Origin of the sequence: Corynebacterium sp. ACRQJ, from assembly GCF_022346045.1 — a bacterium.
GTDB lineage: Bacteria > Actinomycetota > Actinomycetes > Mycobacteriales > Mycobacteriaceae > Corynebacterium > Corynebacterium evansiae.
This window is the reverse complement of the sequence record NZ_JAKRMT010000001.1, coordinates 173015-286830: the sequence shown is the minus strand read 5'-3', so window position 1 is coordinate 286830 and position 113816 is coordinate 173015. Positions and strand designations below refer to the sequence as shown.

Here is a 113816-nt window from a genome sequence, read left to right as displayed (position 1 = left end):
GCCACGTGGAGACCGTGCACTCCTTCACCAACGACCAGAACCTGATCGACAACTTCCACAAGGGTGACCGCCGTGGCCGCGCCGCGGGCCTGAACATGGTGCTCACCGCCACGGGCGCGGCAAAGGCCGTGGCCAAGGCCCTGCCGGAGTTCGCTGGCAAGCTGACGGGCAATGCCATCCGCGTGCCCACCCCGGACGTCTCCATGGCGGTGCTGAACCTGACCCTGAACCAGGAAGTCGAGGCCGACGAGGTGAACAACTTCCTGCGCCGCGTGTCCCTGCACTCCACGCTGCGCCAGCAGATCGACTTCATTAAGTCCCCGGAGGTCGTCTCCACCGACTTCGTTGGTACTACCCACGCGGGCATCGTCGACGGCCTGGCAACCATTGCGAACGGCAACCACCTGGTGCTGTACGTCTGGTACGACAACGAGTTCGGCTACTCGAACCAGGTGATCCGCATTGTCGAGGAGATCGCCGGCGTGCGCCCGCGCGTGCTGCCACAGCGTGCCGCAGCGCTGGACCTGTAGAAGACACCAGCACTAGCACCAGTGCTGGTGCTGGGTTAAAGCAGCATCAGCAGTAGCATCTGGCAGCCGATGATCTTGCCGATCATCGCTGCCGGATAGACGGTGGCGTAGCCGCGCATGGGCAGCTCCGTATCCGCCTGATCGTTGAGGTAACTAATCACCGCGGGGTTGGTGGATAAGCCCGCGGCCATGCCCATCGCCTCGTCCCACTTCAGGCGGAGGAGCCACATCCCGCCCAGGCCACAGACGATGGCCGAGGTCACGGTGATGATGAAGCCCAGAGCGATGTAGTTCAGTGAAGTGATGTCCGTCAGTGCGTCGCGGAAGCCCGTGCCCGCGATGGTGCCCACGCCCGCCAAGAAGATGGCCAGACCCAGACTGCTGAGGGCCTTGTTGGCGTGGTAGGGGATTTGCCAGCCTATGGGGCCGGTGCGGGCGAGCGCTCCGAAGATGAGGCCCATGACGATGGGGCCACCACCGAAGCCCAGGTTGAGCGTGGTGCCACCGGGCAGGGGGATGGGGATCGCACCGATGAGCAGACCGATGGCCAGGCCTAGGGTAAAGGGCAGCAGGTTCACGTCCGCCAGGGAGCGTTCGGAATCGCCCAGGAATTGGGAGACCTCGTCGATGCGGTGCTTCGGGGTGACTACTCGCACGCGGTCGGAATAGTGCAGCACGTCGTCTGGGCCGGGAACTAGGTCTTCGTCGCCGCGGCGGATGCGGGCGATGATGAAGCCGTGGCTGATCGGGTCGATGTCCTTGATGCTGCGCCCGGCGATGCTGGGGTTAGAGACGGTGATGCGGCGGTAGCCGATGTAGGAGCTATCCACGTCGATGTCGATCTGCTCGCCCAGCGCGGCCGTGGCCTTGTCCAGGGAGTCCGGTGTGCCGGTGATCACCACGATCATGCCAGGGTAGACTTCCGCGTCCGGGTAGGCCAGCTTATGATCCTTTTCCTGGACGTCTTCGGTGGCGTGGTGTGGGCGGACCAGGCGGGTGACGATGATTTTTGAATCCGCGATGGTGCGCAGGTCTCGTACGCAGCCTTCGATGCCCTCGCGCAGGCGCACGCCGCGGTGCTCCAGTGGCGCGTGCAGCACGCCCTCGTCGATCGCGTCCTGGCGATGGTTCACCTTCAAGAGCTTGGTTCCAATGGCGGCCACGGCGATGGCGCCGAGCACGCCGCCGGGATAGGCCAGGGAGTAGCCGACGACGGGATCGGCGGCCAGCTCTGGGTGGGTGCCTTCCAGCATGTCCACGACGGCCGCCATACCTGGCGTGGAAGTCAGTGCGGCCGCGAAGGAGCCGGTGGCCGTGGCGGCCTCCACGCCGAAGATCGGCACCAGCAGCCACGTCATGCCCATCAGGCCGACGAGCAGCACCACGACGAAGAGGATCATGCGCCAGCCGCGCTCGCGGAAGTCGGCGAAGAAGGCGTGTCCAGCCGTCAGGCCGATGGCGTAGACGAAGATGGCCAGGCCGAATTGGAAGATGATCGGGGGCAGCTGGATGTTGGGATCCGCCGTGGAAAAGGCAATGGCGACGAAGAGAATCGCCGCGGTGCCGAGCGACATGCCGCCGAGGCGTATCTTGCCGATGGCGAAACCGAGGGCGAGGATAATGACTAGGGCGATCAGCGGATTTTCAGCAAGGAATGCCAGCATGATCTTGATCCTATAAAGAAATCCCCGCCCACACGAGGTGAGCGGGGACCCAAGAGAAACCTCAGATTAGGACTTTCTGAGTGGCCGGACCTTACTTGCCGGAGATCAGGCCAGCCAGGCCAGCGAGTGCGCCGCCGATCAGGCTAACGAGACCCTGGAAGAAGTTTGCAATCAGTTCAATCATGGGAGTGATCCTTTCAGTGTGTAGTGGCGGGCGCTAGGGATTTTGTGAGTTTGTTAGCGCCTTCACACTAACAATCGTTTGTCATCTCTAAGCGTTACGCCCTAGATACAATTTTCTCGAAAAAATTGTGAAAGGCGTTCGTTTCGCAGGTGAGAGCCAGAAAAAAATTTTCCCTACGCTGGGGTACATGGCACGAAACACTCTCTCGGACCTTTTCTCCCGTACCAAGAGCCTCGACGGCGCGGGCTACGGAGCCTACAAGAAGCTGAAGGGCGCCTATAGCGAACCGGGGCTAACGGTTTCCATCGACCGTGTGCAGGCCGACCCCTACGCCAGCCCCTCCAAGGTGCGGCTCATCCTGCCCATGCAGGCAGCGGGCATCCCACAGTATCTCGTTGACGATGCCACCGGCAGGGTAGCGGTAGCCGACTTCCTGGCCCGGCGGATCCAGGCCGATCCCAACCGCCCGCGCAACGTCCACATCGCCGACATCGGGCAGCAGGTCCTTGAACGTACTCACGTGCTGGTCACTCCTGATAGCGTGGAGGCCCGACTACTCGTCGGCCTTCCCGCCAAAGGTCGCCGCATTCTCGGCCGCCAGGCCGCACACCTGCTGGCCGATGACCTGCCGCACATCGCCGACGACTGCCTGCGGCACGATCGCTTCGACCCCGCCGATGCGCAGGCCCTCGAGGATCACGTGGCACTCTTGCGCGACCAGGAAGCCCTGCGCGCCCAGCTGAAACCCCGCAAGCTCGTCGCTTTCGTCGGCAACGGTGCGATCCTCCCGCGCGCTGCGGGGGATAGCGACCGTCCACTTGGCGCCAACCAGGCCACGGCCTTCGAATCCCCGGAGTCGCTTTCCCAGACCTTCGAGCTCCCCAGCGGCCGCACCGTCACGGGCATGGGCATCCCGGAAGGTCTTACCGTCATCGTCGGCGGCGGTTATCACGGCAAGTCCACGCTGCTCCGCGCCCTGGAGCGTGGCATTTACCCGCATGTCGCCGACGATGGCCGCGAGTGGGTTATCTCCCGTGCCGACGTTGCCAGCGTGCGCGCCGAGGATGGCCGCCCGATTACCGGCGACGACATCTCGCCGTTTATCACCAACTTGCCCACCGGTGCCGATACCCGCCACTTCACCACCACGAACGCCTCGGGCTCCACCTCCCAGGCCGCCAATGTCGTCGAAGCGCACGCCGCAGGCACCTCCACTCTGCTCATCGACGAGGACACCTCGGCCACCAACTTCATGATCCGCGACCGGCTCATGCAGCGCCTCGTACCGAACAACAAGGAGCCCATCACCCCGTTTGTGCAGCGCGTTCGTTCTTTATATGACGCCACCTCGGTCTCCACCGTCCTTATCGCTGGTGGCTCGGGTGCCTATCTGCGGCTGGCCGATACGGTCATTGCGATGGATGCCTACCGTCCCAGCGAGGTGACCGCACGTGCTCATGACATCGCGCGGGAGGGGGAAGCACCGGAAGACTCAGGGGAGTTCCGCCACATCACTGCTGAACGTGTCCTCGCGCGCGGGACTCTATCTTCCCGCAAGCCACCCAAGCCACGCGGACTGTCTACCATCAGCGTGGACCGTTCCGACATTGACCTGAGCGCCGTAGGCCAGCTAGTTGCGCCGTCCCAGACGGCGGCGATCGCGGCGGCTCTGGCGTGGCTGTCTAAGAACGCCGATGGCCAGACCCCGCTGGTGGACCTGGTTGCTCGTCTGGAGCAGCAGATTACCGAGAAGGGCCTGGCCGTGCTGGCGCCGGGGCGTGATCATCCCGGACACCTGAGTCGCCCGCGCGGGGCGGAAATCCTGGCTGCGGCAAACCGCTACCGGGAGCTCAAGCTCGCCTAGAGGACTTGGAGCTTGTTCTCCTTGAGAACCTCCATGCCGCGGGTCGGATAGTCGGTGATCAGACCGTCGACCTTCGCGTCGATCACGGCCTGCATGTCGGGCTTCTCATTGACCGTCCACGGCAGAACCTGCAGGTCGGCCTCGTGGGCGGAGGCCACGCTTTCCGGAGTGACCAGCTTGTAGTGAGGGGAGAGGATCTCCGCGCCCAGCTGGGTCGCGGCCTTGTTGACGTCGCCGCCAACCTTGTCGTAGTCAACGTCACCGATCCACTTGGAGCCGGAAGCCCACGTCTTGGCGCTGTAGAGAAGTGCCAGAGAAATATCCGGCTGGGCCTTGCGCACCAGCGGCAGCGAGCGCCAGTCGAAGGACTGGATGGTGGTGCGGGAGGTCGCCTTGTTGGCGCGCACGACCGGCAGGATCGCGTCGACGAACTCCTGCGGCTCGGCGGACTTGTCGGGTTCCTCTGCCTCGATTTTGGTTTCGATGTTGAAGCGCATCTGCGGGTCGGCAGCGGCGATCTCGAACACGTCTTGCAGCTGTAGCAGCTTGTTTTCTTCCTCGGCCTTCGCATCCGGGAAGTCCTTCAACACCTTGTTGCAGTTCAGAGTCTGCAGCTGCTTCCAGTTCAGCTCATGGACGAGCTTGCCCACGTAGGGGAACTCCGGGTCGTCCTCGGTGGCGGGCTTGGTGTCGGTGCACTTGTCGTCCTGAATTACCGGGTCGTGCCAAACAACCGGGGTGCCGTCCTCGGCCATCACGATGTCCAGTTCCAGGGTGGATACGCCCATCTTCACAGACTCTTCAAATGCCTTGCGAGATTGCTCTGTGTATTCGCCGCGGCCACCACGGTGGGACTGCAAGTCGAAGCCCTGCGGTTCCTTTGGCTGGGGCTGGGAGGACCCGGCGATGGAGGAGCCGAAGCTAAAGGACGAACCGGCGATGGAGCCTTGCGCGGCAGCTGCGGTGCCGGCAGAGCCGAGGGAAACGATGGCGGCCACTGCAGCGGCAGCGGTCTTGCGCCAGGTGAGGGATGTCTTCATGTATTCCTAACTGCGAGTCTTCTTATCTAAGAATCACGTGCCTAATGTGAGGCAACGCACATGAATCTAACAAGGATTCAGCTACTCGGCAGCGCGAGCTAGATCCACCCATTCGTCTTCGCCAGGTGCGCCGCCTCGTAGCGATTTCCAGCACCCGTCTTCGTCATGATGCTGGAGATGTGATTACGCACAGTTCCTGGCGAAAGATGCAGCGTCTTGGCGATGGAAGGGGAGCTCTTGCCCTCGAAGAGCTGCTGGCACACCTCGGTTTCCCTCTCGCTAAGGGGATTATCGGGCGTCAATAAGCTTTCCTGGGCAAGCGTCGGGTCGATAACGCGCAGCCCGGCATGGACCCGCCGGATCGCATCGGCGAGCTCCTCGGGAGGCGTGTCCTTAACGATGAACCCGTCTACGCCCACTTCCATCGCACGTTTGACGTACCCGGCCTTGCCGAATGTCGTCACGATCAGGCAGCGGCACCGATTACTGGCTAGCTCCTTCGCGGCATCGATGCCGTTCAACCCCGGCATCTCAATGTCCAGTAGAGCCACGTCGATGGGCTGCTCCTGCGCCAGTGCCACGGCCTCGGTCCCGGTCGCGCACTCGGCAACGACTTCGATGTCCGGCTCCGCGTTGAGCAGCGCGATCAGTGCCCCGCGCACCAGCGATTGATCCTCGGCGAGTAGTACTCGAATGGTCATCGGGTGGCCTCCTTCGCCACTGCGCCGTCGTCGATCAGTTCGCCGTCGCCTTCCATGGCGATCAACACAGTACTCAGGCCCCGGTCGCGGCGCACGATCAGCTGACCGCCGGCGTCCTCGACCCTCTCGCGCAGGCCTGCCAGACCACCGCTGCCCTGGGTGGCCTCGCCGTTAAATCCGCAGCCGTCATCGGTGACCTGCAGCTTGTCCGCGGTGACGCTCACCCAGCACGCGCTCGCCCCGGAGTGTCGCACCACGTTCGTCGTCAGCTCACGTAGGCCCCAGGAAAAGACTGTGTCGTGCGCGCCCGGTGCCTTCAGGAGTTCGGGTAGATGCGCAGTGACGCCCTTAGTTTCCAAAGCCCGGCGCGCCGCCTGCAGCTCACCGGCGAAGGTGGGTGTGCGCATGCGGGTGACCGTCGAACGCACCTCTGCCAGGGCTAGGCGGGAGAGGTCGCTGATTTCCTTGAGCTCCTGCTTGGCTTGCTCGGGGTTGTTGTCCATTGCCCGCCTGGCGACCTCGGACTTCAGGTTGATCACCGTCAGCGAGTGACCCAGCAGATCGTGCACGTCCGTGGCGATGTCCTCCCGTTGCTGCGCCAGGTCCAGCTCGTGCCGCAGCTTGTGGCGGGATTCGTCGTATTGGCTGAAAATCCCAAGTGCGACGAGTAACAACGGCATGACGAAAAGGGTGAATGCAGCCCAGGTAAGGTCGTCCGGCGACCAGTTCCACACCGCGACGGCCCCGAGTACACCTGTCGCCACCACGATCGGCAGTGCTTTCCGCAGCGTCACCGTGAATCCCAACATCGCGGCCAGGTAGGGGGCAAAGGCCACCGTGCCAGCCTGCATCGCTGGCACGCTGGCCAACGCAATGGCTAGCAGTATGCCCCAGCGCAGAAGTGCCCGCGCTAGTGTTCCCCAGCCGCGTGGAAAGTATCCCAGCGAGCCGAAGGCGTAGAAGTAGAACGTGCCGAAGGCCAGCAGGCATATAGTCATCCAGGCTTTCGCCGTAGTGGCGAATCCTTCCCCTGTGTAAACCTGCAGAGCGACGGGCACCAGGAATATCAGCCATATCGAGGCGAAGATGGCGGAGTTCAACTGAAACCCGTCAAAAGGGCGCATTAGCTGCGCTCCCTGTCGCGCTTGCCCATCAGCAGGCAGAAGCCTACGAAGATCGCCGTCCATACCGCGATGCTAACCCAGGCGTACCACATCGGGTCGTTGATGAATCCGTGGTCGAGCAGTTGAGCGCCTTCGGCCAGCGGCCAGCGAACTAGCATCATCGCGCCGTACATGGGAGTGAAACGGCCCACCTGCAGAAGCGATCCGCTGAGTGGCATAAAAACGTTTCCGGCGAAGGCCAGGATCACGATGGAGGCAGTGGCGATGGCCACCGTGTTCTCCTTCGGAATAGTCAGCGTCCACGCCAAGCCGTAGAAGCCAAAGGGGATAGAACACAGCACACAGGCAATGAAGCTCAACGCCCACTGGTCGGCCTGCATGTGGGCCCGGGTTAGCCCGCCGACTATAAACACGGCCACGATCGGCAGCACCGCACGTACGGCGATGCTCAGGCCATTGGCGAAGGCTAGCTGCCACGGGCGCAGGGGAGTAAGGGCCAGCTGCCTGCCCCAACCACTGCGGTTATCTGTTACGGAAGTACCCGCTGCGCCGACCGCGCCTACTACGCCGGCGTAGAAGGCCATGCCCAGCATGACGAACGCGGAGACATTACCGCCGTTCATTTCCTGATCGCCATATTCCTGCATGGCGCCGAAAATCAGATAGAAGAAGATCGGCAGGCCGACGCTGAAGAACAAGGTGGTCATGTCCCGGCGCAGGCGTAGCAGCTCGTAGCCGGCGAATTTTAGGGTGGTGTTCATTGCTCTAGGCCTCCTGGTTTTCGTTCGTCAGCGCAAGGAATGTGTCCTCCAGGCTGTGGCTGGTGATGTCGAGATCTCGGGCGTCAGTTTCCGTCAACAGGTACCGGGCAAGCGCGTCAGAGTCGTTGGTTGTTATACGAAGGCGACGGCCGTTTACTTCACTCTTTATGACGCCCCTAAGGCTCGATAGCTCGGGGAATCCACCCGGGAATTCGGCGCTGACCACGCGGTTGGAGCTAAGGTTTCGCAGCTCGTCGGTGGTGCCATCGGCGATGATCTCGCCCTTATTCATCAGCACGATGCGCTGGGCGAAGTTGTCCGCTTCCTCTAGGTAGTGGGTGGCAAAGATGATCGTGTGGCCCAGCTGCGCCTGATGCTTCATGGAGTCCCAGAAGCGGTGGCGTGCGCCGGCGTCCATACCAGCGGTGGGCTCATCGAGGATGAGGATGTCCGGGTTGCCGAGGATTGCTAGGGCGAAGCGAAGGCGCTGCTGCTCGCCGCCGGAGCACTTGCCTACGCGGCGCTTGTAGATGGGTTCTAGGTTGGCCTGCTCGATAACCTCGTCGAGGGGCAGGTGCTCCGGGAACGCGGCGGCAATCATCTCCACAGTGTCCTTCACGGTCAGCTCGTGGAGCAGGCCACCGGTCTGCATCAGTGCGCTGATGTTCTGGTTGTACACGGCCTGCTTGGGGGTTTGGCCCATAACTTTCACTGTGCCGGCGGTCGGGGAAGTGAGCCCTAGGATCAGGTCCACGAGGGTGGTCTTGCCCGCGCCGTTGGTGCCGAGCAGTGCGACGATCTCGCCCGGGCGAACGCTGAGGCTAACGTCTTTCAGCGCATGCACCGGTTGGTTGGATCGTGGCTTGAAGGTCTTGCTGATTCCTCTTACTTCTATGGCGTGGGCCAGTTGTGTCGCACTCATGGTTTCACGTTATTTCGGGCCTGAAAAGTGCACGCATAGTTTTCGTCACGAAATGCACCATGACGTTTGTCACGGGTGCTGGAGAAATTCTTCTTAAATTTCTTCGTTGCTTGGTCGTGGTAACCAAAAAGCAACGATTTGCGTTTTAAAGTAAACGAGATGAGTGTTATAGCTTCCACCAGTTCGCGCGGCACCTCCAAGAGGCTGCCGGGCGCTTTTGGTGCGTTCGTGGCTTTCGCTCTTCTCGCTGCGTATGCGGTGTACCGGCTTACTTTGCCAGAGGTTCGTGCTTACTGGTTCACGAACCTCTTTAAGTGGCCGACGGATTTCAAGGTCTATTACAACGCGGCGGTGGCACTGAACAGTGGCCAGGAGCTGTATTCTCAGCCTTTCGTCGGGGGCCTTCCATTTACGTATCCGCCCTTTTCTGGCGTGATTTTTAGGTTGCTGCCGCTTGCACCGTTTGAGGTTGCGGCAAGTATCTGGCTAGGCCTCACCGCGTTGGTGCTGTTTGCGGTGATCGTAGGGGTCTTCCGGGAGCGCGGTTATGCCTGGTCCCCGGGGCTGATCCTCGTTTCCATGGCAGCACTAGTCGCATCGTTCAACCTGGCTCCGGTCTTCGGCACTTTCTTCTGGGGCCAGATCAACATCTTCCTCATGGGCTTGGTTGCCCTGGATTTCCTGCGCAGGCGCACCGGCAACAAGGGCGGCGGCATCTTCAGCGGCCTGGCCGCCGGCATTAAACTCACCCCGGTCTTCTTCTACCTGCCGCTGTTGCTGGGCAGGCGCTGGCGCGCAATGGTTTACATGACCCTCACGATCCTCGCGACCATCGTCATCGGCTTCCTTTTCGTCCCGGACGCCAAGTCTTTCTGGCAGACCAAAATCTTCGAAACGCAGCGCATCGGCGGCGAGGACAACCCGGGCGCGCAGTCCCTCGGCGCCGTCTTCCACCGCCTGGGTTACGACAGCACGGTACTGTGGCTCGCCTGCGTGGTCGTCATCTTGGCGCTGTACAGCATCGTGGTCCTGGGCTGCTATCGCCGCGGTAACTACTCGATGATCATGGCCCTCGGCGGGGTTGTTGCCTGCATCATCTCGCCGTTTAGCTGGTATCACCACTGGGTGTTCTTGGTGCCGCTCTTTGTCGTTTTTCTGGACGCCGGGTTCCAGCTCGTACGGGCGGTCTCAGACAAGGTGAAGGGCGCGCCGGGCTGGGTTCTCGAACAGCTGCTGAGCTTTGCCGTAGTGGCGGCCCTGACAGTTGTGTTCCTGCCTTTCGTCAGCAACGCGACTTCCCGCAGGTTCGGCTTCTTCGGCCAGGGCGTGGCTCACGATAACCCGCTGTGGCAGGGCGCCTTCACCTTCCTGGGCGTGGCCTTTGTCGTGGTGGCTGCGGCGTACTATGCGGTCCGGTATTTCACGGACCGCCGTGCTACTGGGACCGAGCGCGACGCTGCTGATTCTCTGTAAAGGTGCGTTCGGCGAGGGATTCGCCGGCACCGTCCTGCAGGTGGACAACAACGTTGATCCCAAGTTCTTCGAGTTCCTCGACATCCTCGCGGTACATGGCCACTGAACTGATGGTGCATTCCTCCGGATTGATGTTGGAGGCAAAAATCTCCTTTACTGCGTCTACGTTGGCGTGCTGGGCGGGCATGGCAAGCATGATCATGTCGATTTGATGACTGTCCTTCACACGCTCCCAGAAGTCGATATCTGTGGCGTCACCCTCCACAACGTTGTAACCGCGCTCCTGCAGGTGGCGCACTCGGGCGGGGTCGTGCTCCACGCCCAAGACCTTCGTACCGTAGACCTCGGTGAGTTCGTTGTAGCAAGACACCCCCAGGCGGCCCACGCCGAGAACCAGGGCGTGGGCATCGCCGAGATTGATGGGGCGATCCTCTGGGTGGATCTTGTGCGGCGGGCGCGTCGGGAGGCGCTTTGCCAGGCGTGTTGCCCGCGAGACACTCTGCGGGTTCAGAATTGCGGAAATGACGAAGCTGAGGGATACCGCGAGTACTAGGGAAAGCAGCCAGCGCTGGTTGAGCCAACCATCATTCACGCCGAGCGCAGCGATAATGAGCGCGAACTCAGAGTAGTTCGCCAATAGTAGGGAAGCGAGAACGGAAGTGCGATTGCGCAGTCCGAGTCCCCACAAGATCGCCCAGTAGGCGATGCCTTGGACGGGAAGCAGAATGAGCAACAGGGCAGCGTCGGCGAGGTTCTGCAGGTTTGGTAGACCCAGGAAGCCGATGTTGACGAAGAAGCCAACCAGTAGCAGCTCCTTGAGGGTGAACAGGGAATGGCTGAGTTGTTCTGCGCCGGGGGAGCGGGAGAGAACAATGCCCATGATGAGGGCTCCGAGGCTGCCGGAGAGCCCCACCCACTCGAAGAGCGCGTAACCCGGCAGCAGGGCCATAACGATGCCGAACAGGGCACCGAGTTCACCGTGGCCGAGCTTATACCAGCGGCGGGTGGTTAATGCCAGCAGCGGGACGATGGCGACCAGCAACAGAGAAGCCAGGCGTGGCGGTTCGCCCCGAAGGATGCTCATGAACGCGACGGCCAGAATGTCCTGCATGATCAGCACGCCGACGCAGATGTTGCCGTAGAGGGCTTGCTCGTCGCCTCGGTCCTGCAGGATCTTGATGACGACGATGGTGCTGGAGAAACTCAAGACCAGAGCGATATTTACGGCCACGGAGAAATCGGTGGGGCCGAAGGCACCGAGGGCGCCGAGGCCGGTGATGAAGCCAGCACCAATAAGCGTCATCACGAGAACATGAGCGCTCGCGGTGAGCCAGACTGCCTTATCCGTCAGCGCGCGAAGATCCAGGCGTAGGCCGATGGCGAAGAGCATGAGGGTCACACCGATATCGGCGAAAAGGTCCAGGGAATCAACGTGTTCCACGCCGGCCGCGTGGAGTGCGAAGCCGGCTGCGAGGAAGCCAATGAGGGGTGGGAGCCGCACGGCCCAAGCGAGGAGGCCGCATACGAAGACCACACCGAGGTAAATCAGCAAGAGTTCCATGGATTGTAGTCTGCCTCACAGGGGTTGGTAACTCGCCAATGGAGGTGATTTCTACCCCGAGTGGGGCAGATAGTATTGAAGGCACACGACCTGCGGCGGTTTTCAGGACAGGAGGTGCGCTGTGAAGCCGATTAGCTATACCGAGTATGAATCACTGCGGGAAACTGCCTACCTTTTGCGTTCTCCCGAGAACGCTTGCCGCCTCCTCGGTTCCATCGAGAACCTGGAGCGGGGGCGCGGCGCTCACCACGACCTCATTGAGGACTAATGATTCTCGTTTGAAATGAGTCTGCCTTGGGGGACTATTTGTGGTGGCAGACGGCGGATCGCCGCACCCCAAAGAGAATTAATCGGTTGATTAAGGACATCGCCCGTAACGGAAACCAGGGCATCGGCAAACCTGAAGCCCTGGAGACTGTAAGGTTGGGCCGCTTCGCAGCAGATTCCTGACAAGATTGGATAACGTGGGTGCATGAAAATAGTTGACGAATAGGAGTATGGAGTGGCAGGCGAAAACAGAGAGCTCGATGCCAAGGAGATCAGCGTTGGGCGGCTGCTGCACGACGGAGACTACGAGTTCGTTATCCCCGAATACCAGCGACCATATGCCTGGGGCACCGAGGAGTCTCTACAGCTGCTGGCTGACCTGGTTGGGGCGCTGGAACGTGACACTGATGAGCCGTACTTCCTGGGCTCTATTGTTTTGGTTAAAGCCCCGAATGCTGTCCGCGCTGAGGTCATCGACGGCCAGCAACGCCTGACCACTCTTACTCTTTTGCTCGCGATTCTGCGCGACTTGGCTACTGATGCGGGGTTGCGTGAAGCGATTCACAAGCTCATCGAGAAGCCCGCAGTGGAGTGGGACGATATTCCCGCGCGCCCACGCCTGGCACTGCGCCCGCGAGACAATCAGTTTTTCTTGGAGCACGTACAGAAAGAAGGCAGCACCCTCGGGCTGATTGAGTTAAGCGATAACATCCCGGAAACCGATGCGCAGCGAGGTCTGCGAGATAACGCCAAGGCTCTGCACGAGGAATTGCAACAGCTGCCCGCTGAAACTCGTAAGGATCTCTTTCGCCTTATTGCACAGCGCGCCTTCCTCGTGACGGTTTCGACGCCCGATCTCAACAGCGCATATCGAATTTTCTCGGTCATGAATGCCCGTGGCTTGCCGTTGTCCCCGCAGGATATTTTTAAGTCGCAGGTCATCGGTGCCATCCCAGAGGACCAGAAGCAGCACTTTGCGGACAGGTGGGAGCATTTTGAGGAAGAGCTGAGCCGCGATGAATTCGGTGACCTCTTTCTTTACATCCGCGCCATTAAGGCCCGCACTCGTAGTGTTAAGAGCTTGCTCCATGAGTTCCGTGAACAGGTTCTGGAAGAATACATGCCGAACAACGGCAGCGGATTCATTCGAGAGGTTCTGGAGCCCTATGCAAAGGCCGATATCCGGCTGCTCTCCCAGGATTTCCAAGGCCCCGGCCCATACTGGGATCAGGTCAATAGTTGGCTGAAGCGCTTGGCGCAGCTCGATAACGATGACTGGCGCCCTCCGGCACTGTGGGCGCTTACCGAGCACGGCGAAGACCCGGAATTTCTGGTCGCATTCTTCGCAAAGCTGGAACGACTGGCCGCCAGCATGCTCGTTCGCCGTGTCTATGCCACTCCTCGTCAGCAGCGCTACATGGAACTGCTCAAGCAGCTTGACGAAGGTTACGGAATTGACGCTCCAGGCTTCCACCTTTCCGATTCTGAACGAGCAGACACGTTGGAGCGTCTGGACGGTGAGATCTACTTGTCGACTCGCGTGCGTAAGTACGTCTTGTTGCGTTTGGACTCTGTTCTGGCAGCTGACCCCGGTGCCTCCTACGATCACAGGATCATCACCGTTGAGCACGTATTACCTCAGAACCCTTCGCCGGGTAGCCAGTGGAACCAGGACTTCAACGAGGAAGAGGCAGCACAGTGGACCCATCGTCTTGGAAACCTGTTGCTGTTGAACCGCCGGACAAACTCCCGCGCCCGCAACTATGACTTCGACGTCAAGAAGGAAAAGTACTTCAAGTCGGGCAAGGGGGTAGCGGTCTTCGCTTTGACCACCCAGGTGCTCGGCGAGCAGGTTTGGACCCCGGAAGTCGTGGAGCGGCGCCAGCGTGAGCTTGTGGGTGTCCTGGCAAAGGAATGGCAGCTCTAGGGCTCCAACGCCTGTTTCAGGTCACCCGGAAAGCTCGGCTGGTTTAGAACGGGTAGTCCGTGGCGTCGGGCGTCAAGAAAAGAACGCCAACGACCGTGCCCTCTCGACTGACGGCGATCCGAGACATCAGTTCGCCGGCTTCGTGGTTGAGCGTCGAGACGACGACCGATGTGCCTGTGCTTTTTGTGGAGAGTGCTTCTGACGCCGGGGCCGCGTTGCGGGCGCCCTTGATGGGGACGATCGTCTGGTCGGTGATCTCCTGGAGCTCGCCGAAGTCGGTCAGGATCGATGTCCACACGTCCACGATGACGGACCAGGGGAGGTCCTCGCGGACGTGCGGATCGAGCATTTCAACGGTTTCTGCTTCTTCGCCCTTGGAAATGTGGCGAATGAGCGCGTCGGAAATCTCAGGGAGCTTGTCGGTTGATACTGGGGACATGGTTTCTCCTGTAAAGGGGTTTCGCACCGCACCGAATCGTTTGAAGGCTGCCTGGCGGGAAACATTAAGCGCTTGCCCAATGTCCGCCCATGAATGTCCCGCGTTCCTTGCTTGCGTGACGGCATCCTCCAATTCGTGTTCGGCGAGGCTGACTGCTTGCAGTGTGTGTCGGATATTTGTCAATGGATCCATGCCCGCAAGTCAACCATAGGTTGACGGTGGTGTCAACTAGTGGTTGACGATGGGGTGGGAGGCTGCTCTTAAACCTTGAAGTAGTGAAGTGGGGTAGGTGCAGCACGTTAGAGAGTGGGGGCGGTGGCTAAGGGTGGTCTATAAGGCAAGACAGCAAGGCTTGAAAGATTGAAGTTGTTCGATATTTCGTTCGAGGGTGACAGCCCGGTGTCTATCGGGGTGATGCACTAGAAGGCGAGACAGCGCGTGCGTGTCTCGAGAACGATTTTGGACAGTGCGTTTACCGTAGGGGCACTGAGACTTTCGGCCCAAGGAGGCATGCCCGGATGAGTACAGCGGAACTCAATCAGTCCGCCGTTTGGAACACAGCGGGGTTGCGTCCCTTAGTGTGGTGTAACGCTGGCTGATGGTGGGGCCCGGAAAGTAGTGGGCGGCCACCGCCAGTTAGCCTTTCGACTCAAGTACCACATCTCACCGAAAGGTACGGAAAGTGTGGGTGATGCTGCGCCGGCTCTATCCGAACGAGCCGATCGCCAGGTGCACGGTCGAACGCCGTATACGCGCCCTGGGGCTGGCCGGGGTGTCCAATGCCCGGTCGACGACCACGACACGGCAGCCCAAGACCGCTTCGTATCCGGGGGACCTCGTCAAGCGGGATTTCACCGCAGACACTCCTGATACTCGCTGGGTTGCCGATATCACCTATGTGCCGACATGGAGTGGTTTCGTCTATGCCGCTTTCGTCATGGATCTGTTTTCCCGAATGATTGTTGGGTGGCGAGTCGATACGACTTTGCGGACCGATTTGGCGCTGGATGCTCTGGAGCACGCGTTATGGGAAAGGAAGCGAAAGAACAGGAACATCGACCAGTTAATTCATCATTCTGACAAGGGAAGCCAGTATGTTTCCATTGCTTATACAGAGCGTCTGCGTGAAGCTGGAATAGAAGCCTTGGTCGGTTCGACTGGAGATTCTTATGATAATGCCGCAGCAGAAGCGCTGAATAAACTATATAAGAAAGAGGTGGTGTGGCGCGAGGGCCCGTGGGCCGGTCGTGATGCTCTGGAATTCGCGACTTTGGAATGGGTGCATTGGTATAACCACATCCGCCCGCATTCGCGCTGCGGAGACCTCGCTCCAGCGCAGTTCGAGGAACACTACTACACTGAAACCAGTCGGCCAGTGGTGGCTGGCGTACCGCTATGAACTCTCCACCAAACTCGGAGCGATCCAGACCGAACACCATCCGTACCGCACGGGCACGAGACGACGCTGGATACTTCTGGGGCATATCCCAATCGTCTCAATAGAAGACCGGAACGAAACCCAGTGCGGTTCAGGTCCCTTCCAACGTGGACCCGTTGTACCAGGCGATTTGCGTGGGACTGATACGAATGGATTGGTTCCATCCAGCTAATCCCACCTGGGTGGCGTTCGTTGCGAGCTTGTCCGCCGTAATCGACCTCGCCCCGATACGCGAGGCACTAAGCACACCAGTGGTGATCTTGCCAGCGTCCAGCGCACCGATCTTCGCCGAGGTGATTGCCGCATCCGCGATCATTCCGGTCTGGATGAACCCGATCGCGATTGTCCCCGTGCTCTTTCGGCGGGAATTGCTGATGATCCTGTTTGTCTGGTTCTAGATAGTGTCTACCCACGCTCACTACGCTAGTCGCCTCACTCTATATGTTTCGAGTTGCCGGAATAGGTGTGGACACGTGGGTATAGAGGCGGCCTTTAGGCGGAGATGCTCCATCCTGCAGCCTGTGACCTGCGTTCCCAGAACCTGCGGTAGTCGCCGCCTGCGGCGTAGAGCTCCTCATGGGTGCCAATCTCGGAAATAGTGCCCTCATCGGAGAGCACCACAATCTGGTCGGCGCCGCGGACGGTGTCGAGTTTGTGTGCAACCACGATGAACGTCGAGTGCTGGCGCAGTGCCTCCATGGAGGCGAGAATATTGGCTTCGTTTTCGGCGTCGAGGGCCGAGGTCGCCTCGTCGAAAAGCACGATGGGGGCGTCTTTGAGGAGAGCTCGCGCGATAGAGACGCGCTGGCGCTCGCCACCGGAGAGCAGCCCGCCGGACTCGCCGACGTCGGCATCCCAGCCGAGCCGATCCGCAATTTCTGTCACGCCGGCGAGGTCCGCGACGCGCAGCACCTCCTCGCGCGTCGCCGTGGGCTTGCCGACGACAACGTTGTTGTACAGCGTGTCGTCGAAGAGATAGACGTCTTGGAACACCATGGACAGGCGGGACATGAGTTCTTCGGTGCCCATCTCGCGGATATCGACACCATCGACCCGAATTGTGCCGGAATCGACGTCGAAGAACCGTGAAATGAGCCGCGAAATGGTCGTCTTACCGGAGCCGGAAGGGCCCACAATCGCCGTGACCGTGTGTGGGGCGACGCTGAAGGAAACGTCGGAAAGCACTGGGGTATGGTCGCCGGAGTCGGTGTGGTAGCCGAAGGATACCTGATCCAACTCGACGGATCCGGAATTGTCGCCAGTTTGTGGGTTAGCAGGCTCCGGCAGCGATGCCGCGGTGGTGATTGTCGAGATTTCGTCGAGCGTCAGGCGGCCGCCATCCAGGCCGACGAAAGCTTCGCCCAAATTGTCGAGTATTTTCGAAAAACGTAAGGCGATGCCAACAATCGCCAAAGCCACCAGCGGATGCAGACTCTGATCCGCGGCAAGCCATGCTGTCAGCACGATGATGGCGACGACGAAGATCTGGGTGCTCAGGCCAGTGAGGACCAGCGCACCTGTCGCTACCCACAGTTCCCTGCGCCGTGCCCGGAAGTCGGCGTCGAGGGCGTCGGCAAGCGGTTCAAATTCCTTGTTGCGGCCAGCCGCGCGGAGCGTGGACTGGTTGCGGGCGTATTCGAGGATACGAGAGGACAGTTCTTTGCTCGCCGGCAGTGCCCGGTTGGCAGCCGATTTTTTGAGCGCATTAGCACCGGTCATCACGGCGATGACGATGGGTCCGAGGACGATGAAGATGAGCCCTAACCAGGGGTTCCAGAAGAATGCACCGATGGTGAGAGTCACTAGAACAGCTAATTCGCGAACGAGGATGCCCAATTGATGGGCGAATAGCTCGGTCGCCTGCATGAACTTGTCGGATACCAGGCTGGAGAGCCCTCCGGTACGCGAAGGGCGGAACCAGCCAAGGGGGAGCGTGGCCAGCTTATCGCCCACAATCTGGTGAGCGCTGCGCAGGAAGTCCAGAGCAACCGAGTAGCCCAGCAGGGTTGTCACGTAGCGGAGCCCAAAGCCAACAAGGGTAAGGACAAGCAGTATGATTAGCGGAACCGTGGGTACCTTGGCCTCGGAGAGCTGCTGCGTAATCGGCAATAGGGTCAGGATTGCCAGCCCGTCGGTGACGCCGACCGCAGCCATGAGGCTTAAGTGTTTTTTGGAGTTGGCCGCTCCGGTCTCGGTTTGTATCGCGTTCAAGTTTTTTAGCATGGTGGACACCGATGACATTAGTTCGTGTTTCCTTCCTGCTGGGACTGCCCGGCCTGCTGAAGCTTCTGGGCGTGCCCCGGCGCGAGCTCAATAATCTGGTCGGCACCCGCGATGGCCTCGGGTTTGTGGGCGATGACCAGTACGGTTTTGCCTTTCACTAGTTCATTGAGCGCTGCCTGAATCTCGGCTTCCGCGTCTGGGTCAACGGCTGTGGTGGCCTCGTCGAGGATGAGGATGGGGGCGTTGGTGAGAATTGCCCGGGCAATGGCGATGCGCTGGGCTTGGCCGCCCGAGACGTTGATGCCCTCGCCCATGACGGTGTCCAGCCCGTTTGGCAGTTGTTCGATAAATTCCGCGATATGTGCCTGACGCGCCGCCTGCCACACGGCATCGTCGTCGGCATCTGACTTGGCCAGGCGGATATTGTCGCGAATGCTCATGCGGAGCAGCTGCGTGTCCTGGATAACAAATGAAACAGTGCGGTAGAGGTGGGGGAAGCTAAACTCGCGAATATCAACACCGCCGAAGGTGATTCGTCCTTCCTCCGGGTCTTGGAAGCGCGCTAGCATCATCGCCAGGGTGGATTTTCCGCTTCCTGACGGCCCGACCAGGGCCGTGACCGTCCCGGGCCGCAGCGTGGCGGAGAAATTCTGAATCAGTGGGGCATCGTTGTAGGAGAATGTGACGTTGTCGAATGCGACGTCGACGGCGTCGCCGCTACCCCAGTCGTGCTTGTCGAGGTTACCTTCGGCAATGGGCGGCACATCGAGGACTCCTTTGAGGTGCAGCGCCACATTGCCCGCTAGCTGGTAGGACCACGTCATCATGCCGACCTGTTGGATTGTCGCAGGCAGGATCAGTGCGACCAGTGTGGTGGCCAGGATTTCGGCGGCCGAGGCGTCGGTGAAGAGGACACCACCGCCGATATTGACCAGGAGAATCAGCGGGATCCCGACGACGGATTCGCTCAGCGCACCGATTCTCAGCAACGGGCCTACCCATGCGTAGTAGAAGTCGGCGAAGTTTTCCGCGGCGGTAATGTAGCGACTATGGGCCTTGCCCGTGGTGCCAAACGCTTTGACGACGCTGATCCCCTCAGCGAATTCGACCACGCTGGAGGAGACTTCACCGAGGTAGGTGTCCATCTCGGCGGTCTTTGCTCCCATGTCTTTCATGGAGAGCATCTGGAGGGCAAAGTAGATGGGTATGGTCGCGATACTCAGCAGGCCGAGCCTCCAGTCAACAATGAAGCTAAAAATCAGCAGTCCCAGCGGGACGCCGATCGCCATAATCATGTCCACCGGCGCATGTGCCACCAGCGTGTGCAGCGTCCGGGTGTCGTCTTCTACTGCCTTACGGATTCGCCCGGAGCTGTTGCGCCCGAACCAGGATAGAGGCACCCGGGAGATAGTGTCGACGATCCTCAGTCTGGTCACGTGCACCAAGCGCAGATCCGCCAGGTGCGTGACTAGCAACGCCAGGAAGTAGAGGCCCGCCTGCCACAAAAATGCTGTGACAAGCCAAAAAATGATGTTCTTGACTCGTTCAGAGTCCACCGTGGCGGATTCCTGGTAGGCCGTGAGCAAGACGTCGCCAAGCCTGACCAGGGCGATGTACGGTGCTACGGCAAGCACGCAGGAGCCTAGCGCGAGGAGCTGCGCTAGGCGAATGCGCCATTGCACTGGCTGTAATAGCTCCTGCAAGGCCTTTTGCCCTGCCTTTCGCTTCTCGACGCCAGTGTTGCCGGATGTCGACGGTTCCGGATGCGTAGTAGATTCTTCTGAATTCATAGCAGTCCTCAGTGAAATTCAAGTGCGGTGCCCTAGTTGGAACAACCGCGATTGTTCAAACGATGCGGCGCGTCCGGAGCCAGCCCGCGGCGAGTGGCGCCGGTCGTGGAGGCCGCTCCTGTGGGGGCAGGGCTAGGTGTAACGCCAGGTTGCGATGAAGTCACGATATCTCCTTGCTGGAATGAAGACTTCGCATGAATAGCGTATATGGTTAGGCTACCCTAAAATCATAGAAGCCTGCAAGCCTGTGGCCTGGCCCCCTTTTGTAGGTCCAGTCATTGTGAGAGTTGTCGTGGTGCTCGAGGCTTCGGGCAGGGAGACTGGTCAGATCATGACAAACAGCAGGAAGCGTCACACGCCGGAGCAGGTGGTTCGTAAGCTCGGGCAGGCTGGCAGGCTGCTCGCTGATGGCGCCGATGTCGCGGCGGTATGTCGCGAGCTCGGCGTGTGCGAGCAGACGTACTACCGGTGGCGGAACCAGTACGGTGGGTTGAAAGCCGACGACGCGAAACGACTCGAGGAACTCGAGAAGCAGAACGCCACGCTGAAGCGGCTGCTGGCCGAGGCGGAGTTGGAGAAGGCCGCGCTGAAGGAGTTGGCGGAGGGAAACTTTTAGGCCCGGGCAGACGCCGCGCCGCTGTCGCTCACCTGATCCGGACACTGCGGGTGAGTGAGCGGATGGCGTGTCGTCTGGCCGGGCTGTCGCGCTCGGCCTACCGGCGCCCCCTGTACCGGGAAACGGCCGCGGATCCGGACCGGGCATTACGCGACTGGCTCTGGGCGTACGCGAAGAAGTACCCAAGATGGAGATACCGCAGGGCGTATCACGACGCCCTGCGCAGAGGGCTGGATGGTCAACCACAAGAAGATCCAGCGGCTGTGGCGCGAGGAGGGCCTCCGTGTGCGGCAACGTCGCCGCCGCAAATGTGTGGGTGTCTCCACCGCCGGCGCGCCCTCCGCCTCGGCGCCGAACCTGGTGTGGACGGTCGACTTCCAATTCGACAGCGACGAACGCGGCCGGCCGATCAAGATCTGCTCTATCGTGGACGAGCACACTCGCGAATGCATCGCAGGCCTGGTCGACCGTTCGATCACCGCCACGAAGCTCACCTGCCACCTCGAAGCGCTCGTCGCTGTCCGCGGCGCCCCAGCGACGCTGCGCTGCAACAACGGGCCCGAACTGATCAGTGAGGCCATGGCGCACTGGGCCGGCACCCGCACCGGCTTGAGCTACATCCCGCCCGGGTCACCGTGGCGCAACGGCTACATCGAGTCGTTCAACAGCAGGATCCGAGACGAGTGCCTCAACATCAACACCTTCTACTCGCTGCTCCACGCCCGCGTGGTGATCAGCGACTGGAAAACCGAGTACAACCACGACCGCAGGCACTCATCGCTGGGCTATCTCACACGGGCCGACTACGCTCGGCAGTGCACCCATCAAATGGAAACCGACGACTCGCACAACGTCCGGACCTAACCGAGGGGGCAGGTCAGGTGGAAAGTGACCTTGTTGTCACAAAAGTAAGAGGGAATGACGAGGACACCAAACTATTTGTGTGTGAGGGTGAGCCGTGTCAGGCACCATGCTTTACGACGGCCCGCCGCCGCCCTGTTCGCCTACTCGTAGGGCCACGGCCACGAGTCGGTCGGCACCGGTACCAGCGACGCCACTCTTTCGCGGAACTCGGCAAGGATGGGGTGCGCGGCCGGATCCGGTCCGAGTTCGAACCGCTTCGATTCCCGCGCCCGCCACGCGTCGGCGATGCGGAGGAAGGGCGCCACGTCGACGCCGAGATCCACCGCCTCCCTGGCGTCCTCCCCGTCTGCGCCGAAGTACACGACGGGCGCTGCCGGGTCGTCGGTGCGCACCGCCCACGCATCGCCGCCGTGTCCCCACGCGAACAGCCGATGAGTGGCTCCACCGGTGACCCGACCCGCAAATGAGCTCTGGCTCCACTGGTTCCAGGCGGCGACGTCAATGTTCACCGCGGTTGCCAGCTGGTGGCCGTGGAGCGCGAGTAACGCATCGGCCGTCTCCTGCCCGAGCACCTTGCGCACCGACAACCCGAGCACCAGCGAGACTGATTCCACCCGGTTCTTCCGCAGGAGGTCACGGTCGGCGACGACGTCGGACAGCGCCTTCACACCGGATGGACCATCGACGACGAGGAAAACGTCGTGCGCCAGATAGTGGTTGATCGCTTCGACGCACGTCGCCACATCCGTGGGCGCTCCCTGCAGCCGCAGACTGTACACGACATCCTCGAGGTGCTCCCCCATGGCGAGGAATTCAAGGCCTGCGGCGGTGGCTGCCTCGGGAAGAAGTTCCCGGCCATCGTCGCCGACCTTGGGGCACTCATCGATGAGGTAGGTGCCGTCCGCTCGAAGACCTCCCTCGGACGAAGGGCCGTAAAGACAAAACTCCCGCGTCCCAAAAACAACGCCCCGTGAATCGACGTCCACCGAATCAACGTCTCGGGGCTCGTCGCCCGGCGTCGGCGCGTGCAGCAGCGCTTCGACGATGCTCGCCATCGAATAAACGTGCCCCAGTTTCATCACGCCCTCAGCTTACCGGTATCGCGGCGATGACCTTCACCTCACCAGAACCGCACTGGCAATCGTGATGGCGATGGCGTGATCGCTGTCGTGGCGGCTGATGCTGACGTGGAAGTCGACGGCGGAGGCCCCGTGGGCACGCTCCTGCGGGGAGGTGGTGGGCGTCGCAAAGCAATAAACCACCGCGATCCGGCATGGATGTCATGTGCAGGCCTCTCGATACATTTCAGTCTGTGGAAGGTGCTACGTAGGCATCTTCACTACTGCGCGCGAAATCCCGACTGGTTCACCCCTTTACGGACGCCAGCCGGAGTAGCGGCGTGCCGGACACTTAGCGGCTCAGCAAGCTAATCTCCAAACGGTAGCACTGGGACGAATTCCCAGTTCATAGCCGGTAATGACGCTATCCGATAGCGCCACTCCGCACTGGGGTCTTGTATCCATCGTGACCGGTTGTGCGAAACTTTCATAGCACGAGGGATACAAACGCGCGCGAACTGCGATTTAGCTGCCTGACTGGTTCAACTAGCGAGGAGGCTATTCACGTGCTGTTGTCATTGCCCTCTCATGGGGACGGCTTCGATCTTGCCCGCCAGAATAGCGAGCCAGACAAAACACAAAACGGAAAAGGCTCTCCAGGGGTAACCGCCCATGACAATCGCTCGAGAAATCTTGCGCTTTAAGGGCAGCCACCTAATCTCTGAGCGGTTATAATCTTGGAAACACAAGCACGGAAAACCGTTTTCATCACAAGGGAAGCTCTATCATGGCGAGTGCGCTCACAGGACCAATCGCGGCCTTCAACGAGAGCCTTACATCCATTTTCTTCCAATTCATCGAGGAAAGTGTCTGGAATGTGGGCTCCTGGTCGGGGCCGCTCATTGACGGATTTGTGGCCCCAAAGATCACCCCATGACAAGTCAATGCCACCTTCGGGGATCCCGAAGTAACCGGTTGCGGGAGCCTGTGGACGCGGACGCCGTCTTGGAGTGCGAGGACCTCCACGGCGACCTGCGCACCGCCCCCGGCCGCCGAGATCTCGCAGTATGACGTCGAGATGATGGAGGACACCGCCATCCGCGGTCACTAGAAACCATGAACTACGAGTTCCACGATTTCGAGACGCTCGTCGAGATTCCGGGCGAGGGGCAGGTCCGCCTCATCCTCTCCGATGACCTCGATGCGGCTTACGCTCCCCTGTCACCGGAGATGACGGCGCGCATCGCTGAGGCTCTCGAAGAGGCACCGGAGTGGTTGGCGGTAGCACGGGAGCGGATCCGGGAGGAATTTCCGGACGGTGAGGTACCTGAGCTGACCAGCGTGTGCGTGCTGTCCGAACCCCTGGAACGCTGGCGCTTCGGGGTGTCCTTCTGGCTGGCGGAGGATCGTGAGCACGGTCGGGGCCTGCAGTTCGCCGCCACCGAGACCGAGGGTTACACCGTCGTGGAGTACGGGGGCGCCGAGGTGGCCTTCTACTGATCCCCGCACACCGCTTCGTGCTCGACTTGCCCGGGGTGTTCGAGCTGGATCGTCGAGTGCTCGATGCGCAGTTCCCGCGGCGCCTGCTGCGCCGCCCCGAGAATTCCGCACTCCTCTGCCGGCACACGCTCCTGATCGACGACGGGGTAGGTGTCAGCATCGTCAAGAAAAACCATGGGGGCCAGAATCCCACAAAAATCCCACAAGAGATATGACAGCCACGACAATGGTGGCCCTCATGGCACTAACGACGTGGACCTGACCAGCGCAAACACAAAACCCCAGCAGGCAGCCAGCCGACCCAGCGCAACCGGACGCCACCGACAACGCTGACGGCACCGATAACGCAAGCACCCCATCGGACGCTGGTGGAACCGATAACGCAGGCACCGCATCGGAGGCTGGGGGAGCGTTGGCCCGCACGGGGGCTGAGGTTGTGCCAGCCGCGTTGGCGGCCGTGACTGTTGTGGCGGGTATGGCGTTGTTGATGGTGATGCGCCGCCGACGTGCCTAAGGCGTCTTGAGGTGAGCCTCGTCGTTCCCTTTCTTGCGAGGGGAGGCGCTCGTGGATGTGGTTTTCATTTTCGCGAGGAAGCCGCGCAGCGTGATGAGTACGCCGTAGATGACGGAATACAGAACCAGGCGGTAGAGGAACGTGAGGAAGTCGTTGATGTCGCGGAGCTCGTTGCCCTCTGCATCCACGATGATGTTGTCGGGGGTGACGGCTGTTTCGCCTTGGGTGGGGTGCTCGATGATGACGCTAGCGGAGAGGTATTCGCCCTCGTTGAGGAACAGTGCCTCAAACGGCGCGTTGTAGATCGGGTTGCCAGGGACGTCCGCGATCGCGCTGACGATGGCCCCGACTATGAACAGGAGGGTACCGAACACGGTCCACCCCTTGCTTGGGAGGAGCAGTATGAGGAAGATCCCGAGGAGAATCCCTGATGCGACCCACGGCACTTCCGACATCACTACGACCAGGAGCATGAACAGTTGCATCCCTAGGGAGAACAGCCCGAAGATCAGGAGTAATCCGAGGACGACGAAGATAATTCGGATCTGAGGCGGGACCTTCTTGAGAAGCCTGCGAGCCATCGGAGTTTTCGAAGTATTCGGTGCTTCTGGTGAGGTTGTCACAGCGACGTCCTTTATCTTCGGTGCAGTTCCACCGCTTTCGCTGGTGGAACTGCAGGAACCTGACGCTAAGGTTAAGGAAGTATCTTTTGAAATCACGTTAGCCGCCCATGGTGAACGGCAGGTAAACCCGGGGGTGGTGTGTTGACACAGAGACGGAAGCGGGGGTTGTCGCGATGTATCGCGACAACCCCCGCTCGTGTGTTTAGCCTGTCTCAGGCCGGTGGTTTAGGCGAGCATGGAGCCCCACACCAGAACCGAAACAGCGAAGATGATTCCCAGCACGATGAGGATCAGGACCATGTAGCCCATCACGTCGCGCAGCTTGAGACCGGAGATGGCCAGGACCGGCAGAACCCAGAACGGCTGAACCATATTGGTCCACTGGTCACCAATCTGCACTGCAACCGCGGTCGCAGCGTGATCCGCGCCAAGCGCGGCCGCAGCCTCTGCCATGACCGGCCCCTGGACTGCGAACTGGCCGCCACCAGACGGCATCAAGATGTTCAAAATACCGCCAGAAATGAACGACCAAAACGGCAGAGTTTCCGCGCTAGCGAAGCTACCGAACGCGTCAGCGAACGCAACGGCCAACCCAGACGCGCTCAAAATACCCATGATGCCCGCATAGAACGGGTACTGGATGATGATGCCGGCAACAACCTTGACACCATCGTTGACTGCCGCGAGGAAGGCGGAAGGCCGCATGAACAACAGAATTCCGAGGAACAGGAACATGAAGTTCACCGTGTCCAGGTTTAGCGTGCCGCCCTTGACGAAGTAGCGGACTGCGAACAGCATCGCGATCAACCCGAAACCGATCCCCACAACGCGGGAGTTGTTCAGACGGCTAGCAATGGTTGGGGTGCTTTCCTGCACAGGCTTTACGGAAACCGCAGGGAAATCTTCCCGGTTGATCTCACGCACCTTCGCCGGATCCTTAGGGTGCAACAACATGTTGAAAATCGGCAAAATGATGAACACCGCAAGGTTCGTCAGCAACAGGTACGGAGAGAACAGAGTATCCGTCAGCGGAATTAGGCCGACCTTCTCTTCCATAAAGTTGCCAGGCGTCGCGAGCAACAAAGGAACCGAACCAGAAAGCCCGATGCCGTAGACCGCGAATCCGGAATAGCCGGCCGCAATCGCAAGAGGATAGTGCAGGCCCTTAACGTTCATCGCGAGCTTCTGCGCAACAATGCCGCCCATCACCAGGCCGAAGCCCCAGTTCAACCACGAACCAATGCCGCCCACCAGCGTCGCTGCAACAATAGCGGCACGTGGCGAAGAGATTTGCAGACGGATCACGTGGTCATAGACGATGATTGGGAAGGTTTAACCATTGCTTCAGAAGAGCGAAGCGGTCAGCAGTTGGGCAAACATGCAGCCAATCCGGGACGTGACTTGCAGAACGCACCGGCCATGGCCTTGAATGTGTAGTATCTCTACAAAGATGGTCAATTTGTGCCCTTGGCACAATACATTGATAGCAGTGATGCACAAGCGGAACTACTCGGCTCACGGAAGTGGCAGGCCGAGTTAGCACAAGAAATTCCAGCAACATCGAAACTTTATCATTATGTGTGCGATCACCTCGGTACCCCACAACTGTTGATGAACCTAGGTCAGGAAGTAGTGCGGGGGTCCAAAGCTAAGGCATGGGGTGAAACCCGTGTCATGAGCCGGTCTGCCGCTGACGAGCAGGTGAAGAATAATCATCGTTTTCAAAGTCAGTACTAAAATAGAAAAGTGAGATTTTTATGTCAACTATGGACGAACAAATGATTCAGCTTATTACTAATTCAGATGATAAGCGGGCTTTAGATGCATTTATAAAGAAAAATGGTATTGATGCAGTAGATAGAGATGGCAGAACTTTTTTCTCATTAGCTGTTGCTAAAAATAATCTTAGCCTGGTGTCATATTTAATCGAGCAGAACTATGATCTGTCTGCCGTCGACAATCAAGGTATGACCGCTTTGCACATAGCGGCTATTCATGATTACTGCGATATGGCTGAGTTGCTACTTGATAACGGTGCTGAGATTGATCCAGTGGATGCTTGGGGTAATACACCGCTTTGGCGTGCAGCGATGAACTCTCCAGATGAGAATAGTTCAACGGCAAAACTTTTGCTTGCAAGAGGTGCGGATAAAAGCAAGGAAAATGATTCAGGTGTTGCGCCAATTGACTTATTGCATAATTGAAATACAGAGTCTAAGCCCCCATTTATAGGAACACCTTTTATTGGATGATATGGGTTTTAAGTAGCTTTAAACCATTGTCAAATGGCGTGCCCGGTCAGCGCACCAAGCATGTGGCGGTCGAGTCCCACGCTTCAACGAAGGCATCAAAGCGATCTCCCGTTGGGCTGCCTTCGCCCGGGAGCACCTCTGCGCTGCCGCACTGGGTCATCATGATGATCGCGTTGGTGACGGTGGGGAAGCTGATGCGTTCTGGGGCCATATGGTCACGGTAGATGGGATACCGGAAAAGGCCCCATTGGTGCAGAGATGCAGGGATAAGGAGAGGGGCGAACCTACCATGAACAGCGGGCAGATTACAGCTTCTTTGCGGGCCCACTGCGAGTGCGCGACTTTGATCATGGGCATTGTGTCCGTGGTTGGCTCACTTCTGAATTGGAACTCGATGTGTGACCCCACCGGCAAGACGGATTTCCATTCCTGTAGCGTCTTCGTTCGTCGTCAAGAAATCTTTGAAGGATTCTGTGCGGCACCGATCACGTCGTTAGTTATTCATCGCGCATGTGCTGAACTTCATTAGGTTTAATGTCCCTTATGGCCTTGATTAGGTCCTGTTAAATCAGAGAGTCGAATAAATTATTGTTTAACCTCTTGAAAATCAATTTTTAAACCGTTTTGTTCTACCTGTTGTTTAAACAGCTCTGTAAATGCTACGATATATTGTCGGGATGTGTTTTTAGCACAATGAACAGTATTGCGAATCTCCTTCATAAATACTGGCGTTTCTACAAAAGGCTCATCTTCATCCCCTAGCCACTCATCATATTCTGATTCCTCTTCGTTTAAAATGCTTTGAATGTTGGTTATTTTCCCAATATAACAATTGATGATTTCACCACCTATTGTTAGCTCTGCTTCAGAAAACTGCATTTCGTCTTCGAGTAGAAGCCTCATTTTTTCATAAAAATCAGCAGAAAAAACCAACAGACTATCTATGCTGTCATATTTATCGGTAAGTTTAATATTCTTGGTACTGAAACCTTCCTGTCCTCTAAATTTAGGTTTCGTAGTTAGTTCGCCTTCGTCATATAAGAAATAAGATTGTATCTCCGATCTATCCCTATTCATCAGCTCTATGTAAGACTCTGAATTAAGCAGTTTACTGTAAATAGAATATAACTTCATTCTTGACTCCTTGCTCATTCAAATAGTGATGCACAACTGTGCTTGCCAGTATTACATCCTTTTCTAAGGTTCGCAGATCCACACGCGTACCCAGCCAGTACAGCTCCCACTCGCTGATCGTGAAGACGATGGCTGCGTGACGTTGGGCGCGGAATGCGGCCATCCACTCGACGCTGTCCCCGGCGGCGAGATTTTCGAGGAGGAAGCTGGTCAGCCGGTACGTCAGGCGGGCGTGGACTGTCACCAGATCGGAGTAGTGGATGGCGGCGGATCCTGTCTTTGCGTCACGTACCTACACGCTCTGTTCATTGCTAATAGCAAGTCGCAACCGGCACTACCTTTTGGCGCTCGCCCCACCTTTTAGCGCCTCACTCTCAGCCTTGCCGGTCGGGGTTCACATCGCCGGACTCCACCTCCCGATCGCACCAGATCGCGGATCCACACCGTCCGAGCAGACCACTCAATGACCAGCGCCACGGCACGTATTCCCTATCGGCGAGCTAGTTTCGCCCCATCTGCGTCATCCGCGCACCACAAGCCCCTGCATCCAACTTGATACGGTCTACGACCCGACTGCGGGCACCGGCGGCATGCTGCTCGTTGCCGCACGTGCCCTCAAGGAGCTCAACCCGGATATCGAGGTGGTGCTTGCAGGCCAAGAACTGATGTCCACCGGTTATGCCATCGGTAAGGCCGACCTGCTCATCCAGGGCGGGGAGCCGGACGCCATTCGCCATGGCGATACCTTGCTCACTGACCTCTACGAGGGTGAGCAGTTCGAGTACATTCTCTCCAACCCGCCGTTCGGCATGGACTGGGAGGTTCAGCAGAAGTCGGTGAAGGAGCAGGCCAAAGTGCCAGGCTCCCGGTTCAGCCACGGCCTGCCGAGTAAGAATGATGGGCAGATGCTTTTCCTCGCACATGTTGCGTCAAAGCTCATGCCCGCGGGTCCGAATGGCTCTGGCGGTCGTGGCGCGGTGGTCTCGAATGGTTCGCCGCTATTCACCGGTGCTCCAGAATCGGGCCCAGACAAGATCCGCGCGTGGTTGCTGGAAAACGACCTAGTGGACGCGATCATCCAGTTACCGACCAATATGTTCTATGGCACCGGAATTTCCACCTATGTTTGGTTCCTGGATACGAACAAGGAGGAGCACCGCAAGGGCTTCGTTCAGATGATCGATGCTTCCGAGTGCTGGTCGGTACCGGATAAGGGTCTGGGGGAGAAGCGCCGGGAGATGAAGGAGCCAGACCGCAAGCGCGTACTCGAAGAGTACGCCGGGTTTAAGGACACTGAGATCTCGAAAGTGCTCACGCCTGCGGACCTGGGCTTCCGGGACGTGGAGATCACCAAGCAGAAGCGCCTGCGCGTTGAGGTCACGCCGGAGGCCGTGGCACAGGTGATGGAGCACAAGTCTGCCGTGTCTGAGCACGCGGACGTGCTCGCCGACGTGGCAGAAGTGAAGTTCAACGACTTGCCGGAGGCACTGAAGGCTGCGGCCAAGAATCGTGGCGTGAAGATGCTCGCCGGCTTGATCGACGTGGTGCTTGACGCCGTGGGTGTCCCGGATGAGAACGCCGATCCCAGCGTGGACCGCAAGGGCAACCCGATCCTTGACCCGGCGTTTTCCATGACGGAGCGGATTCCGCTGACCGAGGACGTCGACGATCACATGGCCCGCGAGGTTCTCCCATTCGCACCGGACGTCACCTGGGATGAGGAGGCCGCCAAGGTGGGTTATGAGATCCCGTTCAAGCGCGTGTTCTATCGTCCAGCTCCGGTGCGCTCACTGGAGGAAATCGACGCCGACGTGGCCACGGTAATGGGCCGTCTGGCTGAGAAGTTCGCGGAGGTGCGGGAGTAATGGAGGAACAAACCCGAAACGTGCCCTTCTGGAGTCTTTTCAGTCGTGTGGCCCGTACCGGTTTCCCGGATGAGGAACTGTTATCCGTCTACCGTGATTACGGCGTGGTTAAGAGGGAAGGGCGTGATGACAACAACAACCGCCTCGGAGCAGAAATCAGTAGATATCAGCTGGTCAAACCGGGGGACCTTGTTTTCAACAAGATGAAGGCATGGCAAGGGTCTCTCGGAGTTTCGGAATTCCGGGGCATTGTGTCTCCGGCATACTTCGTCTATGCACCGCGCCACGAGGCGAATTCTCGATACCTGAACTATGTTCTGCGCTCCGGGCCTTATATCGATCTGTACGCTGCGAACTCGAAGGGGATTCGTCCAGCGCAGTGGGATCTTCAACCGGAGCGCCTGGATCAAGTACGTGTGCCGCTTCCGCGACTGCAGAACCAGCGCGCAATTGCGGATTACCTCGACCACGAAACTGCCGAAATTGACGCCATGAGCGCCGACCTGGACGAGATGGAGTCGCTGCTAACAGAGCGCCGGTCCGCGGTTCTGACCAGCACTATCTCTCGGCTTTCCGTGAAGTGGCCGACGCCTAAACTCGGAACACTCGTGCAGATGATTTCAGGTAGTGGTTTTCCCCATAGGCTCCAAGGGCAGGAGGGGAAGGAGCTGCCGTTCTACAAAGTTGGATCGCTTTCCATGACTGGTAGTGACGGAACGATCGTTGATGATCGGAACTCGATTAGTCGGGAAGACGCCGCTACTCTCCGGGCACACGTGATCCCGGATGGAAGTGTTTTGCTCGCTAAGATTGGCGCGGCTCTGCTTCTAGGCCGCTTTGTTCGAAACGCAAAGCCCTGTTGTATCGATAACAACATGTTGGCGCTAATTCCTACTCCCGAGATCGAGGCAAAATTTCTAGAACATGCTCTTTCGATGGTGGACATTAATGTGCTGGAGCGCTCCGGACCTGTCCCCACTCTTGATCTGGGCGGTTTGCGCCAGCATCGAGTACCCCTGCCACCGCTCGAGGAACAGCATCGAATCGTCGACGAGATCGCCCGCGAAACCTCCGAGATCGACGCTATGCTCGCCGACATCACCGAATTGCGCGACCTGCTCGCCGAGCGCCGTGCCGTCGTCATTGCAGCGGCCGTGACCGGCCAAATCGACATCCCCGCCGCCGAGGAGACCATCCATGACTAACACGGAAATCACCCGCGAAAAAGCGCACGAGAGCGCCATATGCAAGGCACTCGCCGAGCGCGGCTGGACCTACGAGGAAGGCAAGAACGATCAAGGCTGGGATCGGCGTCTCGCGCTCTACCCGGCTGACGTGCTGCAGTGGCTCTCCACCCAATACCCGGAGGAATACGCCAAGGCCGTGCCCGCGGATGCCCCGGAGGCCACCCGCGAGGTCGCACAGCGCAAACTCCTCGAGCGCGTCGCCGAGCAGCTTGAGTCCAGAACCCGGAAGGATCCGCAGTCAGGGAGAACACTCGGCGGGCTGCTGGGCACCCTGCGGGAGGGCTTCAAATACGCCCAGGTCGGCGCCCGCTCCGCCAGCTTCGGCCCCATGGTGGCCTTCCCGCCGGCGAACCCCTTGCTGGAGAAGGTTGCCGAGCGCGCTCAAGACAACATCCTGCGTGTCATCCGCCAGGTGCACTTTGACCCGAAAACCAACGAGACGATCGATCTCGTGCTCACCGTCAATGGCATCCCAGTCGTGACGATGGAGCTGAAGACGGACAGCACCCAGTCCGTGGCCCACGCTCGCAAGCAGTACCGGGAGGACCGCGTGCCGAGCCCAGCTCGCCGCCTGCTGCAGCCGGGCCGCGCGCTCGTCCACTTCGCCGTCTCCAATGCAGAGGTCTACATGACTACTGCGCTTAAAGGCTCGGATACCTTCTTCCTTCCCTTCAACCGCGGCGTCGACGGTGGCGCCGGAAACCCTCCCATCCCCGGCAAATCCGAAACTTCCTACTTGTGGGAGGAAGTGCTGGAACGCGACATGTTCCTCCGCATCCTGCGCGACTTCGCAGTGTGGGAACCCGATGCAAAGCCAAAGCGCGGCACCCCGGGAGGCAAACTCATCTTCCCGCGCTACCACCAGCTCCGCGCGGTAGAGCGCGTCACCCGGGACGTCACCCGACGCGGTGCCGGCGGGCGCTACCTCATCGAGCACTCAGCGGGTTCCGGCAAGACCAAGACCATTGCGTGGCTGGCTCACCGCCTCATCCGGCACGTCGACAAAGACGGACAGAAGACTTTCGACTCCGTCATCGTCGTTACCGACCGCACGGCTCTGGACACTAACGTCCGCCAGGACATGCAGATGATGGACGCCTCCATGGGACTGGTGGTCTCCGTCAGCGAGAACGCCGGGGCGAAATCCCCGCAGCTGCGCCAGGCGATCGAGGAGGGTGACCACATCATCACCTGCACCCTCCAAACCTTCCCGCACGTGCTCAAGCTCCTTGAAAACGAGCAAGACCTCGCGGGCCGGCGCTGGTGCGTCATCGCTGACGAGGCGCACTCCTCCCAGACCGGTTCCAGTGCCTCAGCGCTGCGCGAGCTACTCACGGATGTCGAACTCGACGAAGGGGAGGAGTACACCGCCGACGACCTGCTGGAACTGCGGCAGGAAGCCATCGCCGTCGCCGAAAACATGACCTTCGTGGCACTCACCGCGACGCCCAAGGGAAAGACCCTGCGACTGTTCGGCACCGAAACCCCGGACGGCCAATTCGTCGCTTTCGACACCTACCCAATGGGGCAAGCCATCGAGGAGGGCTTCATTCTCGACGTGCTCGGCAATTACTCGACCTACCAAATGTGGGCCGAAGTCCGCGACGAGCTGGGAAGAACCGAGGAAGTCGACGAGTCTGCAGCAGTCACCGACATGGTGCGCTTCGTCCGCCTGCACCCAACCTCCATCGCGCAGAAAGTGGAGGTCGTCATCGAACATTTCCGCCGCAACGTCGCCCACCACCTGGGCGGCCAGGCTCGCGCGATGGTCGTGACCTCCTCCCGAAAGGCTGCAGTCCGCTGGTCGGAGGAAATGAACCGCTACATCCAGTCCAATGGCTACGACTTCCGCTCCCTAGTGGCCTTCTCAGACGCAGTGCGCGTTGACGAGAACTCCGAACCTGTCACGGAAGTCCAGCTCAACGGTGTCTCCGACGTCGAGCGCGCCTTCAAAGACGACGAGCAGGACTACCGCGTCATTATCGTCGCGAACAAGTTCCAGACCGGCTTTAACGAGCCCCGGCTGTGCGCGATGTACGTCGATAAGCAGCTCTCCGGCGTCACCACCGTGCAGACGCTCTCACGGCTCAACCGCATCCACGAGAACAAGCCCACCCCGATGGTGGTGGACTTCGTCAACGATCCGGAAATGATCATTAAGGACTTTAAGCGCTACTACGAGGGTGCAGCGATCGACACGGACATCGACCCGAACGCGCTGCACACCCTCGGTGAAGAGCTCGACACCTCCGGGTTCTACACGCCCGAGGAGATGGAGCAGGTCGCGCAGATCTACATGGACGGCACCGACTCGGAAGCGCTCCGCGGTGCGGCCGCGCCGATCATCCGGCGGTGGCAGGTTCGACGGGACTCTGGCAAAGATGGGCACGCCGATGCACACAATTTCAAGTCCAACGCGGAAAAGTACCGCCACGCCTACGAATTCCTCTCCCAGATCGTCGCCTACGCAGACGCGGAGGTTTCCAAGCGTGCGATGCTCGCCGCCGTGCTGGAGCGCAACCTTCACCTTTCGGAGTACGACGACGAGGATGAAGACTTCATCACCGGACTCTCACTGGCCGGTGTTGCGATCACCCAAAACGAGATCGAGGTCGATCGGTCATTGACCGACGGGGGAGGGGAAGCCTTGAAGGTGCCAACTTTCGACGTCACCGTCGGCGGGGATGCCACCCCGTTACGCGCTGCATTCGACGAGGCAGTCGAAAAGGTCAACGACATCTTCTCAATGGCGGGGGTGGATGTGACCTCCGGTGAAACCGCGCAGATGATCGTCGCTGCGTGGGGAACGCTCTCCGCTCAGCCTGAAGCGTTGAAGCTAGGACGAACCAATAACAAGGAGCAGCTGAAGCGCTCCAAGAGATTCCAAGGCGAGGCGACGAAGGCAATTTTCTCGGGAATCGCTGAGCGTCAGCAACGCGACGCGCTACTCTCCAGCGACCGAGACGTGTTGCACGGCGTGATTGGAGCACTGGCAGAGCTGATGGCTGCCGCTAAGGAGATGGGGAAGTTGGACGAATAGTCCTTAGTGGCGAAATATGTCGGACTGACAGGATTTGAACCTGCGACCCCTACACCCCCAGTGTAGTGCGCTACCAAGCTGCGCCACAGTCCGCCGAAGCCCTGTTAAAAGGACAACGGCGATAGGTTACCCCACTCCCATCGCCGTTAGGAAATCCCCTGCTTAGACCGGCTGTACGATCTCTTCGGAAACGATGATGCCGTCCGAATCGCAGTAAATGTACTCGCCGGGGATAAAGTCCACGCCGCCGAAGCTCACCGTCACGTCGCGCTCGCCCTCACCGGTCTTCGTGGACTTGCGCGGGTTGGTGCCCAGCGCCTTGCAGCCGAACTCCATCTGGCCAATCACCTTGGAGTCGCGGACCGGCCCGTTAATCACCACACCGGCCCAGCCGTGGTCCTTGCCCAGCCCCGCAATGATGTCGCCCACCAGCGCAGTGTGCATCGACGCATCGCCGTCGATCACCAGCACGCCACCGGGGTTCTCCTCCTGCAGCACCTTCTTCAGCAGCGCATTGTCCTGGAAGCATTTCACCGTGGTGATCTTCCCGCAGAATTCAACCACGCCGCCCAGGTCGCGGAACTGCGTGTCGCAGCTGCGCACGTCGCTGCCAATGATGTCCACCAGGTCGGCGGTCGGAATAAAAGTCAGTTTCTCTTCAGCCATGCCACCTACTTTAGGCGTAAGGCCTCCCACGCCGCGATCAATTCGCCCACACGCTGCCCGGATCCCCTCTGCAGAAGCAGGTGATCCATCCCCTCCAGGCTCACCCAGTCCGCGCGAGGCAGAGCCGCCCGCATCGCATGCGCCTCCGCCACGGGAACTACCAGGTCATCGGGGGAGTGCAGCACAAGAGACGTGGCGTCACTAGAAGAAACAGCAGCCACAGTATCCGCCGAATCGGCCGCAGCGAGCTCATCCAACATCGCCTGGCCCAAAGAAAGCTCCCGCTGGCGCTCGAACATCTGCATAATCTCCGGCGCGCGCTTGGCGGTTTCCTGCAGCTCAGAAGGCGTGCCGACGGTCACGATGCTCTCCACCGAAGCGACCTCCGCCGCCGCCCGCTGCACCGCCGTGCCTCCCAGCGAGTGCCCCACCAGCAGCTCCGCCCCGCCGAACCACTCGGCGGCAGCGCGCACGTCGGAAACATTCGTCCCCAGCGTGGTCTCCTCAAACTCGCCACCGGAATCGCCCAGTCCAGCGAAGTCGAAGCGCAAGCTCGCATAACCTGCCCGCGCCAGCGCCTTGGAAATGCGCGTCACCCCAATCGCGCCGCGCGTACAGGTAAAGCAGTGCGCGACGACCGCCCGCCGGGGTGCATCCTCCAATTGCACATCCCGCGGCAAGTCCACCGTTCCCGCCAACTGCCAGCCATTTTCTGTGGGAATGGTCACGTGAATGGAGCGTATCGTGCGGGTCATGGATCGCCTCTTGCCTTAAGTCGGTTAACGTGGTCAGTACATTTTTACATCTCACATTCGAAGGGCACATTCATGGCATTTGACTGGTTCTGGAAGGCGATGGGATCTTCCCCGAAGAAGAATCAGAAGAAAAGCCGGGCCGTGGTCGCTCAGGCCGACTCGTCGCGCTACTCGGGGCTAAGCGATGCGGAGCTTCGGGACGCCGCCTCGGACGTGGTGACCGAACAATCCACTAGCGAGGATGGCCACCACTTCGGTGGGCAGGTAGACGACGCTCCCGCGCTGCTGGCAATCCTGCGCGAAGCGGCAAGCCGCACCCTGAACATGGAGCCCTTCGACGTGCAGATGCAGGGCACCTACCGCCTGTTGCACGGCGACGTGGTGGAGATGGCCACCGGTGAGGGTAAGACCCTAGCCGGCGCGATGGCCGCCGTGGGCTTTGCTTTGCAGGGCAAGCGCGTCCACGTCATCACGGTCAACAGCTACCTGGCTGGGCGCGATAACGACTGGATGGGCCCGATGTTTGACTTCTTCGGGCTGACCCACGGCGCGATCCACGAGGACCTCACCGCGGACCAGCGCCGCGACATTTACTCCCGCGACGTCATCTTCGGAGCCATCAACGAGCTCGGCTTCGACGTCCTGCGCGACCAGCTGATCACCCGCCGCGCCGACCAGGTGCGCACCCCGGCGGACGTGGCCGTGATTGACGAGGCCGACTCGGTGATGGTCGACGAGGCCCTCGTGCCACTGGTGCTCGCCGGTTCCGAGCCCGGCCCCGCGCCCGCCGGCCGCATTACCGACCTGGTCAAGCGCATGGAGGAAGATAAGCACTTCCACGTCTCCGAGGACCACCGCAACGTCTTCCTCACCGACGAGGGCGCAGCGTTCGTAGAAAAGCAGCTGGGCGTGGAGTCTCTATACGAGGACGAAGGCGAGCTGCTGGTGCAGGTGAACGTCGCCCTGCACGCCGAGCACCTGCTGATCCGCGACGTCCACTATATCGTGCGCGACGGCAAGGTTGCTCTTATTGACGGCTCCCGCGGCCGCGTGGCCGAGCTGCAGCGTTGGCCCGACGGCCTGCAAGCGGCAGTGGAAGCCAAGGAGGGGCTGGACGTCACCGACGGCGGCCGCATCCTCGACCAGATCACCATCCAGGCGCTGGTCGGCATGTACCCCGAGGTCTGTGGCATGACGGGTACGGCCCTGGCGGCCGGGGATCAGCTGCGACAGTTCTACAACCTGCAGGTTTCCGTCATTGAACCGAACGTGCCGAACATCCGCTTCGACGAGGCCGACCGGGTGTACGTCTCCGCCGCCGAGCGCAACGACGCGGTGGTTAAGCACATCGTCGAGGTGCAGAAGACCGGCCAGCCACAGCTGGTGGGCACCCAGGACGTTGCGGAATCCGAGCAACTGGCAGAGGCTCTGCTCTCCGCGGGTGTGGAATGCTCCGTGCTGAACGCGAAGAACCACGAGGCCGAGGCGGCCGTCGTTGCCGAGGCCGGCCGCCCTGGCCGCGTGACCGTCTCCACGCAGATGGCCGGCCGCGGTACCGACATCAAGCTGGGCGGCACCGACGAGGCCGAGCACGACGAGGTCGTGGAGACCGGTGGCCTGCACGTCGTTGGCGTGGGCCGCTTCCGCTCCCAGCGCCTGGATAACCAGCTGCGCGGCCGCGCGGGCCGTCAGGGCGACCCAGGCAGCTCCCTGTTCTTCGTTTCCCTGGAAGACGACGTGGTCGCCGTGGGCGGCGCAGGGGAGGAGCTGCAGGCTCAGCCAGAGGAGGACGGCCTGCTGCCGCAGAAGAAGGTCCAGCAGTTCGTGGACCACTGCCAGCGCGTGACCGAGGGCCAGATGCTGGACATTCACGCCACCACCTGGAAGTACAACAAGATGATCAAGGACCAGCGCGACATCGTCAACGATCGCCGCGACACCCTGCTGGATACCGCCGCGGCCTGGGACGACCTGAGCTACCACAACGTCGACCGCGCCGCGGAGCTGAAGAAGCAGGGGATTAGCGAGGAAGTGCTGGAGCAGGCCGCCCGCGAAATCATGCTGTTCCACCTGGATAACGAGTGGTCGGAGCACCTGGCTTACCTGGATGACGTGCGCGAGTCCATCCACCTGCGCGCCATCGCCCGCGAATCGCCGATCGACGAGTTCCACCGCATGTCCATCGCCGCCTTCGGCGAGCTGGCCGAGCGTGCCGTCAACAAGGCCCGCGAGACGTTTGACGAGGTAGAGATCACTTCCGAGGGCGCCCAGCTGGGCGAGATGGGCCTGCACAAGCCCAGCGCTACGTGGACTTACATGGTGAACGACAACCCGCTATCCTCCTCCGGGGGATCTGTGATGGGGTCTATCGTTCAGATGTTCCGCTAGCTGCTTTAGGGTATTGTTAGACGTATTGTTATAGCCGAACCGATTAGTTCGAATGAGAGGACTTGAAAGCCATGAGCGATAACACCGGAGTGCCTGAGGCATCTGTCGAGACCACGTCAGTCTTTCGCGCAGACCTTCTAAAGGAGATGGAGTCTGGTTCGCAGCACGATGCCTCTCCCGCCGGTGTGGAGGGCCTTCCTGAAGGCTCTGCGCTGCTGGTTGTGAAGCGCGGCCCGAACGCTGGCTCCCGCTTCCTGCTGGACCAAGACACGACCGCCGCTGGCCGCCACCCGGACAGCGACATCTTCCTGGATGACGTCACCGTTTCCCGCCGCCACGCTGAGTTCCGCCGCAATGGCGACCAGTACGAGGTTGTGGATGTCGGGTCCCTGAACGGCACCTACGTGAACCGCGAGCCGAAGAACTCCTCCGTTCTGTCCAATGGCGACGAGATCCAGATCGGCAAGTTCCGCCTGGTGTTCCTGAACGGTTCGAAGGAAGCCTAAGGAAAAGTGAGCGCACAGAGAAGCCACGCTAGCGCTCCTGCACCTGCCTCCTCACCAGCCGGAAGGGTTCTTCCCACTTCGTCCATTGGCGATGTGCTGAAGCAGCTGAAGCCGGACTTCCCGGACGTCACCGTCTCGAAGATCCGCTTCCTGGAATCCGAAGGTCTGGTTAGCCCGCGCCGTTCGCAGAGCGGTTACCGGCGCTTTTCCCCGGAGGATATTTCCAGGCTGCGCTACATTTTGACCCTCCAGCGGGATAACTACCTGCCGCTGAAGGTTATCCGCGAACGCCTGGAGGCCATGGACTCCGGCAAGGTCACCCCCGTGACCGCCGCCCGCAAGTCCGCCCCCGGTGCGATCTCCCCGGAGCAGATGCGGGCCACGCAGTCCCGCCGCCTGACCCGCGCGGACGTTACGGCGCGCGCCAACGTGCAGGATTCTTTCACCGGATCCCTGATCCGCATGGGGCTGATCTCCGCCGACTCGGCCGGTTTCTTCTCGGTCGATGACGTCGAGATCGTGCAGATCGCGCAGAACCTGACCGACCACGGCCTGGATAACCGCCACCTGAAGGCGCTGTTGACCATCGCGAACCGCCAGTTCGACATGGTTTCCCGCATCGCCGACCCGCTGGCTCACGGCCGCGACGAGAACGCCCAGCAGCGCTCCGCCGAGACCGCCCGCGAGATGTCCGCGCTGATCATTTCGCTCAACACCGCGCTGGTGAAGGGCAACCTTGGCTAAAGGCACCGAAGTCGTCTTCCTCGGCCGCGCTGTCGGTAGCTCTCTCGGTTGCGGCGCGCCCGTGCCCGACTGTCTTATTTTTATGACGCCCCAGCGCACCCACATCCTGCCGATCTGGGTGGAGCCAACGTTGGATCTGGGCGGGCGCCCCACGGATGCCGAGGTGCTGGCGAACATCCTGAAGCACGACGAGGCGCGCGACCCGTGGTTTGCCCGCATCGTCACCAACTCTCGCGGCCAGATGACCGCCGGTTTGGTGCTGGAGGAAGGGGAGTCCGAGCGTTTCATCGACATTCGCCCCTCCATCCTGGAGCCCTTGTGGCACGCGGGCGTGATCTTCGACGTGCGCGTTGAACCCGGGGTGGAAAGCTCGCTGATCCGCGTAAACCCCGCCTGGGTCGACGAACTCGAGGCGAAGCTCAAGCAGGTGGACGAAGACGGCGACCAGGTGGACTTCCTGCTGGATTGGAACCCGGAGGACATGGGCTTCACCGCCAGCGACAACGCGGATTCCGACTTCCAACAAATGTGGGAGGGCCTGGGACTGTCGAGCGATCTCGACGACTGGCTCAAGGAATGACACGCCTGTTGTTACACGTGTGATTTTTGTGACTCGTGTTAAAGTAATGTTCGGCTAGCGGTTGACTGTGCCGCAAACCGGTCTAATCTTTAGAAGAGAATTGAAATTACACCAGGAGTGTTTCATGCAGGATGCCCTTTTCGACGTCCATGGCCCCGACGACGAGGTCGGCTACCGCGTGCCGATCGCCTGCCAAGTCGCCGGCATTACCTACCGTCAGCTGGACTACTGGGCCCGCACCAAGCTGGTTCAGCCCAGCATCCGTAATGCCGCCGGCTCCGGATCCCAGCGCCTGTACTCCTTCCGCGACATCCTGGTGCTGAAGATCGTGAAAGGCCTGCTGGATACCGGCATTTCCCTGCAGAACATCCGCAAGGCCGTGGAAAAGCTGGAGAACCTGGGCGTCGACGACCTCGCCGGCATCACCCTCGTCTCCGACGGCCACACCGTCTACGAGTGCCGCTCCTCCGAGGAAGTCATCGACCTCCTCAACGGCGGCCAGGGCGTATTCGGCATTGCCGTTCCGGGCCTGATGAAGGAACTGACCGGCACCATCACCGCCTTCCCCTCCGAGAAGGTCGTGCAGGACGCTGCCATCGACGAGCTGGCCGAGCGCCGCCGTCGCCGTATGGCCTAAAGCTGCCTCAGAAAAGCTCCCCGCGCCCGCTGGTTCAGCTCCGGCAGGGGACCATCCTGCAGCTGCGGGGCCAACACTCCACCATTCTCTTCTGCGACCTCCACCTTGGAGACCGCCAGCGCCTCATCGGCCATCTGCCGATCCGCTGGCTTCCACAGCTCCGCGCCCGGCTGGCCACCCTCACCCCACGCCTTGTAAGCCTTAATCGCTTCCGCGTCCGGCTTACGCACAACCTCCGCCTTTAGGCAGTGGTCCAGCTCCACCTCGTTCGCATCGTTGAACTCCTGCACCGCATCCTTCAACTCCGCCTCATTCGCAGCCCACACCTGCACCACGAATTCCCCCTGCGGGCATTCCGGCGCGGCCAAGTCGTCCTGGTTATTCCGCGCCAGCGCCACCCACCCGGCCACTAGGAGCGCCACCACGATCACGGCCGCGAGCGCTGCCCAGACCCATCCGGCAACCCGATAGTTCTGCTTTCCGCTTGCGTGACGTGCCACGATTCTTCTTCCTCCCAGTAGTTTTCTACCCAGTGTAGGCCAGTAGCCGCTTGCGCAGCCCCTGTCCGCGCTCCATCAGCCCCTTTTGCCGGGCCACGTACTCCGCCCGTCCCGCCGGGGTCTCGATCCGCACCGGCTCGAAACCCCATTCGCACAGGTCATAGGGCGAAGCCTCCATGTCCAGCCGGCGCACGTCGCAGGCCAGCTCGAAGCAGTCCAGCCACAGCTCGCCGGGGATCAGCGGCCCCAGCTTCGTAGCCCACTTGTATAGATCCATGGTGGCGTGCAGGCAGCCCGGCTGCTCCATCTGGGGCTGCGAGTCGCGTGTTGGGGTGTGGGCGTTGCGGGGCGCGGCGGCGTCCGTAAAAAAGCGATAAGCGTCAAAGTGCGTGCACTTCAACTGCGACGCTTCCACCACCTCGTCGGTACCGGCCGCGCCCAGCCGCAAAGGCTCGGGGTGGCGGGGCGCATCCTTGTAGACCATCGCCCACTCGTGCAACCCAAAGCAGCCGAGCACGGGCGGATGCCGGTACGTGGCGTCCAACAGCCGAGCGATATAGCGCACCGTCTTGCCTCGCGCGGCCATAAACCGTTCCGCATCGAGGGTCCACACGTCGCCGCGGCGCACGTAGTGGTCCTTGTACTGCGGCAGGTCGCCGTCGCCATCCCACACCACACCCTTATTGACGCCCGGATGCCAGTGGCTCAGCTTCCCAGGGGTAGTGGGGTAGTAGGTGAACATGAAATCCCACACCGGGTGCCTTTCACCCTCCGCGCGGCGCCTGCGGTGCCCCTCGGTGAGGCGCTGCACGCGCTCCCGGTGGGCGGCTTGCCTATCGCGCCAGTTGTTCAGTACCTCAGTCATGGGTCCAGTCGCGGACGGTGCCGACGAGCTCCTCGATGATGTCCTCCAGCGTGATCATGCCGATGATCTGCCCATCCGCATCCACCACCGCGGCGATGTGGCTGGAGGTACGGCGCATGTTACGCATCGCTACGTCGAAGCTGGAACCGGTCTTGACCTCCAGCAGGGGGCGGATGTCCGTGGTATCCAGCTGGCCGTCGGGCTCCACCAGGTTGTCCAGCACATCCTTGACGTGGACGTAGCCGATCCACTTGCCCTTGGTATCGGTGACGGGGAAGCGGGAGTAGCCCGTCTCCTGCACAGCCTTCTCCACGGCCGCGACCTTCATACGCGGGCCATCCTGTCGGATGCAGTGCACGTCGGCCGCGGGGATCAGCACCTCGTCCAGCGTGCGGCGCGAGGAGCTCAAAGCCTTGTCCAGACGGTTGGCCTCCTCCGGGGCGATCAGCCCCTCGGAGCGGGAATCCTGGATCATGCTGGCCAGCTCGGCGGGGGAGACTGTGGAGTCCAGCTCATCCTTCTGCTCCACGCCCATCAGCTTGAGCGTATGGCGCGCGATCCAGTTCAGCAGCTGCATGATCGGGTTCGTGACCTTGACGAACAAAAGGTGCAGCGGCACCACGAACGTCGCGACGGTCTCCGGGCCGGCCAGGGCGATGTTCTTCGGCACCATCTCACCCAGGATGATGTGCAGCATCGTCACGACCAGCAGGGCAATCGCAAAGCTCACCGGGTGCAGCATCTCCAGTGGCAGCCCCAGTGCCTCGAACGGCGCCTCGATGAGGTGCGCGATCGCGGGCTCGCCGACCTTACCCAGCAGCAGCGAGGCGATCGTAATGCCGAACTGCGCGCCCGCCAGCATGATCGACAGGTGTTCGCTGGCGTAAAGCACCCGCTTGGCGCGCTTGTTGCCCGCGGCGATCATGGAATCCAGGCGATCCCTGCGCGAGGAAATCAGCGCGAACTCCACCGCCACGAAGAAGGCGTTGAGCGCCAGCAGGAAGACGGCAAAGACGATGGCCCAAATGTCACTCATTAGTTTGCCTCCTCCTTGGTCAGCGGTTGCAGCAGCACCTTGTCCACGCGCCGGTTATCCATCTCCTTGACGGTGGCCCGCCAGCGTCCGGACATGCCCGTTTCGAAGCTCTCCATCATCTCGTTGTCGCCGACGGGCAGCAACACCTCGTCCCCCTCGGCGGGGATGCGCCCCAGCGTGGCCATGATCAACCCGCCGAGCGTATCGTAGTCGCCCTCTGGCGCGGTGTAGCCCACGGCGTCCGGCAGCTCGTCGGTGCGCACCAGGCCGGAAACCTCCCAGTGGGTGCCCGTCTTGCGGACTTCCTTGTCCTCTTCCACATCGTCATGCTCGTCCCACACCTCGCCGAGGATCTCCTCGACCACGTCCTCGATCGTCACGATTCCGGCGGTGCCGCCGTACTCGTCCACGACCATCACCAGCTGCGAGCCCGCGGCCCGCACCTGATTCAGCACGTCATCGCCGCTCAAAGAATCCGGCACGGAGGGGACGTTCTTCATCAGCTTGTTCAAAGTGGTGGTGGGGCGCGAGTCGTGGGGGATGGTCAGTGCATCCTTCACGTGCACCACGCCCACGGTCTCGTCCAGGTCCCCACGGGTCACGGGGAAGCGCGAGTGCCCGGTTTCCAGCGCCAGCTCGATCAGATCCTGCGCGGTCTCCTCGACAGTCAGAGATTCGACGGTCGACCGGGGTGTCATCACATCCTCCGCTGAGGCGTCACTAAACCGCAGCGACAGATCCAGAATCCGCGCCTTAGACTCGGTGAACCCACCGCTGCCCGTCGAGTTTCTCACCAGCGCCGAGAGCTCCTCGGCCGATCGTGCGGACGCCAACTCGTCCGCCGGCTCAATGCCCAACTTCCGCACAACCGCGTTGGCCATGGAGTTCATCCCGTTGATGAACCACTTCAGCACCACGTTGAAGGTCCACGCCGGGCGGATCGTAGCGCGGGCCACCTCGATGGGGTGGGTGATTGCCAGGTTCTTCGGCACCAGCTCGCCGAACACCATCGACAGCACCGTTGCCACAATCAGCGACAGCACCAGGGCGATCGGCATGGCGGCGGCCTCGCTTAACCCCGCAGCTTCCAGCACCGGGTCGAAGAACTTCGCCAGGATCGGCTCCGCCAGATAACCCGTGGCCAGGGTGGTGATCGTAATGCCCAGCTGCGCGCCGGAAAGCAGGAAGGAGAGCTGCCCGTGCGCCTTTTGCACCAGCTTCGCCGTACCGTCGCCCTTGGTGCGGGCGTGCTCGTCAATGGTGGAGCGTTCCAGCCCCGTCATCGCGAATTCCACAGCCACGAACAGGCCGGTAGCGGCCGTTAGCAGCACAAACAGGACTAGCCCGACTAGGGAAAGAACTATGTCCACTTGAGTATTCCGACTCCTAAATCTTTTTCAGCTCGGCGACCAATTTGGCGCCCGGCAGCACGGTTGGGTGCACCCCGGCCTTGGCCATCATTTTCTCGGTGTCAGCTTGCTGGTCCGCGAAGGACAGCGTCACCACTGTGCCGCTTGCTCCGGCGCGGGCGGTGCGCCCGGCCCGGTGGACATACGCCTTGTGCTCGGCCGGAGGGTCGATGTGCACGACCAGCTCCACGTCCTTCACGTCGATCCCGCGGGCGGCAATGTCGGTGGCCACCAGCACGGTGCTTGTGCCGTCGGTAAAGCGATCCAGCGCCGCTTGGCGGGTGTTCTGCCCCTTGTTTCCGTGGATTCCCACGGCGGGCACGCCCGCGCGCACCAGCTTTTTTACCTGCCGGTCCACTGCGTACTTCGTGCGCATGAACATTACAGTACGCTTCCGCAGCTTTCCAATGGCCACGACCAGCTCGTTGCGCTCCTCGCGGCTGTCCACCACGCCCAGCAGGTGGCGCATCGTGTCCACGCTGGCGGTGGCCTCGCCGGTGGAGTGCGTCACGGGGTCGCGCATGTATTTATCCACCAGCACCTGCACGTCGCCGTCCAGCGTGGCGGAAAACAGCAGGTGCTGCGCCTGCTTTGGCATGCGGTCCAGCAGCTTGGTCACCTGCGGCAGAAAGCCCATGTCGGCCATCTGGTCTGCTTCGTCGATGGCCACGACCTTCACGTCGGAAAAGTCCAACATGCCTTGCCCCAGCAAATCCAGGGCGCGCCCCGGCGTGGCCACCAGAATGTCCACCGGCCTGGCCAGCGCCGTAACGTTGCGCTGGATCTTCACCCCGCCGACGACCTCCAGCAGCCGCTGACCGGCCGCGTTCGCAATCGGATCCAGCCGCGAGCGCACCTGCGTCGCCAGCTCTCTGGTCGGTACCAGCACCACGCCACGCGGCTTTTTTGGTTTTGACGCCCCCCGCCTCAGCAGCTGAATCATCGGCAGCCCGAACGTGAATGTCTTGCCGGAACCTGTCGGTCCGCGGCCGAGAACATCCCGCCCCTCGACGGCCGCGGGGATGGCGGCCGCTTGAATGGGGAAGGGTTTGGTTATTCCCTCGGCGGAAAGCTCCTTGGTGATGCAATCATCTAGCCCGAGCTTTCCGAACTCTGATCGGGACAATTACGCTTCGACCTCGCTACGGTCCCCGGACCAGAGGGTGTGGAAGGAGCCCTCGCGGTCGGTACGGCGGTAGGTGTGGGCGCCGAAGTAGTCGCGCTGGCCCTGAATCAGAGCCGCCGGCAGGCGCTCGGCGCGCAGCGAGTCGTAGTAGGACAGGGAAGAGGCGAACACCGGCACCGGCTGGCCCAGCTGGGTAGCCAGGATGACCACGCGGCGCCAGGAGTCGATTAGGCCGCCCAGCTCACCCTTGAAGTACGGGTCCAGTAGCAGGGAGGGCAGCTCCGCGTTCGCGTCGTAGGCCTCGCGGATACGGTTCAGGAACTTCGCGCGGATGATGCAGCCGCCACGCCAGATGGTGGCCAGGTCGCGGGGGTCCACGCCCCACTTGTGCTCCTCGGAGCCAGCCTTGATCTCGTCGAAGCCCTGCGCGTATGCCACCAGCTTGGAGGCGTAGAGCGCGCGGCGGACGTCCTCGATGAACTCCTCCTTCGGCACGTCCAGGGTGGACAGCTCGCCGCTAGGCAGGTTGCCGATGGTGGCGTCGCGCTGCTCGCGGGCGCCCGACAGCGCGCGGGCGAACACGGCCTCGCCGATGCCGGTGGTCGGGATGCCCAGGTCCAGGGCCGCCTTCACGGTCCAGCGGCCGGTGCCCTTCTGTCCCGCGGAGTCCACGATGACGTCGATCAGCGGCTTGCCGGTCTTCTCATCGGTCTGGGAGAGCACCTCGGCGGTGATCTCAATGAGGTAGGAATCCAGGTCGCCCTCGTTCCACGTCTTGAACACCTCCGCGATCTCCGCCGGCTCCATGCCCGCGCCGTAGCGCAGCAGCTGGTAGGCCTCGCCGATGACCTGCATGTCGGCGTACTCGATGCCGTTGTGCACCATCTTCACGAAGTGTCCCGCGCCGTCGGGGCCGATGTGCGTCACACACGGGGTGCCGTCGACCTTCGCCGCCACGGATTCCAGCAGCGGCCCCAGGGCCTCCCAGGATTCCGCCGGGCCACCGGGCATAATCGCCGGACCGTTCAGCGCGCCTTCCTCACCGCCGGAGATGCCGGCGCCGACAAAGTTCAGGCCGCGCTCGGACATCTCGGCCTCGCGGCGGATCGTGTCGGTGTACAGGGCATTACCGCCGTCGATGATGATGTCGCCTTCGTCCATTTCCGCGGCGAGCTGGGAAATAACGGCGTCAGTACCAGCACCTGCCTGCACCATGATCAGGGCGCGACGGGGCCGCTCCAGCGACTTAACGAAATCGGCGATCGTCTCCGAGGGAACGAAGTTGCCGGTCTCGCCGAAGTCCTCCATGAACTTGTCGGTCTTCGCGGTGGTGCGGTTGTAGACGGCCACGGTGTGACCGTTGTTGGCAAAGTTCCGGGCGATGTTGGAGCCCATCACGGCCAGTCCAACAACACCAATCTGGGCGGTTCCTTCAGCAGTAGTCATGGTTTTACATCTTACAGGGCGATGGGTTGGTTAGGCTTAGGCGCATGTCCAATATTTTCATTGAACTAAGTCGTGTTGCCACCGAGCGCGAACTCACCGAGCAGGAGATCGCCACCCTCAACGAACTACTGGCCAAGCACCCCACCCTCGACCGCACCCTCGGCGTGCAGTACCGCGCCGTCGGCCCGGACAAGATGCAGCTGGCCCTCGAGATCACCGAGGATCACCTGCAGCCCTGGGGCGTGACCAACGGCGGCGTGTACGCCAGCCTGGGGGAGACCGCCGGCTCCATGGCCAGCTTCGTCGCCGCGGGCGCCGGTCCGGCAGTCGTGGGCACCTCCAACCAGACGCACTTCCTGCGCCCGTCCGTCAAGGGCGACGTCATCGTCTCCACCGTCCAGGCGGAGCATGTCGGGCGCACCACGCACCTGTTCCGCGTGGAGCACAAGAACGAAAAAACCGGCAAGACCTGCGCCTTGACCTTCCTCAAGACGCAGGTAGTGCCGGATATGCCGAAGGCCTAGTCGGATACTGCGCGGGTGTCGCGCCCCTCGCCGAAGCGCAGGTTGTCGCGAACCTCGATGGAGCGGATGCCTTCCTTGTCCTCCAGGTCGCGCAGCTTGCGGATCGCGTTGCGCGCGTGCAGCTGCTGGCGGGTGGCCACCAGCTGCCAGCGGCGGCGGGACACGGAGTTCAGGCCCCAGCTGAAGGCCGCGACCGCACGGTTGCGGAAGCCCACCATGTACAGCAGGTGCAGCACCAGCCACATGACCCAGCCGAAGAAGCCGGAGACCTCGGCCTTGTTCATCTTCACGACCGCGTTGAAGCGGGAGACGATGGCCATGGAGCCCTTGTCGAAGTAGCTAAACGGAACGCGGCCTTCGGGGGCGGTGCCGTTGTTGACCTCATCCAGGATGGTGCTTGCCGCGTACTGGCCGCCCTGCATCGCCACCTGAGCCACGCCCGGCAGACGGTCCTTGCTCATCATGTCGCCCACGATGAAGATGTTGCGGTGCTCGCCCAGGGTCAGGTCGTCGTTCACCGGCACGCGACCCGCGCGGTCGACCTCGATGCCAGCCTGCTCTGCCACGTGCTTGCCCAGCGGAGAAGCGGCAACACCAGCGGACCAGATCTTGGCGTAGGAGGACACGAAGTGCTCCTCCTCGGTCTTCATGTCCTTGTAGCGCACGCCCTCCTTGGACACGTCGGTGACCAGGGAGTTGAGGATGACCTCCACGCCCAGGTCCTCCAGGCGGCGGGCAGCCTTGCGGCCCAGGCGCTTGCCGAACGGCGCCAGCACCTGCGAGCCACCGTCGATCAGCAGGATGCGGGTGTCCTCAGTGTCGATCTCGCGGAACTCGTCGCGCAGGGTGCGGTGGGACATCTCGGCCAGCTGGCCGGCCAGCTCCACGCCGGTCGGGCCGGCGCCGACGACCACGAAGGTCAGCAGGCGCTCGCGGGCCTCCGGGTCGGTGGTGATCTCGGCGCGCTCGAAGGCGCCGGTCACACGGGCGCGGATCTCCAGCGCGTCGTCGACGGTCTTCATACCCGGCGCGAACTCTGCGAACTGCTCGTTGCCGAAGTAGGACTGGCCGGCGCCGGCCGCCAGGATCAGCGAGTCGTACTTCAGTACGGCATCGGTGCCGCCCAGGTCGGCGGTGACGGTCTGCTCGTTGATGTCCACGTTGCGGACCTCGCCCTTGACCACGCGGACGTTGTCCTGGTCCGCCAGGATCTGGCGGATGGACGGGGCGATCTCGCCCTCGGAGAGGATGCCGGTCGCAACCTGGTAAAGCAGCGGCTGGAACAGGTGGTGGTTCGTCCGGTCGACGATTGTGACCTGGACGTTCTCGTTTTTAAACTTTTTCGCCGCAAACAGTCCGCCGAAGCCCGCGCCGATGATTACGACGTGGTGGCGGTTTGATGTGCTGGTCATCTAGTTGCTTCTCCTCAATGATGGTTGTAATCCGGCACCATCTTAATTGTTTCAGGCGTGCGCTTCACACCGAGATCCCCCGGATCTGAAAAATTCGGGCGCTTTCGGTTGCGCCTAGGAAGCCAAAAGTTGTTTTCCTAGTAACTTCGGGGGGAGTTACAGCGCAAAAGGAAGGCATGATGACGTCTCCGTACATCGACGAGGAACGCTGGCCGCGCCTGGTTGCCGCCCCGCAATCTCGTTTTATGGGCCGCCGGGCCGAGGCCGTCACCACGCGCATGGAAGCGCTACTTTCTTCTCACGGAATTGCTTTGGACGCCGGCTCGGTGCCGCACATGGTCGTTCGGGACGGCCAGGTGATCGATCGGGTAGTCGCCGAGGGCTGGTTGGGCTTGGCGGAAGGCTACATGGCCGGGGAGTGGTCCGCCGAACCGCTCCCGGAGGTTCTTGGAGCCTTGATGGATCAGCCCTTCGAGGGGAAGTTCGGGGAGTTTTTTGCCCGCCGGACTCCGAAGCGCCGCGGTCCGGCTCCGGGGGAGCTGCCGGAGGCCCTCGTGGAGCTCTACGCCGGCGCCACCCGCGCCACGGGCGCCGCCCAGTTCAGTAGCGCCTCCCGCACGAGCGCGCATGAGGACGGCATCGACTTCACCTGGTTCGGCGAGCCGGACCCAGTGGAGCGCCTTGACCTGGACGACGCGCAGCGCCGCCGCATCACCACCATGCTCGACGAGGCCGAGGTCGGACCCGGCGACCGCGTGCTGGAGATGCCCTCCTCCGGCGGCCAGCTGGCAGTGCAGGCCGCCAAGCGCGGCGCCCGTGTGGACGTTCTGACCAGCGACGAGGACCACGCGGACGCCGTACGCGCCCGCGTCCACACCGCCGGGGTCGGGGGAGCAGTGAACGTGGAGGTCATCGCCGGGCCGGTGCCCTCCCCGCGCCAGTGGTCCGGCCGCTACGAGGCCATCTTCTCCGTCGAGCGCATGGAGACCCTGGGGCTCGGGGGTTTGAGCCACTACCTCAAGGCTGTCGACCGCATGCTCTCCGACGACGGGCTGGCCGTGATCCAGTCGATCATCGCCACCGACGAGATGCGTGAGACCGCCCGCGAATCCCTGGACGTCATGCGTGCCTACGTCTGGCCCGCCCTGGAGTACCCCACCGTCCAGCAGGTCCGCGAGGCCGCGGCCGAGCACACCCAGCTCACCGTCGTCGCGGAGAACAACCTCAGCGCCCACCTGCGCGCAACGTTGCCACTGTGGCGTGCGAACTTCCTCTCCCGCGAGCGCCAGGCCGCGGCCGCCGGCTTTGACCCGGTGTTCCGCCACCTCTGGGACTACCAACTGGCTCTCCACGAGGCCCTGGCCACCTCCGAAGACATCGGGTGCGTCCAATTCGTCCTCGCCCCGAAGTAGTTTTGCGATTTCCCCACGGGGCTCGCCGGATAGTTTTAGCGTAATAATAACTATTCGCGCATAACCCCCGAGAGGAACTCTTTCCGTGACTACTCCCACGAACCCCGATGTCATCATCGTTGGCGCCGGCCTGGCCGGCCTCGTCGCCGCCTACGAGGCGCAGAAGTCGGGTCTGAAGGTCCTGATCCTGGACCAGGAAAACCGCAACAACCTTGGCGGACAGGCATTCTGGTCGCTCGGTGGCCTGTTCTACGTGGGAAGCCCCGAGCAGAAGCTGATGGGGGTCAAAGACTCCGAGGAGCTCGCCTGGCGCGACTGGGAGAACTCCGCGCAGTTCGACGATTCCCAGAACGACTACTGGCCGCGCCGCTGGGGCCGCGAGTACGTCCGCTTCGCAGCCACTGAAAAGCGCGACTACCTCAAGGCCCTCGGCCTCAACGTGCTGCCCACCGTCGGCTGGGCCGAGCGCGGTTCCGGAGACGCCAGCGGCCACGGCAACTCTGTGCCCCGCTTCCACCTAACCTGGGGCACTGGCCCGGAGGTCGTGCGCGTCTTCCGCGAGCCCATCGAGGCCGCGGAGGCGGAAGGCAAGGTCGAGTTCCGCTTCCGCCACCAGGTCGACGAGCTGATCGTAGAAAATGACGCCGTCGTCGGCGTGCGCGGCAGCGTGCTGGAACCGAGCGATCTGGACCGCGGCGTGGCGTCCTCTAGAAAGACCGTAGGGGAGTTCGAGCTGCGCGCGCGTGCCGTCGTCGTGACTTCCGGCGGCATCGGCGGCAACCTCGACCTGGTGCGTCGCGCGTGGCCGACCGACCAGTGGGGCCCGGTGCCGAACGACATGGTCACCGGCGTGCCCGCCCACGTCGATGGCCGTATGATCCAGATCTCCGAAACCGCCGGCGCGAACCTGGTGAACACCGACCGCATGTGGGCCTACACCGAGGGCATGAAGAACTGGAACTCCATTTGGCCCGGCCACGGTATCCGCATCATCCCTGGCCCGTCCTCCCTGTGGATCGACGCGACCGGCAAGCGTTTCCCCAGCAATATCATCCCAGGCGGTGACACGATTGCCACCATGAAGCACCTCGGCACCACGGGCCACAGCTACTCCTGGTTCATCCTGAACAAGACGATTGCCGACAAGGAGTTCATCTTCTCCGGCTCCGAGCAGAACCCGGATCTGACCATCAAGAAGGTCAAGAACCTGCTCTCCAAGGTCGGCCCCGGCACGCACCCCGCCGTGAAGGCATTCATGGACCACGGCGAGGACTGGGTGGTCGCCGACGACCTGGGTTCCCTGGTCGAGGGCATGAACGCCATCGCCGACGACGATGCCCCCGCCCTCGACGTCCACGACCTGCGCCGCATCATCGAGGACCGCGATTCGCAGGTGGACAACAACTTCAGCAAGGACGCGCAGATCAACTACATCCGCACCGCCCGCGGATACCTCGGCGACAAGATCGTCCGCTGCGCTGCCCCGCACCGCCTGCTCGACGAGTCGAAGGGGCCGCTGATCGCCGTCAAGCTGCACGTGCTGACCCGCAAGACCCTCGGCGGCATCGAGACCGACCTTTCCGGCCGCTGCCTGCGCACCGACGGCTCGGTCCTGCCCGGCCTCTACGCCGCCGGCGAGGTTGCCGGCTTCGGCGGTGGCGGCATGCACGGCAAGAACGCCCTCGAGGGCACCTTCCTCGGCGGCTGCATCCACTCCGGCAAGCGCGTCGGCGAGAACCTGAAGGCTACCATTGCTCAGCTCTAACGAATGGCGCGCCGAGGCACTTGAGTGCGGCGCCGTGCCGCTCATTGAGAAGGCCCTCCGCCGTATCCGCGCTCAGGACCGGCACTTCAATGCCATCTCGGTACTCCTGGACGATGAAGCACTGGCAGCCGCCGCCGACCTAGATTCCAGCACCGACCCCGGCCCGCTGCACGGCGTGCCGGTGCTCATCAAGGAGGAAGTCGCGGTCCGCGGAGTACCCACCACCTTCGGCACGAACGCGAACCCCACGCCCGCTACCGCCGACGACGAAATCGTTCGCCGCTTGCGCAAAGCCGGGGCGATCATTCTAGGCAAAACCACCATGCCTGCGTTTGGCGCATTCCCGTTCACCGAGTCCGAGGCCCGCGGTATCACCCGCAACCCGCACAATACGAGCTACACTCCGGGCGGTTCCTCCGGAGGCTCCGCCGTCGCCGTTGCCGCTGGTTGGGTGCCTTTCGCCGTCGGCGGCGATGGTGGCGGGTCCATCCGGATTCCCTCCGCGCACTGTGGCCTCTATGGACTAAAGCCCGCTCGCGGCACACTGCCGGGGGAGGACCTGTGGTGCCGTCTCGGTACCGCCGGTCCCATCGCCCGTTCTGCACGCGACTGCGCCCTTCTTTTTGACGCCCTATCTGACTCCGTCGCTACCGAAACCGAGGGGGCGTCAATAAGAATCGGCGTGAGCCTGCAACCCTCAACGCCGCTAACCCCACCGCATCGTGACCATGTCCGTGCTGTGCACGCGATAGCTGAGCGGCTGCGCGGAATGGGCCACGAGGTGCGCGACTACAGGCTGCGGCATAAGGATCCGACGGCGGCGTTCGTCACTCAGTTTTTCGCAGGGATTCGCAAGGAGATTGCAAAGCTGGAGTATCCCGACCGCATCGAAAGGCGCCACAAGGTCACCCGCGCGGCAGGAGTGTGGGCGCAAGGTCCGGTGCTGCGCTGGGCCGAAGGATTCTCAGATCGGCTGGGGGAGCAGCTGGATCGAGTGTTCGACGACATTGACGTGCTGCTGACCCCGACTGTCGCTTCCCGCCCGGCGCGCGCCGGTGTGCTGTCGGGCAAGGGCATGCTGGCTGCACAGATCGCTAGTCTGCCATCGGTGGCTTACACCGCTCTGTGGAATGTTTCCGGACACCCCGCGATGAGTATTCCCGCAGGTAGAGGAAGCGATGGCCTGCCCGTCGGCGTGCAATTGGTGGCTCGCGACGAGCGCCTTCTGCTGGATCTAGCTAGCGCTTCATCATCCGCGCCATAATTTCCGTCATGGCGCGACGTGGCATGCGCTGCGACACGCTCATTAGCACCTTGTTGAACGTACCCGAGACCACAGACGGCGGCGGGGACTTGCGTAGCAAGGATTCGATTCCATCGGCCACAACGTCGTGGCTGCTCATTCGCTTCAGCCCGCCGTCGGCGCGGTCGCTGCCCGCCACCCGGAAGAATTCCGTCTCCGTCGGCCCGGGGCACAGCGCCATGATCCGCACGCCGGAGCCCTTCCTCTCGGCGTACAGACCCTCCGTAAACGACAGAACAAACGACTTCGTCGCGCCGTAAACGACCATGCCGGGGGAGGGCTGGAACCCCGCGATAGACGCCACATTCAGAATGAATCCATTCCCGCGCTCCTCGAACCGCGGCAGGAACATGTGCGTCAGCTCCACCAGCGCGTGCACGTTAACCGCGATCTCCGCGCGGAGGCGGTCGGCCGGGATGTCGGTAAAGGATTCGTAGTTGGCGAAGCCCGCGTTGTTGATCAGCGAGGTCACCGTAATCCCGCGCGTCGAAAGCTCCCACGAGATCTCGCCCGCCACGCCGTGCTCGGATAGGTCTTTGGCTATTACCTCGACCTTTACTTTATGACGCCTCTTAATCTCCGCCGCAATCTTGTTCAGCCGATCCTGGCGGCGCGCGACCAGTACAAGGTTTGCGCCCTTGGCTGCCAGTTGGGTGGCGAATTCCTTGCCGAGGCCCGAGCTGGCGCCTGTGATGAGGATGGTTTCTTGGGAGAGATCCAAAGTGCTCATGGTGTCATTTTTACACGAAATCTGGGCCTTGGGTGAAGAATGAAGAATAGGTCACACGTTCTGGTAAAGGTTGAGATGTTGCATTTAATTGGCCAAAAACCTTGACTGTGGTCGATTGTATGTTCTAAACTGGTGTCAGTTCACGAAGGGGATCGTATGAACACCACAACACTCACCACAAACACCACCGAACCGCCGCCCGATACCGCAGAGCCTTACTACCGGCTTGCGCGTTCCAACGACCCGTTAACGGCGACGTCCCGTGCCCTCAATCTGACCCACCTCGCCATGGTCGAGCAGTCTACTCCGGCACCGGACGACCTCGTTCCCGATCATGTCTCCAAGCTCGCGGTGCGCTTCGGCATCAGCAAGGTAGTGGCGGCAAACTATGCCGACGCTGGGCTGATGCTCCAAGCCTTCCCACAACTCCACCAGCTGTTCCGCAGCGGCGCTTTCACTATTCGTCATATCCAGCAGGTCACCGAGGCTGTCGAGGCCGTAGCCCTGGACAAGCGCGCCGAGGTGGAACAGGAGATCCTGAAGGCCCTTAAGCCCACCGTGCCGAACCAGCAGGTTCCCACCCCACGGGCGGCCTACAACAAGGTCAAGGCGATTGTGGGGGATCGGGACAAGCTAGCGGTTCCGCTGGACGACACTCCGCCCATGGACACGAATTCGCCCGAACTGGTGATCGACCGCAGCCAGTACGAGACCACCGCGTTCACCCTCACAGTGCCGCGCCTGCGCGGCGTGGAGCTGCACAAGGCGGTGAAGGCGGCCTCCCTGAAGCGCGGATGCTCCATGGGGGAGGCTTTCCTGGCGATGCTCGAGCAGAACATCACCACCGAGGTCACCTTGAACCTGTACAAGGCCGTCGGCCCGCAGCCCCGCGGAGTCTTCGCCGAGGATCACTGGCTGTCCGAGGCCGCTAGTTGCGAGTGGCTCGCGAAAGTCACCCACCTGGCAGCCCCCGGTTACACCGCGACGGAGGGGTACCAGCCGACGGAGTTGCTGCGGGCGTCAGTAATAGGGCGCGATGGGCACTGCCGTTTTCCGGGCTGCGATGCGCCGGGGTACACATGCGACATCGACCATGTGCACCGCCACGCCGACGGCGGACCGACGTCGACGGCGAATATGCATCTGCTCTGTCGTACCCATCACCGGCTGAAAACGGCCGGTACCTGGGACGTTGCGCTGCACGCCGATGGCACCGAAGTGTGGACCTCGCACGGAGACGGCCACGAGGTTGTCACCGTGCCCGACGGGCCGCTAGCGCGCGAGAACTTCGCTGAGCGCGGGGTGCGCAAGGCGCGGGTGGTGCGCAAGCTCAACGAGGAGAAGCTCAACGCCGATCCGATGATGCCGCGCGGGCTGTCCATCACCCGCGAGGAGCTGCAGAAGATGCTGAACTGCGCCTCCGTCGGAGAAATCAAGGAAGAGCTTCAGCGGCGGATCAAGAGTGAGATCACGATCGCCAACGCCATCGCCGAGCTGGCGCGAGAGGAACTGAACAGCCAGATCGAGCAGCTCGAACAATTGCAGAAGGACGAAGAGGAGCCGCCGTTCTAACCACTACTTTGAGGAGGTGACGGGCAGTACCAGCAGCGCGCCGAACACGCAGATGATACTGCACATCAGGAACATGCCGGGGTAATCGAAATGCCTCAACGCGAGGGCCGCGAGGCCACCGCAGAACATGTTGCTGACCCCCTGGGTGAGCGACATCAGCGACACGTCGCGCGCACGGTTCTTCTTGCTGGGCAGCGACTCATTAACCATGGCCTGATCCACGCTGCTGAACACGCCCCAACTCAACCCCAACAGCATCGCCGCGGCATAAACCAAACCCATGCCGGTGGCGATAGTCATCATGCCCGTAGCGCCCGCGACACCAAGCGCCGAGACGACCACCAGGATCTTCCTCCGCCCCAGCCGGTCCGACACGCCACCGCTGACGAACGCAGTAATGATGGTGAATACCGCATACAGCAGGGTCAGCTCCAGCACGCCAGCATCCGGGTCGGGCACGCCAATGTGATCCCGCAGATAATACAGCAGGTAGAACAAGCTGGTGTAGTTGGCCAGGTGAATCACGAAACGGCTGGTGAAAACAAGCCAATAGTTCCGGTAAGAGCCCTCGTCGCCGACCGTCGCGGACAAAGAATTGTAGGGGCGGACGTGCACGTCTACGTGACCGCGCCCGAAAGCGAATTGGAAGATAAAGAGAAGGGAAATGACGCCCACAACCCAGTACGCCTGCTGAATCGGCAAAGCTGCGGCAACGGCAGTCCCGCCAACGATTCCGAAGGTGTAGGTCGCGCCGACGATTCCGGACACCAACCCGAACTTTTCTTGGGGGACAACATCCGCGGTGACTGTCATCAGGTTGTTCGTTACGAACGCCACGAACACCTGAACCAAGCACCACAACCCGGTGAGCACCCAGAAGCTGGGGCTGAAGGACATCAGCAGCAATCCCAGCGTTACCAACGGCGCGGCCAACAGAACCCACGGCAGGCGCTTGCCCCAGCGACCCACCCAGAACCAGCTGCGGTCGGCGATATATCCGGTCAGCAGGCTCGTAAACACGGCGGTCGCACCGCCGAGCATCATCATGAGGGCGAGGGAATCCTCTTTGTTGTCGGGCCGCAGCTCGATCATCTGCAACCCCAGCAGCAGCTGCGTGGGGCCGGCCCAGGCGAAGACGGAGCCGAAGAAGGCCACGCCGAACTTCCAATAGAACCGCTTCGGCTCGCGCTCGGCGGCGGTAAGAGTCTGCAGCATCAGTGGCCCTTCTCTCTGAACTCGGCATCGATTTCCGGGGTGATGGCGCCCTCGCGGATCAGCGCCTGTAGCAGACGCCCAGCGGGCTTGACTTGCCGATCCACGTCCACCACGCCAAACTTCTGCGCCATCCCCTCGGACCACTCCCAGTTGTCCACGAAGCACCAGTGGTAGTAACGCTCCACTTCCGGCACGCGGGAAAGCTCTGCCAGGTGGTCCAGGATGAATGCGCAGCGGAAGCGCTCGGCGGCGTCGGCGGTGCCGTTCTCGGTGATCCACACCGGCAGTTGGTAGCGCTTCGCGAGCTCGGCGGAGACCTCCGCAATCCCCGGCGGGTAGATTTCCCAGCCGAGGTCATTAGTTGGGGTTCCGGGGAAGGTGGCGTCAGAAAAACCGCGCACCGCCGTGCGCGAGTAGTAGTTAATGGCCACAGCATCGGCGAAGACCCCGCCGCTGGGCAGGTCGAGGCCGGGGCGACCGAGCACGGGATGGAAGCGCCCCTCGAAGAAAGCAGGCTCGATCGCACCTTGGAAAAGCCACTCGACCAGGGGAGTAAGCAGCCGGTGGACGGGGTTGCGCGGGTTCATGGGGGCGAAGACTCGGCGGTGGTGGGCGAAGGTCACGCGGGGACTGTCCAAGCGTGAGTGGATACGCTGGTAGGCCAGCAAGTGCGCGGCCGCCATGTTCCGCAGGCAGGGGCGTACCTTCGGCAGACCACCGCGGCCGGGCGGGGTAGAGCCGAAGAGGTAGGCCTCGGTGGCGAAGACGTTCGGCTCGTTGATGGTGATCCAGTCGGTGACTACGTCGCCCAGGCGGTCGAGCACGACGTCGACGTAGCGCAGGAAGATCTCCACGTTCGCCTCGCGGGTGAATGCACCGGTGGCTTCGAACCAGGCGGGGTGGCCGAAGTGATGCAGGGTGACTAGCGGCTCGATGCCGCGTTCGCGCAGGTCAAGAAACTCTTCCCGGTAGCGCTGAAGCGCGTCGTGGTCGTAACGGCCGGGCTCGGGCTCCACGCGCGACCACTCCACGCCGACGCGCGCGATCTGCAGGCCGAGGTCGCTCATGAGCTGGTTGTCTTCGCGCCAGCGGCGCCAGTGGTCGGTCGTGGGGTGCGGGGTGGTGCCGTCCTTGGCGACCCACTCGCTCCAATTGTTGGGGCGCGGCGATCCTTCGATCTGGAGCCCGGCCGATGCGGTGCCGATGCGGATGTTGCTGAGGTCCATGCACTTAACTTATTGACGCCCTTAGTTTGCGTTGGCAAAGTTTTCGGTTTTTACCCCATCGGGGGTAATTGGTTTGCTACAACAAAGTAATGCTCAAGAAAACAGCAGCGCTCGCATGCGCAACAGCCATTGCATTTGCCGGATTCGCGTCGCCCGCCAAGGCTGCGCAGATAACTAAGAGGGAGAAGGTCGCATACTCCAATGTGTTCGGCGACCTGCACATGAGGTTGCCGAAGACGGTGGACCGAATCGAGTACACGACGACCACCTCGGACGGGAAGAAAGCCCAGGTCAGTGGTTACATTGTGGAGCCGGTCGTGGAGTGGAAAGGCGAGGGGCCCCGTCCAACTGTGGTGATTGGCCGCGGAACGGTCGGGCAGGGTGACCAGTGTGCGCCGAGTAGGAACTGGCCACTGGACGGGCAGCCGGATCCGATCAAGGCGAAGCGGGCGGTGAATCTGGAGGGTATCTACGACTGGGTATTTGCCTCCAAGGGTGTGCGCGTGGTGGTGACCGACTACATCGGCATGGGAACCCCGGGAATTCATACGTACATGAACCGCGACGATCAGGCGCACGCGATGCTGGATGCGGCGCGCGCGGCCGGCGTGGGTGACGGGCCGGTAGCGTTCTACGGGCATTCGCAGGGCGGCGGTGCGTCGGCTGCGGCGGTCGAGGCGGCGGGTGAGTACGCTCCGGAGCTTAACGTGGTGGGGGCCTACGCCTCGGCGCCGCCTGCGGATCTGGAGGCGGTGCAGCGGAACATCGACGGATCGGACCTTATGGGGGCGATCGGCTTCACGATCAACGGCTTGTTGGAACGCTATCCGCACCTGCAGCCGCTGCTGGATAAGCACCTCAACGAAGAGGGCAAGCAGGCGCTGAAGGATCTATCCACGATGTGCACCGGGGAGATTACGGACAAATACGGGCACAAGAAGACGAGTGAGTGGACAAAGTCGGGCAAGACGCTCGATGAGTTGTTGAAGGAGATGCCCGAGGCGCGGGAAGCTATGGAGGATCAGCGCATTGGGCTTAAACGTCCGGTGGCACCGGTGATGGTGATATCTGGGCGTCACGACAAGAACGTCGAACACAACCAGGCGAAGGAACTGGCCCGCACGTGGTGCGAGAAGGGTGCGCAGGTCGAGTACCGCGACGACATCATGCCGCCGGTGGGTGAATACAATCACTTCATCCAGGCGGTGACGGGCGGCGCATTCGGTATCGACTTCATCTTGAAGCGTTTCCGCGGCGAGCCGCTGGGGCGCACGTGTGAGGCGCCGGTGGGGCAGCTGCAGGGATCCGTGGAAGGCAGTGCAGCGCTACCCAACGTGGCGGGAAGCTAAAGTGTCATAATGTATATTATCGGCTAATCCCTGGACTGCCACAGCTGGTAGCAGGTGGCGGCCAGGAACAGCGCGCAGACCGCGGCGAAGAAATACGTCAGGCCCGTGCCCTGCCACAGCAGGTAGCCGATAAAGAACAACAGCACCACGATGCGCATGATGCGCGAGTACTTGAGCATCTCCGGAGACATGTGACCGCGCCTACTTATCCTGCTCGAGTACGAGCAAGAGATCGATGGTGCCTTCGTCGGCGATCGTCGCGGCGACGAACTGCGGGGTCTGGATGTCGAAGTCGCTGCGCTTGAACGGGATGTTGCCCTGCAGGATCACGTGCTCGCCGGTGCGCAGAACCTTCAGTTCGGCGGTCACCGGATTCTTCTTGCCGTGCAGATCGAGGTCGCCGGTGACCTTCACCTTCTCGGTCGTGCCGTCGTCCGGCAGATTGGAGACGTCGGCGGGCTCCGTCAGCGTAAACGTGGCCTTCGGGAACTTATCGGTGTGCAGGATGCTCTTGCGCACGTTGATGTCGCGCTTTTCCACGTCACTGCTGATGCTGGCAACGTCGACCGTGATCTTGCCCTCGGTGAGCTTCTTATCCTCAACCTTAACGTCGCCCTCAACGTCCTCGGTGCGGCCCGAGGTGGTCTTGGAGCCGGCGGGCAGCTTCTCGTCGAAGGTGTAGCCAGCCTGCGAAACGTTGTCACCGGCTCCCCTTACCACGTGCCAGGAGCCGTCCATTCCCACGCTGGCAGGCTCGCCACCTGCGGTTATGTCGGCGGTTCGCAAGCCTCGGTCGCTAAAGTAATTCGCCACCAGCGGCCCTAAAGCCATCAGCACACCGACAATCATGCCAATTACGGCGAGAGTGATGATTCCCTTACGCATGCCCTATAGCATAGCCCCTCCTACCTGCGACCCCTAAGTTGCTCGATGCGGCGGGCCATGCTCTCTAGTTCTGACGCCAACTCCTCCACCACCTCGGCGGACTCCCCTTCCTTTGCGGCGGTGCACAGGTCCTCGGCGGCGCAGCGCAGCTCGAAGAGGTCATCGTGGAACTTCTCGGCCGCGCTGGCCGACATAATGACGGAATCCGCCGGGATCGAGGTGCCCGCCAACTGGGCGCGCTGCTCGTAGGCGCGCTGGCGGCACGACTGGTTGCAGAATTTGCGGGGCCGGTTCGTCGGGCCGGGTTCAACTACCCTGCCGCACCAGGCGCAGTGCTTTGGTCGAGGCATGGAACAATTCTTAACGAAACTTCGTTGTTATGATGGATTAGTTCGAACTGATTTAGGAGTGATGAAGAATGGCCGATCGCGTACTGCGTGGAAGTCGCATGGGTGCCGTTTCTTATGAGACGGACCGCGACCACGACCTAGCTCCCCGCCGCATGGTGAAATACCGCACCGAGGCTGGGGAAATTTACGAGGTTCCCTTCGCCGACGATGCGGAGGTTCCACAGGAGTGGATGTGCAAGAACGGCCAGATGGGCACGCTGGTCGAGGGCGAAGGCCAGGAATCCAAGCCGGTGAAGCCCCCGCGCACTCACTGGGACATGCTGCGCGAGCGCCGCAGCCTCGAGGAGCTCGACGAGCTGCTCGACGAGCGCATCGAGCTGCTCCGTAAGCGCCGCCGCACTGCGGTGAAGCTCATGAAGGAGCAGCAGGAAGCGAATCAGAAGTAGCTACGCACGGTGCCGGCACCGATGCGCCAAGACTCCTGAGCCAGGTTCTTGAACTGGTTAAAGCGGTGAGCGGCACCCCACTTCGTCACCTGCAGCAGAGCCTCGGAGACGATGTTGCCGCTCATCTTGGAGTCGCCAATCTCTCGCTCGGTGAAGGTGATCGGAACCTCGCGCACGTCGAAGCCGGCCTCGACGGCGCGCCAAGCCAGATCCACCTGGAAAACATAGCCGGCGGAATCGACGGCATCCAGGTCGATCTCCTCCAACACCTCGCGGCGGTATGCACGGTAGCCGCCGGTGATGTCGGACAGGCCCGCGCCCAACGCCAGAGAGGCGTAAATGTTGCCGCCGCGGGAGAGAACCTCGCGGCTGACCGGCCAGTTCACGGTCTTGCCGCCCTTGACGTAACGGGAACCCAGGACCATCTCCGCGCCAGAGTCGATGCGGTCCAGCAGCAGGTACAGCTGCTCGGGAGCGTGGGAGCCGTCGGCATCCATCTCGCACAGGATCTCGTAGTCGCGCTCCAGACCCCAGCGGAAGCCGGCGATATAAGCGCCACCCAGGCCGCCCTTGCCGCCGCGGTGCATCACGTGGATCTTCGAGTTCTCAGCGGCCATCTCGTCGGCCAGATCTCCGGTGCCGTCCGGGCTGGAATCATCGACGACGAGGACGTCCACGCGCTCGGGCTCGGCCTTTAGCAGTCGACCGATAATCAGAGGAAGGTTTTCCCTCTCGTTGTAGGTCGGGATGATGACCAGTGTTTTATCGCTCAGCTTAGTCATGAAAAGCTTTCTTACCTCTCCTATAAGTAAATGCCACGGATAGCAGACCCAGAATAGCTAGAATCCATTCCACCCATGGGCCGACGCGGGCTGACAGTGTCATTGTATCGCTTAGGGGCAACTCGGCCTCGAGGGCGTCAGAAGTAAAAATGGCAGTGCGCTGCTTCACCGAGCCATCGGGCGCAACGATCGCCGACACACCCGAGGTCGCGGCGACCACCACGGCGCGATCATACTCCTTGGCGCGCATGCGGGACATGGCGAGCTGCTGATACGTCATGTCGGTAAACCCGAAGGTCGCGTTGTTCGTCGGGCTGGTGAGAATCTGCGCGCCGCCCTGCACAGCCATGCGGAACGCGCCGTCGAAGCTGACCTCGTAGCAGGTGGCCACGCCGACGGGGACGCCGTTCATGTGGACCACTCCGTTGTCGTCGCCAGGCTGGAAGTTGCCGGCGCGGTCGACATGCTCGCTGAAGTTGCGCAAGAAATCGCGGAAGGGCATGTACTCGCCGAAGGGCTGCAGGAAGCGCTTGACGTGGCTCTCCCCTGGGCCGTCGCTATCCCACACCACCATCGTGTTGTGCTCCGGGCTGACGGTGCCGACGAGGATCGGCGCGTCGACGGAGCGCTGGGCGCGCTCGATTTGCTGGCGGGCGGCGGGGTCGGTGAAAGGATTGACGTCGGAGGAGTTCTCCGGCCAAATGACGATGTCCGGATCTGACTCCAACTGCTCTGTCCGCCGCACGTGGTTATCCAGCACGGCGCGGCGCTGGGCATTGAAGTCCAATCCCAGACGCGGCACGTTGCCTTGGACGGCGACGACGTCCACGGTGCGGTCGGTGGGCGTGGCGGGAATCAGCAACGCGTAGGCGGCGATCAGGGCCACCACTCCAGCCAACGAATACGCGGGCGCGCGGTGCTTGCGGAGGCACAAAGCCAGGAGCAGGCCGATCAGTACCACGGCGAAGGTGACAAGCGCGGGGCCACCGAGGCGGATCAGCCAGCTAATCGGGCCGCTGGCCTGGCCCCATGCGATGCGCCCCCATGGAAAGCCCCCGAAGGGAAAGGAAGAGCGCAGCCACTCAGTCGCGACGAACCAGGTCGGAATGCCGATGATCTGGGCCGCGAGGGGGCGTCGAACCAAAAGCTTCAGGCCTGCGCCGAATAGCAGGCTGTAGAGGGACTGGATCAGCGCCAACGCGATCCAGGCGGCCGGGCCGACGAACTCCCCGACCCACGGCAGCAACAGGCCGTAGATGGTGAGGCCCTGCACCCAGGCCATCAGCATGGCGTGACGGTGGTCGGCGAAGTAAAACAGCAGAGCGAACCCGAGCGGTGCGGCCCACCACAGGCCGGTCGGCTCGAAGGCGGCAAAGACCATCACGCCGCTAAAGACAGCGGCGAGGAGCCTTAAAATCATCCGTTCTCGCCCGCGCGGTGGTCGATGACGTCTCCCCAACCGCCCGAGTTCTGGATGTGGCTAACGCGCGAATAGGTGGTCACGCCGAAGCGTTCCAGGGAACGGCGCGCGGCCTGGCCCAGCATCTTGCGGATCAGGGACCGGGTCGGCGGAATCAGGAAGAAGATGCCAAAGAAGCTCGTAACGATGCCGGGAACGGCCACGCCCACTGCACCCACCATGGATAGCGCCATGTCGGCCGTGAGCTCCCCGGGGTGATCCTTCTGCTGCAGCGCGCGGACGGTGAGCTCGCGCATCTGCCAGGTGGCCAGGGCGATACCCAGCACAAACAGGCCCAACAGAAACAGCAGTGCCCAGCCCCAGCCGATCCACACTCCCAAGAGAATGAAGGCGATGATTTCCACGACGAGATACACGGCGGGTAAGAATTGCATGGCTGTAAGGAAACTCCTAAAGTATCCGTCTGAAAAATTGTTATGAAAACGCGATCTTTGTAACGAAAGCGTGCTTACATAACGATAACGAAGGTGTAGGAAAAATAGTTCCTACACGCGATAGCTTAACTACGTTTTAGGGAGTACTTCGATGCGTCTACGCCGCTCTATCCTCGCTGCAGTTCTGGCACCCACGGTTGCCCTGGCATCCGTCACCCCGGCAGTGGCAGAAACCGACACCCAGAGCACGAGCTCCAGCTCCAGCACCAGCTCGAGCGACTCCGACGAGTGGTGGGACGGCCTGCACCCGGTTGCAAAGGTTGCGATCGGCATCGCGGCGGCCACCGGCATCTCCGTGGCCTTCGGGATCCTGCGGACGATCTTCTACAACATCTTCCACGTCTAGCGTGGCGCGCGCCGCCACAGCCAACGCGGGACCACCTGCATGGCGGCGGCCAGCAGCTTCAGGGAGCGCGGGATCCACACGGATTCCGCGCTTTCGTCGTTGATGGCGCGAACCGTGGCCTCGGCGACCACGTCCGGCGTGGTGGACAGCGGCGCCGGATCCATGCCGCGGGTCATCCGGCCGATCACGAAACCCGGGCGCACGATCACCAGGCGCACTCCGGTGCCCTGCAGCGCGTCCTGCATGCCCTGGCAGAAACCATCCAGGCCGGCCTTCGCCGAGCCGTAGACATAGTTCGGGCGGCGCACGCGAGCCCCGGCGATGGATGAATAGGCCACCAGCACTCCCCTGCCGCGGGACTTCATCACCCGGGACAGCTCCGTCAGCAGCACCGCCTGGGCGGTGAAGTCCGTGTGCAGCACGCGGTAGACCTCGGAGGAGTCGCGCTCTGCGAGCTCCTGGTCGCCCAGCACGCCGAACATCGCCAGCGCCACGTCCAGCGGGCCGGTGGCCTCGATCTCCGCGATGAGGTCTGCGTGGGAATCCACGTCGGTGGCGTCAAAAAAGAAGGAATCGACCTGTGTGGCGCCGAGTCGGTACAGCTCATCGGCCAGTTCCGTGGTGCGGCGGGCGGCGAGCACCAAGTGGTTGCCGGGGGCGAGCAGGCGTGCGATCTCGCCGCCGATCTCGCTGGTCGCGCCGAAGATTGCAATTTTCTTAGCCATCGAGGGCCACAACTCCTCGTCTCATCGCGGCGACCGCCTTGCGGGAGGCCGCCTTCACTTCATTGGAATAGCCAGTCAGCTTGATCTGATCCAGCAGGTCGATCACGCGGCGGCACCAGCGCACGAAATCGCCGGGGGTCAGGGTGGCGCCGCTGGCCTCGGCCGCGCGCAGGCAGTACTCCAGCGGGGCGCCGGCGGTCCACTGGTGCACCGCGGTGGCAAAGCCCAGCTCTGGCTCGCGGGTCACGGTGAGGCGGTGGCGCTGCTCGTCGGTGGAAAGCTCCTGGTAGATGCGCCACGTCTGGCTGATCGCCTCGGCCAGCGGCTCGGTGGGCACGCCATCGTCCTTGGCGCCGGAGTCGCGACGGTTCTCGAATACGCAAGTGCTGGCCACGGCCGCCAGCTCCGCCGGGTCCAGCTCGTCCCAGATACCGCGGCGCAGGCACTGGGCGACCAGCAGATCGGACTCGTGGTGGATCTTGGACAGGCGCTCGCCCTCCATGGTGATGCGGGCGGTGTTGCCCTCGAGCTCCACGTAGTCCAACTCCGCCAGCAGCGCGAGGATGCGGTTGAACTGGGCGGACAGGGAATCGGATTCCTGCGGCTGCTCCTTCTGTTCGAACTCTAAGCGGCGGGCGGCCTTCAGGTACTGCTCGGCGGCGCGGCAGAGCTCCTCGCGGCCCTCCCAGGCGTGCACCGGGTGGGCGTGGACCTGCTCGCGCAGCTCGACCGCACGCAGGGAGCGGCGGCGAGCCCGGGGCTTGAGCTTCTTCGGCTTATCCAGCTGCAGGCGGCGCAGGTTGGCGGCCACTCCCCTGGCCTGCCGCTTCGGGTTGCGCACCACGCCCTTGTGCAGGCGCATGTGGCCGATGTGCACCGGGGTGTTGCCGAACATGTCGGGGTTGATACGCTCCACCCAGCCGTCGTCGGTGATGATCGTCGGCCGGCCGCGGTGGTCGGCACGGGCAATCACGGCGGTCGTGGGGTTCTTGCCGGTGGGCAGCGCGATCACGTCGCCCGGCTGCAGAGACTGCAGCAGGGCCGTGGTCTCCGTCGAAGCCTCGTCGATGACCATGCGCTTGGCGCGGCGCTCCTCCTGTGAAAGCTCGCGGCGCAGCTGGCCGTACTCGGTGACCAGCTGGAAGTCCTCGTTGAGGCTGTTCGAGGGGCGGCGCACCTCGCGGATCGTGGCCTTTAGCTGCTTTTCCTGCTGGGCCAGCTCTCGGCGCCGCTTCTCTATCTGCTCGGCGCTCTCCACCACCGCGCCATTGGTCTGGTACTGCGCAAACGAACGTAGCAGCAACCGGTGGGCCTCATCCAGCCCCATCGTGCCGATGAGGTTCACAGCCATGTTGTAGCCCGGACGGAAGGTGGAATCCAGCGGATAGGTTCTTGTTGACGCCAAGTCTGCAACCCCATAAGGGTCCAGCCCCTGGCTCCACAGCACCACCGCGTTACCCTTCGTGTCGATGCCTCGGCGGCCGGCGCGACCCGTGAGCTGCGTGTATTGGCCGGGGGTGAGGTCGGCGTGCGTCTCGCCGTTGAACTTCACCAGCTTCTCCAGCACCACCGAGCGGGCAGGCATGTTGATGCCCAGCGCCAGGGTCTCCGTGGCAAAGCAGACCTTCAGCAGGCCGCGGGCGAACAGATCCTCCACTATGTGGCGGAAGGCCGGCAGCATGCCGGCGTGGTGGGCGGCGAAACCGCGCGACAGGGCGCGGCGCCACTGGCGGAAGCCCAGGACGTTCAGGTCCTCCTCCGTCAGGTCCGCCACGCCCGCGTCGATGGTGCGCAGGATCTCCTCCCTTTCCGACGGGGACGAATAGTCCACGCGGTCGATCAGCAGGGCGCGGACGGCGGCGTCACAACCAACGCGCGAGAAGATAAAGTAAATCGCAGGCAACATGCCAGCGGTGGCCATGTGCTGTACCACGTCGCCGCGCTTTGGCCCGCGGCGCTTGCCGGTTTCCTCGGCCTTCGCAGCAGCGGCGACGACCTTGCGGTTGATGGCGCCGAGGTGCTGCTCCGAGCCCTCGAAGAGGGGCAGGATCTTTCGGCCGACCATCATGAACTGGGTCAGCGGCACGGGGCGCTTCTCGGTGACGATGATTTCGGTATCGCCGCGGACGGCGGATAGCCAGCCGCCGAACTCCTCGACGTTGGAGACGGTGGCCGACAGGGACACGAGGATTACGCGAGGATCCAGGTTGAGGATCGCCTCCTCCCAGACCGGACCGCGGGAACGGTCGGCCAGGAAGTGCACCTCGTCCATGACGACGTGCGTGAGGGATTCCAGCCGCTCGGAGTCGGCGTAGATCATGTTGCGCAAGACCTCGGTGGTCATCACAACGATGGGCGCGTCGCCGTTGATGGTGACGTCACCGGTGAGCAGGCCCACGTTGGCCTCGCCGTAGCGCTCCACGAGATCGTGGAACTTCTGGTTGCTCAGGGCCTTGATGGGCGTGGTGTAAAAGCAGGTGCCGTCGCCGTGGAAGGCAGCGAACACGGCGAACTCGCCGACGATGGTCTTGCCCGCGCCCGTCGGGGCGGCGACAAGTACCCCCTTGCCCCGGTCGATGGCTTCGGCCGCTTGGATCTGGAAGTCGTCCAGCGGGAAGTCGTACTGGGCGCAGAAGCGCTCTACCTGGGGGCTAGAGAATGTCATCGAAATCGCTGCGAGTGAAGTCTTGAGCCTTTGGATCCTGGCGCTTCGGCGAGTCAATTGGGCGAGCCGCGCTGGTGGACTGCGGTGCCGGGGTTGCCGTCACCGGGGCAATGGGCTCTGGGGCGGCGATGCCGGTGGACTCGTCGTCATCTACCTCGAGCCAGTCCGCCTGGTTATTCTTGCGGCGTTTGTCGTTCAGGCGGGCGATCTGCGTGGCGATCTCCATCATCGCGCACAGAGCTATGGCCAAGATCACCATCGAGATCGGGTCCTGGCCCGGGGTGACGAACGCTGCGAAGAGGAACAGGAAAGCCCAGATGAAGCGGCGCTTATCCTTCAGCTGCTGGTAGGTGACCACGTGTGCCAGGTTCAGCAGCACGGTAATGAGCGGCACCTCGAAGCTCACGCCAAAAATTAGCAGCAGCGCCATGGCAAAGCTGAAGTATTTCTCGCCGTTCAGGGCAGCAATCTGCGCCTCATCGCCGATGGTCAGCAGGAACTCCAAGCCGAAGGCAAGCACGAAGTAAGCCAGCACCGCGCCGACGGTGAACAGTAGGCCTGCGGAAATACCCACGCCTAATGTCCAGCGCTTCTCGTTCTTGTGCAGGCCCGGGGTGATGTACGCCCAGATCTGGCCCAACCAAATGGGCGAGGAAAAGACCATGCCTGCTAGGGCACCGACCTTCAGGCGCAGCATAAACATCTCAAACGGGCTGGTCGCCAGCAGGCGGCACTCCCCCGCCTCGGAGCCGAAACGCGCCTCCGGCGGCAGGTTACAGTACGGTCCGCGCAGTACCTCGCCCAGAGACGGGATCGGACCGACTTCGACGTTGTACCAGATGTAGCCGATAATCGTGCCGATGAAGATGGCAACCAGGGAAATGAATACGCGCTTGCGCAGCTCATTGATGTGCTCGACGATGGTCATCGAACCATCGGCGGGCTTCTTTAGCTTCTTAGCCACTTAACTTTTAAGCGTTGTGCTCGTTCGGCTGTTCGGACTTGGGCTGAGCCAGGTCTTGGGCCTGCTGCTGCTCGGCGGTCGGAGCCTGCTTCTTTGCCAGCTCCTTCTGGTCGCCGTCAGTCTTCATCTCGTCCATTTCGGACTTGAAGATGCGCATCGAACGGCCCAGGGAACGCGCTGCGTTGGGCAGGCGGGTCGCTCCGAACAGCAGGAAGATGACCAGAGCGATGATTAGTAGTTCAGGAACGCCAAGGTTCGGCATTATCTACGAGCTTTCTGTCGTTGGGATTGGTCTTACTATCCTAGCTCGCGAGCCTCGTAGGCATCGAGGCCACGCCGGGCTAGGGCTTTTAAGTTCTCGGCCAATGGTAGCGGTTCTACATTGCGAATACCGGATGAAAAACCTAGCAGGAACCTTAAAAACCATTCACCGGTATCCGGCACGTCGACGACCAGCCGGGTTTCGTCCTCGACCACCCACATGGGGAAGTACTCCAACATCCACCGCAGCGATTCATCTAGTTCCAGACGCGCCCAGCTGTCACTGAGGCCGAAACCGAAGGGATCTTCCGGGTCGATCTCGGGTACCTGTTGGGCACTGGCCGAACCCTCCTCCCCCAGGTCGAGCCCGTCAATGCGTGCAAGCGCAAAGGTTTTTGTAGTGACGCCACGTTCCCGCGCCCACAGGTAATACTCGCCGTCCACGAGGGCCACGTGGTCGGGGTCTACCGTGCGGGTGCTGAAGCTATCGCTGGACAGCGACTGGTAGTTAAAGGTGACCTGGCGGCGCGACTGGATGGCCTCCGAGAGCTGTCGGCGCAGCTGCACATGGGCGGGGGCTGAGGGCGCCGTTTCGGGGGTGAAGGAATCCGTGTACCCGCGCCGGGAGCGTAAGAGAGCCTGAATCTTCTCGCTGGCGGAGTCGATGTCCGCCTGCGCCTCCGCCGGCGCGGTGGAGCGCAGCGCCTGCAGGTTCAGCAGCAACACTCCGGCCTCCATCGCGGTGAGGGCGAGTGGGCGGTCCAGGCCCGCGGAGAACTCCACGGAGGCGCGCATGCGATCCACGGTGACCTCCACGGGCATGTCGAGGATGCTGGCGGGCACGCGGCACTGAGACACCTGGCCCAGCTCGTGGGCGATCTGCGCGGTGGATAGATCCAGCGCACGCGAGGCCGCCATCAGGCTGCTATCCGGGTGAGAACGGAACCAGGCGAGGACGGACAGGGTACGGAGGAATTGTTCGGCATTGGAACGAGGGAGCGTCATGAAGCAGCCTCCTTTAAAACGGCAACAACATCGGCGACGACATCCGGCGGCGAGGTGACGATTACGTGGGGCGCGTAGGCCGCGGCGGTGCGGACGAACCAGTCGCGCTCCACGGGGCCGATCTGGCCATCCTCGTTGGCCAGGCGGCGCAGCTCCCAGGCGCCGGGCTCCGGGAACTCCACGGTGGCGGTGACCATCTGGCGGCTGCTCAGAAGCCCCTGCTGGATCAGCTGCTGCGGGGTGCCCTCCGGGCGCGGGTGCTGGGCGAATTCGGGCAAAGCGGTGACGGAATCGATGCGCGCTAAGCGGAACGTGCGCTGGGCCGTACGGTCCGGGTCGAAGCCCGTGACGTAGACCAAGCCATCCTTGGCTCCATAAGCCCAGGGCTCCAGGCGGCGCTGTTGGGGAGTATCGACCAGCGAAGGATAGTAGTTGAAGCTCAAGACCAGGCCGTTATCGAGGGCGCGGAAGATCGCGTCGAGGGAATCGCCGTCCAGAGCGGTGTGGTCCGGGACGCTGGGGACGGCGACCTCGCCGGTGGAAACGCGGTGCTGCATGCCCGCGGCGGCCAGTTTGGTGTATGCGGAGCGAGCGGCGTGCTGCATCTCCCCCGACTGGGCCCACCGGCTGGCAGCGGCGAGGACGGTAGCCTCGCCGTCGGTGAACTCGATGTCCTGCAGGAAGGTTTGGGCGGGGTCGAGGAACAGCATGTCTTCGCCTGTGATGTGCACGCCCAGCTCGGCAAGGTCCTGGCGGTCGCGGCTCAGCTGTTTGCGGGCGGAGCCATCCTTGGCGTGCTGATAGCCCTCGACGTTGGCGAGCACCCATTCGATAGAGCGCGGGGTGTCGGAGTTCAGCAGTGCGATCACCAGGTTAAACAGGCGCGTGGCACCCGAAATCCAGTGAGTCTCGACGGGGCGATTGCGGTTCATCGGGCTTCCAGGGACTCGATGATGCGGTCAACGTCCTCGCTAGTGTTAGCGAAGGGGTCGGCCAGCAGGGCCTCGGCACCGTTCTCGCCATTGACCTTCACGCGCATCCAATCCACCGTGTAGGAAAGTTCCGGGCGGGCGCGGACCGCAGCGATGAAGCGGCCGCGTACCGCCGCGCGGGTTGTTGGCGGGGCTTGGCGGACGGCCTGCTCGATCGTCTCCGAAGCCAACAACGTGCGCGCCAGGCCGCGGCGGGCCAGCACGTTAAACAGGCCGCGGGTGGGGTGAATGTCGTGATACATCAGGTCGAGCTGCGCCAGGCGCGGGTCGATGGGATCCAGGCCGCGGGCGGCGGCCATGCGGTCCAGCAGCGACTTCTTGATGACCCAGTCGATTTCCGTGGAGACCGGTGAAAAGTCGCCCGTGTCGAAGCAGTCCAGCACGCGGCCCCACAGGTCCACCACGGGGGTTAGCTCTGCGTTGGGAGTGCCCCGCTCCGGGTCTTCACGCGAGGCCAGGTAGGCGCAGGCGGCGTCATAAAAAGCGCGCTGGATCTCCAACGGCGTGGCAGTCGACCCGCTGCGCAGAGCAATGTCCACCTGGCCGGTGAAGTCGCGGGAGATCTCGCGGATAGAGCGGATCTCGTTGGCCATCTCAAAGTCCGGGAGAGCCACGCCGGCCTCGATCATCTCCAGCACCAGCAGCGTGGAGCCGACCTTCAGGGCCGTGGTGACCTCCGACATGTTCGAATCGCCGACGATGACGTGCAGGCGGCGATACTTGGAAGAATCGGCGTGCGGCTCGTCGCGGGTGTTGATGATGGGGCGCGAGCGGGTCGTCGCGCTGGACACGCCCTCCCAGACGTGGTCGGCGCGCTGGCTCATGGTGTAGCCCGGGCCGAAGTTCTCGTTCGGCGCGCCGGGATAAGGGATCGCGAGCTTGCCCGCGCCGCAGATCAGCTGGCGGGTAACCAGGAAAGGCAGCAGCTGCTTGCTGAGGCCCTTCAGGGGAATATCGCGGCTGACCAGGTAGTTCTCGTGGCAGCCATAGGAGTTGCCCAGGGAGTCCGTGTTGTTCTTCAGCAGGTAGACCTTGCCGCCGACGGCCTGCTCGGCGCGGTCGGCCAACTCGTGAAACAACAGGTCGCCAGAGCGGTCGTAGGCGATCAGCTGGTGCAGGCTATCGCACTCCGCGGTGGCGAACTCCGGGTGCGCGCCGACGTCCAGGTAGAGGCGCGAGGCGTTCTCGGTGTAGATGTTCGAGCTGCGGTGCTCCTCCACCACGGGGGCGAAGAGCTTGCGGGCAATCTCGTCGGGACCGAGGCGCCGGGAGGAATCCTGCATGTTGGCGATTCCATACTCGGTCTCCAGGCCCATGATGCGGCGGCGGATAGCGGTCACTGGCCGCCCTTTTGTACGTAGGAGCGGACGAACTCCTCCGCGTTGTTCTCCAGCAGTCCGTCGATCTCGTCCAGCAGATCGTCGGTACCGGTGACGTTCACCTGCTGGGTGCCCGCGCCGGAGGCCTGCTCGATGGGTTCGTCGTCGTCGCGCCGACCGCCGCCGGCGCTGACCTGTCCGCCCTGTGCCATGATTAATCTTCCTTTCTGCCAACCCCGGAGATCTTGTCCGGGTTGATTTCCTTCAAGCCTGCCACGAGCTCGCCGATGCCGGGGCGCGGTTGCGTTTCCAGCAGCGCGCGTAGCTCCAACTGGTTGAACCCGCGGGGGTCGTCCATGGTGATCTGTGCTGCGCCGTCCGGGGTGTCCACGATGACGCTATCCCAGTTCGCCGAGAGGATGTCGGCGGAGTAGTTCGCCACCAGGTGCCCGCGCAGCCACGCGCGCGTGGCCTGTGGCGGGGTGTCCACCGCGGCCTCGATCTCTGCCGGGTCCAGCAGGGTTTGCATCCGGCCCTTCCGCACCAGCGCATGGTAGAGCCCGCGTCGCGGGTCGATGTCCGAGTACTGCAGGTCCACCAGGGCCAGGCGCGGGTCGGTCCACTCCAGGCCGCGCGCCCGGTAGGCGTTCATCAGCTGCAGCTTGGCCGTCCAGTCCAGCCGGTCGGCGGTGGACAGCGGATCGGCCTCGAGGTCGTCGAGGATCTTGCCCCACAGCTCGAAGACCTCCAGGTTGTCGCCGCGCAGCTCCATGATCTCCCACACGCGCTTGCGGATCTCCCGCTGGGTCTCGATGGCGGTGCGTTCCGCCTGGCCGTAGAAGCGCAGGCGGTAGGTGCAGTCCAGATCCCGGGAGACGCGCTGGACGTCCGCCACCGGCTCCAGCAGACGCAGGTCGCCGAAGTAAGCGCCCTCGGCTACCGCCGCCAGCACCAGCGCAGTGGTGCCGAACTTCAGGTAGTTGGAGAACTCGCTCAAGTTCGCATCCCCGATGATCACGTGCAGGCGGCGCCACTTGTCGGCCTCCGCGTGCGGCTCGTCGCGGGTATTCACGATGCCGCGGTTCAGCGTGGTCTCCAGCGAGACCTCCGTCTCGATGTAGTCGGCGCGCTGGCTGATCTGGAAGCCCGGTTGCTCCCCCTGCTGCCCCAGCCCGATGCGGCCGGCGCCGCAGTAGACCTGCCGGGTGACGAAATGCGGGATTAAAGCCGCCTGCACGTCCTCGACGTCCAGGTCGCGCGGGTACAGGTAGTTCTCGTGCGAGCCGTAGCTGGCGCCCTTGCCGTCCACGTTGTTCTTGTAGATCTTCAGCTCCGGCTCGGCGGCCTCGGCGGCGCGGTGCATGATGATGTCCCCGGCCTTGTCCCACACCACCGCGTCGCGGGCAGTCGTGGTCTCCGGGGAGGAATACTCCGGGTGCGCGTGATCCACATAGAAGCGCGCGCCGTTGGCGGTGATGACGTTCGCCGCGCCGAGGGCATTCGGATCCAGCACCGGGGCGGCACCCCGACGGTAGCGGCGCAGGTCGAAGCCGCGGATGTCACGCAGAGGGGATTCGTTCTCGTAGTCCCACCGGGTGCGGCGGTTCACCCCCTGGCCGCTGTGCTCCGCATAGGCCACGACGGCCTGGGTGGAGGTGTGAATCGGGCTGGCCGACGGATCGTCCACGGCGACGATGCCGTACTCCGTCTCCGAGCCAATGATGTGCGGGCCAAACAAACTTGTATCCTCCCTAGACCTTGTGCACGTCGATGTCCACGACGCGCTTCGTGCCGTGGCCGTAGATGCGCGCCCACTCCGCGGGGTTGGTGGTATCCGGCAGATCCTCGGAATCCCCCACCTCGGCCAGAACGGCCGCGTGCACGTGCTCCGGGCGCAGGCCGTCGGTGCCGTTGTGCAGTGCGTCCTTGATAGCCAGGGTCTTCGCCCGGTCCACGATATTCGCCAGCATCGCGCCGGAAACGAAGTCCGCCCAGTACAGATCCTCGCGGCTGCCGTCGGCGTAGTGGAGCGTGACATAGCGGTGCGCCTCGTCCCGAGTAAACAGCTCGTCGACGATGCTCTGCCGCAGGGCCGCCGCTGCCGCTTCGTTGGAGCCGGCAGCGGCGGAGAAGTCGGCGTCAATAGGTAGAGAAGCATCGAGGTGCTTCGACAGGATGGCGGCCGCACCGTCAGCGTCGGGCCGGGCGATACGAATCTTCACGTCCAGGCGGCCGGGGCGCAGGATGGCCGGGTCGATGAGCTCCTCGCGGTTCGAGGCGCCGATGACGATGACGTTGCCCGCAGCCTCCACGCCGTCGAGCTCGGCGAGCAGCTGCGGGACGACGGTGGACTCCATGTCGGAGCTCACGCCGGTGCCGCGCGTGCGGAACAGCGCCTCCATCTCGTCGAAGAAGACGATGACGGGGCGGCCGGAGCTGGCCACGCGGCGGGCCTGCTCGAAGATCGCGCGGATCTGGCGCTCGGTCTCGCCCACGAACTTGTTCAGCAGCTCAGGGCCTTTGATGTTCAGGAAGTACGGGGAATCCGACTGCGCCAGGGAGTTCGCCACGGCCTTCGCAATCAGGGTCTTACCGTTGCCGGGCGGGCCGTAGAGCAGCACACCCTTCGGCGGGCGCAGGCCATAGCGGGTGTAGATTTCGGGGTGCAGAAACGGCAGCTCGACCGCGTCGCGGATCTGCGTGATCTGCTGGCCCAGGCCACCGATGTCGTCGTAGGTGACGTCCGGGACCTCCTCCAGGATCAGGTTGTTCGTCTCCGCGCGGGGCACGGCCTCGAAGGCCCAGCCGGATTTACGGTCCACGATCACGGAATCCCCGGTGACCACATCGCCTGCCAGGTCGCCGGCGGCCTTGACCACGTACTCCTCGCCCACCTTGTCGGCGATGATCAGCCGGTCTCCCGAGACCTCCACGACCTGGGCGATGTCGCCGAAGTCCGGCTGGCCGGTAACCTCCACGACCTGCTGGCCCTCCCCCAGGCGCACCATCGCGCCGGGCACCAGCTCGTGCTGCGGGACGTGCGGCGAGACCATCAGGCGCATCCGGCGGCCGGCCGTGAAGACCTCGGCGGTGAAGTCCCGGTTGGCCTGCAGCAGCGTGCCGTAGGTGCTCGGCGGTTCGGCCAGTGCTTCCAGCCGACCGTTGATCTCCTCCAGCTTCGTGCGGCTGGCCTGCAGCAGCTCCACGAGCTTCGCGTTGCGCGCGCCGAGCTGTCGGTTCGCGATCTGCAACTCGCGCAGAGTCTGTGGCCCTTCCGCTGATGTGTTCTCGGTCATACTGACCAGTCTACTAACGGCGCGCGCGGCGTTGCGGTCGAGGTGCGGTGACGCCATCAGCCAGCCTGCGCGCCAGGATCAGAAATGCCGTGTGCGCGTTCATCCGGTGCTCGGGGCGGGTGGCCAGGCCATCGACCTTCCACTCACGCACCAGGGATTCCCAGGCCTTCGGTTCGGTGAAGCAGCCGGTCTCGCGGATGCCCTCCATGACCTTCATCAGCTGCGGGACAGTGGCGACGTACGTCATGAACACCCCGCCGGGGATCAGCACGTCCTTGACGGTATCCAGCATCTCCCAGGGCTCCAGCATGTCCAGCAGCACGCGGTCGACGTCGCCGACATCCTCTTTGGTGACGGTCTTCAGGTCGCCCAAGCGCAGGTCCCAGTTGTCGGGGTGGCCGTCGAAGTAGTCCTCCACGTTTTTCTTGGCGTAGGCCAAGTGATCCTCGCGGATCTCGTAGCTGATGACCTTGCCCTTCGGCCCCACGGCCCGCAGCAGCCAGGTGCTCATGGCTCCGGAGCCCGCGCCGGCCTCCAGCACCGTGGCGCCCGGGAAAATGTCGCCCTCCACGAGGATCTGGGCGGCGTCCTTCGGGTAGATCACCGCTGCGCCGCGGGGCATGGAGAGCACGTGATCTACCAGCAGGTGGCGGAAGCACAGGTATTCGGCGGCGCCGGAGGACTTGACCACGGTGCCCTCGTGCTGGCCGATGATGTCGTCGTGCCGGATTTCGCCCTTGTGGGTGAAGAAGCTCTCGCCCTTGGCCAGGGTGATGGTGAAGTGGCGGCGCTTGGCGTCTGTGAGCTGCACGCGGTCGCCTTCGGTGAAACGGCCGGAATATGCCATGTGGTCTTCCTTCCTGCTTTAAGAGATCCGGTTCATTTTACTAGGGTGGGTCGGGTGACTACGAAACTAGCTCTCTCCCCTTCCCGCGCCAACGACTACAAGCAGTGCCCGCTGCTGTACCGCTTTCGGGCCATCGACAAGTTGGAGGAGCCGAACACGATCGCACAGGTGAAGGGCACGCTCGTGCATGCGGTGTTGGAGAACCTGCACCAGCTGCCGCGCGGCAGCCGCACCTATCCGGCGGCGGTGAAGATGATCCGCCCGGAGTGGGAGAAGATGCTGGCCAAGGACCCGGAGCTTTCGGAGCTGGTGCCCGAGCAGTCCACCGTGGAGTTTTGGGAGGAATGCCGCGAGCTGGTGAAGGGCTATTTCCAGATGGAAAACCCGGATGGTTTTGACGCCCACGAGTGCGAGCAATTCGTGAATCTAACGCTGCCCAACGATGTGCCGGTGCGCGGTTTCATCGACCGGGTGGACATCGCGGAGACCGGTCAGGTGCGCGTGGTGGACTACAAGACGGGCAAGAAGCCCGCGCCCCGCTTCGCGGACTCGGCCCGCTTCCAGATGATGTTCTACGCCCTGGTGTGGTGGCGCATGACGGGCGAGCTGCCCACCCAGTTGCGGCTGATGTATCTGAAGGTCAGCGACGACATGGTGCTGCGCCCCTCCGCCACCGAGCTGGCTGCCTTCGAGCGCGAGCTGGGCGAGCTATGGGCGCGCATCCTGGCGGATGTGCGCAGCGGAAACTTCCAGCCGCGCACCACCAAGTTGTGCGGGTGGTGCCACTTCCAGGACCTCTGCCCCGCCTTCGGTGGCACCCCGCCGGACTATCCCTTGGAGGTTTCCTCTTCGTAGTCCGTGTAGAGCTTGCCCTGGAACGTCGGGTTCAGCAGGTTCTCCGGGCTCAAGACCTCGTCGAGGGTTTCTTCGTCCAACAGGCCCTTTTCCAGAACCAGGTCGCGCACGGGCTTGCCGGTGCGGGCGGCCTCCTTGCCCACCAGGTCGCCGTTGTGGTGGCCAATCAGCGGGTTCAGGTAGGTGATGATGCCGATGGAGTTCTCCACGTAGCGGCGGCACACGTCGGCGTTGGCCGTGATGTCCACGACGCACAGGGCGCGCAGCGTGGTGCAGGCGCGGGCCAGGAAACGCACGGACTCGAACACGCACTGGGCGATGACCGGTTCCATGACATTGAGCTGCAGCTGGCCGGCCTCGGCGGCCATGGAGACCGTCTGGTCGTTGCCGAAGACCTTGAAGCAGATCTGGTTCACGACCTCGGGGATGACCGGGTTCACCTTGGCCGGCATGATCGACGAACCGGCCTGGCGCTCCGGCAGGTTGATCTCGTTCAGTCCGGCGCGCGGGCCGGAGGACAGCAGGCGCAGGTCGTTACAGATCTTCGACAGCTTCATGGCCACGCGCTTCACGGCGGCGTGGGCGTTGACGTAGGCGCCGGTATCGCTGGTGGCCTCGATGAGGTCGCGGGACGGCTCGATCTTCAGACCGCTGACCTCGCTGAGTGCGCGGATGACCGCGCTCTGGTAGCCGGGCGGGGTGTTCACGCCGGTGCCGATGGCGGTGGCGCCGAGGTTCACCTCGCGCAGCTGCGCCTGGGAACGCTCCAGCTGCAGGCGCTCCTCGGCGATGTTGTAACCGAAGGCGCGGAACTCCTGACCCAGGGACATGGGCACTGCGTCCTGGAGCTGGGTGCGTCCCATCTTCAGGATGTTGCGGAACTCGTGGCCCTTGGCCAGGAACGCGCGCTCGAGGGCGTCGAGGTGCTTGATCAGCTGATCGATTGCGAAGTGCAACCCCAGGCGGAAGCCGGTGGGGTAAGCGTCGTTGGTGGACTGGGACATGTTGACGTCATCGTTTGGGTTGATGATGTCGTAGGAGCCCTTCGGGTGCCCCAGGTACTCCAAGGCGAGGTTGGCGATCACCTCGTTGGTGTTCATGTTCACACTGGTGCCCGCGCCGCCCTGGAAGACGTCGATTGGGAACTGATCCATGCAGCGGTACTCTTCCAGCACCTGGTCGCAGGCCCAGATGATGGCCTTGGCCTTCTCATCGGGCAGGGCGAAAACCTCGTTGTTGGCGATGGCGGTGGCCTTCTTGACCATCACCATGCCGCGGATGAACTCCGGGATCTGGTTGATCGTGGTGCGCGAGACCTGGAAGTTGTCCACCGCGCGGAGGGTGTGCACGCCGTAGTAGGCGTGGTCGGGCACCTCCATGGTGCCCAGCAGATCCTCTTCGGTACGGAAACTCTTTGCAGCACGCGCCAACTGGGAGTGTGTTTCAGCCGACGTGATGATGTCAGTGGAGCTCACGACTGCATCGCCGTGAACCTCTGCCGCTGCCTTTGACGGAATTGGTTTATCGGTCACTATTCGTCCTCTGGTTGGGGAACAACTTTCTGTTCCCCCACCCTAACGAAATTGGACCTAGATGCGCGCGATCCTTATGTCGGTAGCCAGAATTGCCTCCGCGCCGAGGGCGGAAAGCTCGTCCATCAGGGAGTTGGCCTGGGTCTTCGGCACCATAGCGCGGACGGCCACCCAGCTGTCGTTGGCCAGCGGGGAGACGGTCGGGGCGGACAGCCCCGGCGTGATGGCGGCGACCTTGTCCAGGTTCTCGCGGGCCACGTTGTAGTCCAGCATCACGTAGTTGTGGGCGTGCAGGATGCCCTGGATGCGCTTGATGAGCACCCGCTGCTCGGCGGTCACCTCCGCGCCTTTGCGGCCGACGATCACGGCCTCGGAGACGCACAGCGGCTCGCCGAAGGGCTTCAGGCCCTGCTGGCGCAGCGTCCGGCCGGTGGAGACCACGTCGGCGATGACGTCGGCTACACCTAGGCGGATGGAGATCTCCACCGCGCCGTCCAGGCGAATCACCTGTGCCTCCAGTCCCCGGTTGGCGAGGTCCTTGCGCACCAGGTTCGGGTAGCTGGTGGCGATGCGCTTGCCAGCGAGCTGCTCGACGGTCCAGTCCTCGTCCTTCGGAGCGGCATAGCGGAAGGTGGAAGCGCCGAAGCCCAGGGGTAGCAGCTCGTCGACCTCCTCGCGCGTGTCCGCGGCCAGGTCGCGGCCGGTGATGCCGATGTCCAGGTGGCCGGAGGCGATGTAAATCGCGATGTCCTTGGGGCGCAGGAAGTAGAACTCTACCCCGTTGTCCTCGTCGGCGATAGTCAGAGACTTCGAATCGCCGCGGGTGGCGTAGCCGGCCTCCTTCAGGATCGAGGTGGCTGTCTCGGACAGGGAACCCTTGTTGGGGACTGCGACGCGCAGCATGATCGTGGTGGCTGCCTTTCTCGGGTTTGCTTTTGTGGTTTAGAGGTACTTGTAAACGTCAGCGGGGGTCAGGCCACGGCCAACCATCACGACCTGCAGCCAGTACAGCAGTTGGGAGATCTCCTCGGCCAGCTCCTCGTCTGACTCGTACTCCGCGGCCAGCCACACCTCGCCGGCCTCTTCGACGATCTTCTTGCCCTGGAAATGCACCCCGGCGTCCAGAGCCTTGACCGTGCCGGAGCCCTCGGGGCGCTCCTTGGCGCGGGAAGACAACTCGGCGAAAAGGGAATCGAAGGTCTTGAGTTCTTGTTCGTTCACGCCTTCCATTGTGGCAGATCGCACATCGGCCGGCGCAGTGCGCCCCAGCTCTGCGTAAATTCGGCGCAGATCCTCCAATGCGTAGCCTCTCAAGTCCTGGGCTCCCCCGCGCAGTTCAGCCAGGGTGCGCACTCCTTGCGGGATCGCGGTCTCCGGGTCGGTGGGGGCGCCCAGCACGCGGCAGCCCGCGTCGCGGGCGGCGGTCATGCCCGTGGTGGAATCCTCCACCACCAGGCACTCGTCGGGGGCGAAACCAAAGCGCGCGGCGGCGGTGGCGTAGATATCCGGGGCGGGCTTGCCGTTCGGCACCTCGTCGCCGCACAGGGTGAAGTCGAAGAATTCGCGGCCAATGGAATTCAGAGAAACCTCGGTCAGGGCACGGTTCGTGTTTGTCACCAGCGCCATCGGGAACCCGGCGGCCTTGGCCTCGGAAAGAATCTCCCTGATGCCGGGGCGGAATTCCAGCTGCCCCGCAAGGAGCTCCTCGACGCGCGTGTACATGAAGTTCAGCCATTCGGCCTTGGCGGCGTCATCAAGAACCAACCCCGCATGTGCCGCGCAGATCTCAACGGTGGTGGGGGTGGTCGCGCCGACGGTCTTCTCCCGCACTTCCGCGGTCAGCGGGCGCCCCATCTTCTCGCCCATCTCGAAGGTTGCGATGCCCCACAGCGGTTCGGTATCGACCAGGGTGCCGTCCATGTCCCAAAGTATTGCTTTCATGATGACGTTCAGTTTAGGTCAATTGCGCTTCCCACCGGCGCCCCTGTGACATAGTTAGTGACGTAGGACACACCCCAGGAGTAAGGAGCACGATGAGCGAGCAGTCGGCATACTTCGTCCCCGGCAAGGTCACGGAGGAGGAAGGCCAGATCTACCGCAACTACCACCCCACCCAGCACACCGAAAGCCCCTGGGGGCCGGGCTTCCAGCACGGCTCCCCGCCCGCCGCGCTGGTAGCCACGGTGCTGGAAGACGGCGCGCGCGATGCCGGGCTGTCCCTGGAGGAAGGCCGTTTTAGCCGAATGACCGTCGAGATCCTGGGCGCTGTGCCGCTCAGCGAGCTGCGCACCCACGCGCGGGTGGTGCGCCCCGGAAAGCGCATCAGCTTCCTGGAGGCCATCGTCACCGACGAATCCGGCCGCGAGTTTATCCGCGGCTCCGGCTGGTGGATCCGCCGCGGGGATACAAAGGAGATCGAGCGCACCGTCGGCGAGCCGATGCCTGGCCCGGCCGGCGCCGGGGATGGCAGCGACTTCCTCGAACGCTGGGCCAGTGGTTACATCAACTCCATCGAGGCCCGCCGTGCCGACCTGGACGAGCGCCACCTGAACGTCGACGAATCCCGCAACCCCGCGATCTACTGGTCGCGCACCGACCTGCCCGCCGTCGAGGGCAAGGAGGATTCCACGTGGGTGCGCCTGATGAAGACGGTGGACATCGCCAACGGCCTGAACAACCTGCTGGATACGGACAAGTGGACGTACATGAACGTCGACACCACCGTCTACCTGCACCACGAGATGCGCGGAGAGTGGCTGGGCCTATCCGCGGAGGCCAACTACGGCACCGACGGCATCGGCACCACGGTCACGCGGATCTACGACGAGCAGGGGCTCATCGGCACCTGCAACCAGGGGATCATGCTGGCCCCGCGCTAGGCCTCGCAGACGGCCTCGGCCTGGGTGGTCACGAACATATCGTCGGCATCCAGGTCTACGGCCAGCTTCTCCACCAGGGCGAGCAGGTCCTTGATCTCCTCGTCCTCCAGCAGCGCGTGCTCATGGCGGGCGGAGAGCTCCTTGAGCTTTTCGATGTGCTGGTTGATCACGGCGGTGATCGCGAGGGTGGTTGCGGTGGGCTGCTCGTCGGCGCTTTCCTCGGTGTTTTGCAGGTGCAGAGAGGCGGCGATCTTCTTCAGCTCGGCTTCGCTGCTGGCGGCCACGGACTGCGCGGCCTGCAGCATGCCGTCGACGATGGCCTGCGCGTCGTCCACCGCGGACTCCGGGTACGGGGCCTCCCAAAACTCGCGATCCTCGTCGCGCAGGTAGCTGCCTGTCGCCATTTGGCGCAGGTTGTCGAGGAACTCTTCGCGGGCGGATGTGGTGGCTGTGCTCAGCTGTGTGGTGCTCATAAGAGACAGTTTGCCCTGTGTGAGCTAGAGGCGCACGCCCAGCAGCGCATCGATTGCGGTTTTTATTTCTGACGCCGCAGCCTCGTCCCCTGCCGCCCCAGCCTTGGTGGCCGCGGCCCAGTGGTCGAGCGCCTCCAGGGCCGCCGCCGTGTCGAGGTCATTGGCCAGGTGGCCGCGCACGGTGGCTACCAGCTCGCGGGCCTTGTCGGTCGTGGTGGAGCCTGCGACCAGGGCCGCCCGCCAGGTGGCCAGGCGATGCTCGGCGTGAGCCAGCACTTCCTTGGTCCAGTCGCGGTCCTGGCGATAGTGGCCCGCGTACACGCCCAGGCGGATGGCCGCGGGCTCGTGGCCGGCGGCGGTGAGCTTGGAGACGAACACGAGGTTGCCCAGCGACTTGCTCATCTTGGTGCCGTCCAGGCCGATCATGCCGGTGTGGACGTAGTGGTGGGCCATGCGATCTACTCCGTGGGCGGCCTCGGCGTGGGTGGCGGAGAACTCGTGGTGCGGGAAGCGCAGGTCGCTGCCGCCACCTTGGATTGCGAAGGGGGCACCTAGACGGTTGACAGCAATGGCTGAGCATTCGATGTGCCAGCCGGGGCGACCGGCGCCAAAGGGAGACTCCCACTTCGGCTCGCCGTCGCGGTGGGCGCGCCACAGCAGCGCGTCCAGCGGGTGCCGCTTGCCGGGGCGCTCCGGGTCTCCCCCGCGCTCGGCGAAGAACTCCGCCATCTGCTCTTCGTCGTAGCGGGACTCGTAGCCGAACTGCGGCAGGAAGGTGTAGTCGGCGTAGATGTCCGGGTACTCGTCGCCTTCCAGCTGGTAGGCAGCGCCGACCTCCAGGAGCTTGGCCACCATCTCGATGACCTCGTCGATGGATTCCATCGCGCCGATGTAGTCGCGCGGCGGGATGACCGCCAGGTCCTCCATGTCGGAGCGGAACAGGTCGATCTGGCTAGTGCCCAGATCCTGCCAATCCACCCCGTCCCGCTCGGCGCGCTCAAACAATGGATCGTCCACGTCGGTGATGTTCTGCACGTAGTGCACGCCGTGCCCGCCCGCGCGCAGGTAGCGGTGGATCAGGTCGAAGGTCAGATAGGTGGCTGCGTGGCCCAGGTGGGTGGAGTCGTAGGGAGTAATGCCGCAGACGTACATCCCCACCTCCCCGGCGGGAATCTCGACGGGTTTCACCACGTCGTCCGCGGTGTCGTACAGGCGAAGCTGCGGGGCTTCACCCGGCAGCTGTGGAACTTCCGGTTCGGGCCAAGAGTGCATGGGTTTCGATTCTAGGCTGGCAGTACCCCGAATGCGAGCAGGGCCATGACCGCCAGGCCCAGCGGGATGCGCCACAGCGCAAACCAGGCAAACGAGTGGTTGGCCACGAACTTCAGCAGCCAGGCGATAGACGCATAGCCCACCGCAAAGGCAATTGCGGTGCCCACGAACAACTGGGCGCCCGAGGCGGCCTGTCCGGCGTCGGGGCTAAAGGCGTCAGGAAGCGAGAAAAGCCCCGAGGCCAGCACAGCAGGGATGGCGAGCAGGAAAGAGTAACGGGTGGCGACCTCGCGATCCAGGTTCAAGAACAGGCCAGCCGAGACCGTGCCGCCGGAGCGGGACACACCCGGGATGAGCGCCAGGCACTGCGCGAAGCCCATGATCACCGAATCGCGCATGGTCAGCTGGTTGAAGCTGCGCTCGTGGCGGCCCATGCGCTCAGCGAGGATGAAGACGAAGGAGAACAGCACCAGCATCGTGGCAGTGATCCAGAGGTTGCGCAGGTTATCGCGGATCAGGTCCTTGCCCAGGTACCCCAGGACAGCCACGGGCAGGGTACCGACGATGACCATCCAGCCCATCCGGTAGTCGAAGCTCTGGCGGTGAATGCGGCGGCCGTGCTTGCCGGTGAGGTCGGTGAGCCACTCCCACACGCCCTTGCACCAGGCGCTGGCGATGTTCCATATGTCCTTGGCGAAGAACACCAGCACCGCCAGCTCTGTGCCCAGCTGGATGACGGCCGTGAACGACGCGCCGGCATCCTCGCCCCACAACAGGGTGGAGAAGATGCGCAGGTGGCCGGACGAAGACACAGGTAGGAACTCCGTCAGACCCTGGATAAGCGACAGAATGATCGTCTGCGCCCAAGTCATATCTGTAGTCATGGGGATTGAGCCTAGTCCTTCTCCCCCGTCGTGAAAGAGTGACGTGGCCGGGCTGGTAGCGTTAGAAGTTGTGAATGTGCACGTCAATCGCTTTAGCCGAACCCTCTGCGTGACCGCCGCTGCCGCCCTGGCCCTGGGGTCACTTTCCGCCTGTGGATCCGAAGAGCCGGAAGAAAACGCGCCCGTTGCGGGTGAGCCCGCGCAGCCGCAGGATTCCCCCGATGATTCGTCCGGTCTGGGCGAGCAGATCGAGCTGGGGGAATCCACCCTGGGAGCCGCGCGCGTGGGCCTTTCTGCCGACGAGAACGCGCCGGGAGCGAACCTGGTTGCGGTGCTTACGAAGGGCAAGGTGCACTTTATTGACGCCACCAGTCCCAAGGACGAGCCGAGCCAGGTAGATGTCGACGATTCCTGCGACAACATCTCCACTACCGCGACGGGCGTGGCGGTGGCCTGCCAGGACAAGGCCATCGAACTGAGCCCGGACGGCAAGGAGACCCGCAGCCTGGACGTGGACGGCAAGGTGACCACCGTGACCTTCCTGGATAATGGCAAGGCCGTGCTGGGCAAGGCGGGCGAGGACAAGGCGCGCTTCTACGACAAGGACGGCAACGAGACCGGCGATGCGATCGTGAGCCGGAGCCTAGACGAGGCGGTGTTGGTCAAGCCGCACGGCCGCGGACAGCGCGCTGCGCTGATCGACCGGGGGCAGACCAGCATCAACGACGTGGACGTGGACGATGGTTCTCTGAACGCCTCCCTGCGCATCGGCCAGGGCGTGGGCCAGGTGGCCACCGGGCGCGGCGACGACGGCGTGGTGGTTGCCAGCGACGCGCGTCAGGATCAGATGCTTATTTACACCATGAACGACGTCGTACGCCTGCACCAGGCGATCCCCACGAAGGCCTCCCCGTGGGGCGTGGCGTGGGATGCGAAGCGCCAGCTGGCCTGGGTGAGCTCGGCCGGGGAAAACAAGCTGACGTCCTTCCTCATCGACAGCGGCGCGCCCGTGAAGGTTGCCGAGGTCGAGGCGCCGAGCAAGGTGCGCGAAATTTTGGACGCCGCCAGCGGCGCGTTGGTGCTGGTCACAGAGGACGGAAAAGTCAGTGTGTACAGCACACAGAGCGTGGACGACGCGGTGAAGGACAAGCAGACGACGCCGGAAGACGAGTACCCGGCGGAGAAGGAATAAAAGGGGATCAGAAATGCTGAAGAAGATTCGCCACGGCGCCTACCAGGTGGCGCTGAAGGGGATGTTTACCCTGCGCCCGGAGCGCATCCACGGGCTGATGTCCCGCGGGTTGCAGCAGGTTGCAGGATCCAGGGCGGCCCTGTCCGCGATGGACGGCGCACTGGCAGTGCACGATGACGCGCTGAGCCAGCAGATCGCCGGTCTCACCTTCCCACGTCCGCTCGGCCTAGCCGCGGGATTCGACAAGGATGCCAAGGAGGTCGACGCCTGGGGCCCGCTAGGATTCGGTTTCGCAGAGATCGGCACCGTCACCGCCCTAGCGCAGCCGGGCAACCCCACCCCGCGCTTGTTCCGCCTGCCGCAGGATAAGGCGATCCTCAACCGTATGGGCTTCAACAATGAGGGGTCGCGTGCGGCGGCGATGCACTTGGCGAAGCGCAGCACGGGCATCCCGGTGGGCGCGAACCTCGGTAAGTCCAAGCTGGTGGCCGCTGAGATTGCCGATCGCGACTACCGCGAGTCCGCCAAGGCCATCGGCGGGGTGGCCGACTACCTGGTTATCAACGTCTCCTCCCCCAACACCCCGGGGTTGCGCGACCTGCAGGCGGTGGAATCCCTACGCCCGATCATCCGCGCGGTGCAGGAGGAAAGCACCCGCCCGCTGTTCGTGAAGATCGCCCCGGACCTGAGCGATGAGGACATTGACAAGGTCTGCGACCTGGCTATCGAGATGGGAGTGACGGGCCTGATCGCCACGAACACCACCATCAGCCGCGAGGGCCTGAAGACCCCGGCACACGAGGTGGAGGCCATGGGCGCGGGCGGAATTTCCGGCGCCCCGGTGGCAGCCCGGGCGCTGGAGGTGCTGCGCCGCCTGGCGGCCCGCGCCGACGGGAAGCTGGTTTTGATCGGCGTGGGTGGAATCGACTCCCCGCGGGCCGCGTGGGAGCGCATCGCCGCTGGTGCCAGCCTGATCCAGGGCTACACACCGTTCATCTACGGCGGCCCGGATTGGATCCGCGAGATCCACCAGGGTCTGTCCGCACAGCTGAAAGCCCACGGCCTGGAGAACATCTCGCAGGCCGTGGGCAGCGGGTTGCCGTGGGTGGAAAACTAGTTCTCAGCCCAACCCCAGAGGATGCCGCGGGCGGTCGCCTTGAAGTTCAGGTTAAAGCCCAGGACGGTCGGGGTCTGGCGGTCATCGATGTCCAGCTCCTCGCCCACCGCGTGGACGGCGAACAGGTAGCGGTGCGGGCCGTGGCCGGCCGGCGGGTTGGCGCCGTAGTAGCCCCAGGAACGGCTGTCGCCGCGTAGCGCCACCGCCCCCTCGGGCAGGCCGCTCAGGTCCTCGTTGCCAGCACCAAGAGGCAGGGAGGTTACGTCCGCCGGAATGTTAAAGACGGCCCAGTGCCAAAAGCCGCTGGCCGTAGGGGCGTCCGGATCAAAACAGGTAACCGCGTAAGTCTTCGTGCCCTCCGGGCCTTTAGACCAGCTCAGCTGGGGCGAGACGTCGTTGCCTCCCAGCTGATCCTCGGGCAGGCGATCGCCGTCGGCGAAGGTCTCGCTGGTGACCTCCAGTGCGGGCAGGTCCGTCAGCGGCGCGTACGGATCCGGGCCGGGGAAACGGTCATCGATGTAAGTGGGCTGGTGCTGTGCATTGTTTTCGGACATAGCACCACGCTAGTCAAAGCTTTCGACGAGCGCACTAAAGTGCTTATCCATATACAAGTAACTCCCTGTGACCTGCGTATTTGTGTAAATCACTGGCTTGGCATTAAAGTGACGGGAGTTGCAACCACTTACTGTGGTGTGCGCAACCCAAGTCCGGGTGGCGGAATGGCAGACGCGCTAGCTTGAGGTGCTAGTGTCCTATTAACGGACGTGGGGGTTCAAGTCCCCCTCCGGACACAACATGAAAATCCCACGCTTTGTAGGCCACGCCTTTAGCGCGTGGTGGGGGCTAAAGCTGCGGTACCGTTTTCTAAGCATCCTCGTACCCATCCTGCTGGTCGCATTCGTCTACTTCGTCCCGAAACCCGCGGTCGAGGATATTCGCACCTGGGTGGCCTCCACGGGCGCGTGGGCGCCGTTGACTTTTGTGGTGCTGTTGGTCGCCTTCACCCAGCTGCCGCTCCCCCGCACCATCTGGACCATTGCTGCAGGAGTGATGTTCGGGTCCCTGTGGGGTTCAGTGCTGGCGCTGGTGGGCGTGGGCGCCTCTGCCGCGCTGTCGCTGATCCTGGTGCATGCCGTCGGTGGCAAGTGGGTGGAAAAGAAGACCCGCGATGCCCAGCGCATCCAGTTTCTGCAGGAAAGGATCGCCGAGCGTGGCTGGATTGCCGTGCTGGGGCTGCGCATGGTTCCGGCCATACCCTTTTCGCTGCTGAACTACGCCTGTGGGCTGAGCCGCATCCCGTTTGTGCCCTATGTGCTGGCCACAATCGTGGGTTCCGCGCCGAACACCATCGCCACGGCCATGGCCTCCGACGCGCTCGCAACGGGCGGTCAGCCGTGGATCTTGCTACTCAGCGTTGTGGTGGTGTGCACCGGATTCGCGCTCGCCGCTAACGAGATTCGACTCTGGCGCCAGCTGCGCAAAGCCAATGAAGTAGGTTTATAAACATGTTTGCCGTGTATGCCGCTTACCGGGGCCGTTCGCAACGCCGTGGAGAGTACGTCCGCGACGTCGCGGCGGCGCTGGAGCGATCCTCGATGGTCGAGTCCGTGGAGATGAAGGGCATCGAGGACTTCGTCTGCATCGCGCCAGGCCCCGACGAGGCCGGCGGTCTGGTGATGTCTTTGCTGCAGGCGGGTGACTTCGCGCTCGGCATTGGCTCGGTGGTTGCGGAGGTTGATGGTGACGCCCCGTCGTCCGTGGAAGAGACCATCGGTGCAGCCACCCGTGCGGTGACCCGCTCGCAGCGTGCGGGTGCGGTATCGGTGCGGATTGAAAAGCCAGGCCCGGGCGGTGTGATCGCCCCGGGGCGGGCGGCCGAAGTTGCCCAGGACATCGCGGCGGCCTTCACCCTGCTGGCCCACGTGCTGGCGCGGCGCACAAAGGAGGGCCGCGAGGCCACTGCCCTGCTGCGCGCTGGGCACTTGCAGGCCGAGGCGGCGGAGATTGTGGGCATCAGCAAGCAGGCGATGAGCCAGCGGCTGGCCGCAGCGGGCTGGCATGCGGAGCAGGCCGGCTGGACCCTGGCCGTGCACATGCTGGCCAGGGCGGACGAGCTAAAGAACTAGCGTTCGTTGTAGGGATTATCGAGCGCCGCTTCGTCGACGGGCTTGTTCGCCACGGCGTTGGCGGCGGCAACGGCCTCGGCGATCTCGGGTGAGGAGGCGGTGTTGAACCAATCCTCGGAGCTCGACTCGTTGGCCTGCTCGCGAGTGGCATCGTCCACCGGCTTCGGCTCGTAACGGAATACTCCCTCGTCGTCCTTCTTGGCCAGGGCCTTGGCGAACTGCTCCAGGGAGTCGCCGAACTGCATTGGGATCATCCAGGTCTTGTTGGCAGAGCCCTTCGCCATCTCCGGCAGCTTCTCCAGGTACTGGTAGGCCAGCACCTCTGGCGTGACCTGGGCGGACTTGATGGCCGCGTTGACCTTCTGGATGGCCTTGGCCTCACCCTGGGCCTCCAGGTAGCGGGCAGCGCGGGTACCCTCCGCGCGCAGGATGGCTGCCTGGCGTTCGGCCTCTGCGGCCAGGATGTGCGCGTGCTTTTCACCCTCGGCGGCCAGGATGCGGGCCTGCTTCTCACCCTCGGCGGTCTTGATGTCCGACTCACGGCGACCCTCGGCGGTAAGAATCATGGCGCGCTTCTCGCGGTCCGCCTTCATCTGCATCTCCATCGACTGCTGGATGGATGCCGGCGGATCGATGGCCTTCAGCTCCACGCGGGAGATGCGCAGGCCCCACTTGGTGGTGGCCGCGTCCAACTCGCCGCGCAGGCGGCGGTTGATGACCTCACGGGAAGTCAGGGTCTCCTCCAGCGTCATACCACCAACCACATCGCGCAGCGTGGCGACGGAAATCTGCTCCACGCCGACGATGTAGTTGTTCACGCCGTAGATGGCGCGGGCCGGATCGTTGATCTGGAAGGTAACCACCGTATCGATGGCGACGGTCAGGTTATCCTGCGTGATCACGGCCTGGGGCGGGAAGCTCACGACCTGCTCACGGGTATCGACCTTGTCGCGGATACGGTCGACGAACGGAACGAGGATCGTCAGGCCGCCAGAAACAGTGCGGGTGTACGTACCCAAGCGTTCGATGACTGCCGCCTCACCCTGCGGGATGAGGGCGACCATCTTGATGATGATCGTCGCAATGATGACCAGTAAGACCACCAAGAAAATTGTGAAGCTCATGTTTTAAGCCCTTCTAATTGTTTCGCCACACGACCGCCGTCGTGCCGTCGATGTCTATCACTTGCACGGACTCTCCTTGGGGGTAAGTATCCCCCAAGTTTGCCGAGCGGGCTGACCACAGCTCGCCGGCGATGCGCACCATGCCACCGCTTTGCACATCGTCGGTGACAGCCTCTACTACCTCAGCGGTCTTGCCGGTCAGCTCGGCGTAGTCAAACGTGCGCGTCGGAGTCGTCTGCAGGAAGCGTTTCCGTAGGATGGGCCGGATCGCCAGGGTGGTCGCTAGCGAAGCCACGCCGAAAACCACAATCTCCGCCCACACCGGAATATCCGCCAGCGAAACTCCGGCGGTAATCAACGCGGCCGCGCTGAGCATGAGCAAGGACATGTCCGCTACCAGGAGCTCGCCGAGAGCCAGTACTCCTGCCGCGATTAACCAAATGATCGGACCCATAGTCAGGATCCTAGTTGGTGGTTCAGTACTCCGGTGGGACAGTAACGAAATCGATCAACCTTTCCACCGCACCAATCAAAGTGGAGTCCAGATCGCGGAAGGTCTTGGCTGCGGACGCTACCCGGCGCCAGCCGTCCTGCGGGCTGCCCCAGCCGAGCTCTTGGCACACGCCTGTTTTCCAATCGATGCCGCGCGGGATCTTCGGCCACGCGCGGATGCCAACGCTTTGCGGCTTCACGGCCTCCCAGATGTCGATGTACGGGTGGCCGGTGACCATCACGTGTGGGCCTAAGGATGCGGTCAAACGCGCCTCTTTCGTTCCCTCGACGAGGTGGTCCGCGAGCACGCCCACACGGCGGGTCGCGGAGGGCTGGAACTCGGCGAGCCGCTCCGGCAGATTGTCGAGGCCCTCCAGGTACTCGACGACCACGCCTTCCACGCGCAAGTCATGCCCCCAGACTTGTTCGACAATTGCGGCATCGTGAATGCCTTCCACCCAAATGCGGGAGGGCGCCGCGACCTTCGCTTGTACGTTTTCTACGCGGCGCGAGCCTGAGTTGGAGATGCGCTGCTTCGATGGCAGCATCTGGGGATCTACGTAGCGGGTCAAGGTAATAGGCTTGCCCTCAAGTAGGAATGCGCCCTCTCGTAGCTTGAACAGGCGCGTCTTACCGTAGCGATCTTCCAGGCGAATGAAATCGCCGTCGGCAGTCTTCTCTCCGCCCACCACGGCGCCGACGAAGTCGTCGGCAATGACCTCCACCACCATGCCCAGCTCCGGCGCGACGCGCGGAATGCTGGGTTTCTGGTTGCGGGAATGACCCTTCATGATGTCACCGTAATTGAAGCTCATGGGCAACCAGCTTAGGCTAGGAAAAATGACTGATCCGGTACCGACGTGGCTTGGGGCGCAACTGTGGTCGCCTGTGCAGAACACCTCCCTGTGGCTGGCCTGGTGGCTGCACGGGCTTATCGGGGCGGATGAAGTAATCGACGCCTTCCACGCCACCCAGGGCAAGCACCACCGCCTGGAGCCCGACGGCGGCGGACTCGTGGAGATGCTCGGCCAGATCCGCTCCGTGGCGGACGAGGCGCCAGTCGGGTTGGACGAACGTCCCCTGATCCAACTGGCACTCTCCGGCCCCGGCGACGCGACCGTGTTGCCGGTCGGCCCGGAGGGGGCGTCACTAATCCTTGCCGACCGCGACCCCTTGGTCAGTCACGTGCTTAGCCCTCGTGTTATTGACGCCCACCTGGTCAGCTGGTCCTGGGATCAGGTGGAGGGCCCGGTTCCGCCGCTGCCGGTCTACTCGCCGGGCGAGGCGGATCAGCTGCTGCGTGAGGCTGCGGATAATGCAACGAGGATGGTGCGGAACGCGGGGCACGTGCCGAGAGGTGGGGCGGCGTTTCAACGCGCCGAGCTGGCGGTGGGGGCACTGAACGATGCCTTTGGACTGCCCGGGATGCCGCCGGGAGTGCCCAGTCGCGCCGCCAAGCTGATGGCCAGGGCCGATCAGGTGGCGGCGATTGTGGAGGTCACGAAACGCTCCGAGGTGGGTGCGAGCCTGGACCCCCATCTAATGCCAATGCTCCGGGCGGTAAGAACCGCCCGGATGGTGGCTGTGGATTATGCGCAGCGGGAGCTACTGCGTTAGATCATCACTCGATCATGCGGACTGCCATGGGCTGCATGCCGCCCCAGCGCACGTCGGAGATCTTGACGACATCGCCGGACTGCGGGGCCTCGATCATCTTGCCATCGCCCAGGTACAGGGCGACGTGGCCCGGCCAGAACAGCATGTCGCCACGCTTGGCCTGCGAGGAAGGAACCTGCTTGCCGGCCGTGTACTGGTAGCCGGAGTAGTGCTGTAGCTCGATGCCCACGCCGTAAAAGGCGTACATCATCAGGCCGGAGCAGTCGAAGCCGACCTTGTTGTAGTCGCCGTGCGCGTCGGCTACACCGCCGTCGCGGATGCCCTTGGTCGGGCCGTGGAAGTTACCGCCGCCCCATGCGTAGGGCAGGCCCAGCTGGCTTTCGGCGCGCTTAATGACGCGCTCGATCTTCTCCTCGGCGGTGCCGGAGGTATCGGGGCTACTCGGGTCCAGTGCATCGGCGATGGCCTCAGCTGGGTTTTCAGGGGTCTCCGGGGTCTCCGGAGTAACGGCCTTGTCCGGAGTTTCGGGAGTCTCCGGAGTCTCTGGAGTTTCTGGGGTCTCCTGAGCTTCGGTTGCTTCCTCGGTTTCCGGAGCCGTGGGGGTCTCCGGGGTCTCCTGCGTCGCCGGTGCGGTGCTGGTGCCGCCGCCCATGGCGCGGTCATACTCCTGGCCTGCGGTTTCGCGGCCCGCACGCGCGGCGGCAGCCACGGCACCATCCGGGTTGCCGGACAGTGCGGTGGTGAAGCCAGCCATCAGTGCGGACTCGCCGGCCTTGCGCAGGCCGTCGAGGGCTGCCTGGCGCTGGTCATCGCCGCTGGCGTTCAGATCGTAGGAGGACTGCAGCTCTGCCGGGAGCTCCGGCAGACCTGCCGGGTTGCCGAGGGAGCCCTGTGCCGGGGACTCGTCGGACTGGTCGGACTGGTCGGACTCAGTGGACTCGTTAGCCTCAGCCGGCTGAGTTTTCTCAGTGTTTTCGGTGGAGTCCCCAGTGGACTGAGTCTCCTCCGCTGGAGTCTCCTGGACCTTATCTTCGGCATCCTCGGCCTTCTCGGCCTTCTCGGCCTTCTCGACCTTGGCTCCCGCGTTCTCGGCTGCCTTCTCGGCGACCTTGCGCTTGTCCCAGCTAGAAGCCTCCGGGTGGGTGTTGGTGAAGGTCTCCACGGCGGCGCGAGCCTCGCGGAGCGCCTTCTCCGCCTTTGACTTCTCATCGAGCAGGCGCTTGTATTCCTTCTGCTTCTCGGTGAGGGTCTTCTGGGAGTTGTTCAGGGTGTCGCGCGCGGTGTTGTACTTGCTTACCGCGTCGTCGACGGCGGAGTTCGCCTTATCGCGGGAGTCGCGTAGCGAGGACTCCTCGTTGGCGTTCTGGGTACGCGCCAGGTCGAGGCGGTCGACCTCGTCCTTCTGCTTCTTGGAGGCTGCGTCGATGTAGGAGGAGCGATCGAGCGTGTCACCAACTGCGTCGCTGCCGCCGGCAGCCAGGTTCACGGCGGAGGCGTCGCCGCCCTGGGCGTAGGCGGAACGCGCGATGTCGTTCAGCTTCGACTGTGCCTTGGTTACCTCGGTGTCGGAATCCTTGAGGCGTCCGCGTGCGTCCACGACCTTGTCCTGGGCCGTTTGGGCGGCGGACTGGCTGTTGACGAGGTCGACGCGGGCCTTGTTGGCATCTTCTCGCAGCGATCCCATGAGCGTCTCCATCTCGGAGACCTGGGACTTGGCGCGAGAAACCTGGCCGACGAGGTCGGCCAGGAAGCTTTCAACGGTGCGCTTGTCGTCGGCCTGGGCGACCATAGTCGTCGACTGCAGCGTCACTCCGGCGGTCACTGCGACGGCCAACACCGTTCGCTTACGGCTTTGTGGTCGTGGTGTCACGATCGATTCTCCTGGTGTTTATACAACTGGCTTTGAAGCGAGCGAAACCCTCGGTCCAGCTGGCCGCACTTCCCCATGCGATCAGTACAGGTCCCGTCGGGTGACTCTCAAAAATCACTTCGAGATCAACTCGTTTCAAAAGTTGACACTGGGAACCCTAGAACACACGAGTCAAGGCCGTAAACTTTTTCACCATGAATCCCATGAATCGCACTAGTCACATAAGTAACGGCAATTGCCTTGACCTGCGAATAGTAACGGAAAAGTTACAAGTGTGATTTATGTCACATTTATGAGCGTGTAGGCGTGTCGTATTGCACTACCTGTAGAAAGCCCCCATTTTTCTAGATTCACCCTTAAGGTTAGTCAATCCCCCAGGCTTGACTATTTTAAACCGTTACCTATTTCTGCTTGGTCCACGGCTTTGATAACGAAGCGATTACGGCCGCCACGGCCACTGCTAGGACCACTCCCACGTTGGCCAGGCCTGTGGGAGTTTCGTACCCCGCCGCCTGGTTGAGGAACTCCTGCGTCACCTCCGGATGACTGTTGGCGCCAGAGAGAACCTTGTAGTTCGATTCGATGGCATAGCGCGACAGATTCTCCGACACTGCCGTCGCCTGGCTCGGGGACTTCAGGATCACCGTGTCCGCGTCCGTGCCGTCCAGCACTTTCTGCGCCACGTCGCGCAGACTGTTGTGGCGCTCCCCGTCCTGGTTGATGTAGCCGATCTTTAGGGTGCCTATTTTGGACGCCGACTCTCCCCTCTCGGCCGCCTCAACCACATCGTTGAGGCTCTTGGATAGGCCGGCCGATCCAGACTCCACCTCGGTTGGGAAATCTTCGGCGACGAAGACTGGGGCGTCATTAAGAGAGGCAATGAGCTGCGCAACGTCGTCCGAAGGGGCGGGGTTAGGCGTATCGGTCATGGGATGTTTTTAGCACCGAAAGAGGGGTGGGGGTATCGGCGACACGCTTAAACTCGCAGGATTCGCAGCAGGACAATCGTACTGTTAAAATTTTTAGTGACGTCGCGGCAAGAATGCTGCCACAATGGTAAGCAGAGCCTCCGCCGCGGGCGGCTGTCCCGTGCGTGGCGGCGACCACATCGACGACGACATTTCGACTAAGAGAAGAGATTAAAGGAGCTCACTGTGGCTGAAAGCATCAACTCCTTCGATTCCAAGAGCACTCTGCAGGTCGGCGAGAAGTCCTATGACTACTTCGCGCTGGATGCTGTGCCGGGAATGGAGAAGCTTCCCTACTCCCTGAAGGTTCTCGGCGAGAACCTGCTGCGCAACGAGGATGGCAAGAACATCACTCGCGAGCACATCGAGGCCATCGCCAACTGGGATCCTTCCGCAGAGCCCAACTTCGAGATCCAGTTCACCCCGGCCCGCGTTATCATGCAGGACTTCACCGGCGTGGCCTGCATCGTTGACCTGGCTACCATTCGTGACGCCGTGGTTGCCCTGGGCGGCAACGCAGACGACGTTAACCCGCTGAACCCGGCTGAGATGGTCATCGACCACTCCGTGATCATCGAGGCATTTGGTAACGCCGACGCTCTGGAGAAGAACGTCGAGATCGAGTACCAGCGCAACGACGAGCGCTACAAGTTCCTGCGTTGGGGCACCGGCGCCTTCGAGAACTTCCGCGTTGTTCCTCCGGGAACCGGCATCGTCCACCAGGTGAACATCGAGTACCTGGCCCGCTCCGTCTTCGACAACAACGGCCTGGCATACCCGGACACCTGTGTTGGTACTGACTCCCACACCACCATGGAAAACGGCCTGGGCATCCTGGGCTGGGGTGTCGGCGGCATCGAGGCTGAGGCTGCAATGCTCGGCCAGCCGATCTCCATGCTGATCCCGCGCGTCGTTGGCTTCAAGCTGACCGGCGAGATCCCGGCTGGCGTTACCGCCACCGACGTCGTTCTGACCATCACCGACATGCTGCGCCAGCACGGCGTGGTCGGCAAGTTCGTCGAGTTCTACGGCAAGGGCGTTGGCGAGCTGCCGCTGGCCAACCGCGCAACCATCGGCAACATGTCTCCGGAGTTCGGCTCCACCGCGGCTATGTTCCCGATCGACGAAGAGACCGTGAAGTACCTGGAGCTGACCGGCCGCGACCAGGAGACCCTGGACCGCGTCGAGGCTTACGCCAAGGCACAGGGCATGTGGCTGGACCCGGAGAAGGAAGTCGAGTACTCCGAGTACCTCGAGCTGGATCTGTCCACCGTCGTTCCTTCCATCGCTGGCCCGAAGCGTCCGCAGGACCGCATCGAGCTGAACGACTCCAAGGCACAGTTCCGCAAGGACCTGCACAACTACGTCGACGCCGACGCTTCTGCCTCTACCCCGGACTTCGACGCAGAGGGTCCGGCTACCGAGGACACTTCTGCCCAGGCTGCCGGCACCCCGGCATCCGCTGCTGATGCGAAGGGCAACATTCCTTCCGCAGCTGCAGGCGCAGAGGGCCGCCCGTCCAACCCGGTCACCGTCAACTACAACGGCGAGGACATCGAGCTGGACCACGGTATGGTCGCCATCGCTTCCATCACCTCTTGCACCAACACCTCCAACCCGTCCGTCATGGTCGGCGCTGGCCTGCTGGCACGCAATGCTGCTGCCAAGGGTCTGAAGTCCGCACCGTGGGTTAAGACCTCCATGGCGCCGGGTTCCCAGGTTGTTAACGGCTACTACGAGAAGGCGGGCCTGTGGAAGGACCTGGAGGCCATGGGCTTCTACCTGGTCGGCTACGGCTGCACCACCTGTATCGGTAACTCTGGTCCGCTGCCGGAGGAGATCTCCGCAGGCATCAACGAGGGCGACCTGGCCGCCACCGCTGTCCTGTCCGGTAACCGTAACTTCGAGGGGCGCATCAACCCGGACGTCAAGATGAACTACTTGGCCTCCCCGATCCTGGTTATCGCCTACGCGATCGCCGGCACGATGGACTTCGACTTCGAGAACCAGCCGCTGGGCCAGGACCAGGATGGCAACGATGTCTTCCTGAAGGACATCTGGCCGTCCACCGAGGACATCGAGGAAGTTATCGCTTCCTCCATCACCAAGGACCTGTACGCCGAGGACTACGCAAACGTCTTCGAGGGCGACGAGCGCTGGCGCTCCCTGGAGGTTCCTTCCGGCAAGACCTTCGACTGGGATCCGAAGTCCACCTACATCCGCAAGGCTCCGTACTTCGACGGTATGAGCAAGGAGCCGGAGGCTGTCAATGACGTCAAGGGCGCTCGCGTCCTGGCTCTGCTGGGCGACTCCGTGACCACCGACCACATCTCCCCTGCTTCCACCATTAAGCCGGGCACCCCGGCTGCTCAGTACCTGGATGCAAACGGTGTGGAGCGCAAGGACTACAACTCCCTGGGCGCACGTCGTGGTAACCACGAGGTCATGGTTCGCGGTACCTTCGCTAACATCCGCCTGCAGAACCAGCTGCTCGACGGTGTTTCCGGTGGCTACACCCGCGACTTCACCCAGGAGGGCGGCCCGCAGTCCTTCATCTACGACGCTGCTATGAACTACCAGAAGGAGAACACTCCGCTGGTCGTTCTGGGTGGTAAGGAGTACGGCACCGGCTCCTCCCGCGACTGGGCTGCTAAGGGCACCCTGCTGCTGGGCGTGAAGGCCGTCATCGCCGAGTCCTTCGAGCGTATCCACCGCTCCAACCTGATCGGCATGGGCGTTGTCCCGCTGCAGTTCCCGGAGGGCGAGTCCTGGAAGTCCCTGGGCATCGAGGGCACCGAGACCTTCGACATCGAGGGCATCGAGGAGCTCAACAACGGCTCCACCCCGAAGACCGTCAAGGTAACTGCCACCAAGGAGAACGGCGAGAAGATTGAGTTCGACGCCGTGACCCGCATCGATACCCCCGGTGAGGCAGACTACTACCGCAACGGCGGCATCCTGCAGTTCGTTCTGCGCAACATGATGTCCGGCAAGTAAGGAATAACTCCTTATAAGCCTGGCATGAGGCGGTGACCGGCGCCCTCTTCCCCTAAGGGGAGAGAAGCGCGGGTCACCGCCTTTGTGCTCCCATACAACTCAACGAGGTTTAAGCAGATGCCCAAAGTAAGCGACACGGACCTGGCAGAGCGGAAGGTCGAGATCCTGTCCGGCGCGCGCCACTGCTTCGCTACCTACGGCTACGACGGCGCGACCGTCGCCCGGTTGGAAGAAACCATCGGCAAGTCCCGCGGGGCGATTTTCCACCATTACGGCAACAAGGATCAGCTGTTTCTCGAGGTTGCCCACGAGGACATGCGCAAGATGGCCGAACTAGCGGCCGACGAGGGTCTCATCGGCGCCATTCGTGCGCTCGTCAAGTCAAAAGACTTGACTGACTGGTGGGGTATGCGTGTGGAGATCACCCGCCGGGTGAACATCGACCCCTGCTTCGCGGCCAAGTGGGAGCTGGATCAGCTGGCGCTGCGCGAAACCGTGCGCACCCGCCTGCGGGAACAGCGCTCCAGCGGGCGGATCCGCAAGGACGTGGAGGTAGAGACGATCGCCCAGACGCTGGAGTTGGTGCTCGAGGGTGTGCTCGGGCGGCTTGCCCAGCGGCAGGGCACAGCGGGGCTGTCCGACGCGCTGGACTTCGTAGAAAGCGCACTGCGTTCCCCCGGACAGTAGGTCGTCCAACCCGGTGAGTAGCATGTAGTGCATGATCGCAATCATGACCGTCACCGGGCTGGACCACACCGGAATCATCGCCGCCGTGTCCACCGCCCTGGCCGAGCTAGACGTCAACATCCTCAACGTCTCCCAGACCATCATGGACGACTACTTCACCATGATCCTGCACGTTCGTATCGACGACTCCCAGCACGGGATCGCCGACGTGCAGGACCGCATGGCGGAGGTCGAAAAACAGGAGAAGCTCGTCATCCGAGTGCAGTCGGAGGCCATTTTCTCCGCCATGCACGACGTATAAGGGTTCTGGAGGCTTAAAGAATGAATCCACGTCGTGGCGTCACAAACCAAAGCAACAACATCCTAGAAACCATCGAGATGATCGAGAAGTACCGTCTCGACATCCGAACGGTAACGATGGGCATCAACCTCATGCCCTGCATCCGCGAAACGATGGAGGCCACCGCCGAGGCGGTGTTCGAGCGCGTGGTGGACTACGCGCGGAACCTCGTGCCGGTGGCTCAGGAGATCGAGCGGGAGCTGGGCATCCCCATCGTAAACAAGCGCATCTCCGTGACCCCGGTTGGCATCCTAGCCTCCGCGGTAGAGGGCAACCCGGTGCGTATTGCCGAAGCGCTGGATCGCGCGGCCACCGAGGTGGGCGTGAACTTCATCGGCGGCTACTCGGCCCTGGTGGACAAGGGGGCCACGCGCGGCGAGCTGGACCTGATCCGCTCGCTGCCCGAGGCGCTGAACGAAACTAATGTCGTCTGCGCGTCCGTGAACGTCGGCAGCTCGAAGGCCGGCATCAACATGAATGCGGTCCGCGAGATGGGGCACGTCATCAAGGATGCCTCCACTTATGGGCCGGGCGGCACGCTGGCCTGCGCGAAGCTGGTCGTGTTTGCCAACTCCGTCTCCGACAACCCGTTTATGGCTGGCGCCTACCACGGGGTGGAAGAGCAGGATTGTGTGATCAACGTGGGCGTATCCGGCCCTGGCGTGGTCGACCGCGCGGTTGCCGGAATGGAAGGCGCAACACTCAACGAGGTCTCCGAGGAGATCAAGCGCGCGGCGTTTAAGATCACCCGCACCGGTCAGCTGGTCGGCGTGATGGCCGCCCAAAGGTTGGGCGTGCCCTTCGGCATCGTGGACCTGTCCCTGGCGCCCACCGCGGAACTCGGCGATTCCGTGGCGCACATTCTGGAGCACATGGGGCTCGGCCAGGTGGGCACCCACGGCACCACCGCTGCCCTGGCGCTGCTGAACGATGCGGTGAAGAAGGGCGGCATGATGGCCTGCTCGCGCGTCGGCGGCCTCTCGGGTTCGTTTATCCCGGTCTCCGAGGACAAAGGGATGATCGACGCTGTGCGCAGCGGCGCCATTAGCATCGACAAGCTGGAGGCCATGACGGCCATCTGTTCCGTCGGCCTGGACATGATCGCCATCCCGGGCGACACCCCTGCGGAGTCGATTGCTGGAATGATCGCCGACGAGGCCGCCATCGGCGTGATGAACCATAAGACCACCGCCGTGCGTGTGATTCCCGCCGTCGGTACAAAGGTAGGCGACGACGTGGACTTCGGTGGCCTGCTGGGCTACGCGCCGGTGATCGGCGTGAACCGTGCAAGCAGTGCCGAGTTCATCAACCGCGGTGGCTTCATTCCCGCCCCGCTACACGGCTACCGCAACTAGGAAGGATTACTCGCTCGCATGGTGCAGGTCTTCAAGTACGGTCGCTCCTCGGTTGTCATCGACGATCCGCTCGACGGGCTCGTGCGGGGCGACCAGTCGGGCACATTCGATCAGCGGTGCACCCTCCCCGCCGGGTCGGTCGCGCTGAACGCGGCGTTGTCGAACAACGGCCGCATGCCCGTTGCCGGCAACACCGCGGGCTTTAGCGTGGTGCAGACGGTGGTGCTGACAATCGGCGTGGTGCTGTTTGGCCTGGGTGGCTTCCTGGCCGCCCGCGGAGGCACCCAGACTCTGGTCATTGGCCTGGTGATCGGGGCCATTGGCCTGCTGATGGCGGGCGTTGCACTCTATAGCGCCTCCAAGCGTCGCGGTCGGCTGCGGATCCTGGGCAAGGCCTGGGGAAATGGCTGGTTGCGATTTGCGCCCGCCCGCGTGGGCGGCGTGTGGATAACGCGGGTGTCTACCCACAACGACAACGGGGAGCGCATGAACACGGAGCGCCGCTATTACTACAAGGCCATGGTGCAGGCCTACCCCACCGACGGCACCGAGCCGTTCACGTTCCGCACCAGCGAGTTCAACGCCCCGGCCAACTGGGAGGGGCGCCCCTATAACCTGCACATGGCGGACGGCCCCATGGACGTGCTGGAGCCCGAGTTCACCAACGGCTGGACCATTTGCCGGTACATCGCGGGCCAGCCGGAAACGGCCACTATTTCTACCGACCTGTCGGCCAAGCAGGTCAAGGCGGCGCTAGAGGTTTCGCAGATCCACTAACGCCCGCAGCAGCTGGCCGTGCCGGGCGGGGATGCGGGAGCGCAGGATGATCTCCGTCCGCGTGCGCTGCACGCCCTCGACCTCCTGCAGTTTGAGGGTGATGTGCTCCAGGTGCTCGTGATCGCGCGCCACCACCCGGCACGATAGGTCGTAAGGCCCGGCGATAGAATGCGCCTCCGTGATCCACGGGATGTTCAGGATCGCCGCCGTCGCCTGGTCGAGCGCCCGCTGGTCCAGTGTGACGTGCACGAAAGCGCCTAGCGGGAAGCCGAGTGCGCCGGGGTCGAAATGAGGGGCGAAGCTGCCTATCACTCCCCTTTCCACGAGCTTGTCTATGCGGCTGCTTACCGTCGCTCGCGCCACCCCGAGTACCCGCGCATACTCGCGCACCCCGGCCTTGGGCCTTTCGTTGAGTAGCATGCAGAGCTCGATGTCTGTCCGGTCGAGGTCCCTCATTCTTCTGACCTTTCTTTGTGACGCCCCTTCACGGCCTGTTGGTAAGAAACATCTACTTTTGTGTGCAAATCTGTTGTCGCTTGGGTGGGATTCTAGGCCATTGGCCTAGGTTTCAGGTCTGGAACCTAAAAAACCTTTGCTAAGTGAACTATTTTGCCGCAGGTGCTACCGAGTGCGGTTCGCTGTCGCTTAATGTGATTCAAACCACAAACTGACAGCTCGCACGAAAGGGTGAACAGCGATGACCTCCACATTCATCCCCGACTCAATTTCCCCCGTCCAGGATCTCCCCGACTACACCCAGTCGCGTTATCGGGAGAAGACTGGGCACATCCACTTAACCGGCATCCAGGCGCTCGTGCGCACCGTGCTGGATCGCGCGGAGGCGGATCGCGAGATTGGGCTGCAGACCTCCAGCTTCGTTTCCGGCTACGAGGGCTCCCCGCTGGGCGGGTACGACCTCGAGCTGGGGCGCCGCAAGTCGCTGCTCGGCCAGTTTGATGTGCAGCACTTCCCTGCCGTCAATGAGGAGTTGGGCGTCACCGCCGTTGCGGGATCGCAGATGACGGATCGGGCGACGGTCAAGGATGGCATCGACGGCGTAGTCGGCTACTGGTACGGGAAGGCGCCGGGGTTGGATAGGGCGGCCGATGCGCTGCGGCACGCGAACATGACCGGCACCAGCGGCACGGGCGGCGCAGTGGCCTTCGTGGGCGACGACCCGACGGCGAAATCTTCGACGATCCCCTCGGCCTCCGGGCGGATCCTGGCGGACCTGGGGCTGCCGACCCTCGTGCCGGCCGACGCGGGCGACGTGCTGCGCCTCGGCACGCACGCAGCGTGGATGTCGCGCTACAGCGGCCTGTGGACAGCGCTGCGCATCACCACCCCCGTGGCTGACGGCTCCGCCAGCGTGGATCTGGAGGCCATCCGCGAGGCCACGACGGCCCGCGGTCTGGAGCGCGGCGGCGAGCATGTGCCCGAAGCTCGCCTGCTGGGCAAGCGACTGCTGGACCTGGAGGACACCCGCGTGGGCGAGCGCCTGCAGCGGGCTCTGGAGTACGCCCGCGAGCACCGACTGAACCGCTGGTGGGGCGCGCGGGACGGCGACCGCGTGGGCGTGATCTGCGCGGGCAACACTTCCCTGGAGGTCGCGGAGGTCGTGGGCGAGGCGCACGTGCGCGTGCTGCAGTTGGCGATGACTTACCCGCTGGACCCGCAGGAGCTGGAGAGCTTCTGCGAGGGGCTGGATACGCTCGTGGTGGCCGAGGAGCTCGGTACTCACCTGCTGGAATCCGTCCGCGCCTGCCTCTACGACCTCCCGGTGCGCCCCGCGATCGAGCACGTGAACGACCCGCTGAAGCAACTGCCCAAACTCCTGCGCAACGAGGGTATCGAGGTCGCCGGCGTGACGAGCGGTCCCACTCGGATCTCCCTGCCGCTGGCGGTGCCTAACCGCGTGCCGCACTTCTGCTCCGGCTGCCCGCACAACCTATCCACCCGTGCGGACGAGGACACGCTGGTCGGAGCCGGAATCGGCTGCCACGCCATGGTGATGCTGATGGACGACAAGCGTGTGGGCAAGATCATGGGCACCGCGCAGATGGGCGGCGAGGGCGCACACTGGATCGGGATGCACAGCTTCGTGTCCGAGGAGCACTTCGTGCAGAACATGGGCGACGGGACGTTCCTGCATTCGGGATCGCTGGCGCTGCGGGCAATGGTGGCGTCCAAGGTAAACGCAACCCTCAAGCTGCTGCACAACGGCACGGTGGCGATGACGGGCGGCCAGGACCCCGTGGGGCAGCCGAGCCTGGCGGGGCTGGTCGATATGGTGCGGGCCGAGAACCCGGCCAGGATCGTCGTGACCAGCGACGATGTGCGGCGCACGCGGCGCGCCCTGCGGGGTTCCGGTGTGCAGGTGCGCCCGCGCGAGGATCTCGCCGAGGTGCAAAAGGAGCTGGAGGTGCTGCAGGGTGTCTCCGTACTGATCCACGACCAGGAGTGCGCCGCTGAGAAGCGCCGCGCCCGCAACCGCAACCAGCGCGCCCAGGCGACTGAAAAGATCGTGATCAACGAGCGCATCTGCGAAGGCTGCGGCGACTGTGGCGAAAAGTCCGGCTGCCTGTCCCTGCAGCCGGTGGACACGCAGTTCGGGCGCAAGACCCGCGTGGACCAGACCAGCTGCAACACCGACCGCTCGTGCTTGTCCGGTGATTGCCCGGCCTTCACGACCGTCGTTGCGGTCGAGGAGAAGCGCGAGGTGCCGCCTATTGACGCCACCGCGCTTGACCCGGTGCCGGAGAGCGCGCTGGACAGCAAGCACCCGTGGAACATCCGCATCTCGGGTGTGGGCGGCACGGGCGTGATGACGGCCTCGGCCGTGATCGCCACCGCCGCACACCTCGATGGACTTGCGGTGCGCGGCACGGACATGACGGGCCTGGCGCAGAAGGGCGGGTCGGTGGTCTCCGACCTGCGGATCTCTAGGAGCATTGGCCAGCACACAGGCACGGTGCCGCGCGGCGGCGCGGACCTGCTGATCGCGCTGGACGGCGTGACGGGTGCGGAAGACGCCAGCACCTCGGTACTCAACGCGGCGCGGACGGTTGCGGTGCTGTCGAACTCCGCGACCCCCACGGGCCAGATGTGCACGGACGTCAAGGCCACCCGCCCCGATGGCGTGCAGGTCACCGGTGCGCTGGGGCATGCGGCGAAGCGGGCGATCATCACCGACGCGATTCGGGTGTCCACCAAGCTCTTCGGTGAGTCCACGTTCCAGATCATGCTGCTGATCGGCGCTGCGGTGCAGGCTGGTGCGCTGCCGGTGACCCCGGAGTCGATGGAAAAGGCCCTGCGGATCAACGGCAAGAAGGCCGAGGCCAACATTCAGGCCTTCCGCCGTGGCCGCCAGCTGGTGAGCCGTCCGGAGGCGCTGATCGAGCTGATGGGCGTGGAGCCCGACTACTCCCAGTACCAGGAAGTTCAGCCCCTTGACCGCACCCGGTCCAAGATCGAGGAGGTGCTGGAGCCGAGCCTGGTGGACGAGGTTGCGGTGTACTTCGACGAGATGCGCCGCTGGGGCTCCGAGCAGGACGCCCAGGATTACCTGACCGACGTGCGCGCGGTCTACGCCCACGAGCGACGCGTGAACCCGGATGGCCCGGCAGAGCTGACCCGCAGCTTCGCCGCCGGACTGCACAAGCTCTCCGCCTACAAGGACGAGTACGAGGTCGCCCGCCTGGCGCTGGACCCCGGATTCGCGGAGGCGCAGAAGGGCGGCAAGGTCACGGTGCAGTTTCAGCCGCCGCTGCTGCGCGCGCTGGGGCTGAACCGCAAGATCGGGCTCGGCCCGCGGATGCGCCCGGTGCTCAGTGCGCTGGCGAAGGCCAAGGGGCTGCGTGGCACGCGCCTGGACATCTTCGGCTACGCGGAGGTGCGCAAGCTGGAGCGCAAGCTCGTGAACGCCTACCGGGAAGAGATCCTGAGCCGGGCGCGAAACCTGCACTCGCTCGAGCAGGTAGCGGAGCTGACCGCATTGGCCGCCGCGGCCGACGGGGTCCGGGGATTCGAGGACAAGAAGATCGACAGTGCGCAAGAGTTGCTGCAGAAGTTGGGGCGCGCGGGCGTCAAAAGATAGTAAATAGACCAAGCGGTCTGTTACAGTAACGAATGTGACTTTCGTACTGCTATGCCCCCGCAGCGGCGCCGAGGTGCTCGCCGCGGAATACGCCGACTTCCTCAGCTACAGCGGCCTCACCCCCGCCGAGCTCGAACAGCGACCGCTGGATAACCCCAGCGCTGACCTGGGAAGCTTCGACGGCGTGGAGGGCGTGTTCATCGGCGGCTCGCCGTTTACGATCACCCGTCCGGTCGACGTGGAATGGCAGGAAGCGATCTCGCAGAAGCTGGTGGACTTCATCCAGGTCGAATCGGAGCGGCAGCGCTTCGGCATCTTTTCCACCTGCTACGGAACCTCCATGCTGGCGCACTACCTGGACGGCGAGGTCAACAGCAAGTACTCGGAATCGGCGGGCACCAGCGAGGTTTCTCTTACTGACGCCGGGCGCGTCGACCCCATCACGGGTGCGCTCCCCGACCGCTTCACCGCGTTGACGGGCCACAAGGATTCCGTGGCGCGCGTGCCCGCGGAGGCCACGCTGCTGGCTACCGGCGAGACCTGCCCTGTGCAGATCTACCGCTACCGCGAAAACGTCTGGACCAGCCAATTCCACCCGGAGATGGATGCGGCAGGCATCACCCGGCGGCTCAGCTTCTACGAGGACGAGGGCTACTGCGACCCCGTGGAGATAGCGGAGACCTACGCCCGCTTCGAGGGGCAGGATACGGCGGCGGCGAACTCGCTGCTGCGGCGCTTCGTGGAGCACTCCCGCGCCTCGCTGGGGATGGTGGGCTAGCTGGCTGAGTTAGATGGCTGAGCTAGGCCAGCTCGACGATCTCCATGTACTCGTCGCTCCACAGGTCCTCCACCCCGTCGGGCAGCACGATCACGCGCTCGGGCTCCAGGGCCTTCACCGCGCCCGGGTCGTGGGTGACCAGCACGACCGCGCCGGTGTAGGTGCGCAGCGCGTCCAGCACCTGCTCGCGGGACTGCGGATCCAGGTTATTGGTCGGCTCATCCAGCAGCAGCACGTTTGCCCGGGAGCTGACGAGGGTGGCTAGGGCCAGGCGGGTCTTCTCACCGCCGGAAAGGGTGCCGGCGGGCTGCTCCAACTGCTCGCCGGAGAACATGAAGGCGCCCAGCAGGCCGCGGAGGTCCTGCTCGCCGGCATCGGGGCAAGCCTCGATGGCATTGTCCCAGACGGACTTGTCAGGGTCGATCGTGTCGTGCTCCTGGGCGAAGTAGCCCACCTTCAGGCCGTGGCCGGTGACGATGCCGCCCTCGCCGTCGGTGCGTTCCACTCCGGCTAGCAGCTTCAGCAGGGTGGTCTTTCCCGCGCCGTTGAAGCCGAGCACCACCACGCGGGATCCCTTATCGATGGCTAGATCCACCCCGGCGAAGACTTCCAGGGAGCCGTACATCTTGGTCAGCCCCTTTGCGTTCATGGGAGTCTTGCCGCACGGTGCTGGCTCCGGGAAGCTGATGTTGGCCACGCGGTCCTCGACGCGAATCTCGTCCAGATTGCCCAGCATCTTTTCCGCGCGGGCGGCCATCTGCTTGGCGGCCTTTGCCTTGGTGGCCTTGGCGCCCAGTTTCTCGGCCTGCTGCTTCAGCGCGCTGGCCTTCTTCTCGGCATTGGCCTTCTCACGGCGGCGGCGCGCCTCATCGGTGGCGCGGGCGTCCTTGTACTTGGTCCAGCCCATGTTGTAGACGTCGGCCTCGCCGCGCACAGCGTCCAGGAACCAGATCTTGTTGCAGACGTCGTCCAGTAGTTCCACGTCGTGGCTGATCATGATCAGCCCGCCCTCGTGCTTGGCCAAAAAGCCGCGCAGCCAGGTGATGGAGTCCGCGTCCAGGTGGTTAGTCGGCTCGTCCAAAAGAAGTGTCGTCTGCGAACGGCCGGAGCCGGCGGTGGCTGCAAAGAGGATCTGCGCTAGCTCCACGCGGCGGCGCTGGCCGCCGGAGAGGGTCTTCAGTGGCTGGTCCAGCACCCGTTCGGGCAGCCCCAGTGAGTCGCAGATCTGCGCGGCTTCACTGTCGGCCTCGTAGCCGCCGAGGGCGTGGTACTTCTCCTCCAGGCGGCTGTACTTGAGGATCGCGGCATCGCGCTGGCCGGCGGATTCGCTGGTCTCCATGATTTCCTGCTGGCGCTCCATGGAGTGCCGGATGCGGTCCAGGCCACGCGCGGAAAGCACGCGGTCGCGCGCGCTCTGCTCGATGTCGCCTTCTTTGGAGTCCTGCGGCAGGTAGCCCATCTCGCCGCTGCGTGTGACGGTGCCACCGTAGGGCTCGCCCTCGCCCGCCAGGATGCGCATGGTGGTGGTCTTGCCCGCACCGTTTCGCCCGACCAGGCCGATGCGATCGCCGGGCTGCACTCGTAGGTGCTGTCCGGGGGCGTTCAGCAGGGTTCGGGCCCCCACCCGAACCTCGAGGTCATTAGTAACAATCACAAGGAAGAAGCCTATCAGCCATCCCCGTCGGTGACCCTTCCCACCCCATGAACACCGGAGTCGCGTTGCCCGGGTCCCCCACAGTCCCGAGTCGCATCCGGTGTGTGTCACCGACGGGGTTGTCTTCTTTTCGTGCCCCACCTTTCGGTATGTTCGTACCGAGTAGGACAACGTTCATGTTAGAAACTGTGTTTGGCGCCCGCAGGCTAAGCGTTACACCCGATTTTGGCCTGTCCCCCAAACCTTGAACTTAAACCTGAGCTTGCGAAGCTTCTTATTCTATTAGGCACTTCTTATACCTGTAGCTAATGCATTAAGCCGCAAAAATTTCCTAAAGAAGTGATGAGTAAAACACGGCTGTGTAAGTTCGGGGGTAAGAATCCTGAATCGGAGGTTTCAAGTGACCCAGCGGCTCGCGCTTAAAGGCCTCGGTCCAGCCGGAGCGCTCCTGGCCATTCGAGCTGCACAGCGCGGTTTCCACGTCACAGCCTATGACCCGGCCTTCGACGTGACCAGCCCCACCCCGTTCCCCGGCACCTATGGCGTGTTTTCCACGCAGATCCCCACCTGGGCCGATCCCCTATTTGGTGCACCGGAACCCCTGGACGTCGTCGCGGGCACTCCCCTCACCCGCCGCACGCTGGGGTTTAGCTATCGGATGCTGAACCAGGAGGCGGCCGCGGAGGCCCTGCGCAGCTCGAGCGTGCGCATCAAACCTGAGCCGCTTCCCAATGGCATGGAGGCGATCGACTGCACCGGCGCCCCACGGACGGACGCCGCACTGTGGCAACTGGCCGTCGGGTGGTTCCTACCCTTTACTGACGCCCCTTCAGGGTCCACCCCCACCTTCATGGATTGGACCGGGACGGTTGCCCAGGCCGGGGATTGCCCACCCAGCTTCTGCTATGTCCAGCGCACGGACGAGGGCTGGCTGTACGAGGAGACGATCCTCGCGGCGCACTGCAGCGCCGATGCGGCGAAACAGGAGGAAGTTTTCGAGGTTCTACGGGCGCGCCTGGCAGACCGCATAGGGGCCCAAACTGTAGTGCGCGAAGAACGGGTCGCGATCCCGATGGGGACTAGGCGGCGTCACAAAGAAAGAAAGTTCGGCGCCGCGGCGGGGTTTATCAATCCCGCGACGGGCTACTCGCTGGGGCACGCACTGGAGGCCGCCGACGACTTCCTGGACGGCAAACGCGCCGACGGGTGGCTGGCGTATGTGCTGCGGCAGGTCGGCGGGGAGCTCATCGCCCGGGCGGATGGTGCGACGCTGCAGGACTTCTTCGGGCACTTCTTTGCTCTGGATACGCGGGCGCAGCTTGCGTACCTGAGCGGGCGCGACGGGCTGGAAGTGGCACGCACGATGTGGGCGCTAAGGGAGGGAACCGGGCTGCGCCACGAGTTCCTCCGTCCCCTATTCCGCCGCCCCTGGTCGGTGGGCCGGGCGGTGTGGCAGAGGATGTACTCGGCCTAGACCGTGAAACCCCTAGACCGTGAAACCGAGGAAACGCAGCTGCTCGCGGCCTTCCTCGTTGATCATGTGCGGGCCCCAGGCCGGGGTCCACACCCAGTTGATCTGCAGGTCGGAAACCTCGTCGACGTTGTTGATCACAGCATCGCGCGCCTGATCCTCCAGCACGTCTTGCAGCGGGCAGGCCGGGGAAGTCAGAGTCATGTTCAGCACCGCGGTCTTGTCCTCGATCCAAATGTCGTAGACCAGGCCCAGATCGATGACGTTGATGCCGAGCTCCGGGTCGATAACGTCCAGCAGGTGCTCCTCGACCTTGCCGGCCAGCGCCATGTCCTCTGGGCTGCGCTCGGACGGACCCTCCGGAGCCTTGTCCAGCGGCGAGGGGTCCATCTCCGGGGCGGTGGGTTCTGCGTTCTCAGTCATGGTGTGTTCCTTACTCTGTGTTGGTGTTAGCGCTCACGCCGGCTTCGGTGGCAGCGGCCTCGAAGGCCTTCCAGCCGAGCAGGGCGCACTTCACGCGGGCGGGGTACTTGGAGACACCCGCGAAGGCAATGCCGTCGCCGATGATCTCGTCGTCGCCTTCGATCTTGCCGCGAGAGGTGACCATGCGCTCGAACTCCGCAAGCTTGGCGAAGGCTTCCGCGACGGGTCGGCCGACCAGCTCCTCGGCCATGACGGACGTGGAGGCCTGGCTAATGGAGCACCCCACAGCGTCGTAGGAGATGTCCTCGACCGTCTGGTTGTCCTCGCTGAGGTGCAGGCGCAGCGTGAGCTCGTCGCCGCACGAGGTGTTCACGTGGTGCACCTCGGCCTCGAAGGGCTCGCGCAAGCCCGCGTGCTGCGGGTGCTTGTAGTGGTCCAGGATGACTTCCTGGTACATCTGCTCAAGTTTCATAGGGCCCTAGTATCCTCTAGTACTTTCCTCAATCGCCGTTTCTGCGCTGCTTCTTCGCCGTTGCTTTCTATGTCGTGCCGAAGAACTCTTGCGCCTTGCGGATGGCGGCGACCAGCGCGTCGACTTCCGAAAGGTCATTGTAGATGTAGAAGCTGGCGCGGGCGGTAGCCTGCACATCCATGCACGTGTGCACCGGCCACGCGCAGTGATGGCCCACGCGGATGCACACGCCCTGATCGTCGACTACCTGGCCGAGATCGTGCGGGTGGATCCCCTCCACGACGAAGCTCAGGGCACTGCCGCGATCCTGCGAGTCGGTGGGACCGATGATGCGCAAGCCCTCGATGGTTTGCAGCTGCTCCAGGGCGTACTCCGTCAGCTCCGCCTCGTGGGCGGCGACCTTGTCCATACCCAGTTCCTCCAGGTACTTCACCGCAGCGCCCAGGCCTACGACCTGGGAAGTCATCTGAGTGCCCGCCTCGAAACGCTGTGGAGCCTCAGTAAAGGTCGTGCGTTCCATCGTGACCTTCTCCACCATCGAGCCGCCGGTCAGGAAAGGAGGTAGCTGGTCGAAGTGCTGTGCCTTACCGTAAAGGACGCCGACGCCGTTAGGTCCCAGCATCTTGTGGCCGGAGAAAGCGGCGAAGTCCACGTCCAGTTCGTGGAAGTTTACGGGCATGTGCGGCACGGATTGGCAGGCGTCCAAGACAAAGATCGCCCCAACTTCGCGGGCGCGGCGCACGGCCTCCTTGACGTCCAGCACGGCGCCGGTGACGTTCGACTGGTGAGTCAGCGCAACCACCTTTGTGCGCTCGCTGAGCTCCAGGCTGTCCAGGTCGATACGGCCATCCGAAGTGGCGGAATACCACTTCAAGGTCGCGCCGGTGCGCTGTGCGAGTTCCTGCCACGGGACCAGGTTGGCGTGGTGCTCCAGTTCGGAGACGACGATCTCGTCGCCCTCGGTGACCTGCAGCTCCCCCGCCCGTGCGTCACCCAGGATGTAGGCGACTTCGTTGAGCGCCTCGGTGGCGTTCTTGGTGAACGCGATCTCCCGGTCCTCGGCCCCGACGAAGCCCGCGATGGCCTCACGGGCCGATTCGTAGGACTCGGTAGCCTCCTCCGCGATTTCGTAGGCACCGCGGTGCACGGGAGCGTTATGGGTGGTCAAAAACTCCCGCTCCGCATCCAACACCTGCACCGGCCGCTGGGCGGTCGCTCCGGAATCCAGATACACCAGCTTCTTCCCGTCGCGCACGGTGCGCGAGAGAATCGGGAAGTCGCTGCGGATCTTCGCGGTGTCCAGGGGACTGTTGGAACTCACAAGTTCACACTTTCTGCCCAGATCAGGCTGGGCCGAGCAGGGTTTGTTTGGAAGGAATGGTGGGGAGCTGTAGCGGGTTAAAGAGCGGGCCTAGATGAACTTGTCGTAGCCCTCGGCCTCGAGCTGCTCAGCCAGCTCCGGTCCACCGGATTCCACGATGCGGCCGCCGGCGAAGACGTGCACGTGGTCGGGCTTCACGTAGTTCAGGATGCGCTGGTAGTGCGTAATCATTACCACGCCGCCGTTCTCACGCTCCTGGTAGCGGTTGATGCCCTCGGAGACGACACGCAGCGCGTCAACGTCGAGGCCGGAGTCGGTCTCGTCCAGGATGGCGAACTTCGGCTTCAGCAGACCCAGCTGCAGGATCTCGTGGCGCTTCTTCTCGCCACCGGAGAAGCCCTCATTGATGGAGCGCTCGGAGAACGACGGGTCGATCGCCAGCTCTTCCATCGCACCGCGGGCCTCCTTGACCCACTCGCGGATCTTCGGTGCCTCGCCGCGCACGGCGGTGGCGGAAGAACGCAGGAAGTTGGCCATGGAAACGCCCGGCACCTCGGTCGGGTACTGCATGGCCAGGAACAGGCCCGCACGGGCGCGCTCGTCGACCTCCATATCCAGCAGATTCTCGCCGTCCAGCAGTACCTCGCCCTCAGTGATCTCGTAGCGCGGGTGGCCTGCGATGGCGTACGACAGGGTGGACTTGCCGGAGCCGTTGGGGCCCATGATGGCGTGGGTCTCACCGGAGTTGATGGTCAGGTTCACGCCGTGCAGGATCGGCTTCGGATCCTCGTTCTCGTCGGCGGGGACGACCTGCGCGTGCAGGTTCTTGATTTCCAGAGTGCTCATGGTGTGTAAAAAGCTTTCTTTGGGTGTTTGACAGGGGGAATGAAATTAAAGAACCGTGTGCTGCAGCTCGGCCTCGACCTTGTCCTCCAGCAGCTCGCGGATGGACTCTTCCGGGATGCGCTTGATGACGTCGGTGAAGAAACCGCGGACGATCAGCATCTTCGCGCTGGCCGGGTCGATGCCACGGGACTGTAGGTAGAACATGTGCTCGTCGTCGAAGCGACCGACGGTTGCGGCGTGACCCGCGCCGACGATCTCGCCGGTCTGAATCTCCAGGTTTGGCACTGCATCTGCCCGTGCGCCGGAGGTCAGCAGCAGGTTGTTGTTCTTCTCATAAGTGTCGGTGCCCGTGGCATCCGGGCGGATCAGCACATCGCCGATCCATGCCGTGCGTGCCTCGCGGGCATCCTTGCCCTTCTCCGGCTCGCCCTGCAGCGCACCCTTGTACAGCACGTTGGAGCGGCAGTTACGGATCGAGTGGTCCACCAGCAGGCGCTGTTCGAAGTACTGACCCGCATCCGCGAAGTACAGTCCCAGCAGCTCAGCATCGCCGCCGGTGTCCGTGTAGCGCACGTGCGGCACGGAGCGCACCACGTGGCCACCGAAGGCCGCGTAGTAGTGGCGCACGGTTGCATCGCGGCCAACCTGGATGTGCGAGTTCGACAGGTGCACCGCATCGTCGTTCCAGTCCTCGAAGACCACGGTGGTCAGCTTCGCTCCGGTGCCAACGACGAACTCGACGTTGTCGGAGTGCGCGCCGGAGCCCTCATAGCGGACAAACACCACGGCCTCAGCGTGGGGCTCGAGCTCCACGACCAGGGTGCCGTAGGAGACCTCGTCCTCCCCCGGGCCGTCGACGGTGATGGTCACCGGAGCCTTCAGCGCCGCATCCTTAGAGACGCGCACGTAGTCCGCGGACTCGGTGTTTTCCCACGCCTGGGCTGCCGCACGATCCACGGGAGCACCCGCGCGACCGAGGCGCTCGTCGCCTGGCTCCAACTGCTCGACGGTCACGCTGGGGGCGTCATCATCAGAAACACCGACGGCGACGGCAGCACGCTTGCCAGCTACGGCCGAGCCATCGTGCAGGCCGCGCAGCTCGCGCAGCGGGGTGAAGCGCCAATCCTCATCCTTACCGCGCGGCACGGAGAAGTCCGCGGCCGAGAAAGAGGTGAAACGGTCACCCTTGGTCTGGTGATCCGTACCAGCCTGAACCGGTGTGATAGTCGCTTCGGTTTCGTTGAGTGGGGTGGTCATTTGGTTTAACCCACCGATCCTTCCATCTGCAGTTCGATTAGACGGTTGAGCTCCAGGGCGTACTCCATAGGCAGCTCCTTGGCGATGGGCTCCACGAAGCCGCGGACGATCATCGCCATTGCCTCTTCCTCCTCGATGCCGCGGGACATCAGGTAGAACAGCTGATCCTCGGAGACCTGGGAGACGGTGGCCTCGTGGCCCAGCGTCACGTGGTCGTTACGAATGTCGTTGTACGGGTATGTGTCCGATCGCGAGATGGAGTCGACCAGCAGCGCGTCACACTCGACGTTCGATGCGGAGTGGTGCGCATCCTTGTTCACCTGCACCAGGCCGCGGTAGGCAGCGCGGCCACCGGCG

108 protein-coding genes, 2 tRNA genes and 1 pseudogene (2 of these 111 running past the window's edge) are annotated in these 113816 nt (G+C 62.9%); 44 read left to right on the top strand and 67 right to left on the bottom strand.

Going from position 1 to position 113816, the window contains the following annotated elements; genetic code table 11:
- Window positions 1–530, top strand: the final stretch of a protein-coding gene (locus MHX52_RS01355) for a glyceraldehyde-3-phosphate dehydrogenase (protein WP_239316164.1). 937 nt of this gene lie to the left of the window's left edge; the window shows 530 of its 1467 coding nt (coding positions 938–1467); its start codon lies beyond the left edge, outside the window; it ends in the stop codon at window positions 528–530.
- 35 nt (window positions 531–565) lie between these two features.
- On the opposite strand, the gene MHX52_RS01350 is transcribed toward MHX52_RS01355, so the two are convergent.
- Window positions 566–2194 (bottom strand): aspartate:alanine exchanger family transporter, encoded by a 1629-nt coding sequence (locus MHX52_RS01350; RefSeq protein WP_239316162.1) that lies wholly within the window; start codon window positions 2192–2194, stop codon window positions 566–568.
- A gap of 371 nt (window positions 2195–2565) precedes the next feature.
- Between MHX52_RS01350 and MHX52_RS01345 the strand changes: the two genes are divergently transcribed.
- Window positions 2566–4242, top strand: a complete 1677-nt coding sequence (locus MHX52_RS01345; RefSeq protein WP_239316160.1) for an ABC-ATPase domain-containing protein — start codon at window positions 2566–2568, stop codon at window positions 4240–4242.
- Here the strand turns inward: MHX52_RS01345 and MHX52_RS01340 are convergent.
- The 5 genes from MHX52_RS01340 to MHX52_RS01320 all read right to left on the bottom strand — a co-directional run bounded on the left by MHX52_RS01340 (window position 4239) and on the right by MHX52_RS01320 (window position 8790).
- The gene (locus tag MHX52_RS01340) at window positions 4239–5282 is read right to left on the bottom strand and encodes a glycerophosphodiester phosphodiesterase family protein (RefSeq protein WP_239316159.1); all 1044 of its coding nucleotides are present in this window, start codon (window positions 5280–5282) and stop codon (window positions 4239–4241) included. The two genes, MHX52_RS01345 and MHX52_RS01340, sit on opposite strands and share 4 nt — an antisense overlap.
- A gap of 98 nt (window positions 5283–5380) precedes the next feature.
- Window positions 5381–5983 carry a response regulator transcription factor gene (locus MHX52_RS01335; protein WP_239316157.1) on the bottom strand — a complete coding sequence of 201 codons (603 nt, stop codon included), beginning with the start codon at window positions 5981–5983 and terminating at the stop codon, window positions 5381–5383.
- Window positions 5980–7107: a sensor histidine kinase gene (locus tag MHX52_RS01330; RefSeq protein WP_239316155.1), complete on the bottom strand. Its 1128-nt coding sequence runs from the start codon at window positions 7105–7107 to the stop codon at window positions 5980–5982. The genes MHX52_RS01335 and MHX52_RS01330 overlap by 4 nt, the downstream gene beginning before the upstream one ends.
- Entirely contained in the window at window positions 7107–7868 is a 762-nt protein-coding gene (locus MHX52_RS01325) for an ABC transporter permease (protein WP_035004057.1), read from the bottom strand. Before MHX52_RS01325 ends, MHX52_RS01330 begins: the two co-directional genes overlap by 1 nt.
- A 4-nt stretch (window positions 7869–7872) precedes the next feature.
- On the bottom strand, window positions 7873–8790 hold the full coding sequence (locus MHX52_RS01320) for an ABC transporter ATP-binding protein (RefSeq protein ID WP_239316153.1): 918 nt from the start codon (window positions 8788–8790) through the stop codon (window positions 7873–7875).
- Window positions 8791–8949: 159 nt separating this feature from the next.
- Between MHX52_RS01320 and MHX52_RS01315 the strand changes: the two genes are divergently transcribed.
- A complete protein-coding gene (locus MHX52_RS01315; protein ID WP_239316151.1) occupies window positions 8950–10263 on the top strand; it encodes a glycosyltransferase family 87 protein in 1314 nt (437 codons plus the stop codon).
- Here the strand turns inward: MHX52_RS01315 and MHX52_RS01310 are convergent.
- Window positions 10226–11824 (bottom strand): cation:proton antiporter family protein, encoded by a 1599-nt coding sequence (locus MHX52_RS01310; protein WP_239316149.1) that lies wholly within the window; start codon window positions 11822–11824, stop codon window positions 10226–10228. The genes MHX52_RS01315 and MHX52_RS01310 overlap by 38 nt on opposite strands.
- Window positions 11825–11945: 121 nt before the next feature.
- Between MHX52_RS01310 and MHX52_RS01305 the strand changes: the two genes are divergently transcribed.
- From MHX52_RS01305 to MHX52_RS01295, 3 genes are read left to right on the top strand one after another with little or no spacing between them, the layout of a single operon-like run.
- Entirely contained in the window at window positions 11946–12092 is a 147-nt protein-coding gene (locus tag MHX52_RS01305; protein ID WP_049050039.1) for an antitoxin YefM, read from the top strand.
- Between the two features lie 26 nt (window positions 12093–12118).
- Window positions 12119–12274, top strand: a complete 156-nt coding sequence (locus MHX52_RS01300; protein WP_255721193.1) for a type II toxin-antitoxin system YoeB family toxin — start codon at window positions 12119–12121, stop codon at window positions 12272–12274.
- Window positions 12275–12326: 52 nt separating this feature from the next.
- A complete protein-coding gene (locus tag MHX52_RS01295) occupies window positions 12327–14018 on the top strand; it encodes a DUF262 domain-containing protein (protein ID WP_049050037.1) in 1692 nt (563 codons plus the stop codon).
- A gap of 43 nt (window positions 14019–14061) precedes the next feature.
- On the opposite strand, the gene MHX52_RS01290 is transcribed toward MHX52_RS01295, so the two are convergent.
- Window positions 14062–14457 (bottom strand): hypothetical protein, encoded by a 396-nt coding sequence (locus MHX52_RS01290; protein ID WP_049050036.1) that lies wholly within the window; start codon window positions 14455–14457, stop codon window positions 14062–14064.
- Window positions 14458–15139: 682 nt separating this feature from the next.
- Between MHX52_RS01290 and MHX52_RS01285 the strand changes: the two genes are divergently transcribed.
- Together MHX52_RS01285 and MHX52_RS01280 are read left to right on the top strand one after the other, a co-directional pair.
- On the top strand, window positions 15140–15856 hold the full coding sequence (locus MHX52_RS01285; RefSeq protein ID WP_049050034.1) for an IS3 family transposase: 717 nt from the start codon (window positions 15140–15142) through the stop codon (window positions 15854–15856).
- A gap of 188 nt (window positions 15857–16044) precedes the next feature.
- Complete coding sequence (locus tag MHX52_RS01280) at window positions 16045–16293, top strand: hypothetical protein (RefSeq protein ID WP_193393350.1); 249 nt, start codon at window positions 16045–16047, stop codon at window positions 16291–16293.
- 94 nt (window positions 16294–16387) lie between these two features.
- Here MHX52_RS01280 and MHX52_RS01275 read toward each other — a convergent pair whose 3' ends face one another.
- A complete protein-coding gene (locus MHX52_RS01275; protein WP_239316148.1) occupies window positions 16388–18136 on the bottom strand; it encodes an ABC transporter ATP-binding protein in 1749 nt (582 codons plus the stop codon).
- A complete protein-coding gene (locus tag MHX52_RS01270; RefSeq protein WP_049050031.1) occupies window positions 18136–19908 on the bottom strand; it encodes an ABC transporter ATP-binding protein in 1773 nt (590 codons plus the stop codon). The genes MHX52_RS01275 and MHX52_RS01270 overlap by 1 nt, the downstream gene beginning before the upstream one ends.
- 331 nt (window positions 19909–20239) lie before the next feature.
- Here MHX52_RS01270 and MHX52_RS01265 point away from each other — a divergent pair.
- Window positions 20240–21388: pseudogene (locus MHX52_RS01265) on the top strand (IS3 family transposase).
- Window positions 21389–21528: 140 nt separating this feature from the next.
- Here MHX52_RS01265 and MHX52_RS01260 read toward each other — a convergent pair.
- Entirely contained in the window at window positions 21529–22443 is a 915-nt protein-coding gene (locus MHX52_RS01260) for a hypothetical protein (protein WP_049050030.1), read from the bottom strand.
- A gap of 1119 nt (window positions 22444–23562) precedes the next feature.
- Between MHX52_RS01260 and MHX52_RS01255 the strand changes: the two genes are divergently transcribed.
- On the top strand, window positions 23563–23946 hold the full coding sequence (locus MHX52_RS01255; protein WP_049050028.1) for a hypothetical protein: 384 nt from the start codon (window positions 23563–23565) through the stop codon (window positions 23944–23946).
- Here MHX52_RS01255 and MHX52_RS01250 read toward each other — a convergent pair.
- The 3 genes from MHX52_RS01250 to MHX52_RS01240 all read right to left on the bottom strand — a co-directional run bounded on the left by MHX52_RS01250 (window position 23940) and on the right by MHX52_RS01240 (window position 26388).
- Window positions 23940–24122: a hypothetical protein gene (locus tag MHX52_RS01250; protein WP_049050027.1), complete on the bottom strand. Its 183-nt coding sequence runs from the start codon at window positions 24120–24122 to the stop codon at window positions 23940–23942. The genes MHX52_RS01255 and MHX52_RS01250 overlap by 7 nt on opposite strands.
- Before the next feature lie 334 nt (window positions 24123–24456).
- Window positions 24457–24933: a hypothetical protein gene (locus tag MHX52_RS01245; protein WP_141741112.1), complete on the bottom strand. Its 477-nt coding sequence runs from the start codon at window positions 24931–24933 to the stop codon at window positions 24457–24459.
- 375 nt (window positions 24934–25308) lie between these two features.
- The gene (locus MHX52_RS01240) at window positions 25309–26388 is read right to left on the bottom strand and encodes a TIGR00366 family protein (RefSeq protein ID WP_070487436.1); all 1080 of its coding nucleotides are present in this window, start codon (window positions 26386–26388) and stop codon (window positions 25309–25311) included.
- A 162-nt stretch (window positions 26389–26550) separates the two neighbouring features.
- Here MHX52_RS01240 and MHX52_RS01235 point away from each other — a divergent pair, with 162 nt between their 5' ends.
- Together MHX52_RS01235 and MHX52_RS01230 are read left to right on the top strand one after the other, a co-directional pair.
- Complete coding sequence (locus tag MHX52_RS01235) at window positions 26551–26820, top strand: RHS domain-containing protein (protein ID WP_141741113.1); 270 nt, start codon at window positions 26551–26553, stop codon at window positions 26818–26820.
- Window positions 26821–26840: 20 nt separating this feature from the next.
- Window positions 26841–27287, top strand: a complete 447-nt coding sequence (locus MHX52_RS01230) for an ankyrin repeat domain-containing protein (protein ID WP_080971947.1) — start codon at window positions 26841–26843, stop codon at window positions 27285–27287.
- A gap of 94 nt (window positions 27288–27381) precedes the next feature.
- On the opposite strand, the gene MHX52_RS01225 is transcribed toward MHX52_RS01230, so the two are convergent.
- The 3 genes from MHX52_RS01225 to MHX52_RS01215 form a co-directional block, all read right to left on the bottom strand.
- Window positions 27382–27546 (bottom strand): hypothetical protein, encoded by a 165-nt coding sequence (locus tag MHX52_RS01225; RefSeq protein ID WP_153245987.1) that lies wholly within the window; start codon window positions 27544–27546, stop codon window positions 27382–27384.
- Between the two features lie 374 nt (window positions 27547–27920).
- Entirely contained in the window at window positions 27921–28469 is a 549-nt protein-coding gene (locus MHX52_RS01220; RefSeq protein WP_083200675.1) for a hypothetical protein, read from the bottom strand.
- Window positions 28444–28713: a hypothetical protein gene (locus tag MHX52_RS01215; RefSeq protein WP_068539488.1), complete on the bottom strand. Its 270-nt coding sequence runs from the start codon at window positions 28711–28713 to the stop codon at window positions 28444–28446. Before MHX52_RS01215 ends, MHX52_RS01220 begins: the two co-directional genes overlap by 26 nt.
- 247 nt (window positions 28714–28960) lie before the next feature.
- Between MHX52_RS01215 and MHX52_RS01210 the strand changes: the two genes are divergently transcribed.
- From MHX52_RS01210 to MHX52_RS01200, 3 genes are read left to right on the top strand one after another with little or no spacing between them, the layout of a single operon-like run.
- Window positions 28961–30334 carry a class I SAM-dependent DNA methyltransferase gene (locus MHX52_RS01210; RefSeq protein WP_370642190.1) on the top strand — a complete coding sequence of 458 codons (1374 nt, stop codon included), beginning with the start codon at window positions 28961–28963 and terminating at the stop codon, window positions 30332–30334.
- Window positions 30334–31539, top strand: coding sequence for a restriction endonuclease subunit S (locus MHX52_RS01205; protein WP_051890832.1), 1206 nt, complete (start codon window positions 30334–30336; stop codon window positions 31537–31539). Before MHX52_RS01210 ends, MHX52_RS01205 begins: the two co-directional genes overlap by 1 nt.
- Window positions 31532–34621, top strand: coding sequence for a type I restriction endonuclease subunit R (locus MHX52_RS01200; protein WP_239316145.1), 3090 nt, complete (start codon window positions 31532–31534; stop codon window positions 34619–34621). The genes MHX52_RS01205 and MHX52_RS01200 overlap by 8 nt, the downstream gene beginning before the upstream one ends.
- 19 nt (window positions 34622–34640) lie before the next feature.
- Here the strand turns inward: MHX52_RS01200 and MHX52_RS01195 are convergent.
- The 3 genes from MHX52_RS01195 to MHX52_RS01185 form a co-directional block, all read right to left on the bottom strand.
- A tRNA-Pro gene (locus tag MHX52_RS01195) sits at window positions 34641–34714 on the bottom strand.
- A gap of 69 nt (window positions 34715–34783) precedes the next feature.
- Window positions 34784–35287 carry a ribonuclease E activity regulator RraA gene (gene rraA, locus MHX52_RS01190; RefSeq protein ID WP_239316143.1) on the bottom strand — a complete coding sequence of 168 codons (504 nt, stop codon included), beginning with the start codon at window positions 35285–35287 and terminating at the stop codon, window positions 34784–34786.
- Between the two features lie 5 nt (window positions 35288–35292).
- Window positions 35293–36042, bottom strand: coding sequence for a S9 family peptidase (locus tag MHX52_RS01185; RefSeq protein WP_239316141.1), 750 nt, complete (start codon window positions 36040–36042; stop codon window positions 35293–35295).
- A gap of 72 nt (window positions 36043–36114) precedes the next feature.
- On the opposite strand from MHX52_RS01185, the gene secA2 reads away from it, so the two are divergent.
- The 5 genes from secA2 to MHX52_RS01160 all read left to right on the top strand — a co-directional run bounded on the left by secA2 (window position 36115) and on the right by MHX52_RS01160 (window position 40897).
- Complete coding sequence (gene secA2, locus MHX52_RS01180) at window positions 36115–38430, top strand: accessory Sec system translocase SecA2 (protein WP_239316139.1); 2316 nt, start codon at window positions 36115–36117, stop codon at window positions 38428–38430.
- A 71-nt stretch (window positions 38431–38501) separates the two neighbouring features.
- Entirely contained in the window at window positions 38502–38936 is a 435-nt protein-coding gene (gene odhI, locus MHX52_RS01175) for an oxoglutarate dehydrogenase inhibitor Odhl (protein ID WP_034987504.1), read from the top strand.
- 6 nt (window positions 38937–38942) lie between these two features.
- Window positions 38943–39680, top strand: coding sequence for a MerR family transcriptional regulator (locus tag MHX52_RS01170; protein ID WP_035004027.1), 738 nt, complete (start codon window positions 38943–38945; stop codon window positions 39678–39680).
- Window positions 39681–39762: 82 nt separating this feature from the next.
- The gene (locus MHX52_RS01165) at window positions 39763–40260 is read left to right on the top strand and encodes a hypothetical protein (RefSeq protein ID WP_239316137.1); all 498 of its coding nucleotides are present in this window, start codon (window positions 39763–39765) and stop codon (window positions 40258–40260) included.
- Window positions 40261–40384: 124 nt separating this feature from the next.
- On the top strand, window positions 40385–40897 hold the full coding sequence (locus tag MHX52_RS01160; RefSeq protein WP_005294601.1) for a MerR family transcriptional regulator: 513 nt from the start codon (window positions 40385–40387) through the stop codon (window positions 40895–40897).
- Here MHX52_RS01160 and MHX52_RS01155 read toward each other — a convergent pair.
- The 6 genes from MHX52_RS01155 to gndA are packed head-to-tail and all read right to left on the bottom strand — an operon-like array spanning window position 40894 to window position 47279.
- A complete protein-coding gene (locus MHX52_RS01155) occupies window positions 40894–41397 on the bottom strand; it encodes a hypothetical protein (RefSeq protein ID WP_035004023.1) in 504 nt (167 codons plus the stop codon). The genes MHX52_RS01160 and MHX52_RS01155 overlap by 4 nt on opposite strands.
- A 25-nt stretch (window positions 41398–41422) precedes the next feature.
- A complete protein-coding gene (locus tag MHX52_RS01150; RefSeq protein ID WP_239316135.1) occupies window positions 41423–42262 on the bottom strand; it encodes a 3-methyladenine DNA glycosylase in 840 nt (279 codons plus the stop codon).
- Entirely contained in the window at window positions 42255–43298 is a 1044-nt protein-coding gene (locus MHX52_RS01145; protein ID WP_035004018.1) for a hemolysin family protein, read from the bottom strand. The genes MHX52_RS01150 and MHX52_RS01145 overlap by 8 nt, the downstream gene beginning before the upstream one ends.
- Window positions 43298–44668, bottom strand: coding sequence for a hemolysin family protein (locus tag MHX52_RS01140; RefSeq protein ID WP_035004016.1), 1371 nt, complete (start codon window positions 44666–44668; stop codon window positions 43298–43300). Before MHX52_RS01140 ends, MHX52_RS01145 begins: the two co-directional genes overlap by 1 nt.
- Before the next feature lie 16 nt (window positions 44669–44684).
- A complete protein-coding gene (locus tag MHX52_RS01135; RefSeq protein ID WP_239316133.1) occupies window positions 44685–45833 on the bottom strand; it encodes a DEAD/DEAH box helicase in 1149 nt (382 codons plus the stop codon).
- Entirely contained in the window at window positions 45834–47279 is a 1446-nt protein-coding gene (gene gndA, locus MHX52_RS01130) for an NADP-dependent phosphogluconate dehydrogenase (RefSeq protein WP_049050005.1), read from the bottom strand. It lies immediately after the preceding gene.
- Window positions 47280–47323: 44 nt separating this feature from the next.
- On the opposite strand from gndA, the gene MHX52_RS01125 reads away from it, so the two are divergent.
- Window positions 47324–47803, top strand: coding sequence for a PaaI family thioesterase (locus tag MHX52_RS01125; RefSeq protein ID WP_035004010.1), 480 nt, complete (start codon window positions 47324–47326; stop codon window positions 47801–47803).
- On the opposite strand, the gene MHX52_RS01120 is transcribed toward MHX52_RS01125, so the two are convergent.
- Window positions 47800–49215: an NAD(P)/FAD-dependent oxidoreductase gene (locus MHX52_RS01120; RefSeq protein ID WP_239316131.1), complete on the bottom strand. Its 1416-nt coding sequence runs from the start codon at window positions 49213–49215 to the stop codon at window positions 47800–47802. The two genes, MHX52_RS01125 and MHX52_RS01120, sit on opposite strands and share 4 nt — an antisense overlap.
- 179 nt (window positions 49216–49394) lie before the next feature.
- Between MHX52_RS01120 and MHX52_RS01115 the strand changes: the two genes are divergently transcribed.
- The 3 genes from MHX52_RS01115 to MHX52_RS01105 all read left to right on the top strand — a co-directional run bounded on the left by MHX52_RS01115 (window position 49395) and on the right by MHX52_RS01105 (window position 53656).
- Window positions 49395–50627: a class I SAM-dependent methyltransferase gene (locus tag MHX52_RS01115; protein WP_049050004.1), complete on the top strand. Its 1233-nt coding sequence runs from the start codon at window positions 49395–49397 to the stop codon at window positions 50625–50627.
- Window positions 50628–50712: 85 nt separating this feature from the next.
- Window positions 50713–52392 (top strand): FAD-binding dehydrogenase, encoded by a 1680-nt coding sequence (locus MHX52_RS01110; protein ID WP_035004006.1) that lies wholly within the window; start codon window positions 50713–50715, stop codon window positions 52390–52392.
- Window positions 52379–53656: an amidase family protein gene (locus MHX52_RS01105; RefSeq protein ID WP_239316130.1), complete on the top strand. Its 1278-nt coding sequence runs from the start codon at window positions 52379–52381 to the stop codon at window positions 53654–53656. Before MHX52_RS01110 ends, MHX52_RS01105 begins: the two co-directional genes overlap by 14 nt.
- Here the strand turns inward: MHX52_RS01105 and MHX52_RS01100 are convergent.
- Entirely contained in the window at window positions 53631–54425 is a 795-nt protein-coding gene (locus MHX52_RS01100) for an SDR family oxidoreductase (RefSeq protein WP_239316129.1), read from the bottom strand. The two genes, MHX52_RS01105 and MHX52_RS01100, sit on opposite strands and share 26 nt — an antisense overlap.
- A 156-nt stretch (window positions 54426–54581) precedes the next feature.
- Here MHX52_RS01100 and MHX52_RS01095 point away from each other — a divergent pair, with 156 nt between their 5' ends.
- Entirely contained in the window at window positions 54582–55997 is a 1416-nt protein-coding gene (locus tag MHX52_RS01095) for an HNH endonuclease (RefSeq protein ID WP_051901649.1), read from the top strand.
- Between the two features lie 3 nt (window positions 55998–56000).
- Here the strand turns inward: MHX52_RS01095 and MHX52_RS01090 are convergent, their stop codons facing one another.
- Both MHX52_RS01090 and MHX52_RS01085 read right to left on the bottom strand, forming a co-directional pair.
- Window positions 56001–57212: an MFS transporter gene (locus tag MHX52_RS01090; protein WP_239316110.1), complete on the bottom strand. Its 1212-nt coding sequence runs from the start codon at window positions 57210–57212 to the stop codon at window positions 56001–56003.
- Window positions 57212–58438, bottom strand: a complete 1227-nt coding sequence (locus MHX52_RS01085; RefSeq protein WP_239316108.1) for a glycoside hydrolase family 1 protein — start codon at window positions 58436–58438, stop codon at window positions 57212–57214. Before MHX52_RS01085 ends, MHX52_RS01090 begins: the two co-directional genes overlap by 1 nt.
- 89 nt (window positions 58439–58527) lie before the next feature.
- Here MHX52_RS01085 and MHX52_RS01080 point away from each other — a divergent pair, with 89 nt between their 5' ends.
- Window positions 58528–59787 carry an alpha/beta fold hydrolase gene (locus tag MHX52_RS01080; protein WP_239316106.1) on the top strand — a complete coding sequence of 420 codons (1260 nt, stop codon included), beginning with the start codon at window positions 58528–58530 and terminating at the stop codon, window positions 59785–59787.
- 23 nt (window positions 59788–59810) lie between these two features.
- Here the strand turns inward: MHX52_RS01080 and MHX52_RS01075 are convergent, their stop codons facing one another.
- From MHX52_RS01075 to MHX52_RS01065, 3 genes are read right to left on the bottom strand one after another with little or no spacing between them, the layout of a single operon-like run.
- Window positions 59811–59978 (bottom strand): hypothetical protein, encoded by a 168-nt coding sequence (locus MHX52_RS01075; protein WP_005294641.1) that lies wholly within the window; start codon window positions 59976–59978, stop codon window positions 59811–59813.
- A 10-nt stretch (window positions 59979–59988) separates the two neighbouring features.
- Window positions 59989–60672 carry a YceI family protein gene (locus tag MHX52_RS01070; RefSeq protein WP_239316104.1) on the bottom strand — a complete coding sequence of 228 codons (684 nt, stop codon included), beginning with the start codon at window positions 60670–60672 and terminating at the stop codon, window positions 59989–59991.
- A gap of 20 nt (window positions 60673–60692) precedes the next feature.
- Entirely contained in the window at window positions 60693–61022 is a 330-nt protein-coding gene (locus tag MHX52_RS01065) for a hypothetical protein (protein ID WP_070487460.1), read from the bottom strand.
- A gap of 68 nt (window positions 61023–61090) precedes the next feature.
- On the opposite strand from MHX52_RS01065, the gene MHX52_RS01060 reads away from it, so the two are divergent.
- Window positions 61091–61468, top strand: a complete 378-nt coding sequence (locus MHX52_RS01060; RefSeq protein WP_011273522.1) for an RNA polymerase-binding protein RbpA — start codon at window positions 61091–61093, stop codon at window positions 61466–61468.
- Here the strand turns inward: MHX52_RS01060 and MHX52_RS01055 are convergent.
- From MHX52_RS01055 to MHX52_RS01045, 3 genes are read right to left on the bottom strand one after another with little or no spacing between them, the layout of a single operon-like run.
- Complete coding sequence (locus tag MHX52_RS01055) at window positions 61459–62250, bottom strand: polyprenol monophosphomannose synthase (RefSeq protein WP_049049993.1); 792 nt, start codon at window positions 62248–62250, stop codon at window positions 61459–61461. The genes MHX52_RS01060 and MHX52_RS01055 overlap by 10 nt on opposite strands.
- On the bottom strand, window positions 62243–63670 hold the full coding sequence (lnt, locus tag MHX52_RS01050; RefSeq protein ID WP_239316102.1) for an apolipoprotein N-acyltransferase: 1428 nt from the start codon (window positions 63668–63670) through the stop codon (window positions 62243–62245). The genes MHX52_RS01055 and lnt overlap by 8 nt, the downstream gene beginning before the upstream one ends.
- The gene (locus tag MHX52_RS01045; RefSeq protein ID WP_035003986.1) at window positions 63667–64104 is read right to left on the bottom strand and encodes an FxsA family protein; all 438 of its coding nucleotides are present in this window, start codon (window positions 64102–64104) and stop codon (window positions 63667–63669) included. Before MHX52_RS01045 ends, lnt begins: the two co-directional genes overlap by 4 nt.
- A 151-nt stretch (window positions 64105–64255) precedes the next feature.
- On the opposite strand from MHX52_RS01045, the gene MHX52_RS01040 reads away from it, so the two are divergent.
- On the top strand, window positions 64256–64510 hold the full coding sequence (locus tag MHX52_RS01040) for a hypothetical protein (RefSeq protein WP_035003984.1): 255 nt from the start codon (window positions 64256–64258) through the stop codon (window positions 64508–64510).
- Here the strand turns inward: MHX52_RS01040 and MHX52_RS01035 are convergent.
- The 11 genes from MHX52_RS01035 to MHX52_RS00985 are packed head-to-tail and all read right to left on the bottom strand — an operon-like array spanning window position 64507 to window position 76584.
- Complete coding sequence (locus MHX52_RS01035; RefSeq protein WP_035003982.1) at window positions 64507–65235, bottom strand: SDR family NAD(P)-dependent oxidoreductase; 729 nt, start codon at window positions 65233–65235, stop codon at window positions 64507–64509. The two genes, MHX52_RS01040 and MHX52_RS01035, sit on opposite strands and share 4 nt — an antisense overlap.
- Window positions 65228–67900 carry an RNA helicase gene (locus tag MHX52_RS01030; RefSeq protein ID WP_239316100.1) on the bottom strand — a complete coding sequence of 891 codons (2673 nt, stop codon included), beginning with the start codon at window positions 67898–67900 and terminating at the stop codon, window positions 65228–65230. The genes MHX52_RS01035 and MHX52_RS01030 overlap by 8 nt, the downstream gene beginning before the upstream one ends.
- Window positions 67887–68864 carry a twin-arginine translocase subunit TatC gene (gene tatC, locus MHX52_RS01025; RefSeq protein ID WP_035003976.1) on the bottom strand — a complete coding sequence of 326 codons (978 nt, stop codon included), beginning with the start codon at window positions 68862–68864 and terminating at the stop codon, window positions 67887–67889. Before tatC ends, MHX52_RS01030 begins: the two co-directional genes overlap by 14 nt.
- A gap of 7 nt (window positions 68865–68871) precedes the next feature.
- The gene (tatA, locus tag MHX52_RS01020) at window positions 68872–69126 is read right to left on the bottom strand and encodes a Sec-independent protein translocase subunit TatA (RefSeq protein WP_034987575.1); all 255 of its coding nucleotides are present in this window, start codon (window positions 69124–69126) and stop codon (window positions 68872–68874) included.
- Window positions 69127–69161: 35 nt separating this feature from the next.
- Window positions 69162–70130 (bottom strand): WYL domain-containing protein, encoded by a 969-nt coding sequence (locus tag MHX52_RS01015; protein WP_035003973.1) that lies wholly within the window; start codon window positions 70128–70130, stop codon window positions 69162–69164.
- Window positions 70127–71062, bottom strand: a complete 936-nt coding sequence (locus MHX52_RS01010) for a YafY family protein (protein WP_239316099.1) — start codon at window positions 71060–71062, stop codon at window positions 70127–70129. Before MHX52_RS01010 ends, MHX52_RS01015 begins: the two co-directional genes overlap by 4 nt.
- On the bottom strand, window positions 71059–72462 hold the full coding sequence (pafA, locus tag MHX52_RS01005; protein ID WP_239316098.1) for a Pup--protein ligase: 1404 nt from the start codon (window positions 72460–72462) through the stop codon (window positions 71059–71061). Before pafA ends, MHX52_RS01010 begins: the two co-directional genes overlap by 4 nt.
- Window positions 72459–72653 (bottom strand): ubiquitin-like protein Pup, encoded by a 195-nt coding sequence (locus MHX52_RS01000; protein WP_035003964.1) that lies wholly within the window; start codon window positions 72651–72653, stop codon window positions 72459–72461. The genes pafA and MHX52_RS01000 overlap by 4 nt, the downstream gene beginning before the upstream one ends.
- Before the next feature lie 2 nt (window positions 72654–72655).
- Window positions 72656–74179 carry a depupylase/deamidase Dop gene (gene dop, locus MHX52_RS00995; protein WP_035003961.1) on the bottom strand — a complete coding sequence of 508 codons (1524 nt, stop codon included), beginning with the start codon at window positions 74177–74179 and terminating at the stop codon, window positions 72656–72658.
- 13 nt (window positions 74180–74192) lie between these two features.
- Window positions 74193–75737 carry a proteasome ATPase gene (arc, locus tag MHX52_RS00990; protein ID WP_239316097.1) on the bottom strand — a complete coding sequence of 515 codons (1545 nt, stop codon included), beginning with the start codon at window positions 75735–75737 and terminating at the stop codon, window positions 74193–74195.
- 13 nt (window positions 75738–75750) lie between these two features.
- Window positions 75751–76584, bottom strand: coding sequence for a tRNA (adenine-N1)-methyltransferase (locus tag MHX52_RS00985; RefSeq protein WP_239316096.1), 834 nt, complete (start codon window positions 76582–76584; stop codon window positions 75751–75753).
- A 54-nt stretch (window positions 76585–76638) separates the two neighbouring features.
- Between MHX52_RS00985 and MHX52_RS00980 the strand changes: the two genes are divergently transcribed.
- Window positions 76639–77439, top strand: a complete 801-nt coding sequence (locus MHX52_RS00980; protein ID WP_239316089.1) for a RecB family exonuclease — start codon at window positions 76639–76641, stop codon at window positions 77437–77439.
- Here MHX52_RS00980 and aspA read toward each other — a convergent pair.
- From aspA to MHX52_RS00965, 3 genes are read right to left on the bottom strand one after another with little or no spacing between them, the layout of a single operon-like run.
- A complete protein-coding gene (gene aspA / locus MHX52_RS00975) occupies window positions 77412–78971 on the bottom strand; it encodes an aspartate ammonia-lyase (RefSeq protein WP_080722686.1) in 1560 nt (519 codons plus the stop codon). The genes MHX52_RS00980 and aspA overlap by 28 nt on opposite strands.
- Before the next feature lie 57 nt (window positions 78972–79028).
- Entirely contained in the window at window positions 79029–79874 is an 846-nt protein-coding gene (gene hisG, locus MHX52_RS00970) for an ATP phosphoribosyltransferase (RefSeq protein WP_034987593.1), read from the bottom strand.
- A gap of 39 nt (window positions 79875–79913) precedes the next feature.
- Complete coding sequence (locus MHX52_RS00965; RefSeq protein WP_035003953.1) at window positions 79914–80912, bottom strand: phosphoribosyl-ATP diphosphatase; 999 nt, start codon at window positions 80910–80912, stop codon at window positions 79914–79916.
- Between the two features lie 92 nt (window positions 80913–81004).
- On the opposite strand from MHX52_RS00965, the gene MHX52_RS00960 reads away from it, so the two are divergent.
- A complete protein-coding gene (locus MHX52_RS00960; RefSeq protein WP_035003951.1) occupies window positions 81005–81850 on the top strand; it encodes a thioesterase family protein in 846 nt (281 codons plus the stop codon).
- On the opposite strand, the gene MHX52_RS00955 is transcribed toward MHX52_RS00960, so the two are convergent.
- The 3 genes from MHX52_RS00955 to MHX52_RS00945 are packed head-to-tail and all read right to left on the bottom strand — an operon-like array spanning window position 81847 to window position 84479.
- Window positions 81847–82323 carry a hypothetical protein gene (locus MHX52_RS00955; RefSeq protein ID WP_239316087.1) on the bottom strand — a complete coding sequence of 159 codons (477 nt, stop codon included), beginning with the start codon at window positions 82321–82323 and terminating at the stop codon, window positions 81847–81849. The genes MHX52_RS00960 and MHX52_RS00955 overlap by 4 nt on opposite strands.
- Before the next feature lie 24 nt (window positions 82324–82347).
- A complete protein-coding gene (gene mshC / locus MHX52_RS00950) occupies window positions 82348–83595 on the bottom strand; it encodes a cysteine--1-D-myo-inosityl 2-amino-2-deoxy-alpha-D-glucopyranoside ligase (RefSeq protein ID WP_239316085.1) in 1248 nt (415 codons plus the stop codon).
- 11 nt (window positions 83596–83606) lie between these two features.
- A complete protein-coding gene (locus MHX52_RS00945; RefSeq protein WP_035003944.1) occupies window positions 83607–84479 on the bottom strand; it encodes an undecaprenyl-diphosphate phosphatase in 873 nt (290 codons plus the stop codon).
- Between the two features lie 70 nt (window positions 84480–84549).
- On the opposite strand from MHX52_RS00945, the gene MHX52_RS00940 reads away from it, so the two are divergent.
- Both MHX52_RS00940 and MHX52_RS00935 read left to right on the top strand, forming a co-directional pair.
- Window positions 84550–85671 carry a hypothetical protein gene (locus MHX52_RS00940; protein ID WP_239316083.1) on the top strand — a complete coding sequence of 374 codons (1122 nt, stop codon included), beginning with the start codon at window positions 84550–84552 and terminating at the stop codon, window positions 85669–85671.
- A gap of 13 nt (window positions 85672–85684) precedes the next feature.
- Window positions 85685–86788, top strand: coding sequence for a quinone-dependent dihydroorotate dehydrogenase (locus MHX52_RS00935; protein WP_239316081.1), 1104 nt, complete (start codon window positions 85685–85687; stop codon window positions 86786–86788).
- Here MHX52_RS00935 and MHX52_RS00930 read toward each other — a convergent pair.
- On the bottom strand, window positions 86785–87342 hold the full coding sequence (locus MHX52_RS00930) for a YbhB/YbcL family Raf kinase inhibitor-like protein (protein WP_035003939.1): 558 nt from the start codon (window positions 87340–87342) through the stop codon (window positions 86785–86787). The genes MHX52_RS00935 and MHX52_RS00930 overlap by 4 nt on opposite strands.
- A gap of 151 nt (window positions 87343–87493) precedes the next feature.
- Between MHX52_RS00930 and MHX52_RS00925 the strand changes: the two genes are divergently transcribed.
- The 3 genes from MHX52_RS00925 to MHX52_RS00915 all read left to right on the top strand — a co-directional run bounded on the left by MHX52_RS00925 (window position 87494) and on the right by MHX52_RS00915 (window position 88914).
- Window positions 87494–87579: transfer RNA gene (locus tag MHX52_RS00925), tRNA-Leu, on the top strand.
- A gap of 4 nt (window positions 87580–87583) precedes the next feature.
- A complete protein-coding gene (locus tag MHX52_RS00920) occupies window positions 87584–88291 on the top strand; it encodes a TVP38/TMEM64 family protein (RefSeq protein WP_239316079.1) in 708 nt (235 codons plus the stop codon).
- A gap of 2 nt (window positions 88292–88293) precedes the next feature.
- On the top strand, window positions 88294–88914 hold the full coding sequence (locus MHX52_RS00915; protein WP_005294724.1) for a hypothetical protein: 621 nt from the start codon (window positions 88294–88296) through the stop codon (window positions 88912–88914).
- On the opposite strand, the gene MHX52_RS00910 is transcribed toward MHX52_RS00915, so the two are convergent.
- From MHX52_RS00910 to MHX52_RS00900, 3 genes are read right to left on the bottom strand one after another with little or no spacing between them, the layout of a single operon-like run.
- A complete protein-coding gene (locus tag MHX52_RS00910) occupies window positions 88911–90038 on the bottom strand; it encodes an SPFH domain-containing protein (protein WP_035003937.1) in 1128 nt (375 codons plus the stop codon). The genes MHX52_RS00915 and MHX52_RS00910 overlap by 4 nt on opposite strands.
- Window positions 90039–90051: 13 nt before the next feature.
- On the bottom strand, window positions 90052–90492 hold the full coding sequence (locus MHX52_RS00905; protein ID WP_035003935.1) for an NfeD family protein: 441 nt from the start codon (window positions 90490–90492) through the stop codon (window positions 90052–90054).
- A gap of 22 nt (window positions 90493–90514) precedes the next feature.
- Complete coding sequence (locus MHX52_RS00900) at window positions 90515–91345, bottom strand: DUF3097 domain-containing protein (protein ID WP_239316077.1); 831 nt, start codon at window positions 91343–91345, stop codon at window positions 90515–90517.
- A 25-nt stretch (window positions 91346–91370) separates the two neighbouring features.
- Between MHX52_RS00900 and MHX52_RS00895 the strand changes: the two genes are divergently transcribed.
- The gene (locus tag MHX52_RS00895; RefSeq protein ID WP_035012320.1) at window positions 91371–92147 is read left to right on the top strand and encodes a hypothetical protein; all 777 of its coding nucleotides are present in this window, start codon (window positions 91371–91373) and stop codon (window positions 92145–92147) included.
- Window positions 92148–92151: 4 nt separating this feature from the next.
- Here the strand turns inward: MHX52_RS00895 and MHX52_RS00890 are convergent, their stop codons facing one another.
- Together MHX52_RS00890 and MHX52_RS00885 are read right to left on the bottom strand one after the other, a co-directional pair.
- On the bottom strand, window positions 92152–94017 hold the full coding sequence (locus MHX52_RS00890; protein WP_239316068.1) for a DIP1281 family NlpC/P60 protein: 1866 nt from the start codon (window positions 94015–94017) through the stop codon (window positions 92152–92154).
- A gap of 401 nt (window positions 94018–94418) precedes the next feature.
- On the bottom strand, window positions 94419–94946 hold the full coding sequence (locus MHX52_RS00885) for a DUF6676 family protein (RefSeq protein ID WP_239316066.1): 528 nt from the start codon (window positions 94944–94946) through the stop codon (window positions 94419–94421).
- A 225-nt stretch (window positions 94947–95171) separates the two neighbouring features.
- Here MHX52_RS00885 and MHX52_RS00880 point away from each other — a divergent pair, with 225 nt between their 5' ends.
- The 5 genes from MHX52_RS00880 (at window position 95172) to MHX52_RS00860 (ending at window position 101141) form a co-directional block, all read left to right on the top strand.
- Window positions 95172–97982, top strand: coding sequence for an aconitate hydratase (locus MHX52_RS00880; RefSeq protein ID WP_035003925.1), 2811 nt, complete (start codon window positions 95172–95174; stop codon window positions 97980–97982).
- Between the two features lie 117 nt (window positions 97983–98099).
- Window positions 98100–98669 (top strand): TetR/AcrR family transcriptional regulator, encoded by a 570-nt coding sequence (locus MHX52_RS00875; RefSeq protein WP_049049973.1) that lies wholly within the window; start codon window positions 98100–98102, stop codon window positions 98667–98669.
- Window positions 98670–98700: 31 nt separating this feature from the next.
- Window positions 98701–98970, top strand: coding sequence for an ACT domain-containing protein (locus MHX52_RS00870; RefSeq protein ID WP_005294749.1), 270 nt, complete (start codon window positions 98701–98703; stop codon window positions 98968–98970).
- A 20-nt stretch (window positions 98971–98990) separates the two neighbouring features.
- Window positions 98991–100364, top strand: a complete 1374-nt coding sequence (locus MHX52_RS00865) for a PFL family protein (RefSeq protein WP_035003923.1) — start codon at window positions 98991–98993, stop codon at window positions 100362–100364.
- 18 nt (window positions 100365–100382) lie between these two features.
- Window positions 100383–101141, top strand: coding sequence for a hypothetical protein (locus tag MHX52_RS00860; RefSeq protein WP_070487490.1), 759 nt, complete (start codon window positions 100383–100385; stop codon window positions 101139–101141).
- On the opposite strand, the gene MHX52_RS00855 is transcribed toward MHX52_RS00860, so the two are convergent.
- Window positions 101118–101597 (bottom strand): Lrp/AsnC family transcriptional regulator, encoded by a 480-nt coding sequence (locus tag MHX52_RS00855; RefSeq protein WP_035003921.1) that lies wholly within the window; start codon window positions 101595–101597, stop codon window positions 101118–101120. The genes MHX52_RS00860 and MHX52_RS00855 overlap by 24 nt on opposite strands.
- 241 nt (window positions 101598–101838) lie before the next feature.
- On the opposite strand from MHX52_RS00855, the gene MHX52_RS00850 reads away from it, so the two are divergent.
- Both MHX52_RS00850 and MHX52_RS00845 read left to right on the top strand, forming a co-directional pair.
- The gene (locus MHX52_RS00850; RefSeq protein WP_239316064.1) at window positions 101839–105237 is read left to right on the top strand and encodes a DUF6537 domain-containing protein; all 3399 of its coding nucleotides are present in this window, start codon (window positions 101839–101841) and stop codon (window positions 105235–105237) included.
- A 34-nt stretch (window positions 105238–105271) separates the two neighbouring features.
- Window positions 105272–106015 carry a glutamine amidotransferase gene (locus MHX52_RS00845; RefSeq protein ID WP_239316062.1) on the top strand — a complete coding sequence of 248 codons (744 nt, stop codon included), beginning with the start codon at window positions 105272–105274 and terminating at the stop codon, window positions 106013–106015.
- 22 nt (window positions 106016–106037) lie between these two features.
- Here MHX52_RS00845 and MHX52_RS00840 read toward each other — a convergent pair whose 3' ends face one another.
- Window positions 106038–107669, bottom strand: coding sequence for an ABC-F family ATP-binding cassette domain-containing protein (locus tag MHX52_RS00840; RefSeq protein ID WP_035003916.1), 1632 nt, complete (start codon window positions 107667–107669; stop codon window positions 106038–106040).
- 400 nt (window positions 107670–108069) lie between these two features.
- Between MHX52_RS00840 and MHX52_RS00835 the strand changes: the two genes are divergently transcribed.
- Window positions 108070–109143: a lycopene cyclase family protein gene (locus tag MHX52_RS00835; protein ID WP_239316060.1), complete on the top strand. Its 1074-nt coding sequence runs from the start codon at window positions 108070–108072 to the stop codon at window positions 109141–109143.
- Window positions 109144–109155: 12 nt separating this feature from the next.
- Here the strand turns inward: MHX52_RS00835 and MHX52_RS00830 are convergent, their stop codons facing one another.
- From MHX52_RS00830 to sufB, 6 genes are all read right to left on the bottom strand, one after another.
- Window positions 109156–109563 (bottom strand): metal-sulfur cluster assembly factor, encoded by a 408-nt coding sequence (locus tag MHX52_RS00830; RefSeq protein WP_011273558.1) that lies wholly within the window; start codon window positions 109561–109563, stop codon window positions 109156–109158.
- A gap of 10 nt (window positions 109564–109573) precedes the next feature.
- Window positions 109574–110035: a Fe-S cluster assembly sulfur transfer protein SufU gene (gene sufU / locus MHX52_RS00825; RefSeq protein WP_011273559.1), complete on the bottom strand. Its 462-nt coding sequence runs from the start codon at window positions 110033–110035 to the stop codon at window positions 109574–109576.
- 67 nt (window positions 110036–110102) lie between these two features.
- A complete protein-coding gene (locus tag MHX52_RS00820; protein ID WP_035003914.1) occupies window positions 110103–111356 on the bottom strand; it encodes a cysteine desulfurase in 1254 nt (417 codons plus the stop codon).
- A gap of 90 nt (window positions 111357–111446) precedes the next feature.
- On the bottom strand, window positions 111447–112202 hold the full coding sequence (sufC, locus tag MHX52_RS00815; RefSeq protein ID WP_035003913.1) for a Fe-S cluster assembly ATPase SufC: 756 nt from the start codon (window positions 112200–112202) through the stop codon (window positions 111447–111449).
- Between the two features lie 45 nt (window positions 112203–112247).
- Window positions 112248–113459: a Fe-S cluster assembly protein SufD gene (gene sufD, locus MHX52_RS00810; protein ID WP_035003910.1), complete on the bottom strand. Its 1212-nt coding sequence runs from the start codon at window positions 113457–113459 to the stop codon at window positions 112248–112250.
- Window positions 113460–113464: 5 nt separating this feature from the next.
- Window positions 113465–113816, bottom strand: partial view of a Fe-S cluster assembly protein SufB gene (gene sufB / locus MHX52_RS00805; protein ID WP_034987621.1) — the final stretch only. It continues 1091 nt past the right edge of the window; 352 of the gene's 1443 nt are visible here — the last part of the coding sequence; the start codon falls outside the window, past its right edge; its stop codon occupies window positions 113465–113467.

Bases quoted from the DNA above. Each gene is read 5' to 3' on its own strand.
- MHX52_RS01350 (WP_239316162.1), bottom strand. From the start codon at position 2,194: ATGCTGGCATTCCTTGCTGAAAATCCGCTGATCGCCCTAGTCATTATC.
- MHX52_RS01345 (WP_239316160.1), top strand. From the start codon at position 2,566: ATGGCACGAAACACTCTCTCGGACCTTTTCTCCCGTACCAAGAGCCTC.
- MHX52_RS01340 (WP_239316159.1), bottom strand. From the start codon at position 5,282: ATGAAGACATCCCTCACCTGGCGCAAGACCGCTGCCGCTGCAGTGGCC.
- MHX52_RS01335 (WP_239316157.1), bottom strand. From the start codon at position 5,983: ATGACCATTCGAGTACTACTCGCCGAGGATCAATCGCTGGTGCGCGGG.
- MHX52_RS01330 (WP_239316155.1), bottom strand. From the start codon at position 7,107: ATGCGCCCTTTTGACGGGTTTCAGTTGAACTCCGCCATCTTCGCCTCG.
- MHX52_RS01325 (WP_035004057.1), bottom strand. From the start codon at position 7,868: ATGAACACCACCCTAAAATTCGCCGGCTACGAGCTGCTACGCCTGCGC.
- MHX52_RS01320 (WP_239316153.1), bottom strand. From the start codon at position 8,790: ATGAGTGCGACACAACTGGCCCACGCCATAGAAGTAAGAGGAATCAGC.
- MHX52_RS01315 (WP_239316151.1), top strand. From the start codon at position 8,950: ATGAGTGTTATAGCTTCCACCAGTTCGCGCGGCACCTCCAAGAGGCTG.
- MHX52_RS01310 (WP_239316149.1), bottom strand. From the start codon at position 11,824: ATGGAACTCTTGCTGATTTACCTCGGTGTGGTCTTCGTATGCGGCCTC.
- MHX52_RS01290 (WP_049050036.1), bottom strand. From the start codon at position 14,457: ATGTCCCCAGTATCAACCGACAAGCTCCCTGAGATTTCCGACGCGCTC.
- MHX52_RS01280 (WP_193393350.1), top strand. From the start codon at position 16,045: ATGGATTGGTTCCATCCAGCTAATCCCACCTGGGTGGCGTTCGTTGCG.
- MHX52_RS01275 (WP_239316148.1), bottom strand. From the start codon at position 18,136: ATGTCATCGGTGTCCACCATGCTAAAAAACTTGAACGCGATACAAACC.
- MHX52_RS01270 (WP_049050031.1), bottom strand. From the start codon at position 19,908: ATGAATTCAGAAGAATCTACTACGCATCCGGAACCGTCGACATCCGGC.
- MHX52_RS01260 (WP_049050030.1), bottom strand. From the start codon at position 22,443: ATGGCGAGCATCGTCGAAGCGCTGCTGCACGCGCCGACGCCGGGCGAC.
- MHX52_RS01255 (WP_049050028.1), top strand. From the start codon at position 23,563: ATGAACTACGAGTTCCACGATTTCGAGACGCTCGTCGAGATTCCGGGC.
- MHX52_RS01250 (WP_049050027.1), bottom strand. From the start codon at position 24,122: ATGGTTTTTCTTGACGATGCTGACACCTACCCCGTCGTCGATCAGGAG.
- MHX52_RS01245 (WP_141741112.1), bottom strand. From the start codon at position 24,933: ATGCTCCTGGTCGTAGTGATGTCGGAAGTGCCGTGGGTCGCATCAGGG.
- MHX52_RS01230 (WP_080971947.1), top strand. From the start codon at position 26,841: ATGTCAACTATGGACGAACAAATGATTCAGCTTATTACTAATTCAGAT.
- MHX52_RS01225 (WP_153245987.1), bottom strand. From the start codon at position 27,546: ATGGCCCCAGAACGCATCAGCTTCCCCACCGTCACCAACGCGATCATC.
- MHX52_RS01220 (WP_083200675.1), bottom strand. From the start codon at position 28,469: ATGAAGTTATATTCTATTTACAGTAAACTGCTTAATTCAGAGTCTTAC.
- MHX52_RS01205 (WP_051890832.1), top strand. From the start codon at position 30,334: ATGGAGGAACAAACCCGAAACGTGCCCTTCTGGAGTCTTTTCAGTCGT.
- MHX52_RS01200 (WP_239316145.1), top strand. From the start codon at position 31,532: ATGACTAACACGGAAATCACCCGCGAAAAAGCGCACGAGAGCGCCATA.
- rraA (WP_239316143.1), bottom strand. From the start codon at position 35,287: ATGGCTGAAGAGAAACTGACTTTTATTCCGACCGCCGACCTGGTGGAC.
- MHX52_RS01185 (WP_239316141.1), bottom strand. From the start codon at position 36,042: ATGACCCGCACGATACGCTCCATTCACGTGACCATTCCCACAGAAAAT.
- secA2 (WP_239316139.1), top strand. From the start codon at position 36,115: ATGGCATTTGACTGGTTCTGGAAGGCGATGGGATCTTCCCCGAAGAAG.
- odhI (WP_034987504.1), top strand. From the start codon at position 38,502: ATGAGCGATAACACCGGAGTGCCTGAGGCATCTGTCGAGACCACGTCA.
- MHX52_RS01165 (WP_239316137.1), top strand. From the start codon at position 39,763: ATGACGCCCCAGCGCACCCACATCCTGCCGATCTGGGTGGAGCCAACG.
- MHX52_RS01160 (WP_005294601.1), top strand. From the start codon at position 40,385: ATGCAGGATGCCCTTTTCGACGTCCATGGCCCCGACGACGAGGTCGGC.
- MHX52_RS01150 (WP_239316135.1), bottom strand. From the start codon at position 42,262: ATGACTGAGGTACTGAACAACTGGCGCGATAGGCAAGCCGCCCACCGG.
- MHX52_RS01145 (WP_035004018.1), bottom strand. From the start codon at position 43,298: ATGAGTGACATTTGGGCCATCGTCTTTGCCGTCTTCCTGCTGGCGCTC.
- gndA (WP_049050005.1), bottom strand. From the start codon at position 47,279: ATGACTACTGCTGAAGGAACCGCCCAGATTGGTGTTGTTGGACTGGCC.
- MHX52_RS01125 (WP_035004010.1), top strand. From the start codon at position 47,324: ATGTCCAATATTTTCATTGAACTAAGTCGTGTTGCCACCGAGCGCGAA.
- MHX52_RS01120 (WP_239316131.1), bottom strand. From the start codon at position 49,215: ATGACCAGCACATCAAACCGCCACCACGTCGTAATCATCGGCGCGGGC.
- MHX52_RS01115 (WP_049050004.1), top strand. From the start codon at position 49,395: ATGACGTCTCCGTACATCGACGAGGAACGCTGGCCGCGCCTGGTTGCC.
- MHX52_RS01100 (WP_239316129.1), bottom strand. From the start codon at position 54,425: ATGAGCACTTTGGATCTCTCCCAAGAAACCATCCTCATCACAGGCGCC.
- MHX52_RS01095 (WP_051901649.1), top strand. From the start codon at position 54,582: ATGAACACCACAACACTCACCACAAACACCACCGAACCGCCGCCCGAT.
- MHX52_RS01090 (WP_239316110.1), bottom strand. From the start codon at position 57,212: ATGCTGCAGACTCTTACCGCCGCCGAGCGCGAGCCGAAGCGGTTCTAT.
- MHX52_RS01085 (WP_239316108.1), bottom strand. From the start codon at position 58,438: ATGGACCTCAGCAACATCCGCATCGGCACCGCATCGGCCGGGCTCCAG.
- MHX52_RS01080 (WP_239316106.1), top strand. From the start codon at position 58,528: ATGCTCAAGAAAACAGCAGCGCTCGCATGCGCAACAGCCATTGCATTT.
- MHX52_RS01075 (WP_005294641.1), bottom strand. From the start codon at position 59,978: ATGTCTCCGGAGATGCTCAAGTACTCGCGCATCATGCGCATCGTGGTG.
- MHX52_RS01070 (WP_239316104.1), bottom strand. From the start codon at position 60,672: ATGCGTAAGGGAATCATCACTCTCGCCGTAATTGGCATGATTGTCGGT.
- MHX52_RS01065 (WP_070487460.1), bottom strand. From the start codon at position 61,022: ATGCCTCGACCAAAGCACTGCGCCTGGTGCGGCAGGGTAGTTGAACCC.
- MHX52_RS01060 (WP_011273522.1), top strand. From the start codon at position 61,091: ATGGCCGATCGCGTACTGCGTGGAAGTCGCATGGGTGCCGTTTCTTAT.
- MHX52_RS01055 (WP_049049993.1), bottom strand. From the start codon at position 62,250: ATGACTAAGCTGAGCGATAAAACACTGGTCATCATCCCGACCTACAAC.
- lnt (WP_239316102.1), bottom strand. From the start codon at position 63,670: ATGATTTTAAGGCTCCTCGCCGCTGTCTTTAGCGGCGTGATGGTCTTT.
- MHX52_RS01045 (WP_035003986.1), bottom strand. From the start codon at position 64,104: ATGCAATTCTTACCCGCCGTGTATCTCGTCGTGGAAATCATCGCCTTC.
- MHX52_RS01040 (WP_035003984.1), top strand. From the start codon at position 64,256: ATGCGTCTACGCCGCTCTATCCTCGCTGCAGTTCTGGCACCCACGGTT.
- MHX52_RS01035 (WP_035003982.1), bottom strand. From the start codon at position 65,235: ATGGCTAAGAAAATTGCAATCTTCGGCGCGACCAGCGAGATCGGCGGC.
- MHX52_RS01030 (WP_239316100.1), bottom strand. From the start codon at position 67,900: ATGACATTCTCTAGCCCCCAGGTAGAGCGCTTCTGCGCCCAGTACGAC.
- tatA (WP_034987575.1), bottom strand. From the start codon at position 69,126: ATGCCGAACCTTGGCGTTCCTGAACTACTAATCATCGCTCTGGTCATC.
- MHX52_RS01015 (WP_035003973.1), bottom strand. From the start codon at position 70,130: ATGACGCTCCCTCGTTCCAATGCCGAACAATTCCTCCGTACCCTGTCC.
- MHX52_RS01010 (WP_239316099.1), bottom strand. From the start codon at position 71,062: ATGAACCGCAATCGCCCCGTCGAGACTCACTGGATTTCGGGTGCCACG.
- MHX52_RS01000 (WP_035003964.1), bottom strand. From the start codon at position 72,653: ATGGCACAGGGCGGACAGGTCAGCGCCGGCGGCGGTCGGCGCGACGAC.
- arc (WP_239316097.1), bottom strand. From the start codon at position 75,737: ATGACCGAGAACACATCAGCGGAAGGGCCACAGACTCTGCGCGAGTTG.
- MHX52_RS00985 (WP_239316096.1), bottom strand. From the start codon at position 76,584: ATGGCATATTCCGGCCGTTTCACCGAAGGCGACCGCGTGCAGCTCACA.
- hisG (WP_034987593.1), bottom strand. From the start codon at position 79,874: ATGCTGCGCGTCGCAGTCCCCAACAAGGGTTCCCTGTCCGAGACAGCC.
- MHX52_RS00965 (WP_035003953.1), bottom strand. From the start codon at position 80,912: ATGAAAGCAATACTTTGGGACATGGACGGCACCCTGGTCGATACCGAA.
- MHX52_RS00960 (WP_035003951.1), top strand. From the start codon at position 81,005: ATGAGCGAGCAGTCGGCATACTTCGTCCCCGGCAAGGTCACGGAGGAG.
- MHX52_RS00955 (WP_239316087.1), bottom strand. From the start codon at position 82,323: ATGAGCACCACACAGCTGAGCACAGCCACCACATCCGCCCGCGAAGAG.
- mshC (WP_239316085.1), bottom strand. From the start codon at position 83,595: ATGCACTCTTGGCCCGAACCGGAAGTTCCACAGCTGCCGGGTGAAGCC.
- MHX52_RS00945 (WP_035003944.1), bottom strand. From the start codon at position 84,479: ATGACTACAGATATGACTTGGGCGCAGACGATCATTCTGTCGCTTATC.
- MHX52_RS00935 (WP_239316081.1), top strand. From the start codon at position 85,685: ATGCTGAAGAAGATTCGCCACGGCGCCTACCAGGTGGCGCTGAAGGGG.
- MHX52_RS00930 (WP_035003939.1), bottom strand. From the start codon at position 87,342: ATGTCCGAAAACAATGCACAGCACCAGCCCACTTACATCGATGACCGT.
- MHX52_RS00920 (WP_239316079.1), top strand. From the start codon at position 87,584: ATGAAAATCCCACGCTTTGTAGGCCACGCCTTTAGCGCGTGGTGGGGG.
- MHX52_RS00915 (WP_005294724.1), top strand. From the start codon at position 88,294: ATGTTTGCCGTGTATGCCGCTTACCGGGGCCGTTCGCAACGCCGTGGA.
- MHX52_RS00910 (WP_035003937.1), bottom strand. From the start codon at position 90,038: ATGAGCTTCACAATTTTCTTGGTGGTCTTACTGGTCATCATTGCGACG.
- MHX52_RS00905 (WP_035003935.1), bottom strand. From the start codon at position 90,492: ATGGGTCCGATCATTTGGTTAATCGCGGCAGGAGTACTGGCTCTCGGC.
- MHX52_RS00900 (WP_239316077.1), bottom strand. From the start codon at position 91,345: ATGAGCTTCAATTACGGTGACATCATGAAGGGTCATTCCCGCAACCAG.
- MHX52_RS00895 (WP_035012320.1), top strand. From the start codon at position 91,371: ATGACTGATCCGGTACCGACGTGGCTTGGGGCGCAACTGTGGTCGCCT.
- MHX52_RS00885 (WP_239316066.1), bottom strand. From the start codon at position 94,946: ATGACCGATACGCCTAACCCCGCCCCTTCGGACGACGTTGCGCAGCTC.
- MHX52_RS00875 (WP_049049973.1), top strand. From the start codon at position 98,100: ATGCCCAAAGTAAGCGACACGGACCTGGCAGAGCGGAAGGTCGAGATC.
- MHX52_RS00870 (WP_005294749.1), top strand. From the start codon at position 98,701: ATGATCGCAATCATGACCGTCACCGGGCTGGACCACACCGGAATCATC.
- MHX52_RS00865 (WP_035003923.1), top strand. From the start codon at position 98,991: ATGAATCCACGTCGTGGCGTCACAAACCAAAGCAACAACATCCTAGAA.
- MHX52_RS00860 (WP_070487490.1), top strand. From the start codon at position 100,383: ATGGTGCAGGTCTTCAAGTACGGTCGCTCCTCGGTTGTCATCGACGAT.
- MHX52_RS00855 (WP_035003921.1), bottom strand. From the start codon at position 101,597: ATGAGGGACCTCGACCGGACAGACATCGAGCTCTGCATGCTACTCAAC.
- MHX52_RS00850 (WP_239316064.1), top strand. From the start codon at position 101,839: ATGACCTCCACATTCATCCCCGACTCAATTTCCCCCGTCCAGGATCTC.
- MHX52_RS00830 (WP_011273558.1), bottom strand. From the start codon at position 109,563: ATGACTGAGAACGCAGAACCCACCGCCCCGGAGATGGACCCCTCGCCG.
- sufU (WP_011273559.1), bottom strand. From the start codon at position 110,035: ATGAAACTTGAGCAGATGTACCAGGAAGTCATCCTGGACCACTACAAG.
- sufC (WP_035003913.1), bottom strand. From the start codon at position 112,202: ATGAGCACTCTGGAAATCAAGAACCTGCACGCGCAGGTCGTCCCCGCC.
- sufD (WP_035003910.1), bottom strand. From the start codon at position 113,459: ATGACCACCCCACTCAACGAAACCGAAGCGACTATCACACCGGTTCAG.